Here is a 115,343-nt window from a genome sequence, read left to right on the forward strand (position 1 = left end):
CCCGAACCACTCACCACCACACCAGCAACAACCAAAGCCGAGACCGTTATCGGAGCAGATACACGCATTCGGCCACACCCAATCCTCGACGTCGTCCGCGTCTCGGGACGGATGCACCGCACGGGACAACGGAGTCCTTCTGCCTGGCCGTATCGACGACCCGGGCTCTCTCCCCGACAGGGAGCGAACCCTCGATAACATAAGGTACACAATGTCGAGTACATCGCGGTCGGGATCGCGGAAATTCGCGATAACTTAACGCTTCTCGCGACACCTCATGAACCCAGGGTACCGACCCGAGCCGCCCCGTGCCCGTACCCGTTGCACCCGTTGCCATCACCGCACGGGACGCGTGATTCCGTGCGGCGCTGCGCCTTCCGTCCGCAACGGCGTCGCAGAGCTATTCCTCCGCGAAGTACAGCAGCACCGACGACGCCGCGACCACGCCGCCGCGCTCGCCCAGATGCCGGTCCGAGCCGTCCTCCGGACGCCATCGCGGGCCGAGCACCCACATTCCACCGCTGGGAACGGTGCGGTCGAAGGCCTCCTGCCCCACCGGGTGGGCCGGGTAGAGGACTCCACCGTCGACGGGCGGCTGCCCGTCGACCAGGATCGGCGCTCCCGCACCGGCACATGTGATGCGATCGCCTTCCGTCGCGATGACCAACGCGATTCGATATTCGACGGTCGCCCAGCCCGCTCGCGACCCGTCGAACATGACCGATTCCCCGACTTTCGGCCGGTAGCCCGTCCGCGGCGGAACACGAGTCACGAGTTCTCCAGGCCTGACATGCACGGAGGGGGCGCACGGGAACGCCTGGGCGCCGCACTGCGCTCCGCTCGGATCAGGCCCGTATGCCACACAATCGGACCGCGTCCCGGAGCCCGGCGCGCTGGACCGATGACACAACTGCCATCCGCTTTCCGCTTCGGCACTCGACACGATCGCGCGACTGGCTGGGGACGATGCCATCAGCGCCATCGAAGTGACGTCGGCGCCCGGCCACGCCGCGGTGTGAAACCCGTATTCCCCCAAGATGTTCAGCATGAACAGGGCCGCGCCGACACCAACGCCGACCGTGGCTCCGAGGCCCGCAGGCGGCTGCGGCCACAGCGCTTCGGAGGCATCCGCCCGAGATCGCGCGAAGGGGCCGACCCGCAGCAGCCGCGGCGCCGCGAGCAACAGTGCCAACGCGACGGCGGCCGACAGTCCCCGGACATCGGACAAACCTTCAGGGAACTGCTGCCGCTTCATCAGTTCTCCCGTCACCCAGTTCGGCAGGCCGGACGCCTCCATGGGCAATCGCGCATAGAGGAAGTAGGCCCACAGCAACGACGGCAGCCAGGGCAGCATGAGCACGGCGGCGCCGGCCGCCAAGGTGGCGACGACGACCCGGGGACGGTCGACCGTCGCGACGACCGGTAGCCAGCTGCGTGCCGCCACGTGGACACAGGCGCTCACCCCGATACAGCACATGCCGAGCGCGGTGGCCCATTGCGACAGGAATTCGCCGGTCGCCGACCAGGTGTGGCCGATGGAGCCGTGCGCTACCGGATCCAGTGCCAGCACGCGCCCCAGCACCATGCCCAGCGCCAGAGCCGAACCATGGGCGAACGCGATCAGCAAGATGTGGAACGCGCTGTCCCGCAGCTGCATCGCATCCGCCTCGACACGCACCCACAACGCGTTGCGCAGCGCCGCCTGCGCGAGACCGCTGGTCGCGACCAGCGTGGTCAGCGTCATCCCCACCAGCGGCGCTATCGGTGTGCGCAATCCGGCCACCGCGGTCACCGCGTCGACCAGATCGTAAGCCAGCATGGCGCTGAAGCCGATGGTGACCAAGGAAAGCAGTCGCGGGGCCAGCAACTCGCCGGGGGCGTCCAGCATTCGCCGCCTGTTCCGTGCCGAGGGGTGCATGCCGAACCGTGCGCGCAGTCCCGGGTACCCTCTGGGCCGCGGTGCATCGTCCAGCAGTCGCCGCAGCTGGACCGGGTACGCCCGTGCGGCACGGAGGTCTGCGTAGTACTCGCGCGCCCGCAGCAGTCCATTGCGGATCAACAGGGTCGATCCGAGCAACACGACGATCCGCCAGCCATAGGTGAGCGCGGTCCGCCAATCACCGGTCGCGAGTTCCACCAGCATCCAGCAGCCGAACGGGATGCCGCCGAGCAGCACGAGCAGACGCCATGTCCACACCGCGAGATAGGCCGGATCCAGATCGCGATTGCGGATATGGGCCAGTTCGTGCGCGACCACCGCGTCCACCGCGCCGTCGCCGGTGCCGCGCCGCCACCGTTCCACCAGACCGCGACCGAGAACGACATAGCGGCGCCGGTACCGACCGAACGCCCGCCCACCGACGCGAGTGTCGGCCGGATCGAGCAGGAACCGCACCTCGGTGTTCCCTGCCGAAGCCACCAGTTTCATCGCCAGCCCGGAAAATTCGCCGGCCGGGAGCGCGATCAGCCTGCGCCGCCGGATATGCCAGGACGGCCACAGCCAGTAGACCGAGGCGACAGCGATCGCCGTGGCGACGACGGAGAGCATCGCGATCACCGACGCCGTCGCGCCGATACGGCTGGAGCAGGCGCCGACCGTCGCGGCGAAGGTCGCGCCATGCGCCGGGTCGGCCGGTGCGGCGGAACCGGGGTCGTGCCCGCCGAGCGACGTGATCAGCGCTCGGACGCACTGCTCGGTCGCCAGCCGGTAGGGCGTCCCGAGCGCGGCTCCCGCGAGCACCTGCCAGCAATTCCACATGGTCGCCGCGGCGGCGAGCACCAGCACCGCGAAGCGCAGGGTGGTGCCCGAACCGAATGCTTCCGGGGCGGGGCGCATCAGTCCGGCGGGTCGTCCGGCGCCGCCAGCTCGCCTACGATCGCCCCCGCCAGGAGGTTCGCCTGCTGATCGGTCAGCCCGTAGGCGAGTATCGCGCGCCTGGCGGCGTCGCGGGTGGCGTTCAATTGCTCGGAGCTGAGCGGTTCGGCCGCCGCGACCGCCACGGCGCGCCGCCGCCACGGCAGCCGGCTCAGGCGGCCGCGCAGGCCACGCGCGGTGCGTTTGCCGGAATATTCCAGGAGCGCGTCCACCGCACCCTTGGTCGCGGCCAGCACCGCGACCGTCACCACCGCCTCCACCGCACCGACTCCGAAGCCGAGCAGTTCGTCCGGACTCGGGCCGCGCCGACGCGCCGCGTACGCCGCGGCGGTGACGTCGAACAGCGGCAACTCTTCCGGCGCGTGCGCGGCGACGACTGACCGTGCCACCGCAACGACATCGATCGGTTCCGCATCCGCGATACTCAGCGCACTACCCCCTCGGCGTCGACGACTGGTCGAAAACCATTCTGCCGCACGGGCGCTGTTCCGTTGCGGACCCGCAACCCAGCAGTGAGCCGCCACCGATGCGTCAGCCGCGGGTTATCGGCCTCACGCCGCCTCGCTCGGCGCCGACTCGGCGGCCGTGGCGGTCGCCACGGTGGCTTCGGCGGCGCGCTCGGCCTCCTCGACGGTGCACCGGCCGAGGCCGCACGCCGTCGCCACACCGTACGCGGCCCGGCCCGCCGCCGCCTCGAACAAGGCCAGGCTCTTGATGCTGTCTTGCGCTCCGGCCGGCGACACCACCCCGGCGATGACCCGCCACTCCGGGTCGAGCCTGCGCAGCGGCCGGTAGAACGCAGGCTCCAGCGGAGCCGGATGAGCACCGTAAGCGCAGGGGATGTGCGCGGGCGGCAGCGGCACGGCGCGAGCGCGCAGGTCTCGCGCGAGGGTGTTCAACAGCCGCACCGCCGGCGCGAGACTGCGCGGCGCGAGCAGTTCTCTGTGCTGATAGTCGCCATAGCACAGATGCAGGGTGGTCTGTGCGCCGATCTCGTGTGCCCGGGCGAGGAAGCCGGACAACTGACGCGCGACCAGACGGCCGGCCGGAGCCTGCGCACCGAGTCGCGCCGCCTTCACCAGGGCGAGCTGGGCGATCGGCGACTCCACCTGCCAGGTGACCAGATCGCCGTGCTCGGCTGTCACCTGCGCCATTTCGGCCAGCACGGCCTCGACGAAGACGGGCAGGTTGCGCAGCGCTGGGGTCACCGTCCGCAGGTGGCGCAGCGCGCGCCCGAGCGGGAGCCCGTCGGCCACCGCCGCGCCTGCGAACACGAACAGCGCCAGATCCAGCGGATTCGGTTGGCTGATCTGCAATCTCGTTTCGGCGAGTTCGGGATGCCGAGCCCGCAGCGCGCGAAAGGCGGTGACGGCCGCGCCGATGCGGTCGACGCGATCCATCGCCACGTGCCGGGGTTCGAGGGTCGCGCGCCGGCGAATGCCGTACACGCGCATGTCGGCGTAGTCGGCGAAGTCACCGCCGCGCACCACTTCGAAGACGTCGTCGTGTCTGTCCCGCTCGCGCAGGTACTGCACGACCCAACTGGGATCCAGGTCCCGCGGCACACCGGTGAGCCGGTGGCCCCGGCTGCGCTGGACGAACCACTCCAGCACAGCGCTGTCGCCGGTCGTCAATGGCTCGGGCAAGCTGCCCACGAAGTGCACGAGTCGCGTCATCGCCTGTCCAACACGTAGTCCGCGCGAGACGGGTCCGGCGTTCGCCTCCCGCTCGGGGCCCCGATCCGGCGGCCGCCGAGCAGCATAGGCCGATTCGGTAGCCGGAAATTCGCCACTGGTGGGAAGTTGGTGCCGGATCGATGCGGCGACTTTCCGGAAACGCCCCGCGTGGTGCGATCGCGTCCGCCGCGACTACCTGGTAGAACTCCGCCATGGTCGATCGAACGCGGTTCGCGCGATTGGCGCTGGAGCAGGTGGCCGCCGAGTTGGACGGCACGGCTCTGCGCGGCGGCTACCTCACCTCGGAGCGGATGCGATTCCTCGCGACCAAGGTCCGCGACGCGGGGTACGCGTACGACGAAGCTCTCGAATCGAACGCCGCACCGGAATGATCCCCCGCTCTACCCGCGCCTGTCCTGCGGGGTTCGGGCTCCGGTGACTCCGGCACGCCCGCTCGGCGCTCGGCCGGCATCGACCCGGTGTCGCCACATGGTGGCCGGGTCCCAGTCCGGCGCGGTCCGGCCACGCGTGAGCGGGTAGGCGGCCAGCCCGATCAGCAGCGCCGAACAGTGCCCGACGCCGGTGAAGGTGGGATGGATCAGCAACGGGGTGGCGAACCACACCAGGATTCCGCCGAGGTACAGCCACCGCCACGGACGGGCGACATGGTAGGTCAGGATCCCGATGATGGCGGCGAGAAAATAACTGACGCCGATATCACGCACATCGACCATCCCCGGATCGGCGTACCCGTGGCGGATGGCAACGGCCAGGATGCCCTCGCTGAAATACGTGGCCGCGACGTGCGCGCACAGACCGACGATCGCCCAGCGCAACGAGCCGAGCCACCGTTCCGCCGGGGCGTGGAAGACACAGAACAGCACCAGGTAGGGCAACCAGAAATAGCCGTCGATCCACAGCAGACTGGTCAGGAGGGCGTGCAGTGGATCGGATTCGAGGTTGCGCAGGTTGGTGGAACGCTCGCCCAGCAGGCGCTCCAGATCGCCGCGCGGCACCAGGTGCTGGATGATCGTGGTGCCCAGCAGCAGCGTCAGCCAGGCGAAGGTCCACGGCGCGGTGCGCGCGTACTGCCATGCGGACGCCGTGCGGCCGGTGCGCGTCCCGCCGCCGTCGGCTGTGTGAGTCATGGCGCGGCCTTCCTGCGGGAAATCCTTCGCCGAAGGACGCGACCCGCCCGGCCGCGTTGCCGAATCGAGGCGCACTCTCCTGGCTCTGCCAGCTGAAACACTACTCTCCGGCCGGCCGGGGATCCCACCGATGACCGCCCCGTCCCCGGGACGCGTCCTGGGAATGCCGCGACTACGTGGCCGACGCGCCGGTCTCGGGCGGCTGCGCGGCAAGCGGCCCCGTGCGGTTGGCGGTGAGCATGCGCACCGCCGCGATGCGCAGATCCGGACGTGCCCGCCGGGCGGTGAGCTCGGCCAGGCAGATCTCACCGACCATGGCCACTTTCATCCGGGAGGCGGCGTCGGGGTCGGGCCATCCGGCGGCGGCCATGTCCGGCCGTCCGACCGCGATGAACAGCTCGTGGCGGCGGCCGATCTCCTCGCGCAGGTCGGGGTCGGTGCGTGCCTGCACCATGAACGCTTCGGTGCCGCGGGCATGGAGACAGGCATCGAGGAACGCGTCCAGACTCGGGGCGATCCGCTCGACGCCCGGCGGAATCCCCGCCAGCGCCGCGGCCACCGACTGCGACAGCGCGTCGAAGAAGCGGCGGTGCAGCGCGATGACGTAGCTGCGACGGTTGACGAAGTGGTGGTAGAAGGTGCCCTTGGCCATCCCGGCTTCCTCGACCACCGCGTTGACCGAAAGACGGTGCAGCCCCTCGCGTTCCGCCACCACGGTGCCCGCGATGAGCAGCGCCGTGCGACCGGGGTCGGCAATGACTGTCATGTTTCCGAATTCTCCCCACTCTTTCTGAAAAGGCTAGTGTCGTGCACCGGCCGCACCTACGCTGTGACCGATCGGTCGGTCGAAGCCTAGCCGGGTTCCGGATGGACCATCGGGTCATCGAGGACCGATCTGATTCCGGGCGACCCTGGGGGTTCGAAATGTCCGCTGAGTTTAAATTGGTGAGCGGCGATGTGGTGCCACTGGCATCGAACGCAAGCTATCTCGTGTCGATCGACGAGTTGTTGCCCGCGGATTCGCCGCGGTCGAACGGGGAAGACCGCAGGCATATCGCGCGATTGGCCGAGAGCGACACCGAATTACCGCCGATTCTGGTGCATCGCAGCACCATGCGCGTCATCGACGGAATGCACCGGTTGCGCGCCGCGCAATGGCTCGGCCGCGAGCACATCGATGTCGTGTTCTTCGACGGGACACCGGCAGAGGCTTTTCTGCGCGGTGTCGAGCTGAATACGACGCACGGTCTGCCGCTGACACTTTCGGACCGCAAAGCGGCGGCCGAGCGGATCATCGAGACGATGCCGGAATTGTCCGACCGGGCCATCGCCTCCACTACGGGACTGTCCGCGCGCACGGTCGCCACGATCCGCCAACGTTCGAGTGCGGAAATTCCGCAGTCGAACATCCGCGTCGGCGCCGACGGCAGGCGCAGGCCGATGGACCGCGCGCAGCGCAGGCGCCGGGTCGCCGAGCTGCTGGCGACCTCGCCGGACATGCCGCTGCGCGCGCTGGCCGCCGCGGCGGAGGTGTCCATCAGCACGGCGCACTCGATCCGCAAACGCTTGCGCGAGACCGGATCCTGCGAGGACGACACCACCGCGGATCAGCCGGAGGGCAGCGCGCTGCTGCTGCAACAGCTCACCCGCGACCCGGCGATGCGGCACAGCCAGCAGGGCCGCGACCTGCTGCGCTGGTTGCACACCCACTCGATGCAGCGCGAGGTGTGGACCGCGCTGGTGGCCACGGTCCCCCCGCATTGCATCCCGGCCGTCGCCGAACTCGCCAACCGCAATGCCAAGGAATGGCGAGCGCTGGCCGGCTACATCGAATCCGGCGCCGCCGAATAGCACCGGCCGCACCCGCATTCGCCACGGCCGCAGCCCGAGAAAAGGTCATTCATCATGCTTGTTGGTCTCGCACGTCTGGCGACCCGGCGACCGCGATCCGTCCTGTACGGCGCGCTGCTGATCGGCATCGTCTGCGTCGCGCTCGGCTGGTCGGCGCCCGCCCACCTGAAGTCCGGCGGCTACATCCCGTCCGACACCGAATCCGCCGAGGTGGCCGCGTTCCTCAACCGCGAATTCCCCGGCGCGGCACCGAATCTGGTGCTGCTGGTCACCGCGCCGGACGGACTCGACGGCCCCGCGGCGCGCACGGTCGGCGAGCGCGTGACCGCGCAGCTGCGCGGCCGCGACGACGTCGACGCGGTCCAGTCCTACTGGGAGCTCCCGCCGGATCTGCGCCAGGCCTTGCGCGGCAACGACGGTCGCGACGGGCTCGTCCTGGCGCATGTCACCGGCGACGACACCGACGCGCCGAAGCGGGCCGGAGCGATCGCCGAGCAGGTCGGCGGCGACTTCGACGGCGTGACGGTGCGGGCGGGCGGCCAGGCGGTGGCGTTCGACGAGATGAGCCATCGCATCGTCACCGATCTGCTGATCACCGAGGCGATCGCGATACCGCTGACCGGCCTGGCCCTGATCCTGGTCTTCGGCAGCCTCACCGCCGCGCTGGTCCCGCTGGCGGTCGGCGTGTTCAACATCTTCGCGACGCTGCCGATCCTGCGGCTGCTCACCGAGGTCGGCGACGTGTCGATCTTCGCGCTGAACATGATGAGCGCCTTGGGTTTCGCGGTCGCGATCGATTCCAGCCTGTTCATGGTCAGCCGGTTCCGCGAGGAACTCGCCGCCGGGCACGACACCGCCGCCGCCGTCTCGCGCACCGCGCGCACCGCGGGACGCACCGTGCTGTTCTCGGGTGTGGTGATCGCGCTGTCGCTGTCGACGCTGCTGGTCTTCCCGCTGTATTTCCTGCGTTCGCTGGCCTACGCGGGCTTGGCCGTGCTCGGCGCGGCCGTGTTCACCACCTTGCTGTTGGTGCCCGCCGCGCTCGCGCTGCTCGGCCCCCGCGTCGACGCGCTCGACCTGCGGGTGTTGCTGCGCCGGCGATTCCGGCGGCCCCGCCCCGAGCCCGTCGAGCTCACCGCCACCCGGTGGTACCGCTCGGTGCGGCTGGTCATGCGCCACCCGGCCGTGGCCGCGCTGGCGGTGATCGCGCTGTTGCTGGTGCTGGGATCGCCGTTCCTGTCCATCCGGTTCGGCGCCGCCGACGACCGGGTCATCGCCGGGGCCTCCAGCCACGTGGTCGGCGACGCCTTGCGCACCGGTTTCCGGGAGAACGCCATGGCCGGTGTGCTGGTGGCCATGCCCGGCTACCGAGGCGGCGACACCGACATCGCCGCCTACGCGCAGCGGTTGTCGCGGGTGGAGCATGTGACGTCCGTGCTGTCCGCGGCGGGCGTGTACGCCGGCGGGCTGAAAGTGGCCGCCGCGCCGCCCGGCCTGCGCGACGACGCGGGCACGTATTTGCGGGTGGGCACCCGGCTCGACCCGTACTCCCCCGCCGCGATCGCGCAGCTCGACCAAGTGCGCGCGGTTCCAGCGCCCGGCCGGGCGCTGCTCGGTGGCGCGGCGGCCGAAAGCGTCGACACGCTCGACGCGCTCGCGGCGAAAGTGCCCGTCGCCGTGATCGTGATCGCGCTGTCGACGCTGGTGGTGCTGTTCTTCTTCACCGGCAGCGTGCTGCTGCCGATCAAAGCGCTGCTGCTGAACACGCTGTCGCTGGCGGCGACCTTCGGCGCCATGGTCTGGATCTTCCAGGACGGTCACCTGGCCGGCCTGCTCGGCTTCACCCCGACCGGTTACCTGGTGCCGACCATGCCGATCCTCATGTTCTGCATCGCCTTCGGCGTCTCGATGGACTACGAGGTCTTCCTGTTGTCCCGGATCCGGGAGGAATGGCTGTCCACCGGCGACAACACCCGCGCCGTCGCGACCGGCGTGGCCCGCACCGCCCGGATCTTCACCGCGGCCGCCTGTCTGATGGCGATCGCCTTCGCGGGCATGGTGACCTCACACGTGTCGTTCATCCAACTGTTCGGCCTCGGCCTGACCCTGGCCGTGCTCAGCGACGCGACATTGATCCGCGGCGTGCTCGCGCCCGCTCTGATGCGCCTGCTCGGCGCGGCCAACTGGTGGGCGCCGCGCCGGCTCGCCGCGTGGCACCAACGTATCGAAACCCCCGAGACCAGCGCAGCTCTCGAGCCAGTACCCAAGTAGTGCGAGAGGAACAACATGGCGAAATTCCGCACAGGCGTGATGGATTCCGGCGTCTACACCCGGTTCGCGCCCGATCTGCAATTTCGCGGCAGTCGCTCGGTGGCGATGGCGGGCGGGGCGGACTCGCTCTGGGTGACCGACCACCTGCCCTCGATCCTGCCCGCCTCGATCTGGAAACCGCGGCACGTCGGCATCACCCGGCTGGCGCCGCACGCCGACGGCATCTACGAACCGTGGACGGCGCTGGGCTATCTCGCCGCCCAGAACCGCTTGGCCCGCCTGCGGCTCGGCGTCGGCGTCACCGACGCGGGCCGCCGCAATCCCGCCGTGACCGCGCAGGCCGCCGCCACGCTGCACCAGTTGAGCCGGGGCCGCGCGATTCTCGGCATCGGCACCGGGATCAGGGACAACAACGAGCCCTACGGCGTGGACTGGTCCGCTCCGGTCGGCCGGTTCGAGGAGGCGCTGGCGACCATCCGGGCACTGTGGGACTCCCGCGGCAGCCTGGTGACCAGGGACTCCCCGTACTTTCCCTTGCGCGACGCGGTCTTCGACGTTCCGCCGTATCGGGGTAGCCGCCCGGAGATCTGGGTGGCCGCGGGCGGCCCGCGCATGCTGCGGGCCGCCGGGCGCTACGCCGACGTGTGGTTCCCCGGCTTCGCGCAGCGCCCACACGAATACCGGCACCGCTTGGAGCTGGTGCGCGCCGCGGCCTCCGACGCCGGGCGCGACCCGTCGTCGGTCGCGCCCGCCGCCGTGTTCAGCGTGCTCACCGCCGCCCGTCCCGGGCAGGTGGACGCCTTGGTCGAGAGCGTCGGCGCGCGGGCGCTGACCCTGTGCGCTCCCGGGGAGATGTGGACCAGGCACGGTGCCACCCATCCGCTGGGCGATGACTTCACCGGCCTGCAGGACTACCTTCCCCAGACGCTGGACGAGCGCACCGTGCTGGACTACATCGAGAAGGTCCCGGCCTCGCTGGTGCGGGAATTCTGCCTGGCCGGAACGCCGGATGAGATCGTCGAGCAGCTCGCGCACTGGCGCGACCACGGCCTGCGCTATGCCGTGCTCATGAATCTCAGCGCAATTCATCCGAGCGTCACACAGGGGATGATTTCGAACGCGTCCCTGGTGGCGACGTTACGTAAATTGAAGCGCCTGTAACGCAAGACAATTGACGCGCGAGCGGCCCGAGCAATAGCATGCATTCGAGCGAAGGAGCTCGTCATAATATTTGTGCTGCTGCGGTCGGGGGGCTCAGCATGGTCCCGCATAAAAGGCCAGGAGAAATAATGGTCGACATTGCAATAGTGGGTATCGGCTGCCGTTTTCCAGGCGGCGTATCCGATGCGGAAAGCTACTGGAATTTTCTGCTGAACAAAGGCGACGGGATCGTCGATATCCCGCCGGATCGCTGGAGTATCGAAAAGTACTACGACCCGGATCCGGACGCGCCGGGACGTATGTACACCCGGCGCGGCGGATTTCTCAGCCAGCCGCTGTGGGATTTCGACGCCGATTTCTTCGGCATCGCCCAGAAGGAGGCCGCCATCCTCGATCCCCAGCAGCGGCTGCTGCTGGAGGTGACCTGGGAGGCGCTCGACGACGCGGGCATGGCGGGCCGGGTCTCCGGCCATCGCGTCGGCGTCTACGTCGGCGGCTTCATCCTCGACAACGTGCTCGGACGCAGCGGTCCGCTGGTCCGCTCGGCGATCACCAGCCACACCGCGATGAGCGCCTCGCACACCTTGCTGTCCAACCGGATCTCCTATCTGCTCGACCTGCACGGCCCCAGCCTGACCGTCGACACCGCCTGCTCGTCCTCGCTGGTGGCAACGCATCTGGCGGTGCAGGCGATCGCCAACGGCGAGTGCGAGATCGCGCTGGCCGGCGGGGCGAACGCGATGCTGCAGCCGGAGACGTTCATCTCGATGTGCAAGGGCCGGTTCCTGTCGGTCGACGGCCGCTGCAAGACCTTCGACGCCGCCGCCGACGGATACGGCAGGGCGGAGGGCGCGGGCGCGGTGCTGCTCAAGCCGCTGGACGTGGCCCAGCGCGACAACGACCGCATCTACGCCGTCATCCGCGCGACGGGCGTCAACCAGGACGGCCGAACCATGGCCATTCCGGTGCCGAATCCCGTTGCGCAGGAACAACTCGCCCGTCAGGTGCGCGATGACGCCGGCGTCGCGGCGCACGAGGTGAGCTATCTAGAGGCGCACGGCACCGGCACCGCGGTCGGCGATCCGATCGAGATGTCCGCGCTCGGCGCGGTGTACGGCGCGGTGGACGGCCGCGGCGAACCGGTGCCGGTCGGCTCGGTGAAGAACAACTTCGGGCACACCGAGGCCGCGGCGGGGGTCGCGAGCCTCATCAAGGCCGCGCTCACCCTGCACCACCGCACGGTCGCGCCCCAGTTCGAGCTGACCACGCCGAACCCGCAGATCAAGTTCGACGAGCTACGACTACGTGTCCCGCTGCGCCCCGAACCACTGCCCGCTGCGCCGGGCAAGGGTGTGGTCGCGGTCAACGGCTTCGGTTACGGCGGCACCAACGCCCACGCCATCCTCGTCGAAGCGCCGTCATCGGCCGCGCGGGCCGAGGACGAGCGCCCGGTGCCGCGGGTGCTGCCGGTCTCCGGCCGCCACGAGACCGCCGTGCGCGCGCTCGCGGGCGAACTCGCCGACGCGCTGGACCGGCATCCCGCCGACGCGCTGACCGCCGCCGCCTGGACCCGCCGCGCCCACCATCCCCTGCGGGTCGGCTTCGCCTACGACGACGCCGACGACCTGCGCACCCAGTTGCGCGCCTTCGCCGACGGCGAGGGCCGGGCCCCGTCCCGCATCATCGGCGACGGCGAGGTGGAGCCCGTCTTCGTCTTCAGCGGCATGGGCCCGCAGTGGTGGGGCATGGGCCGCGAGCTGCTCACGACCGACAGCACGTTCGCCAAGGTCGCCAGGGAGATCGATCGGGAGTTCGTCTCGATCGCGGGCTGGTCGATCCTGGACGAGATGCTCGCCGACGAGGACGGCTCGCGGATCATGCAGACCGCCTACGCCCAGCCCGCCAACTTCGTGCTGCAGGCCGCGCTGACCGCCGAACTGGCCGAGTACGGCGTGTATCCGGCGGTGGTGGTCGGGCACAGCGTCGGCGAGGTCACGGCCGCGTATGTGTCCGGCGCGCTGTCGCTGCGCGACGCGCTCACCGTCAGCTACCACCGCGCCCGGTTGCAGGCGACCACCGCGGGCAGCGGCGGCATGCTGGCCCTCGGCATGTCCGAGAGCGAAGCACGGGAGTTGCTCGCCCGCACCGACAGCATCTGCGTCGCCGCGGTGAACAGCCCCGGCGCGGTCACCCTCGCAGGCGACAGCGAGGACTTGGAGCTGCTGCGCGACACCCTGTCCGCCACCGGCACGTTCGCGCGCAGCCTGCGGGTCGAGGTGCCGTACCACAGCCATCTGATGGACCCGATCCTCGACGACCTGCGTGACGCGCTGGCCCAGCTGGCGCCGCGGGACGCGAAGCTCACCACGTACTCCACCGTGACCGCCGCCGAGATCGCGGGCACGGACTGGGACGCGGACTACTGGTGCCGCAACGTGCGCGAGCCGGTCCGCTTCGCCGACGCCATCGGCGCGCTGGTCGACGCGGGTCACCGGGTCTTCCTCGAAGTGGGTCCGCACCCGGTGCTCAGCGGCAACATCCGCGAGATGCTGATCCATCGCGGGGTGATCGGCGCCGCGGTGACCACGCTCTCGCGCGATCTGCGCGACCGCAACAACGTGCTGCGCGCCGTCGCGGACCTGTATGTCGCTGGCTCTTTGGACGGTTCGGCCGTGCCCGGTCGTCCCGACTCCGTCGTCGGGCATCTGGATCTGCCCGCTTATCCGTGGCAGCGCAAAAGGGTCTGGCACGACGAGGCGGTCACCCTGCTCGATCGCCTCGGTACGCCGGACGGCTACGCGCTGCTGGGCGAGCCGACGACCGCGGCGGGCTCGGAGTGGGAGGTGCAGCTGTCGGTGTCGCGGCTGCCGTGGCTGCGCGACCACGTCGTGGCCGGACATGTCGTACTGCCCGGCGCGGCCTACCTCGACGCCGCGCTCAGCGCCGCCGTCGAGCGCACCGGACGCACCAGCGTCGGGCTGGAGTCGGTGGAATTCGTCGCGCCGCTGGTGATCGACGAGCACGACATCCCGGTGCTGCGCGTGAGCGTCGAGGAGTCGACCAAACGCTTCCAGATCCGCTCCCGCTCGGCGACCGCGGCCACCTGGACGCTCAACGCCCACGGCAGGCTCATCGAAGCCGACTTCACCTCCGCCGTCGTGGATGTCGCCGCCCCCGAGCACGCCGTCGCCGTCGCAGGCCCGGATCTGTATCGCGGTCTGGCCGCTCGCGGCCTGGACTACGGACCCGCCTTCCAGCGCATCGTCTCGGCCGCCGTCGGCGCGGACGCGGTGGTGGCCTCGCTCGCGCCCGTGCAGCAGGACGCGCCGATCCGGCACCTCGCCCACCCCGCCCTGGTCGACGCCGCGCTGCAGTGCATCGCCGCGCTGGCCGCCGACTCGGACACCGGCGTGGCGATCGTGCCCGCCGCCATCGCCGGGGTGCGCCTGCTCGGCCCGCTGCCGCAGCGGCCACGGGTCGTGGTGACCCGGCGCGGCGCCGACCCGCTGCGCGCCGACATCGCGATCGTCGGCGAAGGGGGCGAGGTGGCCATGCGGTTGCTCGGCGTCGAGTTCCGCCCGGTCAGCGCGGCGATCGAGGTCACCCATCAGCTGGAACGCGTGTTCTATCAGCCCCGGTGGGAGATCGTCGAGACGCAGGCCGGCGCGCGGTCCGAGCAGGAGGTGGTGGTGGCCGTGTGTGTCGGCGCCGACGCCGCCGACCGCGCGACGTCGCTGCTGGGCGAACGGACCGACGTCACCATCGTGCTCACCGATCCGGACGCAGGCGACAACGATGAACGCCTGCGGTCGGCGCTGCGCTCGCCGGACGGCGCTCCGATCGCCGAACGGATCCGGGTGGTCGTCGTGTTCGGCGACGCGTTCGACGGCTCGCGCAACGTCTACTGGCTGGCGCGCGCGGCGAATGCCGTCGAGCATCTGCTCGCCGACGCGCCGCAGGTCCGCGTCCGCGCCGTCGTCGTGACCGAGCAAGCGTTGTGCACGCCCGCCGACAGCGGCGCGAAGGTCTCGCACGGCGCGCTGGTGGGCGCGCGGCGCGCCCTGCTCAACGAACAACCCGCGGCGGGCTGGCGGCTCGTCGACGCGAACGCGGGCTCCGAGACTCCGCCTGCGGATCTCGTCTTCTCCGACGACGTGCTCGACGAGATCGCGGTGCGGGGAACCGACCACTGGGCGGTGCGGCTGGACCGCAATTTCGGCGCGCATCTCGACGAGCGCAACCGGGCCACCCCGCTGGCGGACCCGGACGCCTCGTTCGTGGTGGAGATTCCCCGTTCACGTCTGATGGCGGATCTGGCGTTGCGCGAGACCGATCGGGTCGCACCCGGCCCCGGCGAGGTGGAGATCCGGATGGAGACGGCCGGTCTCAATTACAAGGACGCGATGAAGGTCATCGGCGTGCTCACCGAAAAGGAACTCGCCGGCACCTATTTCGGCACGACGGTCGGCATGGAGGGCTCCGGCGTGGTCGAGCGCGTCGGGCCCGGCGTCACCGATGTCGCGGTCGGCGACCGGATGATGGTGTGCGCCCGCGACATCCTGCGCAAGTACGTCACCATGCCCGTCGACGCGGGCGCGACCATGCCGCACCGGCTGCTGCCCGGCGAAGCCTACGATCCGCTGACGTGCGGTTCCGGATTGCCGTTCCTCACCGCGGAATTCGGGTTGCGGACCCTGGCGCGGCTGCGGCCGGAGGAGACCGTGCTGGTGCACGGCGCGGCGGGCGGCATGGGCATGGCCGCGGTGCAGGTCGCGCTGGACATCGGCGCGACGGTGATCGCCACGGCGGGCACCCCCGAGCGGCGTGCGCAGGTGCGCGAGCTCGGCGCGCACCATGTGCTGAACTCGCGGTCGGCCGACTTCGTCGACGAGATCGCCGAACTCACCGGCGGCCGCGGCGTCGACGTGGTCTACAGTTCGGCGCCCGGTGAGATCCTGCGCCAGAACTTCCGGGTGGCCGCCGAATTCGGCCGGGTCGTCGACATCGGCAAGGCCGACATCTACACCGGCGGGGTCATCGAACTGGCTCCCTTCGACCGCAATCTCACGTTCTTCTCCGTCGACATGGACCGGGCGCTGGCCCACGATCCGGAATTCTTGCGCACGCCGATGCGCGCCAGTCACGCGGCGTTGCGTGCGGGCACGTACCGGTACCTTCCGTATCAGGCCTATCCGGTGTCGGAGCTGGCCGCGGCGTTCGAGTCCGTCGCGCGATCCGATCAGATCGGCCGGGTCGTGCTCGACCTGCGCGAGGAACGGCCGATGGTGCGCCCGAAGCTCGCCCATCCCAGGATCGATCCGGACGGCTGCTATCTGGTGACCGGCGGCTTCGGCGGCTTCGGTCTGGCCACCGCGCGCTGGCTGGTGGCCGAGGGCGCACGCACACTGGTGCTCGTCGGCCGCAGCGGCGCGTCCACCCCGCAAGCCAGGAACCAGGTCGCTGCCTTCACCGCCGCGGGCGTGTCGGTGATCGAGGAGCGAGTGGACGTCGCCGACTATGCCGCGACGGTTGCCCTGGTGGAGCGCATCCGGTCGGTCGCCCCGCTGCGCGGTGTCTTCCACGCGGCAGGGGTGGTGAACAACCTGCCCATCCCGCAGATCACCCAGGAGTCGCTGGACGATCTGTTCGCCAAGGTGCGCGGAGCCCAGCATCTGGACCGGGCGATCGAGGCCGCCGGCATCGAGCCGGACATGTTCGTGCTCTACTCCTCGATCAGCGCGCTGGGCTGCATCACCCCGCAGATCGGCTACGCCGCCGCCAATGCCGCCTTGGACGCGCTCGCCGCCGACCGCCGTGCCCGCGGCGCCGCGGCGCTGGCGGTGAACTGGGGCTTCATGAGCGGCGGCGGCATGGCCGACAAGACCGAAGCGCTGGCGGACTACGTCAAGTCGATCGGCTTCCTGCCCATCGACATGGACCGGGCCACCGCCCTGCTGCGCGAATGCCTGGCGCTGGACGCCCCGCAGGTCGCGGTGGCCGACATCGACTGGACGGTGTGGTCGCGCGTGGCGCGGCCGTCCACCGATACGCGTCGCTTCCGCCAACTGCTCGCCGACATCGGCGTCGGCGACGAGGCAGGCGGCGCACTGCGCACCGAGATCCTCACCCTGCCCACCGAACAGCGCGCCGACTTCGTCGCCCAGCGCCTCGCCGATCAGCTCGCGGTGGTGCTCGGCGTGGACACCGACACCATCAACATCGACGAGCCGGTCACCGATCTGGGCATGGACTCGCTCATGGCGATGGAATTCGGGGCGCGCACCGAGAAGGAGCTCGACGTCAAGATCTCCGCGCTCGAGCTCAGCAGGGGCCTGTCGCTACGCGGCATCGGCGCCAAAGTGGTCAGCCAGTTCGCCGAGCCCGACGCCGCGGCCGCATGAAAGGCACCCACATGTCCACCGAACTCATCGCTTACGCCGATATCGACACCGTGCTCGGGCACCGGGACGGGCGGTTCTTCGGCGAAGGCTACAAACGGATCACCCACAGCATCTTCGACATCACCCTCGACCGCGACGCGGAGGACAGGCCACGGCTGTCGGCGACCGCGGGCGTGCACTATCCGCTGGACTGGTCGCGCAAGAGCACTAGGGTGCTGGTCCCGCACGTGAGCAGCATCGATTGCTCGATCTTCGGCTACCGGCTGCTCGAGGTGATCCTGCGTGAGTGCTACGGGCTCACCGATGCCGAGATCCGTTCCTGCTGGGTGCCTTTCGTCCAGTTCAGCAGCGGGACCATCGCGACGGAGTCGCTGGCGGAGTTCCCGATCAGCGCGACCGTCGTCGCGGTGGAGGGCAACACGATCGGCATCACCGGCGCACTGGGCGGCGGTATGAGCCTGGAGGCCACCGTGGCGTTGCCCGCGCCACCGCAGCCCGCCCACGCCGCACGGCGCACGGTGCACGAGACGGGACGCGGGTACTTCCACGGCGGGGTGTACGCCCGCGGACAGTACCTGCGCAATGTCGTCGTCTCCGACGGCGGCAGCCGGGCACAGGCGGATTTCGCGCTCGCGGAACCGGATCCGGCCGGGCCCTGGCACGGCGTGGCCGACGCCTATCAGCCTTCCGTCACGCTGGTCGACGCGACGGTGATCCTGGCGCAGCTGTCCCAGGTCGTGCTCTACGAGCTGGACAACATCGCCCGCAAGGACAGCGAAACGCTGTGGATGCGCCGGATGACCGCGCGCGCCTCCGCTCCCCCGGCGCCGTTCACCGCGGGCACCGCGACCACGCGCATGGCGCGATCCATGGTCCTCGCCTTCGGCGGCGGCGACTGGCGCATCTCCAGCTGGGCGTCGGACTTCGCCGGGTGCGAGATCCGATACGACCTCGCGCACCGGCTGCCCGCCTAACCCCGCGCATTTCCGAACGTTCAGAAAGGCACTCTCATGTCGGCGAACAATTATCGACGCATCGTGATCTCCGGGACCTACTCGACCGGGAAAACCACCACCTCCACGGCCCTGTCCCTGCTGACCGGCATTCCCCGGGTGGATGCCTCCTCCGCGCGCGAGGTGGTCACCGAGCTCTATCCGGGCATGCGGTTCCAGGACCTGAGCACCACCGAACTGATGGCGCTCGGCTTCCGCAGGCTCGAGCTGCGCATTCAGGCCGAGGCGATCCTGGACGCCCAAGGCGGATTCATCGCCGACGGCTCGGTGCTCAACGAGTGGGTCTACGGCACCACGCGGCTCATCACCGGGCCGAACCCCGGATCGTCGCGATGGCACAAGGCCGTCAAGAACACCCTCACCCTGCCCGGCCGGCCGTTCTACCGCCGCTATCTCAACGCCTACGGCGACATGGCCAGGCAGCGCGCCCGGCAGAACTACGACATCTTCTTCCACCTTCCGGTGGAGGTGCCGATGGACCCCGACGGCCACCGGCCCGTCGACGAGCGCTACCGCGCCATCTCCGATCGGCAACTGCTGCACGCGATCAGTGAGCTCGGGCAGCCGGTCGTCACGGTGCGCGGCACCCCGGAACAGCGCCTGGAATCCATCGTCTCGATGCTCGACATCCCCACCGTGATGGACGTCGACGTCGCGGTGAAGGAGGCGATGGAGATCGTGCGCAGCAGCCGCGAGCGCGTCCAGGAAACGATCATCGCCCAGCAGCAACCACACACTTTCGGCCGCAAGATCAAGTTCGCCACCCGCGTTTAGGAGCACGCCATGACCGTCCTGCTGGACAAGACCAAGCGCTACAACCCGATCGACTCGTGGTTCTACGACAATTTCATCTCCGATGCCGTGCGGGAGATGACCCCGACGCTGTTCGACGACATCGTCGCCCAGCTCGACGACGGCGCGCAGGTGCTCGACGTCGGTTGCGGCGGTGGGCAACTCGCGGTGGGGCTGGCCACCACCGGAACCACGTTGCGGCTGACGGGGATCGACCTGTCCCCGCAGCAGGTGCGCAGGGCGCGCAAGCGCGGCGCGCCCCTGGGCAGCCGGATCCAGTTCCGGGAGGGCTCGGCGATGGACCTGCCGTTCCCCGACGCCGCTTATGACGCGGTGATCAGCTCCGGCTCGATCAAACACTGGCCGAATCAGCGCAAGGGCCTGTCGGAGATGATCCGGGTGCTGCGGCCAGGGGGCCTGCTGCTGGTGATCGAGGCGGACCGGGGCTGCACCTTCGAGGACGCGCGGGCGTTCGTCGACCGCTGGAAGCTGCCGCAGCCGATGGCGCGCGCCTGCCTGCCGTTCTTCCGCACCTACATCGCCGGCTACGGCATCGACCTGGAGGACGGCCGCGAGCTGGTGGCCGATCTCCCGGTCACCGATGCGACGGTGCGCCGCATCGCGGGCGAGCCGGGCATCCAGATCACCGCGCGCAAACTCGACGAGTGAGCAGCGGTCGGTCCGACCGGTGACCCGGCCGGGCGGCGTCACGGCCGAGACGTCGCCCGGCCCGCGTTCCGGTCTCAGGTACGACGGGCGCGCTGCGGTTTGCGTGCGGCTTCCTCGGTCACCTCGGCCTGCCGGTCGGCGGGCACCAACGCCAGGATGTCCTCGCGGGAAGCGATCATCAGTTTCTGCAGGACCGCCGCCATCTGGGCGTCGACGGTCTTGAAGGAACTGCCGCGGCGGGCTGCGATGGCGGTGTTGGTCCAGCCCGCCGCCGCCAGCACGGCCACGTCCTGTTCGGCCGCCGACAATTCCTCCCACTGCGAGGGTCGGCGACGCCGGACCGGATGTTCGACGGGCAGCCGGTCCAGCGACAACTTCCCCAGCGCCAACTGCGCCACCTCGCCCAGCTCCGGACGCAGCAGCGCGCCCTCCTGTTCCGCCACCGCGAAGGCGGCCTCGCCCAGAACCTGACGGGCGGTGTCGGCGGCGACCTCGGTCTCACTGGCGAACGGTCCGAGATTGGCGATGTTCACGCCGATCCGCTCCCGCAACGTCGCCCCGCCGCCGAGCAGCCGCGCGACATCGCGCGCCTGAGCCGTCACCGTGCCGGAGCGTTCGGATCCGGTATCGCGGATCAGGCGCGCCAGCGCCCATGCCTGGATGTGGACGGCCCACACCACGCCCCACTGATCGCGCATCGCCAGCTGTGTGGTCAGCGACGCCCGTATCACGGCGACCGCTTGGTCGGGGTCGCCGTGCTTGGTCAAGGCGATCCCCCGCGCCAGTCCGGCCCACGATGCCGCCCACCGCGCGCCGGAGAGTTCGGCGTGGTCCGAATGCCGCCGGGAGATCTCCAGAGCCTGCGCCGGTGTGCCGAGCAACGCCGCGGCCAGCGCTTCGAACAGTTCGCCCATCGCGGCCCCACCGCGGTCGCCTTCGGCGGAGAACTTCTCTCGGGCCCGGGCCAGCACCGCGATCGCGCGCACGTCACGGGGCAGCAGCATCAGCTCAGCGCCCCTGGCGAAGTCGATCGATGCGGGCAGATCGAGGTCGTCGAGTCGCTCCCGCCACCCCGCTCGGGCCGCGGGGTCGGGCAGGCAGAGGGCGACGGCTTCGTCGAGCATCCGTTCGGCGTCGTGGTGCATGCCCTGGCACAGGCAGATCCACGCGATCAGCGACATCGCCGTCACCTGCAGCGGCACCGGCTGCGGGTCCAGCGCCCTGCTCGCGGCCAGCGTACGCTCGGCCCAGCGGCGTGGTTCGCGCAGCGAACCGGCGAGAAACGGGCTGCGCAGCGCGATCAGACCGGCGGCGATCTCCAGTCCGACCGCGGCCTCCTCCGCAGTCGCGAGGCTGCCCGCCATGGCGCACAGCAGGTTGTCCCAGGCCGCGCGCGCCCAATTCAGCAGGTCCTGTTCGCCCGGCCCGAACCATCCGGCTCGAGCCGCGACAACCTTGTCGCGGTAGTAGCGGCGGTGCCTGCGCGCCAGCCGCGCCGGTTCACCGTCGCGTTCGGCCAGACGCTGCTGGGCGAACAAGCGGACGCTCTCCAGCAGCGAGTAGCGCACCGTTGCGGCGGTCAGATGCACGGTGACCAGCGATTGGTCCGCGAGCCGCTCGAGCAGGCCCTCGATCTCCTCGCGGCGCAACCCGTCCGGCTCGTCGTCGGCGCAGACCGCCTCGATCGCCTCCAGTTCGGCGCCGACGTCCGACTGCGCCGGGTCCGCGTTGTCCGGGTCGACGTCGTACCCGGCCGCGAAGACCGACAGCCGGTCGAACAGCAGCCGCTCTTTGTCCCGGCACAGGTCATACGACCAGGCGATGACGTCGCGGATCCCCTGGTGCCGTGCGTCCGCGCCGACCCGGGGACCGTGCGACCAGCGCAGCCGCCGGTCGCCGGCCTCACCGGTGAGGTCACGCAGGATCATCGGCAGCGGCCGGCGCAACAGCCGTGCGGCCGCCAACCGGATGTAGAGCGGGTGGTTGTGCACATGGCGGCAGATCTCCGCCGCCAGCTCGCTCTCCTCCTCCGTGACGGTGTGCCCCGTCAGACCGGCGCGGGCCCGAAACAGCGTCAGCGCCTGTTCCCGCGACAGCGCGGGTACCGGCACCAATTGTTCGTCGACCCATCCGATCGCCTCGCGGCTGGTGGCCAGCACGGTCAGCCCCGGAGCCGCGTCCAGCAGGTCGGCGATCACCCGCCCCGCGCCGTCCAGCACGTGTTCGCAGTTGTCCATCACCAGGATGGTCTGCAAGGTGCGCCCGACCGCGTCGCGGCGGCGCAGGGTGTCCAGCACCGCCTCCCAGGCCGACCGCCCGGAGAAGTCGGCATCGATCAGCGAGCGCGCGACCTGCTCCTCCACCGCCGCCGCGTCGGAGCCCCGCGCAAGCAGCGCCAAGCGCACCCAATGCACCGGAACGCGCCGCGCTTTGTGGAACCGCTGCACCGCCTCGGTCGCCAGTCTGGTCTTGCCGATGCCGCCCGCACCGATCAGCGTGACGAGGCGGGTGCCGCCGAGCAGCGCCATCCCGATCTTCTCCAGTTCCCGCTGACGCCCTACGAAATCACTGGCGCCCGGGGGCGCAGACCCCGGACCCGACGCACGTCCTACCGACACAGCAGGGCAGCGTAGTCGGGTCGCTCCCCCGATTCCCGAGTCTCTACCGATGTGCGCGACCCACCTATACGCGGACGATTGCGCTGGCGCGGCAGTCGATCGCACGATCGGAAGGAGACGACGGTGGGACGGATACTGGTACTCGGGGCGGGCGAATGCGGGTTACCCCTCGCTCACCGTCTGCTGCGCGGCGGGCGGTCGGTGACGCTGGTCGCCGATCGCGATGCCGAAGCGGTGCTCGCGGGCACCGTGACCAGCACCCAGGTCAAATTCCCGCCGACGCTCGATCTCGAAGCGGATCTCGGCCTGGGATTCTGGCGCTCGACCGCGCCGAACATCGAGGGCATCCGGTTCACCATGGCCGTCGATCGCGCGGTGGTGGTCACCTGGACCGGACGATTCACCCGCCCGGCGCAGAGCGTGGATCAGCGGACGGTGTTCGCCCGCTGGCTCGGCGAGTTCCTGACCGAAGGCGGTGATCTGCGCATCACCGAACTCTCGGTACCGGAACTCGACCAGCACGCCGCCGAGCACGACCTGACCGTGGTGACCCGGGCGGGTCGTGAGCTGGCCGGCTGTTTCGAGGCCGATGCGGCGTGGCCGGTGCACGCCGCGCCGATGCGACGGCTGGCGGTGCTGTACCTCGACGGTGTCGAGCCGGATCCGGAGGGCCTCGGTTCCTACACCGCCCTGCCCGAGCACGGTGAGGTGATCTCCTATCCCGGCCTGACCGGACGGCCGGGGCAGGAACGCCGCTGCGAGATGCTTCTTTTCGAGGCGCGGCCCGGCGGTGCGCTGGACGGGTTCGAGCAGCACGGCACGCCCGCGCGACGCTGGGCGCACGCCAGGGAACTGCTGAACGCGCACTTGCCCGCCGAGATCGCCGAACGGTACCGGCATGCCGAGCCGACCGATGCCGGGGCGACGCTGGTGGGCGCGGTGACTCCGGTCATGCGCCGTCCGGTGGGCATCCTGCCGTCGGGCAAGCCGGTGCTGGGCGGAGGCGACGTCGTCTGCCGGATGGACCCGGGCGGCGCTCAGGGCGCCAACAACGCCGTGCACTGCGCGATCCGCTACGGCGAGGCGATTCTGCACGATCCCGACGGCCCCTACGACCGCGCGTGGATGGAGTGGGCGGCCGCGCCGTGGCTGACGGCCGTGGCCCACCCCGCCGCGCGGTGGACGGCCACGGTGCTCGATCCGCCGCCCGCCATGCGCGAGATGATGCTGGCCGCCCAGCACGACACGACACTGGCCGACGCCTTCGCGAACACCTTCGCGCGGCCGGCGAACCTCGCCCGGCTCGCGGCGACCGCGCCGTCCTGACCGATTCCGCGCTTAGGGCCGCCAGGGCGGTGTCGCGGGAAAAGTGACCGGCAGCGCGGTCAGAGCGCGGTGGAAAGGTCCTGGCCGCCAGGCCAATTCGCGCACCGGCACGGCGGGCCGCAGTTCCGGCAGCGCGTCCAGCAACTGGTCGACCGCGTCCTGGCCGATCAGGTAGGCCGCGCTGCGGGCCGGACACGCGTGCGGTCCGGCGCCCCACGCCAGATGCGATCGGTTGCCGCTGTGGTCGTGCCCGCTGATCGCCGGATCGTTGTTGCAGGCCGCGAAACTGATCACGACCGGCTGATGGGCAGGCAGCCAGACATCGTCGATCAGGATCGGCTGGCGCGGATAGGTGACCGAGAAATTCGCCATCGGCGGATCGGTGAACAACACCTCGTCGAGCGCGTCTCGGGTCGACAGGCTCCCGCCAAGGACATCGCCGCCGAACCGGTCGTCGGTGAGGATCAGCACCAGGGTGTTGATGATCAGATTCTGCAGCGGTTCGATCCCCGCCCCGTAGAGCACGACGAGCTGGTGGATCACCTCCGTGTCGTCCAAGCCTGCCGGATGCCGCAGCAGCCGCGTCGTGATGTCCAGGCCCGGTTCGGCGCGCTTGTGCTCGAGCAGCCGCAGCAGCGCGGTGACGAGCAGGCGGTTGCCCTCCTCCGCGTCCACTCCGTCGAACACGGCGCGGGTAGCGGCGGCGACTTCCTTCCCGATCTCCGGCGGGCAGCCCAGCATGGCGTTGATCGCCTCGAAGGCCAGCGGTAGAGCGTACTGCGATACCAGATCGGCGCTGCCCGTCGCGCAGAAGGTGTTGATCAGCGGCACGGCGATCCGCTCCACCGTCTCGTGTAAGGCGTGCAGGTCGACGGCGTCGATGCTCGCGGTGTTCGCCTGGCGGTAGCGCGCGTGTTCCTCCCCCGTGCTGCGCATGGCGTTGGGACGCCACTCCAGCACCGGCAACACCGGGCAGTCGGCGGTCACGTTCGCCTGCCAGGTGCGCGGGTCGGCGGGAAAGTGCGCCGGGTCGTGCATGATTCGCACCGCCGTGTGATAGCTGAGCACCAACGTCGCGGGCACGCCCGGCGCCAGTTCGACCGGCGCCATCGAGCCGTAGCGGGCGCGCATGTCGCGGTAGGAGCGATGCGGATCGGCCGCGAACTCCGGGGAATACAGCGATACGCGCTCGACGTCGTGGTCGATGGGCGAACCATGATGCGCGCCAGGGGCGTCCGCGGTGCGGTCGAAGTCTCGGGGTGTGGTCAACGCGTCACTCTCACGGTAGGAGCGTTCGCACCGAGCGCGGGCGCACTCGGCGCGGATCGTCGCGACGGCGCTCGGCCCATACGGCGCACCACTGCGACGCATCGTCCCGACCGCGCAGCGGATCGACACACAGGATCGTCGCGTAGGTAGCTCACGGGCATCGGTAATGACGCGCGACCTGCGGTGATGCGACCGCCCCCTCCGCACGGCAACGAAATCGCGGACGACTCACCGCTGCGGACCAGCCACGATCACCGACAGCCGCGCCCCGGCGACACCGGGCGCGCGCGAATCCCGCAGTGACGCTCCGTATTCGCTACCGGCGGAAGGATCGACGGACGCATCCGATCCGGGACGGCAGGCACGCCGTTCGCCCGCATCCTGCGGGGAGACAAGCACTTCGACGTGCACGTGGCTGGTGTATAACTTCCATCGGCCCGGCCGACTCCCCCGACAAGCGATAGCGAGACACGATGCACGGTTACCTCAACCAGGTGTCCCACGGCACGACCCCCTCCGGCTATCCGACGCGCGAACCCGAGACCCCCGCCGTCGAGCCGCCGCGCACCGCGGATCTCGTCGTGAGCGCGCTGTTGTGGTTCCTGCCCGCGACGCTGGCTGCGATGTCGACGGTCCTGGCGCCGTGGTTCCTGATGGCGGGCGGCATCTGCGAGTCCAAGCCGGAATGCCGGGTCGATACCAGCGCGGGCGTCTGGATCATGGTGGGCGGCGGGATCGTCGGCTTCGCTGTGGGCGCGTTGCTGTCGCTGCTGGCGGCCCGGCAGGGGCGCGCGATGTTCCCTGGCGCGTTGGTCGGCGCGGTGCTGGTCCTGCTGGCGTGGTTCGCCGCCTCGTTCCTCATGGGCTGAACCGCGCGGGCGGCCACCGCGGCGCCGGTGCGGCCAGTGCGTGTCGGCGATGCCCCGGAAGCGGGCCGGCGCGGTGGGTGCCGCACCGCTCATCACTTCGAGGCCCTTCGGCGTCCGGACCTCGTCCCCGGCTCCCGAAAACTGGCACGGGTGTACTATTCGCCGGAATCACTTCACCGCGGGAGCTCGGGCACGGCCGGGCTGAGAGGGCGGACCGCACGCGCCGCCGACCGCATGAACCTGTCCGGGTAATGCCGGCGTAGGGAGAGCGTTTCCGTCATGTCGTCGACCCGTACGAGCGCGCCGCGCGAAGCCCCGCTGACCCTCGATCAGCCCGCCCCGAAGGTGCTTTCGTTCTGGGACCAGAGTGCGTTCTGGGCCAATCTCGGCGTCAGCCTCATCGCGTTCTCCGGCGCGTACACCGTGCTCGCGCCGGACTCCGCGGGCGCGGCGCGGATCTCGATCGCGGCGGGCATCCTGGCGACCGTCCTCGGCACCCTGGTGGGTGGACTGATGCTCGGCGCGGCGGCGCTCACCGGCGCACGCACCGGGCAACCCGCGATGGTGCTGCTGCGCGGACTGTTCGGCGCGCGACTCAGTTACCTGCCCACCGTGCTCAACATCGCGCAATTGATCGGCTGGGGGACCTTCGAGCTGATCGTCATCGGCGACGCGGCCGGGGAACTGTTCGGCGGCGGTCCGCGCTGGCTCTACGTCGTGGTCGCGGGCGCGCTCACGACCGTCCTGACGATCTGGCCGCTCGGTTCGGTCCGTCTGCTGCGCAGGTTCGTGACCGCCGGTGTCGTGATCGCCCTGATCTGGTTCTACGCGCAGTTCTTCCGCGCCGGTCTGCCGGATCTGCGGGCGAACCCCGGCCCGAGTGGAAGCGGGCCGTTCGGCGTCGATTGGAACCTGTTCTGGGTCGCCACCGACGCCGCGCTGGCCGTCTCGATCTCGTGGGTGCCGGTCGCCGCCGACTACACGCGGCACGCCCGCACCGGCCGGTCCGCGTTCGGCGCGGCCAGCGGCGCGTACGGGCTCACCCAGATCGTCGCCTACGTCCTCGGCCTGTTCGCGCTGGCGCTGGCGACCGGCGAAGGCGGGCCGTACGCACCGTTTCTGCAGGTGAGCCTCGGCGCGCTGTTCTTCTTCGTCTTTGTGCTGCGGGAGGCGGACCAGTCCTTCGCCAATGTGTACTCCACCGCCGTGTCGATCCAGAATCTCGCGCCGCGCGTCGACCGCAGAGTGCTCTCGATCGGCCTCGGCGCGCTGATCACGGTGTCGGCCCTGTGGATGGACATGACGAACTATTTCGGATTCCTCGGACTCATCGGTTCGGTGTTCGTGCCTCTGCTCGGCGTGCTGGTCGCCGATTTCTTCCTGCGTGCCCACCGCGCATGGAACACCGCGCCGGACGCGCCCGCGCGATGGGGCATGGTGCTCGCCTGGCTGGCCGGGTTCGCGGTATATCAACTGATCAATCCGGGTGATGCCGGAGTGTGGACCGAATTCTGGGAGCGCGTCCGGCAGGCCCTGCATGTCACCCCGCAGGCGTGGATGAGCGCATCGCTGCTGTCGTTCCTGGCGGCGCTGGCGGTGGCCTGGTTGGTCGGCAAGGCGGCGAGGACGCCATCGGCGTAGCGCGTTTGCCACCATGGAGAGATGGGCCGGATCAGGATAGGCACGTCGGGCTGGGTCTACCCGCCCTGGCGCGGGACGTTCTACCCGGAGGGTTTGCCGCACAAGCGCGAGCTGACCTATTTGTCCGAACAGCTCGACAGTGTGGAGATCAACGGCTCGTTCTACTCGCTGCAACGCCCGTCGAGTTACCAGAAGTGGGCCGAGCAGACGCCGGACGATTTCCTCTTCGCGGTGAAGGGCAGCAGATTCATCACGCACATGAAGCGGTTGCGCGACGGTGACGACCTGCTGGCCAACTTCCTGGCATCGGGCCCGCTGGCGCTCGGACCCAAGCTGGGCCCGATCCTGTGGCAGCTGCCGCCGACGTTCCGTTTCGACGCCGACGTGCTGGACGACTTCTTGTCCCGGCTGCCGCGCGGCACCGAGCAGGCCGCCGAGATCGCGCGGCGGCACGATCACCGCGTCGACCCCCCTTACACCAGCACCGACGCCGACCGGCCGATCCGGCATGCCATGGAGATCCGGCACGAAAGCTTTGTGACCCCGGCGTTCACCGATCTGCTCGGCCGCCACAACGTAGCCCTCGTCGTCGCCGACGCGGCGGGCAAGTATCCGCTGCTGGAAGAGGTCACCGCCGACTTCGTCTACATCCGGTTGCACGGCCACGACGAGCTCTACGTCAGCGGATACACCGACGAGGGTCTGGACATGTGGGCGGAGAAGATCCGCGCGTGGGCCGGAACGCTGGACGTCTACACCTATTTCGACAACGACGCGAAAGTGCGGGCGCCGCGCGACGCCATAGCGTTGCGGGAACGCTTGGCGTCGGTCGTGTCGCCACGGCCGGCGGGATCGGGACAGTGACGCCGGCGCGGCAGGTCGCGGTCTGCGGGCCGAGGGAGTGCACACCGCAGGAAGCGGAGTGGGCGCGTGCGGTCGGCGGGCTCTTGGCGCGGGCGGGAGTCACCGTCCTGTGCGGCGGCGGGTCCGGGGTGATGGCCGCGGTCGCCGCCGGCGCCGCCGAGGCCGGTGGGCTGGTGATCGGCGTGCGGCCGGACACCGACCGCGCCGCGGTGTGTCCCGGCCTGTCCGCGGTGCTGTTCACGAACATGGGCGAGGCGCGCAACGCCATCCTGATCGAGTCGGCGGACGCGGTGATCGTCATCGGCGGCTCGTGGGGCACGCTCTCGGAGGTCGCACTGGCCCGCCGGCGCGGCGGCATTCCGGTTGTCGCGCTGGGCGGCTGGCAGATCCGCGACGCGCACGGACGGCCGATGGCGGCGACGGTGAACACGGCCGACCCGGCCGATGCGGTGCGCCGGGCGCTGGACGGGATCGGTTGCGAACCGGCCTGAGACCGCCGATCGATCCGGGGCGGACAGACAACTGTCGGCGACCGGTCATCGCCGAGCACCGCCAGTGCACCCAGGCGAAATTCGGCTCGCCCGTACTACGCCATAGATCCGCGCAAGATTCGCTGTCTCCAGCGAATTCGACACTGCCACGGCCGGTCCGGGTTGCCCAGCTACCGAATCCGCCCTCCCCCAATTCTTTCCGATCACGCAATCTTGCGCGTCACGCAAGTTTCGCTACGGTGGACGTGTGGCATTCGTCCTGGGCCTGCGCGAGCGCAAGAAGCTCGCCACCCGCGAGGCGCTCGGTTTCGCGGCGCTGCGACTGGCCGTAGAGCGCGGGCTGGACAACGTTCTCGTCGAGGACATCGCCGCGGCGGCCGGAGTCTCCGCGCGCACGTTCAACAACTACTTCGCCAGCAAGTACGAGGCCGTCTGCTCGGTGGCGGTGGACCGGGCCCGCCGGATCGCGGACGACCTGCGCGCCCGACCGGCCGCCGAACCGCTGTGGCCAGCGGTGATCCACGCCGTGCTGGCGGAGTTCCGCGACACCGAACCACCCGATTCCGCTTGGACCGCCGGCGTTCGCCTGATCACCCGCGCACCGTCGTTGCAGGGCGAATACCGCAGATCACAGGCGGTGATCGAAGGCGCGCTGGCCGAGGCCATCGCCGAGCGCACCGGCCGCGCGAACGATGCCGACATGTTCCCTCGAATCATGGCCGGGGCGGTCACGGCAGCGCTGTACGTGGCCATCGACCGATGGGTCGAGGCCGATCCCCCCGTTCCCGCGCTACCGGTCATCCGGGAAGCGTTGCGCCAGTTGACTCATCTCTCAGGAGCGTTTCCCATGGATGTACCGGCCCAGCACACTCTCGCCGTGCCCGGTGCGACCCTCTACTACGAGATCCGCGGCACCGGCCCGCTGTTGCTGCTCATTCCGGGCGGCAACGGCGACGCCGGAGGCTTCGACGCCGTCGCCGAACGACTCGCCGACCGCTACACCGTGGTCGCCTACGACCGGCGCGGCTTCAGCCGCAGCCCCCTCGACGGGCCGCCGCACGATCGCATCGTCACCGACGGCGCGGACGCCGCCGCGCTGCTCACACACCTCACCGACCGGCCCGCCCATGTACTCGGCAGCAGTTCCGGAGCGATCGTCGCGCTCGAATTGTTGCGCGCCCGGCCGGAACTGGTGCGCACGCTCGTCGCCCACGAACCACCGCTGGCCACGCTGCTGCCCGACAGCGAGAAGTGGCTGACCTTCCTGGACGGCATCCACGAACAGAGCAGGACCGAGGGCACGGCCGCCGCCATGGCGGCGTTCGCGGCCGGCATCGGCATGCGGTCCACACCGCCTCCCCCGGTCGACCAGTTGCCGCCGGAAGCCGCCGCGATGGTGACCAGGATCCAGCAGAACCTGCTGTTCTGGCTGGAACACGAGCTTCGGCAATATCCCCGGTACACCCCGGATCCGACGGCGTTGCGCGCGGCGTCCGACCGCCTGGTACTCGGCGTCGGACGCGAGTCGAGAGACACCTTCCCCGGCTTCCCGAACGCCGCACTCGCAGAGGAACTCGGCCTCGACCTCGTCGAGTTCGCTGGCGACCACATCGGCTACCGCACCGCCGCAGACGAGTTCGCCACACAACTCGACCGCGTGCTGACCCGCGAGGGAACCGGTGCCGGATCCTGACCGAGGACACGGCGACACCCTGCCACCGAGCGGCGAGGCACCCGCCGCGGCGGACTAAGCCGACTGGCGCAGGGGATGCAGGGCGGCCAGCGCGCGCAGGGCGTCGGCGCGCGAGATGGGCTGGTCGTTGTCCAGGGCGGCCAGTTCCAGTTCGATCCAGTCGCGGATGAGCGCGGACATGGTCACATTGCGCTGCTCGGCGGCCTTCTTCACCCGCTGGTGCAGTTCCAGTGGGATGCGCAGCGAGGTGGTGACGGTGACCGTGTCCTCGGCGCGCAGCGGCGGGGGCAGCTCGGCGGCGTCGACCGGCGCGTCGCTGTACTCCAGATCGGACAGGAAGTCCCGGACGTCCTCGGGATTCTTCGGATAGTCAGTCATCGGCGTGCTCCCAACGCTCGAGTTCGGCCACCTGCGCCTCGGTCATCTCGACCGCGCCCAGAATGTCCCACTGCCAGCCCTCGGTGCGGCGGACAGCGACGATGAGCGGCCGGCCCGCCTCGGTCCGGCCCCACACCGTCAGGACCGCGAGCTCGTTCCGGCCGCGCGCCCGCCGAGGCCATCGGCGAGCGCCCATGAGCACCTGCAGCACTTCGCGCGGGTCGATTCCCACCAGCGACAACAGTGCCCACTCAGGCCAGTTATAACCCACGATCAGCGATAATACAAGTGTATTGCGGGCGAGCTCACCGCGCTCTCGCCCGGGACAGATTCCAGCTCTGCCACGTGTCGTCGCCGAGACCCGACCGCAGCCGGGCACGCACCTGCGATCGCAGCGGCTCGGGAAGCCGTTCGGTCGCGGGCAGTATGTCCGGCGAGAGCGCGACCAGGTATTCGGTGTCCAGCGCCTTGCCCCGCTGCCAGCGAACGATGTTCTCCTCGGCGATCAGTCGCTCCGGGTCCAGCACGGCCAGCGCCAGCAAGGTGGCCATGGCGGTGCCGAGCACGGCGCGCGGCAGCCACGCCCGGCGCAGTCGCAGCACCGCGACCAGCACCAGGAGGTAGACCGAACCGAGCCACAGTTCGCAGGCTTCCACCAGCAGGCGCAGCACCGTGAAGCCGTAGGCCCGCTGGTAGGTCCACATCCGGCCGAGTGCGGAGGCGACGATCACCAAGGCGAGCACGCTCACCGCCGTGAGCAGCCCGCGCAGCCACCAGCGGTCGGCGGGCGTGTCCTGGCCCGCCCAGCGCAACACCACCACGAGCACCGCGAGGGTCAGGACGGTGACGGCCGACAGTTGCCAGAACCCGGTGCGGGCGTACTCGGCGTAGGTCAGGCCCGCCGTCTTCCTGACATGGTCGTCGCCGCCGAAGAGCACGACGAACTGGGTCGCGACGAAGGCCGCGAACAGGATGGCGAGCGCACCGACCGGCAGCGCCCATTCCGAGCGGCGCAGCGTGCGCCCACCCGCTCGGGCGGCAGCGGGCGGTGGCGGACCCGCGAGCACGAACAACGCCCCGAGCGCGCCGAGCGCGACCACTGCGAACAGCACGATCCACCGCACCACCGAGGGCACGTCCAGGTCCGGCGTCACGGTATCGAGCAGCGCGGCGAACATCGCGTCGGCGCTGCCGAGCAACGGAACGAACACCGCGAGCAACGCCACGGTCACCGCCACCGACACCCCGAGCCGCCTGGCCCGCGGCGCGTTCGCACCGCGCACCCCGGCGGTGCCGGCGTAGGCCCACGGCACCGCTGCGACCGCTTCGAGCCCCACGGCCAGCGTGTCGTAGAAGACGCCGTTCGCCGAGCGGCGGCCGACGACGGCCAGCGAACCGGCGACAGCTGCCGCGACCACGCACAAGGCGAACAGCCAGCCCGCGGCGCGGACGGCGCCTACCGCGAGCAGCGCCAGCGCGAGCGTCGCCCACCACACCCGTCCCGCCAGCCGTGCTCTGCGCGCGGAAATCCACCTGAAAGAAGGCCTTCCGGCCTTCTGCGCCGCTTTCGCGACGGCGTCTTCCGTCGCGCTCGCCACCGCCCTGCGGGCGTTGCGGTCGACGAGGACGACCGCCGTCGCGGCCACAACGGCCGCGAGAAGCCAGCCGATGCCGGGCCGGTCCCAGTGCACGAGAATCGCCGCCGCCAGACCCGAGACGAGCGCGGCGGGCACCACGCCCGCAGGACAGGCCACACGCCGCCACTTGGGTGGTCGCTGCCGGACGGTCGGCCCGCCCGGAGAAGGCCGGACGGACGCGCCGTCCTGCGCGGCGGAGCTCGCCGCCGGTCCCTCCGATCCGGCGACCGGAGGCGCACTCGTCGCAGTGCCGGAAGTTGTTGCCGCGGAGGCGGATTCGGTGCTCCACACCACCGCGGGCGCAGGGTCGGATTCGGGTTCCGGAGGCATGGTTCGTCCCTTCGACAGGCGTGCGGAATCACCCCGGCGCCGTCTTGGCGGTCCGGGTCGGATGAGGGGATGGATCAGCGGCCGGGCAGCACGACCCGGATCCGGGAGCCCGGCTCGGCGACGGCGATGGTGCCGCCGTGCAGATCGACCACCCAGCGGGCGATGGCCAGGCCGAGGCCGGTGCCCCCGCCCGCGGTACGGCCGCCCCTGGTGAACCGGTCGAACACCCGGGCGCGTTCGGCGAGCGGTATGCCGGGGCCGTCGTCCTCGACGTCGATCACGACCTCGCCTTGCGCGCCACGCACGGTGACGCGGACTTCCCCGCCCGCTGGCCCGTGGCGAGCCGCGTTGTCGAGCAGGTTCAGCAGCACTTGATGCAGACGCGCACGGTCGGCGTATACGCGGGCGGCGCCGGGCAGCACGTCGGTGCGGAACCGCACGCCGCGCCCGAGCGCGGCGGTCATGACCTCCGCCTCGGCGACGACGTCGGCCAGCAACGGCGCGATCGGCAGCTCTTCGCGGTCGAGCGGGAAGGCGCCCGCTTCGATGCTGGACAGGTCGAGCAGTTCCGAGACCAGCAGCGTGAGTCGCTCGGTCTGGGCCAGCGCGGTGCGCAGGGTCGCCGGGTCCGGCTCGGAGACGCCGTCGACGAGGTTCTCCAGTACCGCCTGCAAAGCGGTGATGGGCGTGCGCAACTCGTGCGAGACGTTCGCGATCAGGTCGCGGCGCTGCCGGTCGGCCGCGGCGAGGTCGGCCGCCATCTGATTGAACGCCTCGGCCAGTTGCCCGACTTCGTCGCGCGAACTCGCCCGCACCCGCAGGGTGTAGTCGCCGTGGGCCATGCGCTTGGCCGCCGCGGTCATCTCCCGCAGCGGCCTGGTGATGCCGTGGGCGAGGAACTGCGAGGTGAGCAACGCGATCACCACCGCGGTGAGCGTGGTGCGCGGGGGCAGCCAGCCGATCTTGAACCGGAAGAATCCGAACGCGACGCCGCCGGAGCACAGCATGAGGACCGCGAGCTTCAGCTTGATCGACTTCACCGGGTCCAACGGCCGTGGCAACAGCTCGGCTATCCGGTCGCTCACCCGGCGCCACCGGGCGCAACAGGTTGCGCGCTTTTCGTTTCCCACCTCCGGAATGCGCGCGGGACCGGCGCTCACCGGGCCTCCAAGGCGTATCCGACGCCCCGCACGGTGCGGATCAGATCGGCGCCGAGTTTGCGGCGCAACGCCTTGATGTGGCTGTCGACCGCGCGGGTGCCCGCCGCGTCGGACCAGTCCCAGACGTCTTCGAGCAGCCGCTCGCGCGCGAGCACGGTGCGCGGGCGACGGGCCAGCCGGGCGAGCAGATCGAACTCCAGTGGCGTGAGCACGGCCTCGACCTCCGCGCGCCAGACCCGGCGCTGATCGACATCGATGCGCAGGTCGCCCACCAGGATCGTCGCGCCGTCGGGGGCGGCCGCCCGGTCGAGCCTGCGCAGCAGCGCGTGCACCCGGGCGGCGAGCACGCGCAACGAGAACGGCTTCGTCAGATAGTCGTCCGCGCCAACGCCAAGTCCGACGAGCTGATCGGTTTCGTCGGCGCGCGCGGTGAGCATGAGCACGGGCACCGGACGGCGCGCCTGGATGCGGCGGCACACCTCCAATCCGTCGAACCCCGGCAGCATGACGTCGAGCACCACCAGGTCGGGGCCGACGGCCTCGGCGGCGGCGACGGCCGAGGGGCCGTCGTGCGCAAGCTCGACGGTGTACCCCTCCGCCCGCAGGCGCGCCGCGACGGATTCGGCGATGGTCATCTCGTCGTCCACCACCAGGATTCGCCGTGCGGCCTGCGCCGGTGCGCTGTGTTCCATGCACCGAACCCTAGCCACCGGCTGTGGAGAGTTCCGGCGCCGATTGTGGAGATTTCGTGTGCATTCGCCGGCGTGGGCCGGCGTTCACGGCCGGGGCCACGGACGCTTGTCGATGCGTTCGATGTCGGTGTTGAACCGCTTCAGGAATCCGGCGAACGCGGCGACGTCCCCGGCCGACCAATCCGCCAGCACGTTCTCCAAAGCGCGGACGTTGTAGGCGCGCTCGGCATCGAGCTGGCGGCCGCCCTCGGCGGTGATGCGGAACTTGCGCGCCATGCCGCCGTCCGGATCCGGGATGCGTTCGATCAGGCCGGCTCCACGCATGGCCGTGGTCTGCCGGTGTAGCGTCGAGGTGTCGAGGCCGAAGGCGTCGCTGAGCTCGCCCACGGACATCGGGCCCTGCACGCGCAGCCTGCTCAGCACCGTGTAGGCGCTGCGGTCGAGGTGGCCGCGACCCCGGCGGGCCTTGGCGCTGAGGCTGTGCCGCCCCAGCAGCATGGTCTCGAACTCCACCGAAGATACGGGCTTGTCCACGCAACGCTCCTGCCGATATTCGCCAGCTCCCGGGCTCATCTCCGCACCTATACCACACCCCCACGGCGAGACCAGCACATTTGCATAATACAACTGTTGTGCATAGTGCAATTTATGTGTACTGTGCACAAGAATCGAGAGAGAGGGAGACCCGCGTGACAGCACCATCGGCAGCTCGGTCCGAGGGCATCGTCGGCGTACTCGCGGCGGCGGGCATCGTCGCCGCACTGATGCAAACCCTGGTGGTGCCGCTGATCGGGGACCTGCCCCGGATCCTGGACACCACGGCGTCCAACGCATCCTGGGTGATCACGGCGACGTTGCTCGCCGGCGCGGTGGCCACCCCGATCACCGGACGCCTCGGCGATCTCTACGGCAAGCGCCGCATGCTGCTGGCGTGCACGGTCCCGCTCATCGCCGGATCGCTGGTCTGCGCGCTCGCGAGTTCGGTCGTGCCGATGATCGCCGGTCGCGGCCTGCAGGGCATCGGCATGGGCGTGGTCCCGCTCGGCATCAGCGCGCTGCGTGACGTGCTGCCCGCCGAACGGCTCGGCACGTCCATCGCGGTGATGAGCGCGTCGATGGGCATCGGTGGCGCGCTGGGGCTTCCGCTGGCCGCGGCGGTGGCCGAGAATGCCAGCTGGCGTGTGTTGTTCTGGGGCTCGGCGGTGCTGAGCGCGGGTGTGGCCACGCTGATCTGGCTGCTGGTGCCCGCCATCCCGGCGCGCGGCGGCGGCGGCGGTTTCGACGTTCCTGGCGCGCTCGGTCTCGGCACGGCGCTGGTGTGCCTGTTGCTGGCGGTGTCCAAGGGCGGCGACTGGGGCTGGACGAGCGGAACCGTTGTCGGCCTGTTCGCGGTCGCGGTCGTGGTCCTGGCGGTCTGGGGCTGGTGGGAACTGCGGACGGCGGATCCGCTGGTCGATCTGCGGGTGACCGCGCGCACGCAGGTGCTGCTGACCAACGCCGCCTCGATCGTGGTCGGATTCGCCATGTACGCGCAGTCGCTGATCGTGCCGCAATTGCTGCAACTGCCGCTGGCGACCGGTTACGGCCTCGGACAATCCATGCTGGCGATGGGATTGTGGATGGCGCCCGCCGGACTGGTGATGATGGCGGTCTCCCCGCTCGGCGCCCGGCTCTCGGCCGCGCGCGGGCCGAAGGTGACGCTCGCCGTAGGCAGCCTGGTGATCGCCATCGGCTACGGCTCCTCGGTCGTGCTGATGGGGTCCGCCTGGGGGCTGCTCATCGTGACCTGCGTGTGCAGCGGTGGCGTCGGCCTCGCCTACGGCTCGATGCCCGCGCTCATCATGAGCGCGGTCCCGCTGTCGGAAACCGCGTCCGCCAACAGCTTCAACACCTTGATGCGTTCGATCGGCACCACGGTGTCGGCCGCGGTCGTCGGCGTGGTCCTCGCGCAGATGAGCACCCGCCTCGGTGGGCACACCATCCCCACCGAGGCCGGTTTCCGCACCGGATTGCTGATCGGTTGTGGCGTCTCGGTGCTCGCGGCGCTGGTCGCACTGGCCATCCCGGTGCGCAAGCCCACCGAGGGACTGCCGCAGACAACCGACCTCGAGCCCGCGGCCGCGCGCGCCTGAGCGCGGCCCGCACTCGGGTCAGGCGAACAGCCGCGCGACGAACGGAATGCTGTCCGACAGTGAAGCGGCCATCGTGGCGCTGTGATCCTTGCCCGGATACACGTGGACCTCGGGCCGGACGCCGTGCGATTCCATATCGGCGATCAGCTTCGCGGTCAGCGGAGCGGGGACGTCGGTGTCGTTGGTGCCCTGCCCGATGAACAGCGGCCGGTCGTAGCCGGTGAGCGGAACATCCATGACCGGGCGAGCCGTTGCGACGAAATCGCCGTCCGCGAGCGGGCGCGAGAACAACCGGTCGACCGAGATTCCTTGCGCGCGGTCGGCCAGCGGCTGGAAGCACAGCGATTCGGCGGCGGTTGCCAGTTGCTTGCCGACCGGGCTGAGATAGCTGTCGAGATCGAAGCCCGGTCGCGCCGCCTTCAGTCCGTTCATCACGTACGCGATATAGGCGGTGAGGTGCGCGTTGTCGATCGGGGGCGCGTCGGGCCCGAGGAACGAGGCGGCCTCGACGACGTTGGAGGCGGGGCCGGTGGCGACGGCGCCGCGGTAGTCGAGTTCGGGGGCGTAGGCCGTGGCCAGCGAGGCGGTGAACACCGCGGCTCCACCGCCCTGGGACTGACCGATCGCCACCCACTTCGACGACAGCGAATCGTCGACGGCGCGGGCCGCGCGCACCATGTCGATCCCCGCGTGCGCCTCGGCGCGTCCGTCCAGGTACGCGTGCGGCCCCGGGGTGCCCAGACCGATGTAGTCGGTCGCGACGACGGCGTAGCCCTGGCGCAACCAGGTCGCCAGATAGTCCAGGTCGCGCTTGCTGCGGCCCGCGGTCGACGGCGCGCACTCGTCGGCGAGGCCGACCGTCCCGTGCTCCCAGGACAGCACCGGCCAGCCGCCGCTCGGCGGCGTGCCGGCGGGAACGAAGACGGCGCCGCTCGCCAGCGCGGGCCGGTCGTCGGAGGTCCTGGTCCAGTACGTCAAGCGGCGAGCCGCGCCCGTGCCTTCGATCCACAGCTGTTCGGGCAGCGCCTCGTCGGTGGCGACCGTGCCCGCGGCCGCGCCCGGCGCGGGCTCCGCCACGGCCGAACCCAGCGGAGGCCCCGCGAAGAGCAGTGCGGCCACGGCCACGGTGATTGCTGTACGTCGCACCGACATGGCGCCACCTCTCGGTCATCGGTTTGGTGTCTCGCCGAGACACTGTAGCGGCTAAAGTGTCACTTTGAGACATCAATGATGGTGACATCGCGGGGAGAGAGCGGGTATGACGGGTGTGAACGGTGCGCGTGACCGCGAGAAGGCGCGGGTGCGGCGGGAATTGGTCGACGCGGCGCTGCGGCTGTTCGAATCCCACGGGTTCGAGCAGACCACGGTGCAGCAGATCGCCGACGCGGCGCGGGTGTCCCGGCGCACCTTCCACCGTCACTTCCCGTCGAAACTCGCGGTGGTCTTCAGCCACGAAGAAGACCTCATGGCGCAGCTGCTCGCCGCCGTCGACCGGCGCCCGGCGAGCGAATCGGTACTGACCGCGCTGCGGGCGGCGCTGCGCGACTTCTTGCTCGACGAGCACGACACCAGCTCGCGCGACCGCCAGGCGGAGACGGCGCGCCGGGCCAGGCAGCTGCTGGTGGGCAACCCGGAATTGCGGCGGGAGAACTTCATCGGAGCACTGGGACGCCAGCGCGCGATGGCGCTGAACTTCGCCGCCCGCGCCGGGCTTCCCGCCGACGATCTGCGACCGCAGCTCACGGCCTCGGCCTGCTTCGCGGCCTTCGGCGTCGGCCTCGACCACTGGATGCTGGGCGCGGACCACTCGGTGCCGGCCCTGTACCGCGTCCTCGATCAGGCGGTCGAGTCGCTGCAGCAAGGCATCGACATCGAAGGCGCGAGCTGATCGCGCACCGCCTCGGCACAGCCCGCACCGCAACCTGTTTCACCCGGTTCGCATACCATCGCGAAGGTGATCACGGTGGCCACTTGGAACGTCCTGCATCGCGTCCACGCCGAGAACTGGTACGAGGACGTCGCCACCCGCTGGCCGGACGAGGGCGCGCGGATCGCCGAAGTCACCGCGCGAGTGGCCGAACGCACCGAGGGGATCATCGCGTTACAGGAGGTCAGCGGTGATCAGCTGGCGAGCCTGCGAATGGCCCTGCCGGACCGGACCTTCCACGCGATGCGGTATCAACGGCTGCCGACGCCGCGGCGCATGCCCAGCTCGCTGCTCGACGGCGGTGAGTACCTCGTGGTGCTCACCGCGGGGCCGAGCAGGGAGGTGACCGCCGAATCCTTCGCCCACGATCACGGCAAGGGCGCGCTGGTCGTGGACGTCGGCGGCCTGACGGTGATCGCCACCCACGTCACCGGCGACCGGCGGCGCACCGACCAGTTCGCCCGCCTGGCCGAACTCGCCACCGACGCAGCGGAGGACGCCGCGGTGCTGCTGGGCGACTTCAACACCGACCGCGCCACCGTCGCCGCCGCGCTGGGCGAGGACTTCGTGGTCGCCGAGCACAGCGCCGACGGGCTACCAACCCGCCCGCGTTCCTCGGGCGCGAAATCGCAGCACATCGACCACGTAGTGGTGCACGGCGCGACCGTCACGGCGGCGTCGGTCGACGACATCGGCGGGGTGTCCGACCACAATCTGGTGCACGCGACCGTCACGGTGTGAGGCTCCGGCCGGCAGGCGGAAACGCTGCACCGCAGAGCGTTTGGGCGCGATTGCGCGGCTCGGCTGGACATCCCGGCGCAGGTCCGTTCCGATGCGAACAAAAGCTACGACAGACGGTAGTATGAGCTGGTGCGTAATCCGACGATGATGGCGGCGCGACTGCGCGGCGCGTTCGTCGGATCCGCCGCCGCAGCGGTGAGCATCGCCGCGCACGCGCTCGGCGGCGGCACGATGGCGCCCGGGGCCGCGCCTGTCGCGCTGCTGATCGCCGCCTGCGCGGCGGTGGGCGTGCTGGCCGGGGCGCGGCCCCACCGGCACGGCATCGCCGAGATGATGGCCACGCTCGCGGTGGCGCAAGCAGTCGCGCACATCGCGTCCACGCTGTCGGCCCCGCATCAGCACGACGCGGGCGCGACCTCGGTCATGCTCGGCACGCATCTGGCGGCCGTCCCGCTCGGCGCGCTGCTCATCCGCGCCGCCGAACACGCTGTGCTGCGCGCGGCTTCCGACGTGCGCCGCACGGTGCGCGTGCTCGGCGAAGGGCCGAGCGCACCGGTCCGGATCGGCTCGCCCGCGTTCGAGCATGCTCCGCCCCATCCACGTCTCCCGCTGCTCGGTTCCGGCTGCGGCCTGCGCGGGCCGCCACCGCCGCGCTGACCTCTACCTCGCGCCGACGAGCAGCGCCATCGTCCCGGCCCCGCACTCGACGCTCGGTCCGCGACCTCGGATCGTCGCCGTCCGACGCGGTCGGCGAACGCCGTCGTCCACAGGGACGAACGCCGTCCGCCGCAGCTGGCACACGCCCGTCCGCTATGGCCGGCACACGCCGTCCCGCACCGGGTTCGACTGCGGTAGCCGACACGGGCATCGAGCCGACGAGCCGGTTCGCCGCGAATCCCGTGCCCTGCGTTCTCGAAGAATCCGCGGTGCGGCTGCAGGATTCGATCGAAGCCCCCGCCGCCGGAGTTCCCGGTCTTGTGGCGATGCTCGACGTGTTCACCGACAGCACGGCTGACCAGCGCCCGCCGACGGATCGGCCGATGCGCCTGCGCTTTCGTCGGCGCGCACCCACCGAATCTCACGACTTGTGGAGTCCCCATGCCTGACAACCTTTTCCTTCCACCCCGGGCCGCTCGCCTCCTGCGTGGCGCGCTCGCCGCCGCCGCGGTGCCCCTTCTCCTGACCGCGTGCTCGTCGGCCGACAAGACCGGCGACGTCGCATCAGCCGACGCGGTGACCATCTCCGACCAGTGGGTCAAGGCCGCCGACAGCGGGATGTCGGCCGCGTTCGGCGACCTGATCAACAGCGGCGACACCCCGCGCACCATCGTCTCGGCCACCAGTCCCGCCTCCGGCCGGATCGAATTGCACGAAGTGGTCGTCGACGCGAACGGGACGAAGGCGATGCGGCCCAAACGCGGCGGCTTCGTGATTCCCGCGCACGGCCGCACCCAGCTGCGCCCCGGCGGGGATCACATCATGTTCATGGACCTGCGCGGGCCCCTGCGCACGGGGTCGGAGACGTCGGTCACGCTGACCTTCGACGACGGCTCGACCACCACCTTCACCGCTCAGGTGCGCGACTTCGCGGGCAACCAGGAGAATTACCTGCCCGACCACGCGGGCGGCGAGGCACATGCGGGCGCGCAGACCCCCGCGCACGGTGGCTGACCGGAACGGACCGCGTCCCGCACGGATCAACCGGCGGCGTCTGCTGGGCGGCGGGGCCGCCGCGGCAGGCGTCGCAGGTGTCGGGCTCGGCGCGGCCGCCCGCATCGGACGGCGGGATTCCGATCCATCGCCGTGGGCGGCGACGGAGCCGTTCTACGGAGCGCACCAAGCGGGTATCGGCACCCGCCCGCAAGCGCACGCGGCGTTCGTCGCCGTCGATCTGCGACCGGGCGTCCGGCGCGACGACCTCGTGGGCCTGCTGAAGATATGGACCGGCGACGCCGCCCGGCTGACCGAGGGCCGCCCCGCCCTCGCGGACACCGAACCCGAACTCGCGCTGCGCCCGGCGCGGCTCACCGTCACGGTGGGTTTCGGGCCGGCGATGTTCGTGGCGGCCGGGCTGGAGCACCGCAAGCCGTCCTGGCTGCGGCCGCTGCCGCCGTTCACCATCGATCGGCTCGAATCCGCCTGGACCGGAGGCGATCTGCTCCTGCAGGTGTGCGCCGACGAGGCGACCACGGTGTCGCACACGGTGCGTGTGCTGTGCCGCAGCGTCACCTCGCTGGTCACTGTGCGCTGGGTGCAGCGCGGGTTCCGTGATGCCGCTCCCGGCCGCACACCGCGCAACCTGATGGGCCAGGTCGACGGCACGGTGAACCTGGCGCCCGGCACACCGGAATTCGACCGTCTGGTGTGGGACGGCGGGGCCGCGCAGCCCTGGCTGGGCGGCGGCACCTCGTGCGTCCTGCGGCGGATCGCGATGACGCTGGACACCTGGGATCAGATCGACCGAGAAGAAAGGGAACTCACCATCGGCCGCACCATCGCCGACGGTGCGCCGCTCACCGGACACCACGAGTTCGACGAGCCGGACTTCACGGCCGTCGACACGAACGGGATTCCGGTCATCCCGCCGTCGTCACACATCGCTCGCGCGCACCACACCAGCGACGGCGAGCGTTTCCTGCGCCGCGGCTACAACTACGACGACGCGCCGACGCCGGGCGCCACGTCCAACTCGGGTCTGCTGTTCGCCGCCTACCAGCGGGACGTCGACAGCCAGTTCCTTCCGGTGCAACGCCGGCTCGCGGAGTTCGACGCCCTCAATGTGTGGACGACCCCGATCGGTTCCGCGGTGTTCGCCATCCCGCCCGGGGTAGCCGCACCGGGCGGCTATCTCGGGCAATCGCTGTTCGAGGGGTGAGGCATGTCCGGCGCCGCGGGGGCGCCGGACATCTCAGGTCCACAGCACGGCCACCAGGACGTTGGCGATCGCCAGCACGCCGGCGGCGTCGCTCAGCCACGGCACCGGCTTGCCTCGCTTCTCGTCCGCGTGCCCGATCTCGGCGAACGCCGCCACCGCCACCGCGACGACCAGCTTCACGCCGATCTTCACCATGTTCGGATCCTTGCCGAGCGAGTCGATCGATTCGGCCATGCCGACCAGGACCAGCCCGGTGACCACCTGCAACCGCGCGCCCCAGACCATGACGTCCGATACGTTGGGGCGCCCGGCCACGTAACCACCCACCACGGCGGCCATTCCGAGCAGGTGCGCGACGACTACGACGTTGTAGATCAACTCTGACACGTTCACGCTGCCAACTTGCCATGGTTCGGGCGACAGCGCATTTCGCGACTACTCGACCGCCGGAACTACGTCGCGCGCAGCGTCACCTGACGGATGTGGCGGGTATGCCGCACGACCGACAGTAGATCGCACGAATTGCACCACACCCGTACGAAGGACGAACCACATGGTCGAAATCGGACGCGGTCGCATCCGGCGGCGCACCACCCGAGCAACCACCGCGATCGCGGCCGCGATCGCCGCGGGCGGTCTCGCCGTCGCGTGCACCGCGAGCAGAACCACGCACGCCGGCCCCACCGAGGACGCGCCGAAACCGACGATCGTCCTCGAACACGGCGCCTTCGCCGACGGATCCAGCTGGAACGACGTGATCGAGAAGTTGCGCGCGGACCACTATCCCGTGGTGGCCGCCGCCAACCCGTTGCGCGGACCCGCCGCGGACGCCACCACGCTGCGGGCGCTCGTCGACCACATCGGCGGCCCCGTGATCCTGGTCGGACATTCCTACGGCGGTTCCGTCATCAGCGCGGCCGCCGCCGGAAAGGACGAGGTGAAGGCGCTGGTCTTTGTCGCCGCCTTCCTGCCCGCGCCGGGCGAGACCGCGCTGGAGCTGACCGGAAAGTATCCGGGCTCCACCCTGCCCGGCACGTTGAACCCGGTGCCGTTCATCGGAATCGACGGCGGCGCCGGCACGGACCTCTATATCCAGCAGGACGAATTCCCTCAGCAGTTCGCCGCCGACGTCTCCGCCGACCGCGCCGCCCTGATGGCCGCCGCCCAGCGGCCGATCGCGCAGTCCGCGCTGGAGGAGAAGGCCACCGGCGCGGCATGGACCGAGAAACCCAGCTGGGACGTCATCACCACCGAAGACCGGAACATTCCGGTCGCGGCCCAGCGGTTCATGGCCGAGCGCGCCCACGCCAGCATCACCGAGGTCGCCGCTTCGCACTCCGTGGCCGTCTCGCACCCCGATGTGGTCGCCGACGTGATCGAGCAAGCCGCGCGGGCCACCCGCTGACCACATGGCCGGCCGTTGAACCCACTCGCGACCAGCGGCTTACGGCTGAATATCCTCCGCACCGAGCAGTCCTAGCGGTCACAGAGCATCCGAAATCCGCGCGGGCACAGCGCGGTCACGATCAGCCGGTGAACTCCCACACCGCCGGTCCCCGGCCGTGCAGTACCGCGGTCTCGGCTCCCAGCCACAGCGCCGCCGGGCCCGCGAAAAGCGCGGCGACGGCGCCCGCCGCCTGCCTGCCGGGGTGCGGCTCGGAGGGTAGCGGGCTGTCGTGCGTGGCCGCATGCCGCGCGGTCATCACGCTGCCCGCAGCGGGCCGGCGAAGGACTTGCGCAGCGAGGACGGGCCGACCAAGGGCAGCAGCGCGGCGAGGATCTTGCCTTTGACCGTCCGCGGAGTGCGCGTCAATTCCACGTCGACCCGGGTGCCGTCCTCGTCGGGGGCGGCCCGGAAGACCCAGCCGCCGCCCGCGCCGAAGAGTTTGGAGTCCAGGGTGGTGACGGTGACGGTGTCACCGGCCGGATCCCATTCGTAACGGGCGCGTTCCCACGCGGCCGCGGTGCCCTCGGTGACCTCCGCCCAGGTGTCACCGCGCTCGTGCACGACGAAGTGCTCGGCGTCGATGCTCGGCCATGCTTCGGCGCGGGCGGGGCCGAAATCGGTGAGCACGCGTACGACCTCGGCCGGGGACAGGGTGGACAGCAGGTGGAAGCGAACGGTGGCCATCGGGCTGCTCCTCGAGAATCGATCGATGCGGTCTGTGTCTGCGATTCCGGCCCCGTGTCGGCGGTTCCGGACGCTCATCGAGCATCGCTGTCGCGGGCAGGCCGCCGAATCCGTCGTGTGACGCTGTGCTGACGTAATCCGCTGCTCGGCGACGCCGTCGCGATGGCGGGCCCTACGTACACCGCGCGCTCACAGGTGGTCGGCGTCGATCACGGCCTGGGCGAACGGGCGTGGCGCCTCTTGCGGAACGTTGTGCCCGATGCCGTCGAGCACACGATGCTCGTATTTGCCGGCGAATTTGCCGCGGTAGCTTTTTCCGTCCTTGGCCGCGCCGTCGAAATCGCTGCTGACGGTGATGGCGGGCACGGTGACGGTGGCTCCGTCGAGTTGCCGTTCGTAGGCGTCGAATTCGGGTTCACCGGGCGCCAGGCCGAGCCGCCATCGGTAGTTGTGGATGACGATGTCGACGTGATCGGGATTGTCGAAGGCGGCGGCGCTGCGTTCGTAGGTGGCGTCGTCGAAGTTCCATTGCGGGGACGCGCGCCGCCAGATCAGCTTGTTGAATTCGCGGCGATTGCGGCTGTAGCCCAGCCGCCCGCGCTCGGTGGCGAAATAGTACTGATACCACCAGCCGAGTTCGGCCTCCGGCGCGAGCGGTTGCTGATTGGCCGCGATCTGGGTGACGAGATATCCGCTCACCGACACGATCGCCTTGCAGCGTTGCGGCCACAGTGCGGCGATGACGTCGACCGTCCGCGCGCCCCAGTCGAATCCGCCGAGCACCGCGCGATCGATGTGCAAGGCGTCCATGAGGTCGACGATGTCGCGCGCGATCGCGGTCTGCTGGCCGTTGCGCACGGTCCGATCGGAAAGGAAGGTGGTGGGTCCGTAGCCGCGCAGATACGGAACGATCACCCGGTACCCGGCCGCGGCGAGCAGCGGCCCGACATCGGCGAAACTGTAGGGATCATACGGCCAGCCGTGTAGCAGCACGACGGGTTGCCCGGTGGCGGGGCCGAATTCGGCGTATCCGACGTTCAGGACCCCGGCATCGATCTGCTTGACCGGACCGAGTGTGGTGTTGGCTCCGGCTCCCGCGCGCAGGTCGGCGCCCGGTGCGGCGGCGCGGTCGGCGGCGCAGGCCGCCAGCGAGGTCCCGGCAAGGCCCGTGGCGCCCGCCGCGAGCGCTCCGCCGAACAGTCGTCGTCTGCTGATGGTCATCCGAACTCCTAGTAGCCTTCGCGGAGGGCCGGTGGTGCCGAGCCGGAGCTCATCGCCCTTTCCGGCCACGCCGATGACGCTAGGCAGCGACCGGATGCCGTCGCGAGCGTCGGATGACGTAATCGCCGTCGGTCATCGGGGACGGTGCGCCGCCCGCTCGGCGCATGCCCGGCGCGCGTCACACGGTCGCGTCGTCGGCGGGCAGAAGCGCCGCCAGATCCGTGCGGGAGCTGACGCCGAGCTTGGGGAAGATCCGATGCAGGTGAGTGCTGACGGTTCGATGCGACAGGTACAGCCGCTGCCCGATCTCCCGGTTGGTCAGCCCCTGGGCCGCCAGCCTGGCGATGCTCAGCTCGTGCGGCGTCAGCCGGTCGCGGGCGTCGGGGTCGCGGTTCGGGCTCGATTCCCCGGCACCGCGCAGTTCCAGCCGGGCTCGTTCGCTCCACGCGCTGAACCCGAGCGCGTCGAAGATCTCCCTGGCCGTGCGCAGCTCGGTGCGGGATTCGACGACCCGGCGCTGCCGCCGCAGCCATTCACCGTAGGACAGGTGCAGCCGCCCCCGCTCGGCGGGCCAGACGGTGAGGTCTTCGGCGAGCGCGCTGGTGAAGTGAGCTTCTGCGTCGTCGTCGGCCAAGAGGGCATGGGCGTATCGCCATCCGATGTGCAGAGCGGGCGAGGGCGTGGACGCCACGGCTCGCTCCAGGTCGCGCAGCACATCTCGCAGCGCGTCGGCCCGCCCGGCCCGAATCGCCGCGTCGGTGAGTTCGGCCAGGAAATAGGCGCGCAGCGCGGGCGAATACGACGGGTCCCGCGGATCGTGCAACCGGCGCAGATCGGCGAAGGCGTCGTCGTACCGGCCCTCGCCGAGCGCCGCGAGCCCGCGCGCGAGTCGCACCGTGGCCAGGACCGGTCGTGCGCCCGCGGCGAGTCCGACCCGTTCCGCAGTACCCGCCAGCGTCGCCGCCTGCGCGTAATCACCTCTCAGCGCGGCGATTTCGGCTTGCACGGCGATGGCGAGCCCATACATGAAGGGCTGACCGGTTTCCTGGGCGAAGTCCGCGGCCTCGGCCGCGGCGGGCGCGGCGGCGGTGAGATCGCCGAGGCGAGCCAGGCTCCACGCCTGCACGGTGAGCGCACGCGGCAGCAGCCCCAGATGCCCGTCGGCGCGGAATCCCGGTGCGGCCGCGGCGGAGAAGTGGGCGGCGAGATCGAAAGCGCCCACCTGCAGGGACGCGCTGCCCAGAAACCGGTCGACCTCGGGAGCACGACCGGCGCCCGCGGCCAGGGCGCGCAGCATGCCGATAACCCGTTCCCCTCGCTCGAAGGGAGCGACATACGCGGAGACCGCGACCAGGCGCGGATCATCGTCGGGGATGGGAAGGTCGTCGGCCACGGCCAGCAGCGCGGGGCGCGCCCCTGGCTCGGGTTCGGCCCAGAAACAGCGCATCGCCGCACCCCACAGGATCCGCATCGCCGCGTCCGGGTGCCCGTCGGCGGCGACGGAGGCGGCCAGCTTCGCCAACTCGCCGATCCGCGAGGGACTTTCGCGTACGCCGTCGTCGAATCCGCTGAGCAGCCAGGCCGCCGTGGCCCGCTGCCGGGATGTGGTGGGCAGTGCGCGCGCGGCCGCGACGAGCCGCTCGGCGGTATCACGGCGGCCGGAATCGACGGCGACTTCGGCCGCGCGCAGCAATCGGTCCGCGCGCCGCCGCGGGTCGCCGCTGAGGTCGGCGGCTCGCTCCCATGCGGTGACGGCGCCGCCGCCGTGCCGCGCCCGTTCGGCGACCTCCTCCAACTCGCGCGCCACCTGTTCGTCCGGGCCGGCGGCGGCCGCGGCCCGCCGCCATGCGCGCCGTTCCGGGTCGGTGATGACGTCGACGAGCGCGCGGTGGACGCGCGCACGCTCGTCGGCCGTCGCCGTCGCGATCAAAGCCGAGCGCATCAGGGGATGCCGGAAGACGACGGTGCCGGGCCCGGTGGCCAGCAGCCGGGATTCGATAGCGGGCGTGAGGATTTCGAGCTCGGCCGGTGTGCCGAGGAGAACGCTCGCCGCGGCGAGTATCTCGGTGGCGGAGTCGCTGTCGTCGAGTGCGGCGACCAGCAGCGCGGTCCGGGTGGCGGCGGGCAGCGTCGCGCTGCGCGCGGTGAAAGCGCGTTCCAGCCGTTCGGTCAGCGGCGGCGGCGCGGGAAGCTCCGCGAGATCGCTCACCGCGGTCGGCAGCTCGGTCAGCGCCAGCGGGTTGCCGTGCGCCTCGGCCAGCAGCCGATCGCGGATTCGCGCGGGTAACCCGGGGGCCGCCTGGTCCAGCAGCGCGGCGGCGTCGTCCTCCGACAGCGGTTCGAGCCTCAGCACGCTCAGCCCCGCGTCGGCGAGCGGCGTGCCGTTCCCCTCGCGCAGGGTGGCGATCAGTGCGACCGGCTCGGCATCGATGCGGCGGGCGACGAACGCGAGGACCTCCGCGCTGGCGGGGTCGAGCCACTGCACATCCTCCGCGACGCAAAGCAGCGGCCGTTCGGCCGCCACGTCGGTCAGCAGCGTCAGCGCCGCGAGCCCGACCAGATATGCCGTGGGTTCCTCGCCGCTGTCCGACAGGCCCAGAGCGCTTGTCAGCGCGTCGAATTGCCGGGCGGGCAGCCCGTCCAGCGACTTTCGCAGCGGATACAGCAGCCGGTGCAGCCCGGCGTAGGCGTAGTTCTGCTCGGACTCCGCCCCCGCCGTCCGCAGCACCCGCGAGCCCGAGATGGCCGCCGCGGCGATCGCCTCCTGAACCAGCGCCGACTTCCCGACCCCGGCCTCACCCCGGATCAGAACCCCGTGGCGATCCCCGGGGCCCTCGACGAGCGCTACCAGCTCTTTCAGCTCGTCATCCCGCCCGACCAGCGGCATGGTGCGCGCTCCTTTCCGGCTCCGTTCGTGCCCGGCTCCCGCCGCGAACCCTACCGAAGCGGGCGAAACACAGACCCGAAACCGCGTAGCGGCCGGACGGCCGCGCGGCTAGGGTGACGAGTCGTTGTTGACGGACTTGGCTTCTCACCTGGCGGTGAGAGTATTCGGGGTTGACGTATGAGCAGCGCATCGGCCACTGTCACGCTCGACCGGCTGCGCCGGGATTTGCGGGAATTCGCGCGCCTGGCCCGAGCAGGTTACGACCCCGCCGTGGTGGATCCGGTGCTCGAAGCCCTCGCCGAGCTGTGGACCGGCTCGGTGGTAGGTGTGCGCACCACGACCCATCCGGTCCCCGACCGCGAAGTCAACGCCAGGGTGCAGCACTCGGGTCCACCGGCCGAGCTGGTGGAGACGTTGCGCGAAGCCGGACTGATCAGCTTCACCGGACATCCGATGGAGCGACTGCTGCACGAGGTCTGCGCGGAGATCCCGGCGGGATCAGCCGTCGACCTCTCCCTCACCGGCGGTGTGCAGAAGGTCTGGCTGTTCTTCGCCGACGTCCTCGATGTCGAGCGGATGCTCGCCTTTCCCGGTATCCCGGACGCGGCACGCTCGCATGCCGAGCACTTGACCCGCTACGGCGGCAAGGTCGGCATCCTTGCGGTCGATTTCCCCGCGCGAACCATGAACCTGTACTCCCAGGTGCTGCCCCCTGGTGCGGTCGGCGCCGACGACATCGCCACGATCCTGACCGATCTGAATTTCGTGGCGGCCACCGACGAAGAATTGGCCCTGTTCGACGGCACGTTCAACGTCTACCGCACGTTTTCCTGGACATCGCCGCGCATGCAGCGAGTCTGCTTCCCGCAGCGCTATCAGGAAGAGAACTTCCCGCGTCACCTCGATCCGGTGCTGACCCGTTTCGTCGACGGAGCCCCGCGCGCCTTCGAGGGCCCACGCGGCTTCACCCTCTACGCCGCCTACGGCCCGCGATCGCGCTACTACAAAGTGCAAGCCGAATACACCACCGTCCACGCTGCCGCCATCCCCGGCGGCGGCGCCCCGCCACCGGCGAAGTAGACGCGGCGTACCTCACGCGCGGACCGGACGGGCCCTCTGCCGCCGCGTGAAATACCGCCGGACGGACGGCGGCGAGGAGGCCACCGACGAACAGTGACCCAGCCGACAGCATAATCTGGAATTGTTCCAATAAAGCCAGGCGTTGTTCTCCCTGAAGATCCGAAAGGAGTGCAACCATGACCACGGCACATCAGACCCAGAAGCGAACCAATCGTCGTCTCGCCGACGAGGTCCGGAATTTCACCGGTTCCCCGCGGCTGGCGGCCGACCTGCAGCGCGTCCTCGTCGATCTCATCGAACTGCACCTGCAAGGTAAGCAGGCCCACTGGAACGTCGTCGGAACCAACTTCCGCGATCTGCACCTGCAGCTCGACGAACTCGTCGACGCGGCAAGGGAGGGCAGCGACACCATCGCCGAGCGGATGCGAGCCCTCGACGCGGTGCCCGACGGACGGTCCGACACCGTCGCCGCGACGACCAGCCTGCCGCCCTTCCCGGCCCAAGAGGTGAACTCCGCCGACGTCGTCGATCTCATCACGACCAGGACGTACGCGGCGATCGACACCATCCGCGACGTGCACGACGCCGTGGACGCCGAAGACCCGAGCACCAGCGATCTGCTCCATCAGATCACCGCCTCGCTGGAGAAACTGGCGTGGCTGATCAAGTCGGAGAACCGCAAGGTCTAGCCGCCGGTGAACTCGGGAGGTCTGCGCTCCGAGATGGCGGAAAGGGCCTCGTGATGGTCCTCGGTGTGGTGCGCGGCGGCCTGCATCGCGGCCGAGAGTTCCAGCAGGCTTTCCAAGCTCTGGTGTGTTCCCTCACGCAGCAGCCGCTTGGTCATCCGCAGCACCTGCGGCGGATTGCCGCACACCCGGGCGGCGAGCCCGCGGGCCGCCGCCATGAGGGCGCTCGGCTCGACCACTTCGCAGACCAGTCCCCAGTCGAGTGCGGTGTTCGCATCGATCGGCTCGCCGGTGAAGGCCATCTCGCAGGCCCTTGCCATGCCGATCGCCCTCGGCAGCAGCCAGGCGCCGCCGTCACCGGGGACGAGCCCGACTTTGACGAAGCTCTCGGCGAAGACCGCCGTGGTGGCGGCGACGCGCATATCGCACATCAGCGCCAGATCCAACCCCGCGCCGACGGCCGGGCCGTTGACGGCGGCGATGGTGGGTATCTCGCAGTGGTACAGGGCTTTCGGGATGCGCTGAATACCGTGCCGGTATGCCTGTCGCAGCTGCGCCGGTGTGCCGCCGAACATCCCGGTCCGCGTGCGCATGTGCTTGACGTTGCCGCCGGAGGAGAACGCCGGGCCCGCGCCGGTGAGGATCGCCGCCCGCAGACTGTGATCCCGGTTGGCCGACGCCACCGCGTCCTCGATGGCGGCGATGGTGTCGGCTTCGGAGATCGGATTGCGGGCTTGCGGGTTATTCAAGGTCCAGACGACCACATCCCCGGTCCGTTCGATGAGGAGCGGGTCACTCATCGCGATCTCCGGCGGGGTTCTCGGTCAGCACGATTCGCACGTCGACCGGGGTGCGGGCGGACCCCGACGCGATCACCGGATTGAGATCCAGTTCGGAGATCTCCGGGTGCTCGGCAACGAAGTCCCCGACACGGACGAGAAAACGCGCGAGACTGTCGCGATCGACCGCAGGCAGATGCCGGTAGCCGTCGAGCATCCGGGAAGCGATCGTCTCCTGGATCATCTGGCCCGCTTCCGATTCGGTGAGCGGGACCGCCCGGAAGGTGACGTCCCGCACCGCGTCGACCAGCACCCCGCCGGTGCCGAACGCCAGCACGGGCCCGAAGACCGGATCGCGAGTGGCGCCCACGAGCAACTCCACACCGGCGTCGGCCATGGGCGTCACGATCATGCCGTCGATGCGGGCGCCGGGCACTTTCGCGGTGACCGCGTCGACGATGGCCGCGGCGTGCTCGCTCGCGGTTGCGGCCACCACGCCCAGCCTGACCCCTCCCACGTCGGACTTGTGGATCACCTGCGGGGAGACGACTTTCACCGCGCAGGGCCGACCGAACGCGGCGACGGCCGCGCCCACCGCGTCGAGGTCGCGCACGAAGGTCCATTCGCCGACGTCGACTCCCGCGTCCGCCAGCGCCCGCCGCGCGGCGGGCTCGTCGAGAACTCCCGATCCCGGGATGGGCCGAGCCGGCGGCGGCAACAGCAGTGAGGAACGCCGGGCGCGGTCGGCCCGCACGCGGCCACGCCGCTGCAAGGCGGCGACCACCCGTGCGGCGTGCTCGATCGAGCCGAGCACCGGTACGCCGCCCGCCCGCAGCCGGTCGTGGTTGGCGATATCGAGACTCGCGTAGCAGCTCTGGATCAACAGCGGCACATCGTATTCGGCGGAGAGCGCGAGCAAGGCGCCCGCGGCGGCGTCTTCGGCCTCGCGCAACGCTGGATCGAACCGCAGATGGTAGCCGCCGTACAGCCCGATGATCAGCACGAGACCCACAGCGGGGTCGCGCATGAGGATCTCGGCGGCTTCGGCGAAGACCATCGGGTCGGCGTCGGCGGCGCCCGCGATGTCCACCGGGCCTGCCACCGCGGCGGCGCTGCCGAGCAGCCGCCGCAACTGCCGCCGGGTTCGCTCGCTCAGCCGCGCCACTTCGATGCCCTGCGCGGCCATGGCATCCGCCGCCAACGCGGCGTGACCGCCGCCGTCGCTGAGGACCGCCACCGTGCGGCCGGGAGCGATGGGAACGCAGGTGGCGAGCGCCGCGGCGACGACAGCGAGTTCGTCGGAACGGTCGACCAGTTCCACCCCGGCCTGGCGCAGTACGGCGGTCGCCACCGCGTCCGAACCGGCGATCGAGCCGGTATGCGAGGCCGCGGCGCGGCGGCCACCCTCCGAACGCCCGCCGCGCAGCAGCACCACCGGCGTCTCCGGCACAGTCGCGGCGGCCGCGGTCAGGAACGACCGCCCGTCGGCGAATCCCTCGGAGTGGATCGCCACCACACCGGTTTCCGGATGACGGGCGAGTTCGACGAGGCATTCGTCGTAGCGGACGTCGGCTTGGTTACCCAGCCCCACGTACGCGTGGAAGCCGGGACCTTTCGCGGCGCGGTCGTCGTTCACCAGCGACAGCAGCATGTTCCCGCTCTGGGTGATGACACTGATCGGTCCGCGCGGCACATCCGGCAGACCGACGAGATTCGCACCGGAGGTCAGATTCAGCAGTCCGGAGGTGTTCGGGCCGATCACCCGGATCCCGGTCTCCTCGATCACCTCGGCCAGCGCCGCGGCGAGGTCGGCGCCCTCCGCCCCGATCTCGCCGAAACCGTTCGCCAGCACCACCGCTCCGGCGATACCCGCGGCCGCGCACTCCCGCAGCGCTCCCGGCACCGCCGCCGCGGGCACGGCGATCAACGCGACGTCGGCGCCCGCGGGAACCTGATCGATGGAGGCGAGGACGTCGAGGCCGAGGATCCGGTCCGCGTTCGGGTTGACCGGGTAGACGGGATGGGCGTATCCGTCCTCCAGCAGGGCCCGGAGGACTTGATGCCCACGCTTCGCCGGGTCGGCGGACGCGCCGACCACCACGATGGAGTGGGGGTCGACCAGCCGTTCGAGCGCGGTGCGGACCGGTGCGTCGAGTGTGGTCATGTCACTTTCCTTCGAACACAGGAGTGCGGCGTTCGGCGAAGGCCGCGACGCCCTCGGCCCAGTCCCGGGTCGCCATCAACTCGAGGATCTGGCGCGGCTCGGTGGCGAGGGCGACGTCGAGGGGATCGTCACGGCGCAGCGCTGCCTTCATCCGCGCCAGCGGCAACGGAGCTTTGGCGGCCAGCGATTCGGCGAGTCCGCGCGCGGTGTCGAGAAGGATGTCGCCGGAGACGGACGCGTAGGCCAGCCCCCAGTCGAAGGCCCTTGCCGCGTCGCATCGTTCGCCGAGGATGAGCAGGTCGGCAGCCCGGCGCAGACCGATCAGCCTGGGCAGTCGATGGGTGACTCCGCCGCCGACGAACGTCCCGATACTCACCTCGGGAAAACCGATCTGGGCATCGTCGGCCATGACGAGAAAGTCCGCGCTGACGGCCAGTTCGGCACCGGCGCCGAGCGCGTAGCCCGCGACGGCGGCGACCACGGGCGTGTCCATCCGCTGGATCTGCTCGCACGCGCGCTGCGCGAGATCGAGGTAATGCGCTTGCTCGGCGGGCGTTCGAGTGCCGGAGCGGTGCGCTTTCAGATCCGCGCCCGCGCAGAACGCGCGACCGGCACCATGCAGGATCACGCAGCGCACCTGCGGATCGGAATCGGCGACGACCAGATGACCGATCAACGCTTCGTAGAGCTCCTCGCTGACCGCGTTGAGCCGCTCCGGGCGGTTCAGCGTCAGCGTCGCGATGGGACCGGACCTGCTCACCAGCACCGTGGACATCTTTCAGTTCCTCCTGCTCGGGGTCGAAGCCACACTATGCCATATAAATTGCATTCCCAGCAGTGGATGCAAATCAATTTGCAAACGCGAGGCGGGCGGCGTTGCATGACCGACCATCCGTTACCCGGGTCACAGCCCACGGTCCTTGGGAGGCATCGTGCCCACCGCAATCCCCCCTGCGGGAAATCTGCAGCACGCCATCAACACTCGTCAGCTCACGATGATCGGGATCGGCGGCGTCATCGGCGCAGGCTTGTTCGTCGGCAGCGGCAACGCGATCGCGGCCGCCGGGCCCGGCATCGTCCTGGCCTATCTGTGCACCGGCGTGGTCGTCATCCTGGTGATGCGCATGCTGGCCGAACTGGCCACGGCCAGTCCGGAGACCGGTTCGTTCTCCAGCTACGCCGCACGTGAACTCGGGCCGTGGGCCGGGCTGTCGGTCGGGTGGGTCTACAGCTACCACTGGTGCGTGACGGTCGCGTTCGAGGCCGTCGCGGGTGGCGCGATCGCCAACCAACTACTGCCCGCCGCGCCCGCCTGGGCGTTCGCCTTGCTCTTCCTGTGCGTTCTGACCGGAGTCAATCTGGCCGCGGTCAGCTCGTTCGCGCGTTTCGAGTTCTGGTTCGCCCTGGTCAAGGTCGCCGCGATCGTCGTCTTCATCGGCATCGGCATCGCCGCGATCTGCGGCGCGTTCCCGCATTACGCGGCGCCGGGCACGACGAACCTGCTGGGACGAGGCGGCTTGCTGCCCAACGGCTTCACTCCCCTGCTGGCCGCGTCGCTGACGGTCTTCTTCTCCTACTTCGGCACCGAATTGGTGACCATCGCCGCGGGTGAGGCCGCCGATCCGGTCGACGCCGTTCGATCGAGCATGCGCAGCGTCGCCGGGCGCATCCTGATCTTCTACGTGGGCTCGATGCTGGTGGTCGTGACATTGCTGCCCTGGGACAGCGCCGAGATCACCGAAAGCCCGTACACCGCGGTGCTGAACCTGCTGAACATTCCCGGCGCCAGGACCATCATGAATCTGATCGTGCTCACCGCGGTGCTGTCGTGCCTGAACTCCGGGCTCTATTCCGCATCGCGCATGCTGTTCTCGCTGGCCCGGCGCGGCGAGGGACCGCGACCACTCGGCCGCACCACCCGTTCCGGCGTGCCTGCGGCCGGGGTTCTCGCCGCCGCGAGCGCCGGGTTCCTGGCCGTGGCCGCGAACTACTTCCTGCCCACCGGGGCGGTCTTCAGCTTCCTGCTCAGTTCCTCCGGCGCGGTCGCGGTGATCGTCTACCTGTACATCTGCGCCACCTACATCGCCGGCCGGCGCAACGGCGCCGCCGTGGAATCCGCCGCGCCTGCGGTGCGGATGTGGGGGGCTTCCTACCTGCCGTACCTGGTCCTGGTCACTTTGCTGGGCATCGTGGTGGGCATGGTGTTCGGATCCGGCACCCGGACGCCGCTGGCGCTGACTCTCGTGGTCACCTTCCTGGCCGTGGCCGCGGGCGTGCTGCACCAGCGGCGCGCGGGCCGGAATGCGGCGATGGCGCCGGTGAATCAGCCACGGGCACCGGAAGATCAGTCGCCGTCGGCGGCGTAGACGCCGAATTCGTCCAGGAGTCGTTCCTCTTCCAACAGCGTCTCACGCACCTCGTGGCCGAGCAGGTGGGCCACCGCACCGGACATCGCCTGGACGATCGAGGTGAACGCGGTCATCGACCGCAGCACGCTGGCGCTCGACGCCTCGACGTAGAAGGTCTCGTGCGCCGCCGCCGCCAGCGGCGAGACCGGGGTGTCGGTCAGGGCCACCACGTGCGCGCCGCGCCTGCGGGCCCACTGCGCCGCGCGGACGGTGTCCAGGCTGTAGCGATGGATCGAGAGGGCAACGAAACAATCTCCCGGGCGCACGCGCCGCAGCTCGTCCGTCAGCGAGCCCCTGGTCCCCGTCACGCTCGCGACGTCCTCCCGCAGCAGCCCGAGCAGGTAGCCCAGCAGGTAAGCCGGAGCGTGGCACTTGCGCAGGCCCATCACGTGCACTCGCGGCGCGCGCGCCAGTTGCGTGGCCACCGCGTCCCAGGTGGCGTCCGCGATGCCGGCGAAGGAGCGGGCGATATTCGCCTGGTCCAGCACCACTTGGCGCTCCCGCAGTCCCGCACCCTGCTCCATCAAGTGCTCGAGGTTTTCGAAACGCCGCAGCAGCTGCGCCTGCTCCCGCAGCCGTTCCTGGCACAGGCGGGCCAGACCGGGGTACCCCTTCAGCCCGAGACCGTTCGCGAACCGCACCACGGTCGCCTCGTTGACCGTCACCGCGCTCGCCAGATCGGACACGGTCATGAACGCCACCGCCTCCGGGTCCGACAGGACCCGCTCGGCCAGCTTCTTGTGCGAGGCCGACAGCGAACTCCACCTGGCGCGGATCTCGCCGACCAGATCGTCGAACGTGGCCGGACCGGTCGCCGACTCCGCATTCGCGCCCACCGCGCCTCCTCCACCACATCGACCACCAGCTTCTTCCCAAATCTATCCGACCGGCCGATCGCACCTCCGGCTCCGATGGCCGAGCCGAGGCTCCGATCGGGGATGGAATCGGCGAGGAGACCCCGGCGGCGGTCCTGTCGGCCCAAGACCGACGCGATGCGGATCGCCGCCGACCGACGGCGGCTACCGCGAACCCGAGTCATCGGCACGATCGCGTGTCCGTACGGCCGGATACGCTGGGCGCGTGCCCATCTCGTTCGACACCGCGAATCTGGAGCAGGTCGACACCGCGACCTGGCGCAATCCCCATACCGGCGACATGGTGAACGTGTCGTACTTCGACCTCGTCCCCGATCTGCCCGCGCCCTTGGCGGATCTGCCGACCCTGCGCCGTCGCCTGGCCGAGCGGAGCGCCGAGAACGGCTGTCTGATCGAGGCATTCGTGGTGTGGCTCGACGCGCAGCCCGCGCTGTTGCGGATGGAGAAACTGCCCCTGCCCAACCAGCCCCGAGGCTTGGTGTTCGCCGCGTCCGTCATCGTTCCGAAGGCCCGCAGCAGCGCTGCTCTCCAGATCCTGTGTCCCGAAGCCGGGACCACGGGACTACGCGAGGCTTTGCTGGCCACCAAGATCGGCTTCGACGGCATGTACCCGCCGCATCCCTACGCTCCCGAGGTGCGGGGGCGGCTACCGTACAACGCCGCCGACGACATGCGCTGGGACGCGGAATTCCCCGATCATCCGCTCAGCCGTGCCCGTCGCTGGATCGCGCACACCGTCCCCACCGCCCGGCTGGCCCCGGATTTCGCGGCATTGCCCCCGTTTGCGGCCTGATGGGGCAGTCTGCACGTTCTGACCCGGCCGGATCGGGACGTGCGCAACTCGGCAGCGAAGAGATCGCGCACGCGCCGCCATGGGTGGCGACTCGTCCGGTTGCGGAGCGGTCGCTGCTGTGCCTCTAATGAGCCCGAGCACCCGCCCAGGCGGGACGAGACCCAGGCGGACGGCGTAGCGGTCCGCCGACCGCTAGGAGTTCACGATGACAACTGGATACGTATGGAACACCCTCTACGGGTGGGCCGACACCGGCAGCGGAAGTCTGTTCCCGTCCGACGTGACGGTCGGTCTCCAGCCGATCGGCCACCACCTCGCGCATCCCGATACCAAACGGCGTTTCCACGAATTGGTCTCGGTGTCCGGACTGCTGGACAAGGTGCACTCGATCAAGGCCGAACCCGCCGAAGAGGCCGACATCCTGCGGGTGCACACCGCGCAGCATCTGGAGCGGATCAAGGCGGAGAATCTGCAGCCCAAGGGCGGTGACGCCGGCGACGGCGTCTCATCGTTCGGCAAGGGCGGATACCAGATCGCCGCGCTGTCGGCGGGCGGTGCGATCGCACTCGTGAAACAGGTGCTGGCGGGGACGGTCGACAACGGTTACGCACTGGTCAATCCGCCGGGCCACCACGCGACCCGCGCCACCGGCATGGGCTTCTGCATCTTCAACAACGTCTCCATCGCCGCCGCCTACGCCAAAGAGGTCCTCGGCGTGCGGCGCATCGCCGTCGTCGACTGGGATGTCCACCACGGCAACGGCACCCAGGACATCTGGTACGAGGACCCGTCGGTGCTGACCCTCTCGATCCACCAGCATCTGTGCTTCCCGCCGAACTCCGGCTACCGGGAGGAGCGCGGCGCCGGCGACGGACACGGGTACGCGATCAACGTGCCGCTCCCGCCGGGCAGCGGAGACGCCGCGTACCTGTATGCGATCGACCGAGTGGTCGAACCGGCGCTGCACGCCTTCGCGCCCGAGTTGATCATCGTCGCCTCCGGCTTCGACGCGAGCATCCTCGATCCGCTGGCTCGGCAAATGGTCACCAGCGGCGGCTTCCGGCACCTGACCCGCCGGATGCTGGACATCGCCGCCGCCACCTGCGCGGGCCGGATCGCCTTCGTACAAGAAGGCGGCTACAGCCCGCACTATGTTCCGTTCTGCGGGCTGGCCGTGCTGCGCGAGCTACTGGGCGAGGAGTACGTGGAAGACCCGTACACCCCGATCGTCACGACCCAAGGCGGAGACGTCCTCCTCGACCACGAGGCCGCCGCGATCGAAGCGGCCGCGGCCTTGGTCGCCGACCTCTGACTCCGATCGGTCGACCGCCGTGGTGGTGACCGAACGGGCGCATCGGGATTCGACGGGCCAGCGGTCATCAGGCCGCCGAGGTGGGCTCACGCCGTGCTGGCGTGGACGAGGTGCGGCACCGAGTCGACAGGCTGAGCGGTGGTTTCGACGCCATAGCCGCCGAGCAACTCTGTCGCGGTGTGGTCTTCGACGCGGGTGAAGCCGAAGGACAGCAACGCACTGCGGATCTCCTCCGCCGTGAAGAAACTGAGCCACGGTTCGCCCACCGCGGCGACTCGATCCGCGCGTGCCCGCCTGCCGTCGGCCGCGGCGTCGGACAGCGGGTAGACGTAGTCGAAGACCACTTCCGCGGCCGCACCGTGACCGGCGATGTAGCGCAGCGTGTCATCGACCGACGTCCTGGTCAGATACACGGCGACGCCCAGCCAGACGAACACCGCGTCGCCGGTGCGGTCCAGTCCCGCCGCCGCCAACCCGGCGGCGAGTGTCGACTGTTCGAAGTCGACGGGGGCGAAGGTCAGCGAAGGCGGGATGGCGATTCCGGTCTCGGCCAGCCTGCGCCGCTTCCATTCCTGGGTGTCGGGGTGATCGACTTCGAAGAATCGCACGTTCTCGTGGGGATTGCGGTAAGCGCTGGTGTCCAGCCCCGCACCGAGCACGACCACCTGGCGCGCACCCCTGGCGACGGCGGCCGCCACGACGTCATCGGCGAAGCGGCTGCGCGCCGCGATGAACAGGCGCCGCCGACGAGCCAGATCTTCGTCGACGCCTCGGTCGAATTCAGTTGCCCCGAAGGCGCTTTTACCGGCGATGCGCGACGCCAGCGGATCGCTGAACACCCGCGGCTCATCGACGACCTGATGCTGAGCCCGCGCTCGCGCCACGGCCATGGCGGTACTACTCGGTTCACCGACCCGCATGCCGCCACCCTACCGACCGCTGCGAGACATTCTGATAGCACCGGCGTTGACAACCGAGCGCCGCCGCCATACGTTTCCTCGCACCGATGCGGAAACTTCGGCGATACGGCCGCTCCGCTGTCGTGACGAGAGGTCGTCGATGTCGACGCAATTGTTGGTGAGCCACGGTAGATTCGTGCGCCATCGGGACGAAATTCTGCGATTCCTGAGATCCGGCATATCGGCCGCCGCACTGATCGTCGCGGTCGCGACACCCGCCGTCACGGCGCGGGCCGAGGGTACGGAACGTATCGAGACCACGGTGGTCTCCTCCTCACCGATCACGTCCGTGGCGGAGTCCGTTGTCAGCCTTCGCCTTCCGTTGCCCGATTCGGTCGGGCCGCATCCCGCCGCCTGTGACCGGCTGTCGTACCTGCGCTACCGAGATGTCGCGGGCCCGGTGCGCTCGGCCGACGCCGACGCCGTGCTGGTGGCGCAGCCGGGAATCTTCGAGGGCGCGGGCGCGTTCGACAGTCTCGCGCGCAATACCGTTGCCGCAGCGGCGGAACAGGGTCGGCACCTGGAGTTCTGGGCGCTGGACCGGCGTTCCAACTGTCTGGAGGACCACCTCGGAAGGCAGGCCGGTCTGGCGGCCCGCGACGTGCATCTCGCCGTCGACTACTACTATCGCGGCGCCGAGATCGACGGCCGCCGATTCGGCGGCGTGGTGCCGGACGATCAGCTCGGGTGGCTCGGTCACGTCGGTGTCGCACAGACCGTTCAGGACCAATACGATCTGCTCACCACGGAACTGCCCGATCCGGTGTCGCGGAAGCGGAAGACGTTGTGCGGTGGGCATTCGCTGGGCGGGGTCCTCACCGCGTTCTTCGCCGAATGGGATTTCGGCGGGGTCGCGGGCGCCGACCAGTGTGCGGGCTATTTCGCCCTGGACTCCGCGATCGACACCTCGCTGTCGGCGCTCAACGGCATCCCGGACTTCCTCGACCTCTCCGTCGGCGGCATCGGCTCCACCGCGATCGAGGCAGCGCTGGACCGAGGCGTGCTGCCCCGAGTGCTGGCTCTGCCCGCGGTCATCAACCCCGAGACGATGAACCTGCTCGGCATCGCGGGGCTGGCGGCTCATCTCGCGCCGGAAGCCGAATCCGACCTCGCGCGTTACGTTCCGGGCAATGTCAACCAGGAGGCCACCTACCGCCTGCTGCTGTCGCGGGACGCGGCGGCGGCCGCGTCCGGTTCCCCGTCGGTCCGTGATTTCCGGATCACGAACGCCGCCGCGCTCGGCGCGTTCCTCGACGCCAACTCCCAGCCGCTCGCCCTGCTGCAAGCGGGATTCGGCTTCTTCGACGGCGGCCCCGTCGCGGACAAGGACTTCCCGCTTCCCGGCGACGTCGCCGCGTTCCCGGCGCTGCGCGGCCTCACCGGCATGCTGTTCGGTCCGGATCGCAAAGCTATTCCCGATCAGCCCGGCGGCCCGCTCTACACCTGGCTCGACTACGACGCGCCGGCCGTGACCGCGGGCGTGCCCGACCGCGACGGCGCACCGTTCACCGATGCCACCCATGAGGTCACCGATATCGCGGACCTCTCGCGCAGCCTCGCCGCGCAACCGCTTGATTTCATCGAGGGATACTTCCCGATGCGACTGGCGTTCGACGTCTTCCAAGCGCAGGCCCCCGAGATCACCCGGCACCGCACCCATCCCGGCGGTGTCCTCGCCGATCGGACCCTCAACCTGATCGGCGGCGCCGGAATCGTCGTCGCGGCAGGGGCGCGTAGTCACGGCGAGACGGTGATCGCCCCCGGCTACCACCACCTCGACGTGCTCACCGCCGCGGCGAAACAATCGGGCGGGCGACCGGAGATCATCTCCACCGATCTGGCCCGCTTCGCTCTCGACCGCGTCGACCGGCCTTGACCGGACACTCCGGTACGGGGAGGTGCGGTCAGCCTGGGCGAGTGGGAGCGACCGGGCTCGAACGGGGCCATGACACCGGATGGGTTTTCCGCCGTCCGGCCGTGAGCGGCGCGGCGATGATCGGGTATCGCGCTCGCGGCGCGGGCGGATTGGACCTGCGGGTCACCGCGCTGCCCGCGGTCACGGTGCTGATCGAGTTCGGGGGAAACGAACTCGTCGTCGACAGCACGGCGGGGCGGCAGGCGTTCAGCGGCTTCGTCTCCGGATTCCCACACGGAACCATGCGTGTGCGTACCGAGCGGGCCGAATGCGTCGAGGTGCGCTTGTCGCCCCTGCAGGCCTATTCGTTGTCGAGTATCGACCCGGCCGCTCTGGGCAGCACGGTCGTCGGCTTGGAGGATCTCTGGGGCCGCCGGGCGCTGTCGCTGCGTGAGCGGCTCGCGGATGCCGCGACGTGGCAAGAACGGTTCGCGCTGACGAACTCGTTCCTGCGGCGGTGTGCCGAGCCGACCCGGACGCCGGACCCCGAAGTCACCGCGAGCTGGCAACGCATCGTCGCAGGCCGAGGACAGGTGCGCATCGATGCGCTGGCCCGATCCTGCGGGTGGAGCCGCAAACGGCTGTGGGCCAGATTCGAAGCCCAGATCGGACTCACCCCGAAACGCGCCGCGATGCTGGTGCGGTTCCGGCATGCGGTCGAAGGCCTGCTCGCGGGCATTCCCGCCGCCGATGTAGCGGTGACCTGCGGCTATACCGACCAGTCCCACCTGTGCCGGGACGTGTCGAGTTTCGCCGAGACCACGCCGGGATCGCTCACGGCGCAACCGCTCAGCCCCGTCTCGCGGCATCGCTACCGGGCCTGGGGAACGTTCTTTCCGGCCGAGCGGGACTGGTCGGTCGGCGGTGCCTGCTCACCGGGTTCGCGGCCGCTGCGCCGGTCCGTGGCGGGCTCGCCGACCAGCCGGTGAGCGATCCGCGGCGCGCGGCGCCCCGCCGCCCGGGAGCGCTCCCGTCGGCGCACTCCCGGGTGGGAAACTTCGAGACCGAGGCATATCTTCACCCGGCCAGCGTGTCGCTCGACACCTGCCACAGCCGTGCGGCGGCGTCGGGGTCGAGCGCGTACTCGGCGACTCCGTTGCGGGCGCTGAGAACACCGACCACGGCCTCGTTGCAGTCCTCGAAGTAGCGTCCCCCGACACCGTCGAGCAAGGGCGACGCCGCGACGAGAACGGAGGTGGCCGCACCCTGCTGCGGCGTCTTCCACACGCTCGCCCCGCCCGCGGCCGCGCGGAGCCGCTCGAGTTCCTCCTCCGACACGTGCCGTTGCAGGTTGGTGCGGATACCACCGGGCATCAGCGCGTTGACCGTGATGCCGTCCTCGGCCCACCGCCGAGTGGCTTCCACGGCGAACAGCACGTTGGCCGTCTTCGACTGCCCGTAAGCCGACCACGGGTCGTAGGGCCTGCGTTCGAAGTGGATGTCGTCGAACACGACCGGCGAACGATGATGCGCGCTGGAGCTCACGGACACGACCCGCGCCGTCCCCGCCGCGGCCAGCGCCCGATGCAGTCCGGTGGCCAGCGCGAAGTGGCCGAGGTGGTTGGTGGCGAACTGCATCTCCCACCCTTGCGGCGTGCGCAACAGCGGCGAGGCCATCACGCCCGCGTTGTTGATCAGCATGTGCAGCGGACCCGCCCAAGCGGCCACGAACGCCGCGACGGACGCTCGATCGGCGAGATCGAGTGGAGCGACACGCACCGTGTCGTTGCCGGTGGTGCCTGCGATATCGGCCGCGGTGCGTTCCCCCGCCGCGAGGTCGCGGACGGCGAGAGTCACCTCGGCCCCGGCGCAGGCCAGCGCGCGGGCGGTCTCCACGCCGATCCCCGAGGCGCCGCCGGTGACGACGGCGCGCCGCCCGGTGAGATCGACGCCGGCGAGCACCTCCGCCGCGGTGGACTCGGCTGTGAACGGGGTGGTGATGCGATCGGTCATGACGTGTCCCATCTCGGTAGACTCGAACCGGAGGATGCTCCGGTACTACCCATAACCGGAGATGCCTCCGCTTTGTTCCCCGGGAGGACTTGATGGCGACCGAACGCCCGCTGCGCGCCGACGCACGACGCAACCGAGACCGGCTGCTCGAGGTCGCCGTGCGCGCGTTCTCCCACGACGGACCGGACGTCACGCTGGAAGCCGTCGCCAAGGAAGCGGGCGTGGGCATCGGCACGCTCTACCGCCACTTCCCCACCCGCGAGGCACTCGTCGACGCCGCCTACCGCAACGAGCTCGCCCGGCTGTGCGACTCGGTCGCCGACCTGCTGGCAGGCCTCCCGCCGGACCGGGCGCTGCGCACCTGGATGGACCGCTTCGTCGACTACACCACCACCAAGCGCGGGATGGGCGAGGCCCTGCGCGCCGTCATCGCCTCCGGCGGCGATCCGTTCTCCGAAAGCCGCGACCGCCTGACCACCGCGGTCACCACGCTGCTGAGGGCGGGACAGGCGGCCGGAACCCTTCGAGCGGACGTCGCGGCCGAGGATCTACTCGTCGGCCTCAGCGGCATATCGCTCGCCACCGAGAGCCAGGAACGCAGGGAACAGGCCGGGCGGCTGCTCGACCTGCTCGTCGACGGCTTGCGACCGCGGATCGCGCACCCGTCGTCGTGAATGCGCACCCTGCCGTGCGGTCCCATCGACTGCGCGGTTCTCGGTCGGGAGGATCGTCGTGCACGGGGACGCGCCCGCACCAGCAAGGGCACTCAACCGGCGGTCGGGCCTGTCCAGAGCCGCGACGACGCCCGCGCGGTGCCACGGTGGCGATATCGCGTCGGCCCGGCCGGCGGAAGGTCCGGTCCGCCCATTTCGATCCGGCTGACCGTAATGCTGGCCGGACCCGAGTTGGCGTGGTTTCCTCGGACTCGGTCGTCCGATTCGAGCGAAAGGCCGTGGCATGTCCGCCGAGCACCGCGAGCTCATCCGCCGCACGCCGAGCAGAGCCATTCCCGTCGGCGGCGCGCCGAGCAGCATGAGCGTGTGCGACGCCGAGTGCTACTCGACGGCCGCACCCGTCACACGGGCCGCATAGCCCTCCTGCCGACGGGACGACTCGTGCCCGCCGAACTCCTGTGTCGCAGCGCATCGGTTACGGTCGGAAAGGAGCGCGAATTCGGCGGCGCGGCGATTCGCTTTCCGCACGCCGCCGGAAATCGATCCCGCGAAACCGACTGCTTTTCGACGGTCCGGGTGGCTGTCCGTGAACAACTCCCGACCGGTCTTCGCCTGACGATGGGAATCCCGTGAATTTATGGAGCTATATCCGGGGGCGGGGCGAAGTGCTGGCATTCCTCACCTATCAGCACGCCTCGCTCGCGTTCCAGACGGTTCTGGTCGGCACCGTCGTCGCCGTCCTCGTGGCGGTGGCGGTTTATCGGTTCCCACTGCTGTCCGCGCTTTCGCTGACCTCGAGTCGAGTCGCGCTGACCATTCCTTCGCTGGCGCTGCTGGCGATCCTGCTGGTTCCGTTCGGGCTGGGCGTGGTGCCGTCGTTCGTGATGCTGGCATTCTTCGCGGCTTTGCCGGTGGTCGGCAACGCGATCGTGGGATTGCGGTCGGTGCCCGCCTCGGTCGTCGAATCCGCCCGCGGAATCGGCCTTTCACGCCGGCGCATTCTGCTGACCGTCGAACTGCCGATCGCCTGGCCGGTGATCCTCACCGGCATCAGAGTGTCCACCCAGATGATCGTCGGCGTCGCCGCGATCGTCGCCTACGTCCTCGGGCCCGGCCTCGGATCGCTCATCTTCAACGGCCTCTCCCGTCTCGGCGGTGCGAACTCCCTGGAGATGGCGCTCACCGGAACCATCCTCATCGTCATCATCGCGCTGGTGTTCGACGCACTCCTCGTCCTGCTCGGACGCCTCACGATCGCGAAGGGACTGTCATGACCGACGTGACCGACGGGCCCGCTCCCGCGACGCCGCAACGGCCGGTGACCGGCGCCTCCATCACACTGGACTCGGTCGTCAAGCGCTACAAAGGCCAGGACGACCCCGCGGTGCGGCGCCTCGACCTCGAGATCGATGCGGGCGACATCGTGGCGTTCGTCGGCCCGTCCGGGTGCGGCAAGACGACCACGCTGAAGATGATCAACCGCCTGATCGAGCCGACCGAGGGCCGCATCTTCATCGGCGGCCGCGACGTCACCCGAGAGGACCCCGACAAGCTCCGGCAGTCGATCGGGTACGTCATCCAGTCCGGCGGGCTGTTCCCCCACTGGACGGTCGCCAAGAACGTCGGCGCCATCCCCCGGGTGCTCGGCTGGGACAAGAAGCGGATCGCCGAGCGCACCGAGTACCTGCTGGATCTGGTCGGCCTCGACCCCGCCACCTTCGCCGACCGGCTGCCGAAGGACATGTCCGGCGGACAGCAGCAGCGCGTCGGCGTGGCGCGCGCACTCGCCGCCGACCCGCCGGTGCTGCTCATGGACGAGCCGTTCGGCGCGGTCGATCCGATCACCCGGGTGCGCCTGCAGGACAGCCTGATCGCCATCCAGCAGGAACTCGGCAAGACCATCGTGATCGTCACCCACGATTTCGAGGAGGCCACCAAGCTCGGTGACAAGGTGCTCATCCTGTCCGAGGGAGGACACGTCGAGCAGTACGCGAGTCCGGAGGAGATCCTCACCGATCCGGCCACGCCGTTCGTGGAGGAGTTCGTCGGGTCCGGCGCGAAGCTGGCGTATCTCACCGTGTCGCGGGTGCGCGACGTCGCCTATGACGACGTCGTCACCGCACGGATCGGCGAACCCGCCCGCGGCGTCATCGAACGGGCCGAGGCCGCGGGGCAGACCTGGGTCGTCGTGGTCGACGAGGCCGGGCGGCCGCGGTCGTGGCCTTCGCTCGCGGAAGTGGCGACCAAACCGGAGGTCTCCGACTACCTCGATCGGCGTTTGCCCGTCGTGGCGCGATCCTCGACGCTCAACGACGCGCTCGACGCCATGCTCGCCACCAGCCAAGGCGCCGCGCTCGTCACCGACGGCAGGGGCGCGGTGCTCGGCTCGCTGAGCATCGACACGGTCACCGAGGTGATCCGGACCAAGCTCGCCGAGGGGCGCACCGACGAGGCGGATCTGTCCTACACGACCTACGTCGACGGAACCGATCCGGCCCCGACGCCGGTGGTCGCCGCCGACGAGGAACTCGGATCGGACCAGCCGTCATGAGCCGCCTGCGCCGCGTGCCGATCGACGTGTGGTTCGAACCGCTGGTCATCCTCGTCATCGCCGCCGGATACATCCTGTGGTACCGGTCGACGAGCTTCACCGCGACGGAGCAGGCGTCCCTCGGCTGGGACAACCTGCAGACCACGATCGTGCAGCACATCAAGCTGACCGTGGTGGCCACGGTGATCGTGGTGGTCGTGGCGATTCCGCTCGGCGTCGCGCTGTCCCGCCCGGCACTGAAGCGGCTGGAGCCCGTCGCGGTGAATATCGCCAATATCGGACAGGCCGCACCTGCGGTCGGACTGCTCGTCCTGTTCACCTTCTGGCTGGGCACGGGATTCCGCACCGCGATCGTCGGCCTCGTCGTCTACGCGGTGCTGCCCATCCTGCAGAACACGATCGTGGGACTGCGGCAGGTCGATCAGCGCACCATCGAGGCGTCGCGCGGCATCGGCTATTCGGCCGCGCGCACGCTGCTGCAGGTCGAGCTGCCGCTGGCGGTGCCGGTGATCCTCAACGGGGTGCGCACGGCGCTGGTGATCCTGGTCGGCACCGCGACACTGAGCACGTTCATCGGCGCGACCAGCCTCGGCACGCTGATCACCACCGGGGTCACCCTCTTCCTGCCCAAACTGCTCGTCTCCGGCGCGATCCTGGTCGGACTCCTGGCGCTGATCATCGACTGGCTCGGCCGCCTCGTCGAACTGGCCGCGACCCCGCGAGGGATCTCATGAGATCGCCACGAGCCCGGGTGCTCGGCCTGCTGTGCGCACTCGTCGTGTCGGCCGCGGTCGCCGGGTGCGGTCTGGTGAGTTCGTCGGGAACCTTCCACGACGCGCGCCTGCCCGGCGGTGACCGGCCGCTGGATGGCGCCGAGCTGGTCGTGACGTCGAAGAGCTTCACCGAGGGCGTCCTGCTGGGCAAGATCACCGCGACCTACCTGGCCGCGGCGGGTGCGAAGGTCACCGACCTCACCGGTGCGCCGGGGTCGGCCTCGTCCCGGCAGGCTCAGCTGAACGGCGACGCCGATGTGCTCTGGGAGTACACCGGCACCGGCTGGGTCAATTACCACAATCAGACCGAGACGATCTCCGACCCCGCCGAACTCTGGCAGCGCGTGCACGACATCGAGAAGCGCGACCACGATCTGGAGTGGCTGCCGCCGGCCAACTTCAACGACACGTACGCGTTCGGCGCGTCGACGCCGACCGCAGAACGCCTGCGCGTCGAGTCGCTGTCCGATGTGGCGGCGCTCCCTGTGCCCGAGCGCACCTTCTGTGTCGACGACGAATTCTTCAGTCGCTCCGACGGTTTCATTCCGATGCTGCAGAAATACGGGATCCCCTACAACGATCCGAACGGCGTCCCGTCCGGGAATGTCACGCGGATGGACGCCGGTGTCGTCTACACGGCCACGGCCAAGAGCGCCCCGTGCAATTTCGGCATGATCTACACCACCGACGGGCGGGTCAAGAACCTGAATCTGGCGGTGCTCGACGACGACCGGAAGTTCTTCCTGCCCTACAGCGGCACGGCGGTCGTGCGCGGCGCGGTCATCGAGCGTCACCCGCAATTGCGCGCCCTGCTCGGCACCATCTCCGAACACCTCACCGACGAACTGATGCAGGACCTCAACGGCCGCGTCGACATCGATGGCGAGGACCCCGCCGATGTCGCCTACGACTGGCTGAAGAGCGAGAAGCTGGTGGAGTGACCATGACCGAGATCGACTACGACGGACTGGCTTCCGACACCGCCGCGCTGGACGGCCTCAACCGCGGCATGGTCGCGGAGTTCCGCGCCAACGGCGGCGAGGTCAGCGGCTTGCCGGGCGGCAGGCTTCTTTTGCCGCACACCACGGGCGCCAAGTCGGGTGAGCCCCGCCTGACCCCCTCCACCTCCAACCTATAGCGCACCCGGGGGCTTGCGGCAAGACCCGGGTCGTGCCGCAGAATCGCTGGCTGCGGCGCCGCTGCTCGACTCGGGCAGGCGAGAAACGGCGTTCGCGCGGGATCGTCGAGCCAGGAAAGCGGAGGGGCCTGTGTCAACTCAGGGGTACGAGGACGAATTGCGGTCCGAGCGCGGCTACGTGGCCGGGCTCTACGCTCGGCTCGACGCCGAGCGCGCGCGAGCCAAGAGCGGGTACACCGCCGCGTTGCGTGGCAACGGCGGAAGCCCGATGGAACGCGACGTCGAAGTGCGCACGCTGGCCAGGGAGGTGAAGCGGCTGGAGGTGGCGGACAACGGGCTGTGTTTCGGCCGGTTGGACGCGCTGTCGGGCGAACACTCCTATATCGGCCGGATCGGCCTGTTCGACGCGGAGAACGAGTTCGAACCGCTGTTGCTCGACTGGCGGGCGCCCGCGGCGCGCGCCTTCTACGTCGCCACCGCCGCCAGCCCGGAGAACATGCGACGGCGCAGGCAGTTCCACACCAAGGGCCGCCGTGTGGTCGATTTCACCGACGAGATCCTCGGCCGCCCCGACGGTGGCGAGCGGGGCGACGCGGCGCTGCTCGCGGCGGTCGACGCGCCGCGCGGCGAGGGGATGCGCGACATCGTGGCGACCATCCAGGCCGAACAGGACGAGATCATCCGGCTCGACCACCCTGGCGTGCTGGTGATCGAAGGCGGCCCCGGCACCGGCAAGACCGTCGTGGCGCTGCACCGCGTCGCGTATCTGCTCTACACCCAGCGGGAGCGGATGGAACGCCACGGCGTGCTCGTGGTCGGCCCCAACCCGGCGTTCCTGAACCACATCGGCCGCGTGCTGCCGGCGCTGGGCGAGACGAATGTCGTGTTCACGACCACCGGCGATCTGGTGCCCGGCCTGCATGTCACCGCAGAGGACGACCCGGAGGCCGCGCGGCGCAAAGGTTCCCTGGCGATCCTGGACGTGCTCGCGGCGGCCGTGGCCGATCGGCAGCGGCTGCCGGAGCATCCGGTGCCGATCGAATTATCCGATGTCACAGTGCGCATCGACGCCGAGACCGCGCAGTGGGGCCGGGAGGAGGCGCGGGCGAGCGGGCTGCCGCACAACGAAGCCCGCGCCGTGTTCGCCGAGATCGTCACCTGGGTGCTCACCGAGCGCGCGATAGCGCGCATCGGCCGGGGCTGGTTGACCAGGCAGGACCGCGACGCATGGGAGAACCTGCGGTCGGACCTGCGCGCCGAACTCGCGGACGACGCCCGGTTCGCCGCCGCGCTCGACGACCTCTGGCCGATCCTGACGCCGCAGCGGTTGCTGGCGGAACTGTACGAGTCCCCGCAGCGGCTGGAAGCGGCGGGCGCCGACCGGGCGCTGTTGCGCCGCGACGGTTATGCCTGGACGGTGTCGGACGTGCCGCTGCTCGACGAGTTGGTCGATCTGCTCGGGCGCGAGAAACCGGACGACGACGCCGAGCGGGAACGCAAGGCCCAGGCCGAGTACGCGGCGGGCGTGCTGGACATCCTGGTCGGGCGCGAGGACATGATGGACGACGAGGACCACTTGTTCGCCCACGACCTGCTCTACGCGGAGGACCTGGCGGATCGCTTCCTCGAACGCGACACCAGGGAACTCGCCGAACGCGCCGCGGCGGACCGGGACTGGACCTACCGGCACGTCGTGGTGGACGAAGCCCAGGAACTGTCCGAGATGGATTGGCGAGTGTTGATGCGGCGCTGCCCGGGCCGCTCCTTCACGATCGTCGGCGACCTCGCCCAACGCCGGTCGGCCGCCGGAGCGATCTCGTGGGACGCGATGCTGGAGCCCTACGTGCCCGGCCGGTGGGTCTACCGATCGCTGACGGTGAACTACCGCACCCCGGCGGAGATCATGACCGTCGCCGCCGAGTTGCTCGCCGAGTTCGCACCCGGCGTCCAGCCGCCGGAGTCGGTTCGCGCGTGCGGTGTGCGGCCGTGGTCCCGGCAGGTCACCGCGGACGAGATGCGAACCGCCATTGACGATTTCGTGCGCGATGAAGCTGCACGGGAAGGCACCAGCGTCGTGATCGGGCCACCGGATGTGCCGGGCGCGGTGGCGGCGGCGGAGACCAAGGGACTGGAATACGACGCCGTCCTCGTCGTGGAGCCGGAACGCATCCTGGCCGACGGCCCTCGCGGCGCGGCCGAGCTCTACGTCGCCCTCACCCGCGCCACCCAACGCCTCGGCGTGCTGCACCGAGGCCCACTGCCGCGGGCGCTCACCGGCCTCGCCGAAGCCGGGGCGCCCGTCGGGGCCGGGGATCACGGGCACAGGGTGTCGAGTCGGGCCGGATCACAATGATCCGGCCCGGTCGACAGTGCGGCGCGAAGACCCATTGCGGCAGTGTTCTGCGAAATAGATGCCTTGGTATGGGGTGCATCTCCGATCGTCAGCGGTAGGCCCGAGGACGTGGCCGGGTCGATCGCCGACGCACCGGTGAACGACGTCGGCACGAGGTTCGGGGGGCGGCCGATTCGTTGATGGGATTCGTCGGGCACCGGCCAGCGTCGCTCCCACCGCACCTTCGTTCACCCCGGTGAACGGTGGTCCACAATGACCGGCGGCGCCGCTAACCCTCCGGGTAGAAGACGAACAGCGTGCAGCCGGTGGCGGTGGCGGGCACGTGCCACGATCCGGCCGGGGCGTGCAGGAAAGTCCCGGCCGGGTAGTCGCGTGCGCCGTCGTTGAACGTGCCAGCTACCACGTAGACCTCTTCCGGGCCCGGCTCATGGATGTCGCGGCGCGGCCACGACGTACCCGGGTCCATCTCCAGCACGTTGGCGCTCGCTCCGGACGGCCCGGTCCAGAGGTGCCGTACCCGGATGCCGGGAAACAGCTCCCGGACCGGCGAGTCCGCGACGGAGACCGACGTGTAGCCCTCCTGGGCGAGGATTTCCGAATGCATGGCTCTCACGGTGCCGCGCGCGAGCGCTCCGAGAAAGTGTCCAGTTGGACACCACTGGGTACGATCTTGCCATGCATCGTGTGGTCGCCTTGGTGCGGCCGGTGCAGTCGACCTTCGAACTCGGCTGCGCCGCGGAGGTATTCGGCACCCAGCGGGCCGGAGTGCCGCACTATTACGAATTCGACGTGTGCACGGAGACGCCGGGGCCGGTGCCGACCTCGGCCGGATACACGCTGGAGGTGTCGCAGGGCCTTTCGGCGCTCGCTTCCGCCGACACCGTCCTGATCCCGGGGTGGGCGCCGGTCCAGGCGCCGCTGTCGGCCGCCGTACACCGCGCGCTGCTGCGCGCACACGCCCGTGGGGCGCGGCTCGTCACGATCTGCTCCGGAGTGTTCGCGCTGGCTCGCACGGGCCTGCTGGACGGACGTTCGGCGACGACGCACTGGGCGCGCGCCGCACAGCTGGCGCGGGAATTCCCCCGGGTGCGGGTGGAACCGGACGTGCTCTATGTCGACCACGGCGATGTCGCCACGAGCGCCGGAGCGGGCGCGGGCATCGACCTGTGCCTGCACCTCGTCCGGAAGGATCACGGGGCCGCGCACGCCGCGCTCGTCGCGCGGCACATGGTGATGCCGCCGCACCGCGAGGGCGGCCAAACGCAGTACGCGCCGCCCGCCGCGCCGACGGACGCGCTGGACGGCCTGCTGGAGTGGGCCGGTGCGCGCCTCGGCACGGCGCTGTCGGTCGCGGATATGGCCGCCCACCTCAGCGTCTCGCCGCGCACGCTGGCCCGGCGCTTCGCCGATCAGCTCGGCACGAGCCCGGGGGCATGGGTGCTGTCGCGCCGGGTGGCCGAGGCGCGCACCCTGTTGGAGGAGACCGACCTGCCGGTGGAGGCGATCGCGGCACGCGTCGGCCTGGCCTCGGCGGTCAACCTGCGCCGCCGCTTCCGCGCCCAGGTCGGCACAACCCCTGGCGCCTACCGGCGAGCATTCCGGGGCTCGTGATCGATGAACCTTCCGGTAGGCGTTTGCGATCAGCCGCGCCGGGAGATCCGCTCACGCCTGGCACACCGGGGCCAGCACGCCGGCCAGTGCGGCAGCCACCGTCGAACCGGTCTCGGCGCCGGTATCGATGACCACATCGGCACCTCCGCCGCCGCGCAGAACAGCCGCTTCCTCGATGGCGCGGCGCACCGTTGCCAGCTGTTGCCCGGCCGGGGCCCCCATGAGCGAATCGCCCGCCAGGCGTGGACCGTCGCCGCGAGCGCGCCGCGCGATCCGCCGCGCCAGCTCTGCGGGCGACGCCTCGAGACATGCCGTGACGACCCGCTCACCTGCCAGCGCTTCCCGGTACCGATGGGGTGCTCCACGGACGACGACGATCAACGCTCGCGCGCCCGCGTGACGGTACCCCCGCCACACCGCGAGGAGATTGTCCGTCTTCGCCGCGAAGCCGGAAGGACCGAATCCGAGCTGGTCCACATCCACGTACGCCGCGGTGATGCCGCGGCCGCGCACTATCCGCAGAACTTCCCAGCCCACGGTCGACTTGCCCACCGCGGTCGCGCCGGTCAGCAGCAGCACGGGCGACGGCTCGACGCGTGGCCCTACCTCGGGCGCCGAGGACGACACGGGCGAGAAGCCCACGGCCGCTGGGCATATCCGGTCCGCCAACGCCTCGACGACCGTGCGTGGCGACATCGCCGTGGTGTCCAAGGGCCTGCCCACACCGTTGCGGTCGAAGGCATCCGCCACCGCCATCAGCTCGTCGAGTCTTTCGCTCGACGAGCCGCGCGCGAGATAGCGGCGTCGCAGTTCCTCGCGCGCGCATCGCAGGCGGATCAGCGTCACCTCGACATCCGCTGCCTCGCGCACAGCCGCGTCGATGCCGGCACTCGGATCCACCACACCGGACACCACGACTTGTCGCGCACCGCGACGGCGGAACGTGTCGAGAACCCGCACGAGATTGGCGGCCTTCAGCCGATGAGCTTCCGGGTCGCCGACGGGCGGGGGAACGAGCAGACCCAGTTGATCGATGTCGGCATACGCGACCGGCCGGTGCGACGCCCGCGCCCAGGAGTAGAGCGCCCAACCGGCGGTCGACTTGCCCACCCCGGGCGCACCGGTCAGCCAGAGCACAGACATCGGCAGCACCCGCGACCCCTTCCACAGCGATGATCGGAGATTCGACCATCCTGAACAAAGACCCGCTACCGCTCAACAGATTTGACGCCCACACCGACGCCCATGATCGGCCCGAGCCCACGCCGCGAACAGCTGGGCCGAGAACCGAGCGCAACGTGTGTGCGCACCGATCAGTCGGCGCCGGGGGGCACCGACGTCACCGGGTCGACCGATCTTCCTCGGGCAATCGGCAGCCCACGGTGGCGGTGATCGTCATCGAGCGGGCATCGGCGAAAACCGACAGCTCGGTGTTGCTGTTCCACTCCGCTCCGTCCGCTCCCTCGAACGTGACGTGCCGGTCCGGGGATGAGGAGCCGCCGGGCAACACGTCCGTCGCGCCCACGGACGCGGCCAGGGTGCGGGCCGTCTCCTGGAAACCGAGCCACGCTCCCGCTGGGAGCGATGCGTCCGCGTAGTAGCGCGGGAGGACGACACGCCTTCCGCCGGTGTGCTCATACGGCCCGTAGCACGGGCCGAGCGCGCGGTCCCCGGTTCGGCTCCAGCGCAATCCGGGTTCGATCGCCGAGGCGGCGGCCGCGATCCGGTCGACGACCGCTGCCATCTGCCGCTCCGCCGCCTCCGAAGACGGCAGGCCGGTCAATTCCGTTGTCGCGGCGGCGATCTCCTCGGCGGACGGCGGCGGGGCCTGCTCGCCGAGCAGGGTCGCGCATCCACCCGCCGACGCCGCGACCGCGACCGCGACGCACCAGCGCAGAGCGGCGGTCGGCCAGCGCGGTCCGGTCATCGTCGTCTCCCGAGTGCCCGCGGCCGCACGGATCGCCAGGCCGCTTCTGGCGCAATCCTATTCGCGGCCGCCGGGACGAGCGCATCGAATCATTGACTCAATGACACAATCTTTGTATGTTTGTTTCATGAGCGAGGGGTCCGACGGCGTCGACGAACGGATCTTGGACGCCGCGCTGGAACGCATCCTGCAGGTCGGCATCCGCCGGGCCAGCATGGAGGACATCGCCCGCAGGGCCGAGCTCAGCCGGATCACCGTCCATCGCCGGTTCGCGGGCAAGGACAACCTGATCGAAGCGGTGCTCGCCCGGGAGACCCGCCGCATGCTCGCGGAGGTCACCGCGATCGCCGCCACCGCCGCCGGTGTGGACGCCCAGATCGAGGACACGATGCTGTACGTCCTGTTGCAGACCCGCATCCACCGGTTGGTCACCCAGCTGCTGCGGGTGGCGCCCGACGAAGCCTTGCGTTTCTCCACCGTGCAGGGCGAACGCCTGGTCGCCATCGGCATCGAGTACATCGTCGGCATGATCACCCACGCCCAGTCCGCGGGCCTCATCGACGAGTACGACCCGCGCCCGGTCGCCGAACTCGTCGCGCGCCTCGCCCACTCGCTGCTGCTCACCCCGGGCGGCGGCAGCGTCGACTTCACCGACGACGACCGCGCCCGCGCCTTCGTCCGCACCACCATCGTGCCGTTGCTGAAACACGGCATCACCCGCCCCGATGAGGAGCCCTTCCATGACCACGTCCGCGACAATCCCGGCACGCCACCCGGACCGGCCGCGTAAGGCGCCCGGCCTCGGCCCGTTCGCCGCGCTGCTGCGCATCGGGAAGCCTTCCGCGCAGCGCTGGCAGTTGCTCGGCGAAGCACTGCTGGTCGGCGACGAGCCGATGGACCGCCTCGTCGAATGGATGTACGCCGAAGGCATGGCGGGCACACGGCCGTTGTTCGAGCAGGCACTGCGGTCGGGCATCGACAGCATCCCCGGCGCACCCGCACCGCTGCGCGAGTTCTTCACCGTCGTCGAGGCGACCCCGGCGTGGGTCGATCCGAAGCTGTTGCGCGACGGCGAGCGCGTATTCCGTTCCGGCGGCAACGACGGGTTGTATTTCGCGCGCGACGTCTCGTTCATCGGCGGCTATCTGGCCTCGGGTTTCAACAAGACCCTGCTGCGCACCGGCGCCCTGGAGAAAGGTCCCGCCCGCCGGTTCGCCGAAACCCTGCAGTGGGCGATGGACGTATCCACCGAGAACGGCATGGACCGTTACGGTGTCGGCTACCGCTCCACCCTGCACGTGCGGCTCATCCACTCCCTGGTCCGCAGGCACGTCGTCGCCATGCCGGACTGGCGCACCGAGGAATGGGGTCTGCCGATCAACCAGACCGACATGGCCGCCACCCTCGTCGGCGCCCTGCTCGCACCCGTCGTCGGCGGCATGGCGCTCGGCGTCGTCCTGTCCCCGCGCGAACTGGCCGCCGCCGCCCACCTCACCCGCTACGTCGGCTGGCTCATCGGCGTCGAAGACCACTGGCTGCCGACCGGCTTCCGCGACGGCATCGCCATCCTCGACCACTGCCTGACCGCCATCACCAACCCCGACGAGACCAGCCGCCAGCTCGCCCTGCCCATGGCCGACGATCCACTGCGCTGGTCCTACCCCAACCTGCCCACCCTGCGCGGCCGGCTCGCCCGCGCCAAGCACCTGTCCGTGAGCAGCGCCTTCCTCGGACCCGGCGCGATGCGGATTCTCGGCCTGCCCTACGTCCCGCCCTGGTACCCCGCCCTGCGCATCCCCGTCAACCTCGTGCGCACCGCCTACACCCACCTGACGCCCGGCGGACTCGACCGTGCCGCCGTCCACGGGCGCCAGCAGCAGGAAGCCTTCCTGCGCCGCCTCATCGGCGAAACCGAGGCCACCATCGGGCATTCGGCACCACAGCTGGATCGCACCGCCTGATCACCCGCCCGCCAGCACGCCCCGCCGGTGCTGTCGCGGCGACACATCGCCGGCGGGCCGGAGAATTTCGCGATCGGCAAGGAGACGGTTGTGTCAGGTCCTTATCGGCTCATCATCTGGGGGCCCGGCGACATGGGTGGCCGCGCCCTGCGCACGGCCCTCGAGTCGCCCGACTTCGAGGTCGTCGGAGTCAAGGTGTTCAGTCCGCACAAGCACGGCAAGGACATCGGCGAGTTGGCCGGCCTGCCGCCGGTGGGTCGCACGGCGACCACGTCGAAAGCGGAGATCCTCGCGCTCGACGCCGACTGCGTCATCCACACCCCCACCACCCCCGCGTTGGTGCGTGGCGCGGACGACGACGTCATCGACCTGCTCGAATCGGGCAAGAACGTCGTCTCCGCGGCGTCCTACCACAATCCGTCGATGCCGACCTGGTTGTCCGCCTCGCGCTCACCGCTCGACGTCCTGCGCACGGTGGCCGACATGAAGGTCACCGGCGACGCCTTCGGCCCGCAGCTGCGCAACGCGCTGGCGGCCTTGCGTTTCGGCATGAAGGCGGTCGACTCGGCAGCCGCACGACCACTGCGTCCCGGTCTGGAACGGTTGGCCGGCCTCGTCGTGGACCGGGTGATTCCCCGGCGGCAACCGGGCAGCCGACTGCAAGCGGCGTGCCTGGCCGGCGGCGTCTCCCTGCACGGCACCGGCCTGCATCCGGGGTTGATGGTGGAGCAGGTGCTGTTGCGACTGGCCGGAGTGCTCGACCACGTGCGGGAGGTGCGGTTCCTGGAAGTCGGGGATCTGTCCTCCGCGCCCGACGGGATGTGGGGCGGCCTGGAGAGCCTCGGATTCGGCATGCCGTTGGCCGCCGTCGACTCCGATCACGCGATCGGCCTGATGCAGCACTTCTATTTCGACGCCGTGCTCGGCAACGTCGCGCACGCCTTGTACGGGGCCGGTCCGGAGCAGGTACGGGTCGAACGGCACCTGTACCCGGTCCCGGCCCGCGTCCGGGTGCGCGCAGGCGGCACGGTCGTCGAGCCCGGCACCGTCGGGGCGATCCACATGACCTATCGCGGCTATCTCGGCGAGCGCCTCTTCATGACCAACGAGGAGTGCTGGCATGTCGGTGGCGGCAACGCCCATCTCGGCCAGGACCATCCGAGCAGCCTGTCCGGTGGGCATGTGATCACCCTCCTCGGCAGCCCCGGCGACATCGAGATGCGCAACGAACTCGACGACGAGGCCTACAGCGGCGACTGGTCGGCCGTCACCGACATCTCGGTCGCCGCCATGCTGAGCGTGGTCGCGCCGTTGTGCGACGCACCGCCCGGCGTGATGATGCCCGACCTGCGCCCGCACTACCTTGTGGAGTCCTGATGAGTTCACCCACGCTGCCCGTCGCGGTGCTCGGCACAGGCCCGCTCGCCCAGCGGATCGCCGAGCGAATCGAGCAACGACCGGATCTGGCGGTGACCGGGCGGGTAGGGGCCACGCAGGCGCCGCCCGAGGGCACGAAGTCGGTCGTCTTCGTCCCGGCCTTCGCGGAGATCACCACCGACATCTGGAAAGACGTTGTACCGCAGCTGCTCGGAGACGGCTACGACGTGATATCCACCGCACCGCGAGACGGGCGCGTCTCGCACGCGGACATTCTGGCAGCCTGCCGCGCCGGCCGTTCCACCTTCCACGCGACCGGAGGTTTCCAAGCCACGATCCCGGCACGGCTGGTTCGCTCCCTGGCCGAGGTGACCCGCGGCATCCGACGCTTGGAACTCGTCGAGGAACTCGACCTTCCCGAAACGGGGGTATATCCCTGGGAAACATTGCGGGACACCGGGATCGGCACCACCGCCACCGACGCCCCGGCGATCGCGGCCGCCGCCGTCGACGGGTACTACGCGGCCGGGCTCCGCGTCCTGCACGACGCGGTCTTCCCCGGCTCCGCCGAGCCCGCCACGTCCCCGAGCACATCGGTCGACGTGATCACCGACGACTCCGGAACCGTCGAGAAGGTGATCGTCGAACGTGATCTCGGCTCCCAGTTGAGCTACCGCTCCATCTGGACCGCCGCCGTCGCCGACGTGGCGCCGTTGCGCTACCGCCTCGTCACGACCACCGACACCGCCAAAGGCACGGCGGGCCTGCGGTTCCGATTCACCGACGGCCTGCATCCGGCCGACCACCTGACCTGTGTGCAGGCGCTGGACGCGATCCGCCCGATATACGAGCACGGCCCCGGAATAGCCCGACCGGATCTCTCGATCACCCGCCTGATGCCCGACGACCGGCTTCCCGGCTGACGCCGCCCGCGCGGTCGCCGTCGGTTCTCCGCTTGTCAATACGTCCTGATTTCGGCGCCGCACGGGGAGATCCGACCGCACAACCGGCCGCCGCCTGCCGTCACCTGGGCGAACAGCCCGCGGCATGCGGCGAGACGGTGAACCACGCGCGACGACGAGGGCCGGGCGACCGGACATCCGGCGGGCACGAGTATGTGCTGTTGTCGACAACGTCACCGGTCGATCTATCTACACTGACAGCGCTGACTACCACCGGGTCGATGCCTTGTCCGAAACCACACTTCGACGGAGACGCTCATGTCCGGCCGCCGGAACCACAAGCGCAACACCAGCACACGTCGTTCGGACACCGTACCGGCGATCCGGTATCCGGCCCGATCCGTCATCGACATCCTGCTGCCCGCCATGATCACGCGCCGCAGCGGTGCGCCGACCACCGACACCGGCCTCGTGCACATCTGGGGTTTCACCGGCACCGGCGGGGACGACAGCGCGAGCGCGGCGGGCTTCGCGGAATTCTCGCCCAACGACAGCCCCACCGTCGCCGGCTCGCCGATCCTGGACATCGCCGGGCGGATGATGGCAGGCATGCACGGTCGCCTCTGGGGTTTCGGGCTGGCCCACCAGGCCGCCGCGGACGCGGTGGTGCACGGGATCGACAACGAGCCGGACCCGGGCACCACCTCGCCGAACGCCACCACCGAGGAAGTCTGGGCCGCCAGCATCTTCGACGCCCGCGGAAGAGAGATCACCCAGCTGCGCTACGTGCATCTGCCGGAACTCGAACCGATCACCTTCGACAGCGATACCCTCGATCGGCGCAGCACCATCCACGACTGGATCGACCGCGTCCAGACCGGAGTCATCTCGGCGCACGTCTGGGCCGCCGCGCTGGCCTTGGACGCGCAGCGCAACCGAGCCGTCCTCGCCCAGCTGGAACAACGGCTGCTGAGCTGAACCGTCACCCGGCGCGGTCACCCACCACATCGCCGGGTGCGCCACGCGACGACGGTCGGTGCGATGTCAGGCGCGAGCGCCGAACCACCGGGCCAGCGACTCCTCGATGCCGTCCAGGTCGCCGCCGTCGGCAGCCCAGGCGACACAACCGTCGGGACGGACCAGAAGCGCCGAAAGCTCGCGCGGCTGCGCGGCTTTCGCGGTGACGACGCGCACCCGACCGGACCAGCCCTCGGCGCGGGAGCGCAGGTCGGCGGAATCGGTGAGGTCGAGCAGGACGCCATCGGCTCCGGCGAAATGCGCGCCGAGGCGGGTACCGTCGGCCAATTCCACATCCGGCGTGACCTTTCCGGCAAGCGGGTGCGCTTCGCCGAGGTCGTAGCGATGCCGGACACCGGAGATGTGCTTGAACACGCCGGTGGCGCCGTCGCGCGTGGCGAGCAGTTCGGTGGCGACGGCGCGCAGGGCGCGGCTGCGAAGGTCGGTGCGCATCAACGCGATCTGCGCCCGTGTCCACTCCAGCACCCAGGCGCCGATGGGATGCCGTTCGGCGGTGTAGGTGTCGAGCAGGCCGTCGGGCGCCCAGCCGCGCACCGCGGCGGCCAGCTTCCAGCCGAGGTTGACCGCGTCGCCGATGCCGAGATTCAGGCCCTGGCCTCCGAACGGCGAGTGCACGTGCGCGGCGTCGCCGGCGAGCAGCACCCGGCCCTTGCGGTAGTCGGGGACCTGACGGGTGTTGTCGGTGAAGCGGGTGGCCGAATGCACCGCGGTGACGACCACCGGGACTCCGGTGACGGCGCGGATGCTGTGCTGCAGTTCGGCCGCCGTCACCGGAGCATCCCGATCGGCGGGCGGGCCGTCCAGTTCGACGGTGAGCACGCGCCCCGGCATCGGCCCGTAGGCGTAGATGCCGGTCTCGGTGGTGTTCCAGCTCATCCGCAGGTTCTCGGCTCCGGTCATCTCCACGATCGCCTGATGACCGGTGATCTCCGGGTCCAAGCCCGGGAACGCGAACCCGGCGAGCTTGCGGACAGTGCTGCGCCCGCCGTCACAGCCGACCAGCCAGCCGGTGCGCACCCCGCGGTCACCGCACTCGACGGTGACACCCGCCCCGTCGTCGGAAAGTCCGGTGACCTCGACTCCGCGCCGGACCTCCACGCCGAGTTCGGCGGCGCGGCGCCCCAGGATCGCCTCGATGGACTGCTGGGCCACCAGGAACACTTCGGCGGCCGGGCCGACCTCGGCGAATTCCGGATCGTCGAGGTCGACGGCCTCGGTGTTCAGCATGATGCCCGCGAAATGCCCCACCGCGGGCCGCCGACCGCGGTCGATCGGCGGCATACCGGCCTCGCGGCGGAACTGCGCGAACCGGGCGAACGCGGCGTCCTGCTCGGCGCGCAGCTGCGGCAGCAGCCCGCGGCGGTACATGGCCTGAGCGGTCGGCACATTGATCGCCCCGGCTTTGATGGTGCGGTCCGGCTCGGTGAGGCGCTCCACCACCAGCACGTCCACCCCGGCGAGCCGCAGTTCACAGGCCAGCATCAGGCCGACCGGCCCGGCGCCGACGACCACCACTTCACGTGTCTCGTTCATGGGAACCACTGTGCGGCGGCCGCATTGCCCGGCTCTTGCGGATTCTTGCATGCCGCTTGCGCCCAGCGGCGACGATCCCCGATCGGCGACGCGGCCGCCCCCGCGGGTGAGCGGCGCCCGGGAGCAGATCGAGAGTCTCATCGCCCCACCGCAAGCCCCCGCCACGTTGGGAGAAGTCGTCGAGTTCGCCGAGAACGCCCTCGATCTCATGGTCGACCAACTCGGCAACGGACACACCGAGGACATCCCGGACCTGATCGTCCTGCTCGATGACGCCGACCTGTACGACGTGGCGAACACCACGCAGAGGACGGACGAGCGCGGCGGCGGCGCCCGGTCATCCGGCGGCGACGAGCACGGGATCGACCGCCACCGGCGCTCCGGTCGCGGCGCGAACCTCCTCGACCGTCACCCCGGGGGCCGTCTCCACCAGCCGCAGACCGTCGCCGGTCACGTCGAGGACCGCCATGTCGGTGATGATCCGTTGCACGCAGCGCAGTCCGGTGAGCGGGAGGGTGCATTCGGTGCGGATCTTGGGCTCACCGCTCTTGGTCACGTGGTCCATCATCACGATCACCCGCCGGGCGCCGTGCACGAGATCCATAGCGCCGCCCATGCCTTTGACCATGCGGCCGGGCACCATCCAATTCGCCAGGTCGCCGCGGCAACTCACCTGCATCGCGCCCAGCACCGCGACATCGACCCGTCCGCCCCGGATCATGGCGAACGAGGTCGCCGAGTCGAAGCACGACGCGCCGGGCAGCACCGTGACCGTCTCCTTGCCCGCGTTGATCACTTCGGGATCGAGCTCGTCCTCGGCGGGATACGGTCCCACACCGAGGATTCCGTTCTCCGAGTGCAGGACGACCTCGATGCCATCGGGCAGGTAGTTGGGTACCAGCGTCGGCATCCCGATGCCCAGGTTGACGTACTGGCCGTCCTCGAGTTCCCGGGCGACTCGGGCCGCCATCTGTTCCCGCGTGAGCCTCATGCTCGTACCGTCCTCTTCTCGATGCCGACCGAGACCTTGCCGACGTGCACCACCCGCTGGACATTGATGCCCGGCGTGTGGACTCGATCGGGATCGATCTCTCCCGGCTCGACCAGTTCCTCCACCTGAGCGATCGTGATGCGTCCTGCCGCGGCCGCCACGGGGTTGAAGTTGCGGGCGCTGCGCCGGTAGACGAGGTTGCCGTGCCGATCCCCCTTCCAGGCATGGACGAGGGCGTAATCGGTCGCGATACCTCTTTCCAGCACGTAGGTGACGCCGTCGAAGTCGCGGGTCTCCTTCGGAGCACTCGCCACCGCCACCCCGCCGGCACCGTCGTAACGCAGTGGCAGTCCGCCCTCGGCCACCACCGTCCCGACACCCGCGGGCGTGAAGAAGGCCGGAATCCCGGCGCCCCCTGCGCGTAGCCGCTCGGCCAGCGTGCCCTGCGGTGTCAGTTCCACTTCGAGCTCGCCGCTCAGATACTGCCGGGCGAATTCGGCGTTGTCGCCCACATAAGAGCTGATCGTGCGCCGGATCCGGTGCGCATCGAGCAGCAGGCCGAGACCGGACCCGGCGGTGCCACAGTTGTTGCTGACCGTCTCCAGCCGCGTCGCGCCCTGCTCCAGCAAGGCCACGATCAGCGCCTCAGGCACCCCGACCAGGCCGAAGCCGCCGACCGCCAGGGAAGCCCCGTCGGGAATGTCGGCCACGGCGTCGGCCGCGGTTGGCATCACTTTGTCGATCACGCCGACCAGCCTAGCCGTCGGGTTCGTTATATGCACATCCGTTCGCTATGCGAACATCGACTTGGCGCACTGCGAACATCGACTTGGCGCACGAGGTCGCGCCTCGGTAATATGTTCGCTATTCGTCCATGTGTTCGTTATTCGAACGAAAGGCAAACTATGAGCGCGGCAGCGTCGTCGGCAACGAAGGAGGCGCGGGCATGACCGAGCCGTCACCCGACTACGTGCAGTCCCTGGCCCGCGGCCTCGCCGTCCTCCGGACCTTCGATGCCGACCACACCCGGCTGACGCTGAGCGAGGTCGCCAGACGCACCGATCTGACCCGGGCCACCGCCCGCCGATTCCTGCTCACTCTGATCGAACTCGGCTATGTCCGCACCAATGGCACCGTTTTCTGGCTCACCCCGCGCGTATTGGAAATCGGATACAGCTATCTGTCCGGACTCGGCCTGCCCGAACTGGCACAGCCCCACCTCGAAGCGCTCACCGAATCCGTGCGCGAATCCGCCTCCGTCTCGGTCCTCGACGGGGCGGATGTCGTCTACGTCGCCCGGGTCGCGGTTCGCCGCATCATGACGGTGACCATCACCATCGGGACCCGCTTTCCCGCGTACGCCACCTCGATGGGCAGGGTGCTGCTGGCGGGTCTCCCCGAACCGGAACTCGACGGCTACCTGCGCGGCGTCGAATTGGCTCCGCTGACCGGACGGACGCTGGCGACGCCGAAGGCGCTGCGCGCGGAGATCTCCCGGGTCCGCGCCGACGGCTACTGCGTCGTCGACGAAGAACTCGAGGTCGGCCTGCGCTCGCTCGCGGCGCCGATCCGCGACCGCACCGGCGACGTCGTCGCCGCGGTCAACCTGTCCACGCAGACCGCGCGCTACTCCGCCGACGCCGTCCGCCGCGACCTGCTTCCCCACCTGCTGCGCACCGCGGCGGCGATCTCCGCCGATCTCGCCGCGACCGCGGCACCGATCCGTTCCTCGAAGGACATCTGATGCACGACGTTGTGATCTGCGAGCCCTTGCGCACACCGGTGGGGCGGTTCGGTGGAGTGCTGAAAGATGTTCCAGCGCAACGGTTGGCCGCGATCGTGATCGGCGAGCTCATCGAGCGGACCGGGATCGACCCGGCGCGGATCGACGACGTGATCCTCGGGCAGGCGACGCCGAACGGCGAGGCCCCTGCCATCGGCCGGGTCGCGGCGCTGGACGCGGGGCTCGGCATCCAGGTGCCCGGTGTGCAGGTGGACCGGCGTTGCGGGTCGGGGTTGCAGGCGGTGATCCAGGCCTGCATGCAGGTCGGCACGGGCGGCAGCGACCTCGTGGTGGCCGGCGGCGTCGAATCGATGAGTCAGGCCGAGTTCTACGCCACCGGCATCCGCTGGGGCGTGCGCGGTGACGGCGTGGCCTTGGCCGACCGCTTGGCGCGAGCGCGCGTCACCGCCGGTGGAGCGAACTTCCCGGTGCCCGGCGGCATGATCGAGACCGCCGAGAATCTCCGCGCCGAGTACTCGATCAGCCGTGCCGACCAGGACGCGTTCGCCGCCCAGTCGCATCGGCGCGCCGTCGCCGCCCAGGAATCCGGAGCGTTCGCCGCGGAGATCGTGCGTGTCCCTGTGCCGCAACGCAAGTCGCAACCTCTCCAGGTGGCCGAAGACGAGCATCCCCGAGCTGACACCACCGTGGCGTCGCTGGCGCGCCTGCGGCCGATCCGCGCCGCCATCGATGCCGACGCGACCGTGACCGCGGGCAACGCCAGCGGCCAGAACGACGGAGCCGCCGCCTGCATCGTCACCACCACCGACCACGCCCGCGCGCTGGGATTGCGGCCGATGGCGCGGATGATCTCCTGGGCGGTCGCGGGAGTGCCGCCGAGAACCATGGGAATCGGGCCGGTGCCCGCCACCGCCCAGGCACTCGGCCGGGCCGGGCTCACGCTGGCCGACATCGACGTCATCGAACTGAACGAAGCCTTCGCCGCACAGGTCCTGGCCGTACTCCAGGAGTGGAAGGTCGAGCCCGACGACCCCCGCTTGAACCCGAACGGATCGGGCATCTCCCTCGGCCATCCGGTCGGCGCCACCGGTGCCCGCATCCTCGCGACACTGCTGCGTGAAATGGACCGCAGCGCAGCGCGCTACGGCCTGGAGACGATGTGCATCGGCGGCGGCCAAGGGCTCGCCGCCGTCTTCGAACGCTTCTGACGCCCGTGATCGCCACGCGTCCGGCGGCTCCGGCCGCCGGACGCTGGTATCGGCCGGCCCCGCCGGACCGCTATCGAGTGCTGTCCAGCAACGCGGCGGCACGGGCCAGCACGTCGTCGATCACCGTCTGCGTGCTGCCCAGATAGTCGTCTTGCGGCGCATCGGCACCGGTGAACGCGGCGATGGACCTTTGTTCTGCGGTCAGTGTGCTCCAGGAGCCCGCGGCCGTGGCGGACATCCGATCGGTGTCCACTCGAAGGCCGGTCAAAAGTTCGGTGGTCTGCGCGGCCGCGACCACGGTTCGGCGGCCGAGGGTGCGCAGCGACGCCCACTCGGTGTGCCACGCGCCGTCCGAACGTTCGTCACCCGCCAGGCTCGCCGCGAGATGGAGCGTCGAGGCGAGCGGAGGCGCGGCGATGGCGGCGCGCCGGATGAGCACGGAGAGCACGGGATTCCGCTTGCCCGGCATCGTGGACGAGCCGCCGCGGCCGGGCGCGTCCGGTTCGGCGAGTTCGGCGATCTCCGGCCGCGACAGCGTGAGGACATCGGTCGCGATATGGCCCCAAGCGTCGGTGCAGCGCACCATCGCGTCACCGAGGGCGGTCACCGCGGCGCGGGCGGTGTGCCACGGCAGCGCCTGCTCCAAGCCGAGGAGTCTCGTCGCGGCGATGATCAAATCGGCGGCTTCGGCGGCGCCTCCCGCGAGATCCGCGATCGCGGAACGGGTTCCGGCCGCGCCGCCGACCTGCGCGGGCAGCCGCACCCGGTCCACGGCGTCGGCGGCGTCGAGCACTCCGGTCAGCCAGCCGGAAACCTTGAGCCCGAACGTGATCGGCACCGCGTACTGGGTGAGGGTCCGGCCCGCCATCACGGTGTGCCGGTGCAGGGCGATCAGGCCGGTCATGGCCTCGATCTGCGCGCGCAACTCGGCACGAAGCCGCTCGACCACCGCGCGCAGGCACAGCATCAGACCGGTGTCCACCACGTCCTGGCTGGTGAGACCGCGATGGATCCACCGCGCCGCCGCGGCGTCGGCGCGTTCGCGCAGCAGGGTCACCAGCGGTAGGACGGGCGTGCCGGTGGACTCGGCGCCGCGGGCGATGCCGTCGATGTCGGCGGGGCCGACCAGACCGGTCAGCGCGACGGACCCGGGTGCGATGCGGCGGGCGGCGATGGCGTCCAGCCACGCCTGCTCGACCCGCACCATCGCCGCAAGCCACGCCTGCTCGGTGAGCAGTTCCCCGGCGCGCTCGTCACCCGCCCAGAACAGGTCGCTCACCGGGCCGGGAAGCGAAGGAACACGGTCTCGTCCTCGCCCTGCAAGCGGATGTCGAAGACGAAACCGTGCTCGTCGCGATCGGCGATGAGGGTGCGGCGGCGTTGCGGCGGAAGCGAAGCGAGAAGCGGGTCCCGTTCGAGGGCGGCCGGATCGTCGGGCAGGTAGGCGCGGGTGAAAAGCCGGTCCAGCAGGCCGCGCGCGAAGACGGTCACCGCGAAGAACGCGGGCTTGCCCGGCTCCGTGGGACCGGGGGGCAGTGTGCTGAAGGCGTAGCGGCCGTCACGTCCCGTGGAGGCGCGCCCGAATCCGGTGAAGGTCCAGCCGTCGCGCCGGATGGAACCCGGTTCCCGCGACACGACGCCGTCGGGACGGGCCTGCCAGATCTCCACCAGCGCGTCGGGGAGTCCGGCGCCCGCGCCGTCGAGCACCCGTCCGCCCAGGCGCACCGAGCCGGCGCTGCCGGGCGGCACCAGATCGCGATCACCGGGATGGAGCAGGCCGTAGTGGAAGAACGGGCCGACGGTCTGGCCCGGAGTCGAAGGAAGTGTCACAGGTCATCGCCTTCCTGTTCGATGTAGGTGCGCCGAGAACCGGACAGCACGATGTCCCAGCGGTAGCCGGTGGCCCATTCGTGCGTGGTCAGGTCGTGATCGTAGGTGGCGACCAGCCGTTGCCTGGCCTTGCTGTCGGTGATCGCCTGGTAGATCGGGTCGAAGGGGAACAGCGGGTCGCCGGGGAAGTACATCTGGGTGACCAGTCGCTGGGTGAACTCGGTGCCGAACAGTGAGAAGTGGATGTGCGCCGGGCGCCACGCGTTGTGGTGATTGCGCCAAGGGTAGGGACCCGGCTTGATGGTCTGGAACCGGTAGCGCCCGTCGTCGTCGGTCAGGCACCGGCCCGCGCCGGTGAAGTTCGGGTCGAGCGGAGCCGGATGCTGGTCGCGCTGGTGCACGTATCGGCCGCTGGCGTTGGCCTGCCAGATCTCGACCAGTTGCCGCCGGACGGGTCGTCCGTCGCCGTCGGTGATGCGGCCGGTGACCACGATCCGCTGTCCGAGCGGTTCACCGGCATGGCCGATGGTGAGGTCGGCTTCGAGCGGATCCACATCCCAATGGCCGAAGCACGGCGCCGCCAGCTCGATCGTCTCCGGGTCGACCGGCTGCGGGTCTTTCGTCGGATATCGCAACGCGCTGGAGCGGTAGGGCGGGTAGTTCAGTCGCGGCTGGGTCTGCTCGACTCCCTGTTGCTGGTAGTCGGTTTCGATGGCGGCGATCTGCGCATCGATGACCGACTGCGGCGACAACCGGGCTACTGCCGGGAAAAATTCGTTGCCCATGGCTCGCAGCGTAGGTCCGCTCCCAGCGGCCGACCATGGTGTGTTTTCTGCTCAGTGGAATACTCATCGCATGGCCGGCAACACCAGCACCCCTGGGGCAACCGTCACCGGCCGCGTGCTTTCGATCCTGTGGGCCTTCGACGAGCGGCATCCTCGGCTGACCCTGTCGGAGATCGCCCGGCGCTCCGGACTGGCGCCGGCCACCGCGCACCGCCTGGTCGGCGAGTTGACCGAGCACGGCGCGCTCGCCCGGCAGGGCAGCGAGTACGCCGTCGGGCGACGGCTGTGGGAGATCGGCCTGCTGGCCCCCGTGCAGTCCTCGCTGCGGGAGGCGGCCTCCCCGTTCCTGCACGACATCTACGCCGCGACCCGCGCCACCGTGCATCTCGCGATCCGCGACGACGACCGGGTGCTGTACCTCGAACGGTTCTCCGGGCGCGCGTCGGTGCCGGTGGTGAGCACCGTCGGCAGCACGCTGCCGATGCACGCGACCGGTGTGGGCAAGGTGCTGCTGGCGTATGCGCCCGAAGACGTGCGGCGACGGGTGCTCGGCTCGCTCACCCGGATCACCCCGTACACCATCACCCATCCGGGACGGCTGAACGAGCAACTCCTGCGAGTTCGCCGCGATGGCTACGCCAGCACGGTCGAGGAGATGACGCTGGGCGCCTGCACCGTCGCGGTGCCCGTGCGGCGTGGCGAGACCACGGTCGCCGCCATCGGTGTCGTGGTGCCGGATCTGCGCCGCCACCGTGGACGGCTCGTCGCCGCGCTCCAGGTAGCCGCGCAGGGCATCGGGCGGCAACTGGAATCCGGTGCGGCCGCGCCGCCCCGGGCGGCAACCGGCGCCGCCGCACGAGTTCCACCGAGCTGATTTCACTGAGCGGAAAGCACGGCTCGCCCTCGGAAAGACCGGCTCCCTAGCGTCGGCCTGGCAAGAAGGGAGCAACGATGTCCGTGGCCTACAGCTCGACCCGGGTCGAGGTAGCGATCGTGGGAGGCGGCCCGGCCGGTCTGATGCTGTCGCATCTGCTGCACTCGGCCGGAATCGACAACACCGTGATCGACAATCGATCGGTCACCGCGATCGAGAACACGCACCGGGCGGGAATCCTCGAACGCGACAGCGTGCGGCTGCTCGTCGAATCAGGGGTGTCGGACCGGGTGCTGCGGGAGGGACACGAGCACCGCGGCATCGATCTGCGGTTCGGCGGGGCGAGTCACCGGATCGACTTCCAGGACGCGGTGGGCGCCTCGTGCTGGCTGTATCCCCAGACCGAGGTCTTCGCGGATCTGCACCGCGCCCGGGTGCGCGACGGCGGCGATCTGCGCTACGGCGTCACCGGCACCGAGGTGCTCGACGTGCGGGACGAGCCGCGGGTCCGGTGCGTCGGCGCCGACGGGCGGCCGCAAGAGATCCGCGCCGATCTGGTGATCGGCGCGGACGGCTCGCGCAGCGTGTGCCGCGGCCTCGTCGGCGGCGCGACCCGGTACTTCCGCGAGTACCCGTTCGCCTGGTTCGGCGTGCTGGTCGAGGCGCCGCCCAGCGCGCCGGAACTGATCTATGCGCGCTCGGAGCAGGGATTCGCCCTCATCAGCCAGCGCACGCGAACCGTGCAGCGCATGTATTTCCAATGCGATCCCTCCGAGGATCCGTCCGCGTGGTCCGACGACCGGATCTGGGACCAATTGCAGACGCGGCTGGCGGGGACGGACGGCTTCACCTTGCGCGAGGGGCCCGTCATCGAGCGGACGGTGCTGCCGTTCCGCAGTTTCGTGCAGACCCCCATGCGGCACGGTCGGCTCCTGCTGGCCGGGGACGCCGCCCACACCGTTCCGCCCACCGGCGCCAAAGGGCTCAACCTGGCCCTGGCCGATGTGCGGGTACTCGCGGAAGCGGTGGAGCGGGGGCTGCGCGGCGACGACGACGCGTTGACGCGCTACACCGATCGCGCGCTCGCCCGGGTGTGGAAGGCGCAGCATTTCTCCTACTGGATGACGACGCTGCTGCACCGGGTCGCGAGCGCGAGCGACTTCGACGAACGACGTCAGCTCGGCGAACTGGACAGCATCGTCGGTTCCGCCGCGGGGACGGCCTACCTCGCCGAGGGCTACACCGGCTGGCCCAATTCGTGAACCACCCCTCTAGGCCATCGGATCGGAGACACTGTGCAAGCAATCGCGGTCGACTACGCGGTCGACGGACCCGACAGCGGCGTTCCCGTACTGTTCAGCGGCTCGCTGGGCAGCGATCGGCGGATGTGGGAGCCGCAGGTCGCGGCGCTCGCGGCGGCCGGGTACCGGACCATCGCCTACGACCATCGCGGCCACGGCGGCTCGCCCACTCTCCCGGGCCCCTACACCGTCGCGGAACTCGGAGCCGATGCGCTGGCCTTGCTCGACGCGCTCGACCTCGATTCGGTGCACTTCGTCGGCCTGTCCCTGGGCGGTGCGGTCGGGCAGTGGCTCGCGGCGCATCACCCGGCCCGGGTGCGCAGTCTGACTCTGCTGTGCACGGCCGCCGTCTTCCTGCCCGCGCAAGGGTGGATCGACCGCGCCGCCACCGTCCGCGCCGACGGGGTGGCCTCGATCGCCGGAGCTGTCGTCGGCCGGTGGTTCACCCCGCAACTCGCCGGGCGCGACCCCGAACTGGTGGCCCGGCACACAGCGATGGTGTCGGGCACCGGCGAGGAGGGTTACGCGGGATGCTGTGCCGCGCTCGCCGAGTGGGACGGGCGGGCCGACCTCGCCCGGATCGTCGCGCCGACCCTGGTGATCGCGGGGGCGCAGGACCCCGCTACCCCACCGGAGATGGTGCGGGAGATAGCCGACGGCGTAGCGGAGGCCGAATTCCGGATCGTGGGGGGCGCGCACCTGGCGAGTGTGGAGAGCGCGGGCACGGTGACCGCTCTCCTCCGGTCGCACATCCAGCGCGCCACCCCGCTGGGAGCACAGCGCGCAGCGGCTTTCGAGCAGGGCATGCGGGTGCGCCGCGAAGTCCTCGGCGACGCGCATGTCGATCGTTCGATCGCCGCGATGACCGAATTCACCGCTCCGTTCCAGGATTTCATCACCAGGACCGCGTGGGGCGACATCTGGTCCCGCCCCGGTCTCGACCACCGCACCCGCCGATTGCTGACCTTGGCCGTCCTCACGGCGGTCGGGAACGAGCACGAACTCGACATGCACATCAGGGCCGCAGTGCGCGCCGGGGTGCCCGCCGCGGAACTCGCGGAGGTGTTCCTGCACACCGCGATCTACGCGGGCGTACCGAACAGCAACCGCGCCTTCGCCCTCGGTGCGCGGGCGCTGACGGAATCGTCTCCGCACGACTGACGCACCCGGCGCGACCCGGCGACGCCGCCCGATGGTACTCCCGTCCGGCGGCGTCCCGTACGGTGCCGATCCATGCGATCCCGGGCGCCTCCCGGACACCGCCGGCGCCTACGATCCGGTCATGGCGCAGATCAGCAGTGAACGGCGGGGCAAGGTCGCGATCATCACCGTGCACGACCCGGATCGGCGAAACGCGCTGACACCGGCGCTGTCGGAACAACTCGCCGCCGCGGTCGCCGCGGCCGAGCGCGATACCGGCGTGCACGCGGTGATCGTCACCGGAACGCCGCCCGCCTTCTGCGCGGGCGCCGATCTCAGCGCGCTCGGCGCGGCCCGCGAGGAGGGGCTGCGGGTGATCTATGACGGGTTCCTCGCGATCGCGCGCTGCGCGTTGCCGACCATCGCGGCGGTCGGCGGCGCCGCCGTCGGCGCCGGACTCAATCTCGCGTTGGCCGCCGACGTCAGAATCGCCGGTCCCCGCGCGCGGTTCGACGCGCGATTCCTGCGGCTCGGCCTGCATCCCGGCGGCGGGATGACCTGGATGCTGCAACGCGCCGTCGGACCGCAACGGGCCGCCGCGATGACGCTGTTCGGCGAGATCCTCGACGCCGAGGCAGCGCTCGCCGCCGGATTGACGCACCGGGTGATCGACGGCGATCACGACGCGCTGCTCGCCGGAGCGATCGACTTCGCCGCGGGCGCGGCCGAAGCGCCGCGCGATCTGCTCATCACCACCAAGCGGACCATGCGCCACACCGCGAACCTCGACGCGCACGCCGACGCGGTGGACGCCGAGATCGTGCCACAGGTGGCGTCGCTCGAGTCGCCGGAATTCGCCGCGCGGCTGGCCGCGAAACAGGCCGAGATCAGCCGATCGCGATGATCGGCGGCGCTGCGGTGCGGGCGAATGTCATCGCAGCGGGAGGGAAACGGTTTGGCGTCGCCGGTGGCGGGTAGCCGCTGGCGAGACAGTTCGTGCCGAACCGCAGGGCGCGGCGCTTCTCGTGTGTGCCGGGTGGCTTGCGACCACGCAGAGCGAGAGGAGGGCCCATGCACTACATCGATGACACCAAACACCTGCTCAGCGATCTCGTGGGACGGGTGATCGAATCGGCCGGCAGCTATTCGGGCAGCCAGACCGTGACCATCGCCCGGCCACGCGCCGAGGTCGAGCAGTTCTGGCGCGACCCGGCGAACCTGTCCGAAGTGCTCGGCGACGTCGCCGAAGTCGCGTCGCCTGCACCGCCGATCTACGAATGGACGCTGCAGGCGGGCGCCGATGGACGCACGACCTGGAAGACCACGCTGCGCGAGGAGGAAGGGCACTTCCGGTTCGTCGGCGCGGACGACCAGGACACCGCGTTCGGCAAAGGTCTCGAAATCGAACTGAGCTTCCGGGAGGCACCCCGAGATCTCGGTACCGAGGTGACGATGCGAGCCAAGACCCCGCTGCCCGACCTGCTGACCGGCGCGGGCATGTTCACCGCCCTCTACCGCGCCCGAGCCCGGCTGCAGACCGGCGAAATGCCCACCCTGGCCCACAATCCGAGCGCGCGCTCGTCGGCTCGGTGAACAGGAGGAGACATGCATGCGCTGTGCTGGAACGGCGTCGACGACCTCGCCGTGGAAGACGTCCCCGACCCGGTGCTGGTCAATCCGCACGATGTCATCGTCCAGGTCCGCCTGACCACCACCTGCGGATCCGATCTGCATTTCATCGACGGATATCTGCCCGGAATGCGGGAAGGTGATGTCTTCGGACACGAATTCATGGGCGAGGTCGTGGAAACCGGCGCCGAAGTCACCTCTATCGCCGTCGGCGACCGTGTCGTGGTTCCGTCTTTCATCGGATGCTCGTCGTGCTGGTATTGCGACCACGAGCTGTATTCCCTGTGCGACACCACCAATCCGAACGGCGCTCTACAGCAACCGATTCTGGGCTACCCGACCGGCGGAATCTACGGCTACACCCATCCCTTCGGCGGTTATCAGGGCTCCCACGCGAAATATGTCCGTGTCCCCTTCGGCGACACCAATTGCTTCCGTATACCGGACGGCATCACCGACGAACAGGCGTTGTTCCTGTCCGATGCCGTGCCGACGGGTCTGATGGGCGCGGAATTCTGTGACATCCACCCCGGAGACACCGTCGCGGTGTGGGGCAGCGGTGGCGTCGGATTGATGGCCGGGCACACCGCTCGCCTGCTCGGCGCCGACCGGGTTTTCGTCATCGACCGCTTTCCCGAACGGCTGCGCGTGGCGAAGGAGCAGTTCGGCGCGGAGACGATCGACTACACCGCCGTCGACAGCGTCCAGGAATTCCTGCGGGAGAACACCGGCGGTCGCGGCCCGGACGCCTGCATCGATGCCGTCGGGATGGAGGGGCACGGCACCGGCCTGCAGCAGCTCTACGATCGCGCCAAACAACTGCTCCGATTGGAAACGGATCGTGCGACGCCGCTGCGCGAAGCGATTCTGGCGTGCCGGAAAGGCGGAGTCGTCTCGGTGCTCGGCATCTACGGCCTCACCGACAAATTCCCGATGGGCATCGTGACGAACAAGGGGCTCACCATCCGCACCGCACAGCAATACGGTCAGCGGTTCGTCCCCCGCATGTTCGACTACATCCAGCAGGGCGATCTCGACCCCTCCTACCTGATCACCCACGACATGCCGCTCGACGACGCGGTATACGGCTACGACATCTTCAAGCACAAGAAGGAAGGCTGCATCCGCGCCGTTTTCCGGCCGTGATCCGGAGTTTCCGCCGGGACGAGCGGGGCACCCGCCGGATATGGCAGGACGGACCGAACCCGCCGTAGCCGCGTCGAGCCGGTGGATCGATGCCGACGGTATCCGATACCCCTGCGGCGATACGCACGCATGGCTACCGGGAACCAATCAAACGCTGTGCGGCATCCCGCTCTCGCGCGCACGGCTGGCGCGATTCCCGCATGTCCCGTGGAGCGAGGCGCTGTGGTTGGCCGACACTTCCGACCAGGTGATCGCGACCTGCCGTCGCTGCGCCGCGGCCGGCGACCGGGAACGTCGTCGATGGACCCGCACGAATCCCCGCCCCTGAGCGGTTGCTGATCGCGGTACCGCAGGGTTGCCCGTTCGAAGCCGGACAAGCCCGGCTTCATCGGCGCGATCGAATCGCGCAAACGCCCCCGCGCCTCGTGCCCCAGTGGGTACGCTGCCCGGCAGTTCCCCGAGGCGGGCACCCGCACAGCCGCTAGCACAGCGCGACTTCGAAACAAACTCTTGACTCGTTCCAGAAAACGGACAAGACTTCCGTGCATGCCAACGGCCTCGGAATTCCAGCAGATGCTGCGAGGAGTTTCGCTGCGCGTGACCCGTCCGCGGGTCGCGGTGCTCAGCGCGGTGCACGACCACCCACACGCCGACACGGAGTCGATCATCCGCGCTGTCCGATCCGCGCTGCCCGAGGTGTCCCACCAGACGGTGTACGACTCGCTGAACGCGCTCACCGCCACCGGCTTGGTCCGGCGTATCCAGCCGTCCGGATCCGTCGCCCGCTACGAATCGCGGGTCGGCGACAACCACCATCACGTCGTATGCCGAGCTTGCGGGGTGATCGCCGATGTCGACTGCGCCATCGGCGAGGCCCCCTGCTTGACCGCGTCCGATGACAGCGGGTTCTCGATCGACGAGGCCGAGGTCATCTACTGGGGCCTGTGCCCCGACTGTGTCGAAACACAGGCTTCCCGATCACATTCGTGATCACAGCCCCCATCACTCATTCAGGAAGGAATGCTGTGTCATCCGATAGCCGCCCGCCCAATCCTGACACCAAGACCGGCAGCGCGAGCGAGAGCGAGAACCCGGCGATCCCGTCCCCCACCGCGAAGACGGACCATCGTCCCCGCAGCAACAAGGACTGGTGGCCGGAGCAGATCGATGTCTCGGTGCTGCACGCCCACACCTCCAAGTCCAACCCGCTCGGCGAGGACTTCAACTACCCAGAGGAATTCAAGAAGCTCGACGTCGACGCCCTCAAGGCCGACGTCGCGGCGGTCATGACCAATTCGCAGGACTGGTGGCCCGCCGACTACGGCCACTACGGCGGCCTGTTCATTCGAATGAGCTGGCATGCCGCGGGCACCTACCGCATCTCCGACGGCCGCGGCGGCGGCGGTCAGGGCGCGCAGCGCTTCGCGCCGCTCAACAGCTGGCCGGACAACGCCAATCTCGACAAGGCGCGCCGGCTGCTGTGGCCGGTCAAGCAGAAGTACGGCAACAAGATCTCCTGGGCCGACCTGCTGGTGTTCGCGGGCAACGTAGCCCTGGAGACGATGGGATTCAAGACCTTCGGCTTCGGCTTCGGCCGCCCGGACATCTGGGAGCCGGAGGAGGTCTTCTGGGGTCCGGAGGACACCTGGCTCGGCGACGAGCGCTACAGCGGTGACCGCGAGCTGGCCAATCCGCTCGGCGCCGTCCAGATGGGCCTTATCTATGTGAACCCCGAAGGGCCCAACGGACAGCCGGATCCGGTGGCCGCGGCCCGCGACATCCGCGAGACGTTCGGCCGCATGGCGATGAACGACGAGGAGACCGCCGCGCTGATCGTGGGCGGCCACAGCTTCGGCAAGACCCACGGTGCCGGCGATGCGAGCCTGGTCGGCGCCGAGCCGGAAGGCGCCCCGATCGAGCAGCAGGGCCTGGGCTGGAAGAGCGCCTACGGCACCGGCAAGGGCAAGGACGCCATCACCAGCGGCTTGGAGGTCGTCTGGACCTCCACCCCCACCAAGTGGGGCAACGGCTTCCTGCAGAACCTGTACGGCTACGAGTGGGAGCTGACCAAGAGCCCCGCGGGCGCCTGGCAGTGGAAGCCGAAGGACGGCGCGGGCGAAGGCGCGATCCCGGATCCGTTCGGTGGGCCCGCGCGCACGCCGACCATGCTGACCACGGACTTGGCGCTGCGCGAGGACCCGATCTACCGGGAGATCACCCGCCGCTGGCTCGATCACCCCGAGGAACTGTCCGAGGCGTTCGCCAAGGCGTGGTACAAGCTGCTGCACCGCGACATGGGACCGATCAGCCGCTACCTCGGCCCGTGGGTTCCCGAGCCGCAGCTGTGGCAGGACCCCGTGCCCGCCGTCGATCACGAACTGATCGATGAGGCGGACATCGCGGACCTGAAGAGCAAGGTGCTCGAGTCCGGCCTGTCGGTCGCGCAGCTGGTCAAGACCGCCTGGGCCTCGGCGGCCAGCTACCGCAGCACCGACAAGCGCGGCGGCGCCAACGGCGCTCGCATCCGGCTGGAGCCGCAGAAGAACTGGGAAGTCAACGAGCCCGACGAACTGGCCAAGGTGCTGCCGGTGCTCGAGCAGATCCAGCAGAACTTCAACGGTTCGGCCGCAGGCGGCAAGAAGGTCTCGCTCGCCGACCTGATCATCCTGGCCGGGTCCGCGGCGATCGAGAAGGCCGCCAAGGACGCGGGCCACGACATCACGGTCCCGTTCGCGCCGGGGCGGACGGACGCCACCCAGGAGAACACCGATGTCGAGTCGTTCGCGGTGCTCGAACCGCGGGCCGACGGGTTCCGCAACTACGTGCGGGCCGGTGAGAAGGCCCCGCTGGAGCGCCTGCTGCTCGACCGGGCGTACATGCTGGATGTGACCGCTCCGGAGCTGACGGTGCTCATCGGCGGGCTGCGCGCGCTCGGCGCGAACTACGGTGGCACCGACCACGGCGTGTTCACCGACCGGCCGGGTGTGCTGACGAACGATTTCTTCGTCAACCTGCTCGACCAGAACACCGAGTGGAAGGCGTCGGAGTCGGCGGAGAACGTCTACGAGGGCTTCGACCGCGCCTCCGGCGCGCCCAAGTGGACGGCGACGGCCAACGACCTCGTCTTCGGATCGCATTCCGTGCTGCGGGCGGTGGCCGAGGTGTACGCGCAGGCCGACGCCGGGGCGAAGTTCGTCGACGACTTCGTCGCGGCGTGGGTCAAGGTGGCCAACAACGATCGGTTCGACCTGGCCTGATCGGTATCCGGTGACATCCAGGCCGGTCCCTCCGGGGGCCGGCCTGGATCGTTCCGGTCGCCCGTCGTCCCGTCCGATGGACCTGTCGAGCGCACCGAATCCGCCACGGGCACTCAGGTTTCGGGGAGCTGGATGGATCGCGCTGCCTCGTCGTCCCGGCGTCCGGTGGTCATGTAGAGGGTGCGGCGGCCGACTTCGACGGCGTGGTCGGCGAAGCGTTCGTAGTAGCGGCCGAGCAGGGTGACGTCGACCGCGGCGGCGGTGCCGTTGTCCCACCCTTCGGCCAGGATCGCCGCCAGCAGGTCGCGGTGCAGATCGTCCATGGTGTCGTCGCGGGCATCGAGGTCCGCGGCGTCGCCCGGGTCGGCGGTGGTCAGCACGCCGACCGCGGCATCGGCGAGGTCGACGGCCGCCTCGCCCATGTGGGTCACCAGGTTTCGCACCGGTTCCGGCACTGCGGCGGCGGGATGCCTGCGTCTGGCGGTGTCGGCGATGTGCTCGGTCAGCGTGCTCATCCGGGTGAGGTCGTCGACCAGCTGCAGTGCCGTCACCACCCGCCGCAGTTCTCCCGCGACGGGAGCTTCGAGCGCGAGGAGGGTCACCGCGGCGTGTTCGGCGCCGTCGCGCATCGCGACGGTTTCGGCGCAGTAGTCGATGGTGCGCTCGGCCAGCTCCAGGTCCGCGCCGAGCAGGGCGTCGGTGGCCATCGCGATGGCCTCCCGGTTGCGCGCGCACATCGCTCGCAATTGATCGGCGAGTTGCTCGAGATGCTCGTGGAAGCGGGTGCGCACTGTTCCATCATCGCGCGCATCCGGGTAACGCGCGGTGGGTCCCGGTGTCCGGGGGCGGGATGTTCCCGGAAGCCCACCGGGCAACGTTGCGAAACTCGGAAATCGCGCACCGGTCGACTATCGGAAGCTGAGTTAACATCGTGGTTCGCCTGAGCAAGCTGTTCGTCGGCCGCGCCGCTGCCGACCGGGCTGGGAGGGGCCGGTGTGGAGTTGCCATCAGCGGGGCCGTTGACGGCGCGGACCGGTGCCGCCGGGACGTGGTGGTCGTGTTGCGTCGCCGGGATGTCGATGCCGTGGCGCACGCTGCGCCCCCGGCCCGGTGACACGCAGTTGCTCGGCACGCTCACCGACGCGGGGCTGCCCCCGGCGCGAGCCAGGGTCCGGCTGACCGCGCTGATCCACGGTGTGCGGCCCGCTCCGGCCTACGGAGTGATCGAAGGAGCGTTGCGGCCGCCCGAGGTGGCGATCGCGATGACCAGCTTTCTCGTCGAACACCCGCAGGCGCGTTTCATCGTCGATCCGGCGATGTGCGCCGACGTGCACTCCCGGGTGCTGCCGCAGCTGCGCCGCCCCTATCGCGATCTGGTCGCTCCGCGCAAACCGCTTGTCGGCCTGGCCGATTCGCTCGCGCTGTCCGCCGTCCCCGTCGACGCGATCGACTTCGCGATCGCGACGCACATCCACTGGGACCACGTGGCCGGACTGCTCGACCTACCGGCATCCCTCGCGCTGCGGGCGACCACGGCCGAACTGAGCTGGGCGACCGACCCCGAGACGGCCCCCATGGGAGTCGCCGAGGCGCTCGGCTCACGACCGACGCCATCCATCGACCTCGACGGACCTCCCGTTCTCACCTTCGCGAGCAGCCACGACGTTTTCGGGGACGGCTCGGTGTTGGCGGTGGATCTTTCCGGCCACACCCCCGGCAGCATCGGTCTCGTTCTCGCGGTGGACGACGGTGGGACCGTGCTGCTGGCGGGCGACGCCGTCTGGCGCCGGGAGCAGATCGGGCTGCTGCGCGAGAAGCCCCCGTTGCCAGGGCTTCTCGTCGATCACGATAGATCCGCCGCATTCGCCGCGATCCACCGCCTGCACCGCCTGCCCGCGGATGTCGAGGTCATCCCCACCCACGACCACACCGCGGCGAAGAGATGGGCGCACCGCTGACGGCGAACGCACACCGGAATCGGCGGGACCACACTCGTCATCGACGGCCGTCTCGACGCCGACCTCGGCCTCTTTCCGGTGCCGGGCCGGCCGTCCTGAATGGCACTGACACCTGTCCCTCCGTCATCCACCGAAGCGCCGGGCGGGGGCGGGAAGTTCGGACGCGGCCAGCAGCGCCCGGAACTGCCGGCTGTCGTCCCGGGGCAGGATGCCGGCGCGTGGCGTGACACGCACGCTCGCGCGGTTCGCCGCGGGCGCACTGCTGGTCGACGCCGTGCCGCATACGGTCAAGCGATCCAGGCCGCCGATATCCCGTCCAGGGACGAAAGTCCGCGGCAACGGCCTGAGGTGGGGTCCACCAGCGACGAGATCCGGGACCAACGACTGTGTTCCCCTCGGCGCGGGCGACCTACCGTCGGCCCTATGAACGAGCTACCCACCGGAGAAACCATCGAGAAGGCCGTCTTCCTCGCCGGCCGGGCGCCGTCGCTGCACAACAGCCAGCCCTGGCACTGGACGTTCGACGGCCAAGCGCTGCGGCTGTTCGCCGTACCCGAACGCCGCCTCCCGGCGACCGACACCACCGGACGTCAGATGCTGATCAGCTGTGGTGTCGCGCTGGGACACCTGCGCGCGGCCATGTCCGCTGCCGGCTGGCGCACCCTCGTCGCCCACTTTCCCAACCCGAATCGCCGCAATCATCTGGCCACGATCACGTTCCATCGGGCCCACTTCGTGACCGACGGCGACCGCGCCCGCGCCGACGCCATCCTGCGCAGGCGCACCGACCGGCTGCCGTTCGCGGCGCCGCCCGGATGGCCGGATTTCGAAACCGTGCTGCGCAGCACGTTCGATCCCGCCGACGCCACGCTGAGCGTGCTGCACGACGACAGCCGCCCCACGCTGGCCCGCGCATCGGAGATGACCGCGTCCCTGCGCCGCTACGACCCGGATTACCACGCCGAATTGCACTGGTGGACAGGTCATGTCGTCGCCGACGCCGGTGTCCCCAAGGAGTCGCTGATCTCCGAGCGGGAACGGCAGCGGGTGAGTGTGGGCCGGAAATTCCCCACCGTCGCCGGTGAGCGGCGCGGTGAGGTCGCCGACGACCATTCGGTGATCCTCGTCCTCTCCACCGACAGCGACTCCCCTGACGACGTGGTGCACTGCGGTGAGGTGCTGTCCACGGTACTGCTGGAGTGCACCCTCGCCGGGTACACGACCTGTCCGCTGACCCACCTGACCGAGGTTTCACAGAGCCGTGCGCTGGTCCGTACCCTGACCGGCGGTTTCGGCTTGCCGCAGGTGCTGGTGCGGGTCGGCTCGGCGCCCGATTCCGGGCAGGACGTTCCGCAGACGCCGCGCCGCCCGCTCGCGGAGATCCTCGAAATGTCCGGCCCGGCGGGCGGGGTGGACTGAGGACACACCGCCTCGGGACGTTCGCCCCCGCGTTTCGGGCAGCAGTACCCTCCCGTCGCATCCTCCGCGTGAGCAAGCTGTGTGCTATGTCACTGCGCCGTTCACCTCGTCCCCCGCCCGGTAGAGCACCGGACCCGGATGCCGCGCCGCTGGCGGTTCCCGCGGTGGTGGTCGCTTCGATCATGCTGATCGGCATGCTCGTCGCGCTGGTCGTCTTGCTACCGGCCTGGGCCCGCGACTACGGCGCGACCCTGGTGTACTTCGCCGTTCTCATCTACGCCGGTCTCGCGCTGCGGCTGTTGTGGTGGGGCGTGACGACACTGCGTGCGCGGGTGGCGCAGACCGATGAGTAAGCCGGCCACGCCGAAACCGCGGCAACGACGGTGACCAAGGACCCTGCGTGGCGGGCGCAACGCCCGTATTCGCCCGACCCGATCCCGCGAAGACTCGAACCATGACCGCGAACGACGAAGCGCCCGCCCTCCCGGTACCCGGCCATCGGGAAATCCTCGCCGCCCTGCGGCTTGCCACCCGGGCGCCTTCGGTGCACAACACTCAGCCGTGGCGGTGGGTGTTCGACGGCACCAGCCTGCACCTCTACACCGACGCAGACCGGCTGCTGCCGTCGACCGACCCGCACGGCCGGCAACTGGTGATCAGCTGCGGAGCCGTACTGCATCACGCCAGGACCGTCTTCGCCGACCTAGGCTGGCACACCGACACCGTGCGCGTACCGGACCGGCAGCGGCCCGACCATCTCGCGGTGATCGAATTCCGGCCGTGGACCGACCCGCCCGAGGGGATCCATGCCCGAGCACGCGCCATCGACCGGCGCCGCACCGACCGGCTGCCGATGACCGAACCGCAGGGCTTCGCCGACCTGCTGCCCCGGCTGCGGATGCTCAGCTCCCCGCACGAGGTGGAACTCGACGTCCTCGATGACAGCGCCCGGCCTCGGCTCGCCGCCGCTTCGGAACAGATCGGCGCGCTTCGCCACCACGACTTGCTCTACCGCACCGAGTTGGAGTGGTGGACCGGACGTTCGGAGACGCTGGAAGGCGTGCCGACCTCCGCGCTGGTGTCCGATGCGGAGTTCGCCCGCGTCGGAGTCGGGCGCGCGTTCCCTCCTGCGCCGCGCTCGCTGCGACGGGCCGGACTCGACGATCGCGCGCGGCTGGTGCTGCTCGGCACCGAGGGCGATTCGGTGCCGCGGTGGCTGCGCACCGGTGAGGCTTTGTCGGCCGTGCTGCTGGAATGCACCGCCGCGGGCCTGGCGACCTGCGCGCTCACCCATGTCACCGAGCTGCCGACGACCAGAGGGCTGCTCGCGGGCCTGGTTCCCCGCCCTGCGACACCTCAAGTGCTGCTGCGGGTCGGCACCGCGCCCGACGACGCGGACCTGGTCCCGCCGACTCCCCGGCGACCGGTCACGGACGTCTTCACCGTCACCGGCTCTCGCTGAAACCCGCGGCCACCGGCGCCCGGAAGGGCGGGCGGCCCGCGCCCATGGCACGACGAATCGAGGAGGACGCGGTGGAGTATCAGATCGCCCTGGTGGAGGCGGCACCGGAAACGGTGCTGCGGATGGCACGCGGGCTGCGTGCCGACCCGGGCCTGCTCGGCGAGGACATCGCCGAGGGAATGCGGGAAGTGACCCGCGTCGTGCGGCGGGCCGGGTTGGTCGCCAGCGGCGCGCCGACGATCACCTTCCGCGACGACCCGCCCGAAGGCGAGGCGGTCGCGGTGGAATTCGGCGTCGCCGTGGAGCCCGCGCCCAACCTCGGGCCCGGTTCCGGCGCGCAAGTAGTCGTCCAGCCGGGAACTCTGGTCGCCCGAACCTGCCACCGCGGCAGCTACCGCGACCTCGGCGCGGCCTATCAGGCGCTGCGGGAATGGTTGCGCGACAGCGGTTACCGGTCGATCGGCCCGCCCACCGAGGCCTACCTCGTCGGTCCGGACGAGGTCACCGACCCCCGGCGCCTGCTCACCGAGATCAGGTTGCCCGTCGCCCCCGTCGCCACCGTCGCGGTGCACCTCGACGCACCCTTCGACGAGACGGTGCGCAGGACCAGGGATGCCCTGCGCGGTGCGGAACTGGTTGTGCTCGCCGAAGTGGACCTGCGGGCGACGCTGCGCGAGCAGATCGGCGAACAGATCGAGAACTACCTGCTGCTGAGCGTCTGCCATCCGCGGCTGACCCACCGGGCGCTGCTGGCCGACCGCCACGCGGGGGCGATGTTCTCGGCCGGTGTCGTGGTGCGTTCGACCGGCACCGGCACGCAGGTCGAGGTGGCCGATCCGGAGCTGCTGGTCTGCGTCACCGCCGCGCCGGGGCTGCGGTCCGTCGCCGGGGAGCTGCGGCGACAGCTGGCCGCCGCTGTGGCGACCCTGCGCGACTCGATGCCCGCGCGGACGTGATCCGGCGTCCGGGTGACCATGGTCCCGTCAGTGCGGGTACGAGTCCTCTCACCGGTCCCGGGATCAGACGAGCAGCGTGGATATGGCACCTCAACCACGATCCACCCGGGAAAGGCACACGTCATGAGCTACCACCGCGACCCCCTCGCACCCGCGGTGCACACCGCGCACGAGTGGCTGCGCACTCTGACCGACGAACTCGCCACCGAAGACCGCGCATTCGCGCACCGCGCACTGCGTGCCTGGCTGCACACGGTGCGTGACCGCATCGGTGTCAACGCGGCCGCCCACCTCAGCGCCCAGCTGCCCGAACTGCTGCGCGGGATCTTCTACGAGGGGTGGGTGCCCGCCCACGTGCCCTTCCCGCACGACGTGCCGTCCTTCCTCGACCAGTTCGCGCAGGAAGCGGGCGTCTCCCGGGACGAGGCCTACGCCCTCGCGGGGGCGGTGACCGAAGCGCTGGCCGACTTGTTCTCGCCCGGCCAGCTCGATCACGTGTTCGCGCTGCTGCCGGAAGATCTGCGGGCCGTACTGCGCGGAGCCGACCTCGCGGGCACCATGCACGAGCAGGCGACCGCGGTCACGCCCCCGGAAACGTCTCGTGTCGATGAACTGGACAGCCGGCTGCGGGCGCTCACCGACGCGGTGGCGGTGCTCGCCCGCAGCCTGGAAGAACTCTCCGGTGGCCAGCCGCCCGACGCCGCGCAGGTCTCCGCCGCGCAGCAGGCCCACCGGATCCTGTTCGCCGAAGGGCTCACCCGCTCCGAAGCGCCGACCTGATCGCTGCCCGGCTCCGGCCGGTCGTACCGGATACTTCGTTCCGGCGCGGTACGTTTGCGCCGAGAGCGAATCACCTGCGTGTGTGGGGTTCGTGGTGGCCACGCAGGAAGGGACTTTGGTCCGTACCGAGCAGGCCGCCCGATGCGTAGTGTCGAGCCCACCCCAGCTCCCGGATTGGACACTAGATGATCACGGTTTTTCTGGTCGACGACCATGAGATCGTCCGCCGCGGCCTCGCCGACCTGCTCTCCGACGACCCGGAGCTCACCGTGATCGGCGAAGCAGGCGACGTCGCCCAAGCCCTCGCCCGCATCCCGGCGCTCCGGCCGGACGTGGCCGTTCTGGACGTGCGCCTGCCCGACGGCAACGGCATCGAACTCTGCCGTGACCTGCTGTCCAAGCTCGACGATCTGCGGTGCCTGATCCTCACCTCGTTCACCGACGAGCAGGCGATGCTGGACGCGATCCTCGCCGGAGCCAGCGGCTACGTGGTCAAGGACATCAAGGGCATGGAACTGGCCAAGGCCATCAAGGAAGTCGGCGCGGGGCGGTCGCTGCTGGACAACCGCGCCGCCGCCGCCCTGATGCAGCGACTGCGCGCCAACACCGACAACGACGGCCCGCTGGCCGGGCTCACCGATCAGGAACGCAAACTGCTCGACCTGCTCGGCGAAGGACTGACCAACCGCCAGATCGCGCAACGTATGTTCCTGGCCGAGAAGACGGTGAAGAACTACGTGTCCCGCCTGCTCGCCAAACTCGGCCTGGAACGGCGCACCCAGGCCGCGGTCTACGCCTCCAAACTCCGTTCCCGGCCTTCGGGCACCACCATCGACTTCTGACCGTGGCGGCGTTCATTTCCGCAATCGGGTGAAATAGTCTTGAGTCATGGCCAGCAGCCGCGCCGACGGCGTTCCAGGGGCGCAGACGACCGATTTCGCGCCGGCCGACACCTATTCCGTGCGCGATACGCTGTCGCAACTGCGGCTGCGCGAACTGCTCGGCGAGGTCAAGGATCGGATCGAACAGATCATCGACGCCCGTGACCGCATGGACGGCCTCGTCGAGGCCATGCTCACCGTCACTTCCGGTCTCGATCTCAACCGCACGCTGCGCACCATCGTGCACACCGCCATCTCGCTGGTCGACGCCCGCTACGGCGCACTCGGCATCCGCGGCCACGACCAGCAACTCACCCAGTTCATCTACGAAGGCATCGACGAACCGACCCGCGAATTGATCGGTGACCTCCCCCAGGGCCACGGCGTCCTCGGACTGTTGTTCAGCCAGCCCAAACCGATCCGGCTCGACAACCTCGCCGACCACCCCTCCTCGGTCGGATTCCCCGCCCACCACCCGCCGATGCGCACCTTCCTCGGTGTACCCGTCCGCATCCGCGACGAAGTGTTCGGCAACCTCTACCTCACCGAGAAGAAGGGCGGCCAACCCTTCACCGAAGACGACGAGGTCATCGTGCGCGCCCTCGCCGCCGCCGCGGGCATCGCCATCGACAACGCCCACCTCTACGAATCCGCCCGCACCCGCCAGGCCTGGATCGAAGCCACCCGCGACATCACCACCGAATTCCTCGCGGGCACCGCCCCCGGCCAGGTCCTCACCCACCTCGTCGAAGCCACACACCGGCTCACCGGCTCCGCACGGACCTACCTCGCCGTGGTCCCGGACTCGGAAGGGCCGCCCGACGAGATCACCGAGCTGTTGATCACCCACACCGCCGGGGTCGCGCCCAATCAGCGGCTCATCGAGCTGCCTTTGGGCGACACCACCATCGGGCAGGCGTTCCGGCTGCATTCTCCCCAGCGGGTGGACGACGCGCGCCGCGCGGATCTCGGCAAGATCTTTCCCGACGCCGGGCCCGCGCTCGTGCTGCCCATGCAGACCTCCGACTCCACGGTGGGCGTGCTGGTCGCGCTGCGGGCGGCGGAATCGGCGCCCTACGACAACGAGATCCTCGAACTGATCTCCGCCTTCACCGACCAGGCCGCTCTGGCGATGCAACTGGCCGACGCGCAACGGCGCATGCGCGAACTGGACATCCTCTCCGATCGCGACCGCATCGCCCGCGACCTGCACGACCACGTCATTCAACGACTGTTCGCCGTCGGACTGAGCCTGCAGGGCACCGTCCCCCGCACCCGCGTTCCCGAAGTGCGCGAACGCATCACCGAAGCGATCAACGACCTGCAAGACGTCGTCCAGGAGATCCGCACCTCGATCTTCGACCTGCACGGTGGCAACAGCGACAGCGCGCGGGTGCGCAGGCGCATCGAGGAAGCCATCCGCCAGCAGACCGCCCCCAGTGGCATCCGCACGTCCGTGCGCATCAGCGGACCGCTTTCGGTCATCGACCCCGAACTCGCCGATCACGCCGAAGCCGTGGTCCGCGAAGCGGTCAGCAACGCCGTCCGACACTCCGGCGCCGACGCGGTCACGATCGACATCACGGTGGCCGACGATCTGATCATCGTCGTCGAGGACCACGGCTGCGGGCTGCCGCCCGATGTCGCCCCGAGCGGCCTGACGAATCTCGCCAGGCGTGCCGAGGAAGCGGCCGGGACTTTCACCCTCACGGCCGGAACCGGGCCGGACGGGCGTGCCGCGGGCACCCGGTTGTGCTGGCAGGTGCCGCTGCGCTGACCGTCGCGGCGAGCGGCGAGCCGGAGCCGACGAGCGAGGAGGGCCATGGCCGAGGAACCGACCGAATGGGGTGGGGCGCTGTGGGCGGCCGCCGACCTCGTGACGCCGATGGCCATCCGCGTGGCGGCGACGTTGCGGCTGGCCGACCACGTCGCCGCGGGCAGGCGCACGAGCGAGGCGCTCGCCGCAGCGGTGGACGCGGACCGGGACGCGCTGGCGCGTGTGCTGGAGCACCTGGTGACCGCGGGCGTGCTCGCTCGTCAGGGTAGCGGCGGCTACGGGCTGACGTCGCTGGGTGAGCGCCTGCGTGACGATCATCCGGAAGGCGTGCGACGCTGGCTCGATCTGGAGGGCGCCTTCGGGCGCGCCGATCTGTGCTTCGTCCACCTGTTGCACACCGTCCGCACCGGCGAGCCCGCTTTTCCGCGGCAGTTCGGCCGGCCGTTCTGGGAGGACCTGTCCGCCGATCCGGCGCTGGGCGCGTCGTTCGACGCTCTGATGGGGGCCCGTTTGGTGGCCGACGCCCCGCTGGTGGCCGGCGCCTACCCGTGGGGCGCGCTCGGTCACGTCATCGATGTCGGTGGAGGCGATGCCAGCTTGCTCATCGCCCTTCTTCGCGCCCATGACGCATTGCGCGGGACGGTGGTCGACTTGGCGGGCCCGGCGGCTCGCGCCCGGCGGGCCATTCGCGCCGCGGGCCTCGAGCACCGGGCCGACGCGCGAGTGGGCAGCTTCTTCGATCCCCTTCCCGCCGGAGCGGGCGGTTATCTGCTCTCCGGTGTCCTGCACGACTGGGACGACGAGGCCGCCGTCCGCATCTTGCGGCGATGCGCCGACGCGGCCGCGGAGCACGGAAGGGTGCTCGTTGTGGACCATATCGGCGATGCCGGCGGCGGCCCACCGGACACCGAAGGAGACCTGCGGATGCTGTGCTACGTCCGCGGCCGGGAACGCACGCTGGGCGGACTGCGCGAGATCGCCGAATCCGCGCGCCTGCGGGTCGGTTCGGTCGTCGCGGCCGGCTCGCGCTCGATCGTCGAGTTGCTCCCGGCCGATCGAAACGGCGGCGGGTGAGAATGCCGACAATGGTCGCGGCTACCCGCGCTCATCGCCGATCCGCGTCGCGACAGCACGTGCGAGCCGAGGACCGCCTCAGGTGATCAGGTCCAGGGTGTCGAATCGGTGGCCGGACCAGATGCGCCGAGAGCGTTCTTCGGGGTACGGCCGGGTGTCCGGCTCTGCGCCGTAGACACGAGTGAGGCGGGTGTCGGTGGCGCCGGGGTAGGCGGTGCGGTAACCGTCGCTGCCGTGCGGGGACGGCGCGAGGTGATAGTCACCTTGCCCACCCCCTCCGGCGGTAGCACCACTCCCCCTGATGCTCCGAACTTCAAGGATCGATCGACTGCTCCCGGAGTTCGGCGTGTTCTGGCCGCACAAGCGATTGGCGCCCAGCGGCCACTTGGGACTCGTACCGGGGAACAGCAAGGACGATGCGCGCTCGAAGGAGGCCGCGAGCGCCGTGTGGCTGCGGTGGTTGTGCTACCAGCTGGTGAACGAGGGTAGCCAGCTTAGGCGGCAGAGCGAGAGCGCGGTCGGCGATCTGGAGGGAGGCTGTCCCGTGGTGGATGGTCACGTCGTGACGCGGGTCTGTCCACCCAACGGTGTAACCCGGTTTGATCGGGTTACTTTCGTCCAGCGCTGAGTCAGCCTTCGAAGGTGATGTCCAGGGTGTGCAACCGAGTCCACGACGATCTCACGAACAGGGCGGCAGTACGCATGAAGTCGGTGGCCGCGCACCTCGAGACGGTCAGAGGGAGCGCAACCCCCCGTCGCCGGCTGCCTTTGTGTCGGATCGGTTGTAGATCCGCCGCTGGTTTGCGGGTTCGCTACGGAAGAGTGTCCCCATTCGCAGAATTGATTCTGAGCTGATACCTGAGGACCACATGTGTGGAACGCGGGGTTCAGCTTCTGTCGAGGGACGCGCGAGCGCGGAGTTGGGTGACAGCGGAGGCGGGGTCTTCGGCGAAGTAGCGGAAGGTGCGAGCCCGCGCCGGCTTGCCCAACGGCCTGGTGAAGACGATCGGTTCGGTCAGCGACACGGTGACCGACGTCTGGCCGGCTACGGCGAGGTCTGCCGCGGCGTCGCTGTCCACGGCCGCCAGTCGGGTGTCGGGGTACCGGCGGTGCACGCGGACGGATGCTATGCGCTCGGCGGGGATGTGGATGTCGAGCAGCGCCCCGTAACGCAGCCGCAGCGAGCCGTCGGCGCCGATGACGTGCGGGCGGACGACACAGGAGGCATGCAACGCGGTGACGAAGAAGACCCCCCATACGTCGATGACGAGGACGACCGCGTGCACCAGCGGCCACGGGATGAGGTACGCGAGAGCCGCAGTCTCCACGACGCAGACGACGAGGAAGCCGTACATGACGGCCGCCTGCCCGGAGGCGTACGGCACCGCCACGTCGCCGTCGCGCACACCGTGGGGACCGCGACGAGTTGCCCAGCGCAGAAAGCTGGTGACGAGAGCGAACTCGTGCGCGACGAGCTTGCGTACGACCGCGGGAACCAGATCCGTGACGGCAGCCGTGATCGCCTGACGCCAGGTCAGGGCGGCGCGGCGGCGCCGGTGGGAGTCCAGGGCCAGCAGCGTGGCCGCCGCCGTCAGCACGGCGAACACCGATAGCTCCACGGCCAACCGCACAGGCGGTGCGATGGATGTCCCGGACACCAGGCAAACGACGAGCGCAGATTCGCCGGGCAGCACCGCCGCGAATGACCACCGCACGGCCGTGCGCAGCGCCGACAGTCCCTTCATCGTCCCCGCTCCTGCAGCAATTCGATGGCGCGACGTATCGCCGCCGCCTGCGCCGGTGCGAAGTCCGCGAAAAACGCTTCGGCGAAACCATTCCCGCCCGGCGGCTCCAGCTGCTGATCGCCAGGAAAGCTCAGCGCCTCCAGCATCCCCTCCGGCATGGCGGCGACAACGGCACGGGCTGCCTGCTCCACCCGAGGATCGTCCTCGGGTAGTCCCGACAGCTCGTCGAGCTGGACATAGATCTCATACGCGCGCGTCATGGCCTCCGGATCAGCCCTCAGCGCGCGCATCATGCCGTCGAGCCACCCGTCATCGACCGGTGCGCTGGTCTCCAGCAGCGCCAGCAGCTCGCGTTCTTTGACCGCCATCGCCGGCTCCGGACCGGGATGGCGGGCGCCGGCGCGGGCCATGTCGTCGAACAGCGCGGCCAGCGCCGGGGAAACCGGCGCGTCGGCGGACAGCCCGCCGCCCTCCTCCGCCTGCCGCAGCAGCTGCGCCAAGCGGGCGCGGCGCTGTCGGATGGACGCCTCCTGGCGCGCCAGGTCCGCCTCCAGCTCGACGAGCACTTCGACCAAGTCCTTGCCCGCGTCCTCGGCCAGGACGTCACCGACCTCGTCCAAGTTCAAACCCAGCTCGGCGAGACGGCGGATCCGAGCGAGCTCGACAGCGTCGCGCAGCGAGTATCGACGGTAACCGTTGGGTTGGCGCGGGGGTTCCGGCAGCAGTCCGATGCGGTGGTAGTACCGCACGGCACGGGTGGTGATGCCGACGGCGTCGGCGAGTTCTCTGATCCGCATAGCACCAGTGAAAACGTTGTCGCCGCGACAATGTCAAGCGAAGATTCGCAGCAGCCGTGCACCGCTGTGCGACCGGGCGTGGTTGTGCCAGTGAATTCCGGCGTCGGTTATCGGTGAAATCGGAAGCCGCGTGTGTCAGTTCAGCCGTGATCGTGACGGCGAATAGTGACGTCACTTCGCCCTCATGACGCGGGCGCTTTGTCCCCTCGCAGATGGTTGTCGGCGGTGTTGGTCGCGCTCTGGCGGAGTGCTCTGATGGTCGACGGACCTGCACGCGAGCAGGGCTTCTCTTCGTTGCTCAACTTTGCAGCCCAGGTCTATCGCTGGTTCGGGCCGATGGTCAAGGATCCAGCTTTTCGTAGTGGAGGATCCGGGCAGTTGCGGTCTCCTCGAGCGTGAGCTCGTGGAGGCCTGTTGTTCGGCGCGAATGCGCCGACGTACCGAATTCGTTGGTTTGTCGTGGACGAACAACGGCACGGCAAGCACGTTGGAAGGGCGTAGATGGTGGATGCGACACGCAGGTTCACGCAGGCGCTGGGTGCATCGAGGTGGCACTTTCGGAATCGATCATCTGGGCGCAACTGTCAGCGGCGCGCGACTACCGGGACCCCGGTTCGACGGAGCTCCGGAACTTTCCTCGGCGCCGGACCTCGGGTGACTGTCCCTCAAACCCCTGCTCGGCCGCGCTGAGCAGCTTGTCGAGTTCTTTGTTCCGTACGTCGCCGCGAAACCGTCGTCGGTGTCGTGCACTACGACGAGTTCGTCAAGACCACCGTCGCCGGCGACCCTTCCCGCGGCTGGGCGAAGATGCCGCGGCACATGCTGGCCGAGTGCGCCGAGGCCGACGCCTGGCGGCGGCTGTTCCTCGACGAACTGGGATGGCTGCATCTGGCCGACAGCGCCGACACCGCCAACGAACCCGCCCGCGCCCACCCCGACAGCCTCGGCCAGCCCACTACACCGCGCAGCACCCTCGACGTGCTCGGCACTCTCCGCACGTCGTCGAACACCACGTCGCCGCGACGACGACAGCCGACCACCTTCACCTACACCAAAGCCAGCTTGCTCGACGTCGAGGCGCTGGTCGCCTTGAGCGCCGAGGCCCATCCACTGCTCCCCATCGGCACGCGACATCCGCTGTCGAGCGACGGCGGGGCAAGCCCGGCGAGACCGACACGGTAGGGAGACGCGCTATGAACCCACTTTCGTGGCGAATTCGCTGCCAAATGGGTGTTCCAACAGCAAGTAGAGACCGGTGAAGGTGAAACCGACCATGGTGAGCATCAAGGCCAGCTGACCCGTGACCCGATGGGCTCGTGGCAGCAACTGCAGGCAGCGGTCGTGCGCGGCGGCGACGCCGAGGATATGGCCGATCACCACGGCCAGCACCTTGATGGTGCCCAGCACGGCGGGGTGGGTGGACAGCAGATAGGCGACGTCGCGGTCGGCGAGGCCGGCCAGGTTCCATCCCCGTCCGAACGGATCCGCGAACAACAGCGCCGTCGCCTGGCCCTTCTCGACCAAGAACGTGAGGTAGTGCGCCACGAGATAGCCCGCGACGATCGGGGTCAGGCTGTGCGCGAGGCGGGCGGGTAGCAATTTCCGCTCGGCTGCGGGCAGGCCTGCGGTGGCCTGTGCGGCAGTCCGGAACGCGACGCCGACGACCACGATGAAACCCAGCAGCCCCGCCGTTTTCAGCACGGTCGGCATGACCTCGGATCCGCCTGTGTCGGCCAGCAGTCCGCGCCAGGAAGGGAAGGCGGAGAAGCTGTCGAACGCGGTCGAGCCCAGCAGGGTGGCGGCCACGGCCACCGCGCCGATGCGGACCGGCGTGCCGGCCAGATCGTCCAATGGCGATCGCAGCACGAGTTCGCCGGTCGCGCGACGGCCCAACGGGCTCAACCTGCCCAGCAGACTGCTGTACACCTCCAGCGGGTCGGCACGCTCGGCCCACACGGTGCCGCACAGGACGAGCCCGGTGGTGTTCACGACGAGGTATGCCACCAGCCAGGTGGTCACGACGGCCACCGAACCCGGTTCCGGGCAGGCCAATTCCATCCACACGAAGGAGAACAGACCCAGCACTGCGGGCCAGTGTCCCCAAGAATCGGGATACCGTACCGGGCCGTGCCCGGGTTCACGGCGCCGCACCAGGCAGAGCGCCCGGTGCACGGCGCGCGCCGGGGACAAGACCTTCCACACGGGTCCGGCGACCAGCGAGGCGACCATCACACCGACCCAGAGGAAGATGTACACGACACCTGGCACGGGATTGCGTGCCGGATCGGAATTTCCGAAAACGCCGATCACGACGACCACGACGGTGACGGTCACGCTCACTGCCGAGATCGCCACCCGGACCATCCTGGCGTCTACGATCGCACGCACCACCGAGGGGACCGCGACTCCCGGTGACCGCGGATCCAGTCGCGGTTCGCGCCAGGCGAGCACCAGCACCGCGAACGAGAACGTGAGGGCCCATGCGGCGCCGACGAGCGCATACGACAACGGGATCGGCAGATCGGCGGCACCGCCGATGCCGTGTGCGAGAACCGTCATCCGCGCACGAGCAGGGTCGCCACCGTCCGCCGGGCGTGGTGCAGTTCGATCTCCACCCGCCCCGGCACGTCCACGGTGAAGCGGAAACGCTGACCGGTCCCCGGTGTGATCGCGAACGTGTGCTGCGGCGAGGCGTGGACGTGCAATTCGTCGTCGGCGTCGCTGTCGACCACCACCTCGATGGGTCGTCCCACCCGGGTCTCCAAGCGGACCTCGGCCGGGCTCACCTCCCCGGCCGCGATCCGGACGGCGACGACGAGGCTGTCGGAGTCGCCTGCGGGCACGCTCGTCGACGGGGCGGTGGCGGGCTCGGAGGAGGCGCAGCCGGTCACCAGCAGACCACACAGCAGTGCGAGCGCGCCCCAGCGCCGCACGGAGGCCATCACCGCTCCTTCTCCGCGCCGTGCTCGGACGGCGCCCCTGGCGTGCGATCGCGTTCCTCGGCGCGGCGGTCGCGCACGGCGACGAACACGACGACGGCCACCACGGCCAAGGCGGGCAGGAAGGCCGGTATCGCGAGCAGGAGCGAGTGATCGGCCAGCACGTCCACGCTGCCCGAGCCTCGGGTCATCGCGCCACCGCCGGTTCCGCCACCGCCGCCCGGCTCGCATGCGGGTATCGGTCGTTGATCCGCGCCGCACCCCAGGACAGCGCGCCGACGAGGATGAGACTGCACACCAGCACCACCAGCGACGCCGCGCCGAACAGCCAGGACGGGTAGTCGAACGAGCGCTCCCGCTGCAGCACCGTGATCTCGGCGATGAACGGGCGGGTGAACGACGTGAGCGCGGGAACCTCTTCCACGCCGATGCCGGGGTCGGCGGCCATGAAGATCGGCGCGGCGGTCAGGACGCGCCCGTCCTGCAGTCGCAGCACGGTCTTCCACGACCCGTAGGCCGGGACGGGTTCGGTGGAGACATAGTGTCCGGCGCCCACTCGTTGCAGGTGATCGACGACCAGACCGCGGCCAGGACTGTCACCGCCGATGCCACCTTGCCAGGACAGGATCTGCATCCATTCCGGATCGGAGCCGACGAGGTCGGCGGGCGTGACGCGAACGTCGGCCAGCACCATCCTGCCTTCCGGGCCCGATCCGGCGTCGCGCAGCGCGACCGTGGCGGTGGCCTGCGGCGGCACGTCGACCAGCAACCCGTTGGCGGTGGCGGCCGCCACGATCACGACCGCGGCGACCATCAACCCGCGCCGCACCGCCGGGCGCGGCAGCGGCTCGCCGCGCAGCGTCATCGCCAGCAGCGCCCCGACGACACCGCCCGCGACGCCGGTGGGCACGGCCATCGCGAGCAGTTCCGGCCACATGGCGTCCGGCCACGGATTGACGAACATCGCCCCGACCCACAGGGATTCCAGCCACAGCCCGACCGTCGCGATGCCGAGGCCGCACAGCGCGCCCCACCAGATCGGCCGCCGGATGAGCGGCAGCAGCGCGAGCAGTTCCACCACCACCGCGCAGCCGAGATAGAGCGGGAAGACATTGCGCGGCGCGTCGATGACCGGTCCGCCGACCAGCACGGCGACCACGGCGCGGACCAAGGCGGCGAAGCCGACCACCACCAGTGTGCTGAACGGCCCCAGGCTGGCGCGGGCGGCGACGAGGGAGATCGCGGCCGCGGCGGCGATCAGCATCGGCTGCAGGACGAGCCGGAACTGCTGCACCCCGAAGTCGAACTCCACTTGGAACACCGAGAGCCCGATGAGCAGGCCGCCGAAGGCGAAGGAACGCAGCAGCCACATCAGCCTGCCGTCGGCGCGGTCGGGCTCCGGTTTGCTGTGCCTGCCTTCGAATTCGAGCAGCAACACTCCGACCAGTGACAAGCCTGCGCCGCCGATCAGCATCAGATGCGTCGGGCCCCAGAGCGTGACGTCCTGCCCGAACAGCCGATGCCAGATGTCGTCGAGGGGGAAACCGATCAAGGCGTAGAGACCGGCGCCCGCGATGAGGATGCCGCCGACGGGCGCGTACCAGGTGCGGGTGATCCGCACGGCCGCCGCGCCGGGCTTCTCGTCCAAAGGCAGCACGATCGCCGACATTCCGGCGGTGAACAGGAAGAACAGTCCCGCCAGGATGAAGTAGTGCGCCGGGTTCGCCAGCGGCCCGTTGTCGCGGCCGTTGCCGACGTGCAAGCTGACATCCCAGATGAAGCCGAGCAGCGCGGTCAGGATGGTCGCGAGGAACATCGCGAGCGGAAGGGCGACCCAGCCGGGCCGGTTGAACAGTCGCCCGATCCGGTCGGCGACGCGCTGCAACCAGGTGATCCGGCGGGTTCGGTGCAGATACCCGACCCACAGCAGAACGACCGCGACCAGACCGGCGGCGCCGGTCATGATCGCCACCTGGTCCAGCGCCGCTCCGCCGCCCTCGGCACCGGGTGCGGCGAACCATTCGATCCTTGCATGCGCGACATCGCGCATGGTGACCTCCATCACACGAGCGAATATATGTTACTTACAGTATCACGAAGGTGGCCGTCTTCGGGCGCGATCGCACCGCCGCTTCCGGTCAACCGACGA

Annotated in this window: 102 protein-coding genes, 1 pseudogene and 1 riboswitch (1 of these 104 running past the window's edge); of the genes and pseudogenes, 61 read left to right on the forward strand and 42 right to left on the reverse strand. The window is 70.0% G+C overall.

From position 1 onward, the window contains the following. Positions 1-400 precede the first annotated feature (400 nt). The 3 genes from ACH49X_RS31795 to ACH49X_RS31805 all read right to left on the reverse strand — a co-directional run bounded on the left by ACH49X_RS31795 (position 401) and on the right by ACH49X_RS31805 (position 4,551). Positions 401-2,836, reverse strand: coding sequence for a M48 family metalloprotease (locus tag ACH49X_RS31795; protein WP_357208647.1), 2,436 nt, complete (start codon positions 2,834-2,836; stop codon positions 401-403). After that, positions 2,836-3,264 carry a hypothetical protein gene (locus ACH49X_RS31800; RefSeq protein ID WP_357208648.1) on the reverse strand — a complete coding sequence of 143 codons (429 nt, stop codon included), beginning with the start codon at positions 3,262-3,264 and terminating at the stop codon, positions 2,836-2,838. Before ACH49X_RS31800 ends, ACH49X_RS31795 begins: the two co-directional genes overlap by 1 nt. Before the next feature lie 162 nt (positions 3,265-3,426). Further along, positions 3,427-4,551 carry a hypothetical protein gene (locus ACH49X_RS31805; protein ID WP_357208649.1) on the reverse strand — a complete coding sequence of 375 codons (1,125 nt, stop codon included), beginning with the start codon at positions 4,549-4,551 and terminating at the stop codon, positions 3,427-3,429. A gap of 212 nt (positions 4,552-4,763) precedes the next feature. Here ACH49X_RS31805 and ACH49X_RS31810 point away from each other — a divergent pair, with 212 nt between their 5' ends. Beyond that, on the forward strand, positions 4,764-4,943 hold the full coding sequence (locus tag ACH49X_RS31810) for a hypothetical protein (RefSeq protein WP_195083076.1): 180 nt from the start codon (positions 4,764-4,766) through the stop codon (positions 4,941-4,943). Between the two features lie 9 nt (positions 4,944-4,952). On the opposite strand, the gene ACH49X_RS31815 is transcribed toward ACH49X_RS31810, so the two are convergent. Both ACH49X_RS31815 and ACH49X_RS31820 read right to left on the reverse strand, forming a co-directional pair. Continuing rightward, a complete protein-coding gene (locus tag ACH49X_RS31815) occupies positions 4,953-5,699 on the reverse strand; it encodes a rhomboid-like protein (protein ID WP_357208651.1) in 747 nt (248 codons plus the stop codon). Positions 5,700-5,871: 172 nt separating this feature from the next. After that, the gene (locus ACH49X_RS31820; protein ID WP_195083074.1) at positions 5,872-6,465 is read right to left on the reverse strand and encodes a TetR/AcrR family transcriptional regulator; all 594 of its coding nucleotides are present in this window, start codon (positions 6,463-6,465) and stop codon (positions 5,872-5,874) included. A gap of 158 nt (positions 6,466-6,623) precedes the next feature. Between ACH49X_RS31820 and ACH49X_RS31825 the strand changes: the two genes are divergently transcribed. The 7 genes from ACH49X_RS31825 to ACH49X_RS31855 all read left to right on the forward strand — a co-directional run bounded on the left by ACH49X_RS31825 (position 6,624) and on the right by ACH49X_RS31855 (position 19,857). After that, a complete protein-coding gene (locus ACH49X_RS31825) occupies positions 6,624-7,550 on the forward strand; it encodes a ParB N-terminal domain-containing protein (protein ID WP_195083073.1) in 927 nt (308 codons plus the stop codon). Positions 7,551-7,604: 54 nt separating this feature from the next. After that, positions 7,605-9,821, forward strand: a complete 2,217-nt coding sequence (locus tag ACH49X_RS31830; RefSeq protein ID WP_357208652.1) for an MMPL family transporter — start codon at positions 7,605-7,607, stop codon at positions 9,819-9,821. A gap of 15 nt (positions 9,822-9,836) precedes the next feature. Next, positions 9,837-10,982 (forward strand): LLM class flavin-dependent oxidoreductase, encoded by a 1,146-nt coding sequence (locus tag ACH49X_RS31835; protein WP_195083071.1) that lies wholly within the window; start codon positions 9,837-9,839, stop codon positions 10,980-10,982. A gap of 128 nt (positions 10,983-11,110) precedes the next feature. Beyond that, a complete protein-coding gene (locus ACH49X_RS31840; RefSeq protein ID WP_357208654.1) occupies positions 11,111-17,383 on the forward strand; it encodes an SDR family NAD(P)-dependent oxidoreductase in 6,273 nt (2,090 codons plus the stop codon). Positions 17,384-17,394: 11 nt separating this feature from the next. Continuing rightward, the gene (locus ACH49X_RS31845; protein WP_357208655.1) at positions 17,395-18,357 is read left to right on the forward strand and encodes an AvrD family protein; all 963 of its coding nucleotides are present in this window, start codon (positions 17,395-17,397) and stop codon (positions 18,355-18,357) included. A 36-nt stretch (positions 18,358-18,393) separates the two neighbouring features. Continuing rightward, on the forward strand, positions 18,394-19,170 hold the full coding sequence (locus tag ACH49X_RS31850) for an ATP-binding protein (RefSeq protein ID WP_195083068.1): 777 nt from the start codon (positions 18,394-18,396) through the stop codon (positions 19,168-19,170). Positions 19,171-19,179: 9 nt separating this feature from the next. Then, complete coding sequence (locus ACH49X_RS31855; RefSeq protein WP_195083067.1) at positions 19,180-19,857, forward strand: class I SAM-dependent methyltransferase; 678 nt, start codon at positions 19,180-19,182, stop codon at positions 19,855-19,857. A gap of 74 nt (positions 19,858-19,931) precedes the next feature. On the opposite strand, the gene ACH49X_RS31860 is transcribed toward ACH49X_RS31855, so the two are convergent. Further along, positions 19,932-22,475: an NB-ARC domain-containing protein gene (locus ACH49X_RS31860; RefSeq protein ID WP_357109945.1), complete on the reverse strand. Its 2,544-nt coding sequence runs from the start codon at positions 22,473-22,475 to the stop codon at positions 19,932-19,934. A 123-nt stretch (positions 22,476-22,598) separates the two neighbouring features. On the opposite strand from ACH49X_RS31860, the gene ACH49X_RS31865 reads away from it, so the two are divergent. Continuing rightward, positions 22,599-23,801, forward strand: a complete 1,203-nt coding sequence (locus ACH49X_RS31865) for a styrene monooxygenase/indole monooxygenase family protein (RefSeq protein WP_195083065.1) — start codon at positions 22,599-22,601, stop codon at positions 23,799-23,801. A gap of 12 nt (positions 23,802-23,813) precedes the next feature. Here ACH49X_RS31865 and ACH49X_RS31870 read toward each other — a convergent pair whose 3' ends face one another. Continuing rightward, positions 23,814-25,070, reverse strand: a complete 1,257-nt coding sequence (locus ACH49X_RS31870; protein WP_195083064.1) for a cytochrome P450 — start codon at positions 25,068-25,070, stop codon at positions 23,814-23,816. A 473-nt stretch (positions 25,071-25,543) separates the two neighbouring features. Here ACH49X_RS31870 and ACH49X_RS31875 point away from each other — a divergent pair, with 473 nt between their 5' ends. The 5 genes from ACH49X_RS31875 to ACH49X_RS31895 all read left to right on the forward strand — a co-directional run bounded on the left by ACH49X_RS31875 (position 25,544) and on the right by ACH49X_RS31895 (position 30,628). After that, positions 25,544-25,939, forward strand: coding sequence for a hypothetical protein (locus tag ACH49X_RS31875; protein WP_195083063.1), 396 nt, complete (start codon positions 25,544-25,546; stop codon positions 25,937-25,939). A gap of 168 nt (positions 25,940-26,107) precedes the next feature. After that, a riboswitch (TPP riboswitch) is annotated at positions 26,108-26,223 on the forward strand. Beyond that, on the forward strand, positions 26,219-27,580 hold the full coding sequence (locus tag ACH49X_RS31880; protein ID WP_195083062.1) for a cytosine permease: 1,362 nt from the start codon (positions 26,219-26,221) through the stop codon (positions 27,578-27,580). (Overlaps the previous riboswitch by 5 nt.) Before the next feature lie 21 nt (positions 27,581-27,601). Further along, a complete protein-coding gene (locus ACH49X_RS31885; protein WP_357208657.1) occupies positions 27,602-28,444 on the forward strand; it encodes a DUF72 domain-containing protein in 843 nt (280 codons plus the stop codon). Next, complete coding sequence (locus ACH49X_RS31890) at positions 28,441-28,935, forward strand: LOG family protein (protein WP_195083060.1); 495 nt, start codon at positions 28,441-28,443, stop codon at positions 28,933-28,935. Before ACH49X_RS31885 ends, ACH49X_RS31890 begins: the two co-directional genes overlap by 4 nt. A gap of 247 nt (positions 28,936-29,182) precedes the next feature. After that, entirely contained in the window at positions 29,183-30,628 is a 1,446-nt protein-coding gene (locus ACH49X_RS31895; RefSeq protein WP_357109934.1) for an alpha/beta fold hydrolase, read from the forward strand. A gap of 54 nt (positions 30,629-30,682) precedes the next feature. Here ACH49X_RS31895 and ACH49X_RS31900 read toward each other — a convergent pair whose 3' ends face one another. The 6 genes from ACH49X_RS31900 to ACH49X_RS31925 form a co-directional block, all read right to left on the reverse strand. Next, positions 30,683-31,006 carry a hypothetical protein gene (locus ACH49X_RS31900; RefSeq protein ID WP_357208659.1) on the reverse strand — a complete coding sequence of 108 codons (324 nt, stop codon included), beginning with the start codon at positions 31,004-31,006 and terminating at the stop codon, positions 30,683-30,685. Beyond that, positions 30,999-31,277: a hypothetical protein gene (locus tag ACH49X_RS31905; protein WP_067809176.1), complete on the reverse strand. Its 279-nt coding sequence runs from the start codon at positions 31,275-31,277 to the stop codon at positions 30,999-31,001. The genes ACH49X_RS31900 and ACH49X_RS31905 overlap by 8 nt, the downstream gene beginning before the upstream one ends. A 34-nt stretch (positions 31,278-31,311) precedes the next feature. Next, positions 31,312-32,760 carry a DUF4173 domain-containing protein gene (locus ACH49X_RS31910; protein WP_357208661.1) on the reverse strand — a complete coding sequence of 483 codons (1,449 nt, stop codon included), beginning with the start codon at positions 32,758-32,760 and terminating at the stop codon, positions 31,312-31,314. A gap of 287 nt (positions 32,761-33,047) precedes the next feature. After that, on the reverse strand, positions 33,048-34,058 hold the full coding sequence (locus tag ACH49X_RS31915; RefSeq protein WP_357208662.1) for an ATP-binding protein: 1,011 nt from the start codon (positions 34,056-34,058) through the stop codon (positions 33,048-33,050). Between the two features lie 71 nt (positions 34,059-34,129). Continuing rightward, positions 34,130-34,825, reverse strand: a complete 696-nt coding sequence (locus tag ACH49X_RS31920; protein WP_357109929.1) for a response regulator transcription factor — start codon at positions 34,823-34,825, stop codon at positions 34,130-34,132. Between the two features lie 84 nt (positions 34,826-34,909). Beyond that, positions 34,910-35,359, reverse strand: a complete 450-nt coding sequence (locus tag ACH49X_RS31925; protein WP_323124634.1) for a MarR family winged helix-turn-helix transcriptional regulator — start codon at positions 35,357-35,359, stop codon at positions 34,910-34,912. Between the two features lie 155 nt (positions 35,360-35,514). Between ACH49X_RS31925 and ACH49X_RS31930 the strand changes: the two genes are divergently transcribed. Next, complete coding sequence (locus ACH49X_RS31930; RefSeq protein ID WP_357109926.1) at positions 35,515-36,957, forward strand: MFS transporter; 1,443 nt, start codon at positions 35,515-35,517, stop codon at positions 36,955-36,957. An 18-nt stretch (positions 36,958-36,975) separates the two neighbouring features. Here ACH49X_RS31930 and ACH49X_RS31935 read toward each other — a convergent pair whose 3' ends face one another. Next, positions 36,976-38,109, reverse strand: a complete 1,134-nt coding sequence (locus ACH49X_RS31935) for a lipase family protein (RefSeq protein ID WP_357208663.1) — start codon at positions 38,107-38,109, stop codon at positions 36,976-36,978. A gap of 106 nt (positions 38,110-38,215) precedes the next feature. On the opposite strand from ACH49X_RS31935, the gene ACH49X_RS31940 reads away from it, so the two are divergent. The 5 genes from ACH49X_RS31940 to ACH49X_RS31960 all read left to right on the forward strand — a co-directional run bounded on the left by ACH49X_RS31940 (position 38,216) and on the right by ACH49X_RS31960 (position 42,500). After that, entirely contained in the window at positions 38,216-38,845 is a 630-nt protein-coding gene (locus ACH49X_RS31940) for a TetR/AcrR family transcriptional regulator (protein ID WP_195083052.1), read from the forward strand. Between the two features lie 75 nt (positions 38,846-38,920). Beyond that, positions 38,921-39,625 carry an endonuclease/exonuclease/phosphatase family protein gene (locus tag ACH49X_RS31945; RefSeq protein ID WP_323124635.1) on the forward strand — a complete coding sequence of 235 codons (705 nt, stop codon included), beginning with the start codon at positions 38,921-38,923 and terminating at the stop codon, positions 39,623-39,625. A 129-nt stretch (positions 39,626-39,754) separates the two neighbouring features. Further along, positions 39,755-40,282 (forward strand): hypothetical protein, encoded by a 528-nt coding sequence (locus tag ACH49X_RS31950; RefSeq protein WP_357109920.1) that lies wholly within the window; start codon positions 39,755-39,757, stop codon positions 40,280-40,282. 441 nt (positions 40,283-40,723) lie between these two features. Continuing rightward, on the forward strand, positions 40,724-41,296 hold the full coding sequence (locus ACH49X_RS31955; RefSeq protein WP_195083048.1) for a copper chaperone PCu(A)C: 573 nt from the start codon (positions 40,724-40,726) through the stop codon (positions 41,294-41,296). Further along, complete coding sequence (locus ACH49X_RS31960; protein WP_357208664.1) at positions 41,289-42,500, forward strand: Dyp-type peroxidase; 1,212 nt, start codon at positions 41,289-41,291, stop codon at positions 42,498-42,500. The genes ACH49X_RS31955 and ACH49X_RS31960 overlap by 8 nt, the downstream gene beginning before the upstream one ends. Before the next feature lie 33 nt (positions 42,501-42,533). Here ACH49X_RS31960 and ACH49X_RS31965 read toward each other — a convergent pair whose 3' ends face one another. Continuing rightward, entirely contained in the window at positions 42,534-42,839 is a 306-nt protein-coding gene (locus tag ACH49X_RS31965; RefSeq protein ID WP_357208716.1) for a hypothetical protein, read from the reverse strand. A 214-nt stretch (positions 42,840-43,053) separates the two neighbouring features. Here ACH49X_RS31965 and ACH49X_RS31970 point away from each other — a divergent pair, with 214 nt between their 5' ends. After that, positions 43,054-43,905 carry an alpha/beta hydrolase gene (locus ACH49X_RS31970; RefSeq protein WP_357208665.1) on the forward strand — a complete coding sequence of 284 codons (852 nt, stop codon included), beginning with the start codon at positions 43,054-43,056 and terminating at the stop codon, positions 43,903-43,905. Positions 43,906-44,026: 121 nt separating this feature from the next. Here the strand turns inward: ACH49X_RS31970 and ACH49X_RS31975 are convergent, their stop codons facing one another. From ACH49X_RS31975 to ACH49X_RS31990, 4 genes are all read right to left on the reverse strand, one after another. Further along, on the reverse strand, positions 44,027-44,203 hold the full coding sequence (locus ACH49X_RS31975; RefSeq protein WP_195083045.1) for a hypothetical protein: 177 nt from the start codon (positions 44,201-44,203) through the stop codon (positions 44,027-44,029). Next, positions 44,203-44,631 (reverse strand): hypothetical protein, encoded by a 429-nt coding sequence (locus ACH49X_RS31980; RefSeq protein ID WP_357208667.1) that lies wholly within the window; start codon positions 44,629-44,631, stop codon positions 44,203-44,205. Before ACH49X_RS31980 ends, ACH49X_RS31975 begins: the two co-directional genes overlap by 1 nt. 189 nt (positions 44,632-44,820) lie before the next feature. Then, positions 44,821-45,852, reverse strand: a complete 1,032-nt coding sequence (locus tag ACH49X_RS31985; protein ID WP_357109909.1) for an alpha/beta hydrolase — start codon at positions 45,850-45,852, stop codon at positions 44,821-44,823. A gap of 178 nt (positions 45,853-46,030) precedes the next feature. Beyond that, positions 46,031-48,739 carry an AAA family ATPase gene (locus ACH49X_RS31990; protein WP_195083042.1) on the reverse strand — a complete coding sequence of 903 codons (2,709 nt, stop codon included), beginning with the start codon at positions 48,737-48,739 and terminating at the stop codon, positions 46,031-46,033. 177 nt (positions 48,740-48,916) lie between these two features. Between ACH49X_RS31990 and ACH49X_RS31995 the strand changes: the two genes are divergently transcribed. Both ACH49X_RS31995 and ACH49X_RS32000 read left to right on the forward strand, forming a co-directional pair. Next, positions 48,917-49,819: an aromatic prenyltransferase gene (locus tag ACH49X_RS31995; protein ID WP_357208668.1), complete on the forward strand. Its 903-nt coding sequence runs from the start codon at positions 48,917-48,919 to the stop codon at positions 49,817-49,819. 176 nt (positions 49,820-49,995) lie between these two features. Beyond that, on the forward strand, positions 49,996-50,508 hold the full coding sequence (locus ACH49X_RS32000; RefSeq protein ID WP_195083040.1) for a Dps family protein: 513 nt from the start codon (positions 49,996-49,998) through the stop codon (positions 50,506-50,508). Here ACH49X_RS32000 and ACH49X_RS32005 read toward each other — a convergent pair. From ACH49X_RS32005 to ACH49X_RS32015, 3 genes are read right to left on the reverse strand one after another with little or no spacing between them, the layout of a single operon-like run. After that, positions 50,505-51,305 carry a crotonase/enoyl-CoA hydratase family protein gene (locus tag ACH49X_RS32005; RefSeq protein WP_195083039.1) on the reverse strand — a complete coding sequence of 267 codons (801 nt, stop codon included), beginning with the start codon at positions 51,303-51,305 and terminating at the stop codon, positions 50,505-50,507. The two genes, ACH49X_RS32000 and ACH49X_RS32005, sit on opposite strands and share 4 nt — an antisense overlap. Beyond that, positions 51,298-53,448 (reverse strand): acetate--CoA ligase family protein, encoded by a 2,151-nt coding sequence (locus ACH49X_RS32010; protein WP_357208669.1) that lies wholly within the window; start codon positions 53,446-53,448, stop codon positions 51,298-51,300. The genes ACH49X_RS32005 and ACH49X_RS32010 overlap by 8 nt, the downstream gene beginning before the upstream one ends. Position 53,449: 1 nt before the next feature. Then, positions 53,450-54,223: an enoyl-CoA hydratase/isomerase family protein gene (locus ACH49X_RS32015; protein WP_195083037.1), complete on the reverse strand. Its 774-nt coding sequence runs from the start codon at positions 54,221-54,223 to the stop codon at positions 53,450-53,452. Between the two features lie 157 nt (positions 54,224-54,380). On the opposite strand from ACH49X_RS32015, the gene ACH49X_RS32020 reads away from it, so the two are divergent. Then, complete coding sequence (locus ACH49X_RS32020) at positions 54,381-55,814, forward strand: amino acid permease (protein ID WP_357208670.1); 1,434 nt, start codon at positions 54,381-54,383, stop codon at positions 55,812-55,814. Here ACH49X_RS32020 and ACH49X_RS32025 read toward each other — a convergent pair. After that, positions 55,793-56,692: a MurR/RpiR family transcriptional regulator gene (locus tag ACH49X_RS32025; protein ID WP_357208671.1), complete on the reverse strand. Its 900-nt coding sequence runs from the start codon at positions 56,690-56,692 to the stop codon at positions 55,793-55,795. The genes ACH49X_RS32020 and ACH49X_RS32025 overlap by 22 nt on opposite strands. Before the next feature lie 244 nt (positions 56,693-56,936). Between ACH49X_RS32025 and ACH49X_RS32030 the strand changes: the two genes are divergently transcribed. Together ACH49X_RS32030 and ACH49X_RS32035 are read left to right on the forward strand one after the other, a co-directional pair. After that, complete coding sequence (locus tag ACH49X_RS32030; protein ID WP_357208672.1) at positions 56,937-57,524, forward strand: hypothetical protein; 588 nt, start codon at positions 56,937-56,939, stop codon at positions 57,522-57,524. 205 nt (positions 57,525-57,729) lie between these two features. Then, on the forward strand, positions 57,730-58,836 hold the full coding sequence (locus ACH49X_RS32035) for a class II histone deacetylase (protein WP_195083035.1): 1,107 nt from the start codon (positions 57,730-57,732) through the stop codon (positions 58,834-58,836). A gap of 86 nt (positions 58,837-58,922) precedes the next feature. Here ACH49X_RS32035 and ACH49X_RS32040 read toward each other — a convergent pair whose 3' ends face one another. After that, positions 58,923-59,756: a class I SAM-dependent methyltransferase gene (locus ACH49X_RS32040; protein ID WP_357208673.1), complete on the reverse strand. Its 834-nt coding sequence runs from the start codon at positions 59,754-59,756 to the stop codon at positions 58,923-58,925. Between the two features lie 175 nt (positions 59,757-59,931). Between ACH49X_RS32040 and ACH49X_RS32045 the strand changes: the two genes are divergently transcribed. Together ACH49X_RS32045 and ACH49X_RS32050 are read left to right on the forward strand one after the other, a co-directional pair. Then, positions 59,932-61,671: a hypothetical protein gene (locus ACH49X_RS32045; protein WP_357208674.1), complete on the forward strand. Its 1,740-nt coding sequence runs from the start codon at positions 59,932-59,934 to the stop codon at positions 61,669-61,671. A 41-nt stretch (positions 61,672-61,712) separates the two neighbouring features. After that, the gene (locus ACH49X_RS32050; RefSeq protein WP_357208675.1) at positions 61,713-62,639 is read left to right on the forward strand and encodes a helix-turn-helix domain-containing protein; all 927 of its coding nucleotides are present in this window, start codon (positions 61,713-61,715) and stop codon (positions 62,637-62,639) included. Between the two features lie 88 nt (positions 62,640-62,727). On the opposite strand, the gene ACH49X_RS32055 is transcribed toward ACH49X_RS32050, so the two are convergent. Then, positions 62,728-63,663, reverse strand: a complete 936-nt coding sequence (locus tag ACH49X_RS32055) for an SDR family NAD(P)-dependent oxidoreductase (protein ID WP_357208676.1) — start codon at positions 63,661-63,663, stop codon at positions 62,728-62,730. Between the two features lie 92 nt (positions 63,664-63,755). Here ACH49X_RS32055 and ACH49X_RS32060 point away from each other — a divergent pair, with 92 nt between their 5' ends. The 7 genes and pseudogenes from ACH49X_RS32060 (at position 63,756) to helR (ending at position 71,152) form a co-directional block, all read left to right on the forward strand. Continuing rightward, a complete protein-coding gene (locus ACH49X_RS32060; protein ID WP_357208677.1) occupies positions 63,756-64,337 on the forward strand; it encodes a helix-turn-helix domain-containing protein in 582 nt (193 codons plus the stop codon). A gap of 629 nt (positions 64,338-64,966) precedes the next feature. Next, entirely contained in the window at positions 64,967-65,611 is a 645-nt protein-coding gene (locus ACH49X_RS32065; RefSeq protein WP_195083031.1) for an ABC transporter permease, read from the forward strand. After that, positions 65,608-66,888: an ATP-binding cassette domain-containing protein gene (locus ACH49X_RS32070; RefSeq protein ID WP_357208678.1), complete on the forward strand. Its 1,281-nt coding sequence runs from the start codon at positions 65,608-65,610 to the stop codon at positions 66,886-66,888. Before ACH49X_RS32065 ends, ACH49X_RS32070 begins: the two co-directional genes overlap by 4 nt. Further along, complete coding sequence (locus ACH49X_RS32075; protein ID WP_195083029.1) at positions 66,885-67,622, forward strand: ABC transporter permease; 738 nt, start codon at positions 66,885-66,887, stop codon at positions 67,620-67,622. Before ACH49X_RS32070 ends, ACH49X_RS32075 begins: the two co-directional genes overlap by 4 nt. Then, entirely contained in the window at positions 67,619-68,602 is a 984-nt protein-coding gene (locus ACH49X_RS32080; protein ID WP_357208680.1) for a glycine betaine ABC transporter substrate-binding protein, read from the forward strand. Before ACH49X_RS32075 ends, ACH49X_RS32080 begins: the two co-directional genes overlap by 4 nt. 2 nt (positions 68,603-68,604) lie before the next feature. Continuing rightward, positions 68,605-68,781 (forward strand): annotated as a pseudogene (locus ACH49X_RS32085) (nitroreductase family deazaflavin-dependent oxidoreductase); the annotation flags it as partial. A gap of 148 nt (positions 68,782-68,929) precedes the next feature. After that, entirely contained in the window at positions 68,930-71,152 is a 2,223-nt protein-coding gene (helR, locus tag ACH49X_RS32090) for an RNA polymerase recycling motor ATPase HelR (protein WP_357208682.1), read from the forward strand. Positions 71,153-71,420: 268 nt separating this feature from the next. Here the strand turns inward: helR and ACH49X_RS32095 are convergent, their stop codons facing one another. Beyond that, on the reverse strand, positions 71,421-71,756 hold the full coding sequence (locus ACH49X_RS32095) for a cupin domain-containing protein (protein WP_357109868.1): 336 nt from the start codon (positions 71,754-71,756) through the stop codon (positions 71,421-71,423). Between the two features lie 71 nt (positions 71,757-71,827). On the opposite strand from ACH49X_RS32095, the gene ACH49X_RS32100 reads away from it, so the two are divergent. Further along, entirely contained in the window at positions 71,828-72,763 is a 936-nt protein-coding gene (locus ACH49X_RS32100) for a helix-turn-helix domain-containing protein (protein WP_357208683.1), read from the forward strand. A 51-nt stretch (positions 72,764-72,814) separates the two neighbouring features. On the opposite strand, the gene ACH49X_RS32105 is transcribed toward ACH49X_RS32100, so the two are convergent. Together ACH49X_RS32105 and ACH49X_RS32110 are read right to left on the reverse strand one after the other, a co-directional pair. Next, on the reverse strand, positions 72,815-73,906 hold the full coding sequence (locus ACH49X_RS32105) for an AAA family ATPase (RefSeq protein ID WP_357208684.1): 1,092 nt from the start codon (positions 73,904-73,906) through the stop codon (positions 72,815-72,817). 196 nt (positions 73,907-74,102) lie between these two features. Then, entirely contained in the window at positions 74,103-74,690 is a 588-nt protein-coding gene (locus ACH49X_RS32110) for an LppA family lipoprotein (protein WP_357109859.1), read from the reverse strand. A gap of 127 nt (positions 74,691-74,817) precedes the next feature. Between ACH49X_RS32110 and ACH49X_RS32115 the strand changes: the two genes are divergently transcribed. The 5 genes from ACH49X_RS32115 (at position 74,818) to ACH49X_RS32135 (ending at position 79,908) form a co-directional block, all read left to right on the forward strand. Further along, positions 74,818-75,480: a TetR/AcrR family transcriptional regulator gene (locus ACH49X_RS32115; protein WP_195083021.1), complete on the forward strand. Its 663-nt coding sequence runs from the start codon at positions 74,818-74,820 to the stop codon at positions 75,478-75,480. Further along, positions 75,431-76,651 (forward strand): oxygenase MpaB family protein, encoded by a 1,221-nt coding sequence (locus ACH49X_RS32120; RefSeq protein ID WP_195083020.1) that lies wholly within the window; start codon positions 75,431-75,433, stop codon positions 76,649-76,651. Before ACH49X_RS32115 ends, ACH49X_RS32120 begins: the two co-directional genes overlap by 50 nt. Before the next feature lie 90 nt (positions 76,652-76,741). Next, complete coding sequence (locus ACH49X_RS32125; protein WP_357208686.1) at positions 76,742-78,028, forward strand: hypothetical protein; 1,287 nt, start codon at positions 76,742-76,744, stop codon at positions 78,026-78,028. Then, positions 78,028-78,951 carry a hypothetical protein gene (locus ACH49X_RS32130; RefSeq protein ID WP_357208687.1) on the forward strand — a complete coding sequence of 308 codons (924 nt, stop codon included), beginning with the start codon at positions 78,028-78,030 and terminating at the stop codon, positions 78,949-78,951. The genes ACH49X_RS32125 and ACH49X_RS32130 overlap by 1 nt, the downstream gene beginning before the upstream one ends. Positions 78,952-79,248: 297 nt before the next feature. Next, positions 79,249-79,908 (forward strand): hypothetical protein, encoded by a 660-nt coding sequence (locus tag ACH49X_RS32135; RefSeq protein ID WP_195083017.1) that lies wholly within the window; start codon positions 79,249-79,251, stop codon positions 79,906-79,908. A 66-nt stretch (positions 79,909-79,974) separates the two neighbouring features. On the opposite strand, the gene ACH49X_RS32140 is transcribed toward ACH49X_RS32135, so the two are convergent. The 3 genes from ACH49X_RS32140 to ACH49X_RS32150 all read right to left on the reverse strand — a co-directional run bounded on the left by ACH49X_RS32140 (position 79,975) and on the right by ACH49X_RS32150 (position 83,235). After that, the gene (locus ACH49X_RS32140) at positions 79,975-81,501 is read right to left on the reverse strand and encodes an FAD-dependent monooxygenase (protein WP_357208689.1); all 1,527 of its coding nucleotides are present in this window, start codon (positions 81,499-81,501) and stop codon (positions 79,975-79,977) included. Between the two features lie 337 nt (positions 81,502-81,838). Continuing rightward, positions 81,839-82,492 carry a CoA transferase subunit B gene (locus tag ACH49X_RS32145; RefSeq protein ID WP_195083015.1) on the reverse strand — a complete coding sequence of 218 codons (654 nt, stop codon included), beginning with the start codon at positions 82,490-82,492 and terminating at the stop codon, positions 81,839-81,841. After that, complete coding sequence (locus ACH49X_RS32150; protein WP_357208717.1) at positions 82,489-83,235, reverse strand: CoA transferase subunit A; 747 nt, start codon at positions 83,233-83,235, stop codon at positions 82,489-82,491. Before ACH49X_RS32150 ends, ACH49X_RS32145 begins: the two co-directional genes overlap by 4 nt. A 203-nt stretch (positions 83,236-83,438) precedes the next feature. Here ACH49X_RS32150 and ACH49X_RS32155 point away from each other — a divergent pair, with 203 nt between their 5' ends. Then, positions 83,439-84,236, forward strand: a complete 798-nt coding sequence (locus tag ACH49X_RS32155; RefSeq protein WP_195083014.1) for an IclR family transcriptional regulator C-terminal domain-containing protein — start codon at positions 83,439-83,441, stop codon at positions 84,234-84,236. Further along, entirely contained in the window at positions 84,236-85,444 is a 1,209-nt protein-coding gene (locus tag ACH49X_RS32160) for an acetyl-CoA C-acetyltransferase (protein WP_195083013.1), read from the forward strand. The genes ACH49X_RS32155 and ACH49X_RS32160 overlap by 1 nt, the downstream gene beginning before the upstream one ends. Positions 85,445-85,514: 70 nt before the next feature. Here ACH49X_RS32160 and ACH49X_RS32165 read toward each other — a convergent pair whose 3' ends face one another. From ACH49X_RS32165 to pcaH, 3 genes are read right to left on the reverse strand one after another with little or no spacing between them, the layout of a single operon-like run. Then, positions 85,515-86,723 carry a lyase family protein gene (locus ACH49X_RS32165; RefSeq protein WP_357208692.1) on the reverse strand — a complete coding sequence of 403 codons (1,209 nt, stop codon included), beginning with the start codon at positions 86,721-86,723 and terminating at the stop codon, positions 85,515-85,517. Beyond that, positions 86,720-87,274 carry a protocatechuate 3,4-dioxygenase subunit alpha gene (pcaG, locus tag ACH49X_RS32170; protein ID WP_195083011.1) on the reverse strand — a complete coding sequence of 185 codons (555 nt, stop codon included), beginning with the start codon at positions 87,272-87,274 and terminating at the stop codon, positions 86,720-86,722. Before pcaG ends, ACH49X_RS32165 begins: the two co-directional genes overlap by 4 nt. Beyond that, positions 87,271-88,059, reverse strand: a complete 789-nt coding sequence (pcaH, locus tag ACH49X_RS32175; RefSeq protein WP_195083010.1) for a protocatechuate 3,4-dioxygenase subunit beta — start codon at positions 88,057-88,059, stop codon at positions 87,271-87,273. Before pcaH ends, pcaG begins: the two co-directional genes overlap by 4 nt. A gap of 70 nt (positions 88,060-88,129) precedes the next feature. Here pcaH and ACH49X_RS32180 point away from each other — a divergent pair, with 70 nt between their 5' ends. The 8 genes from ACH49X_RS32180 (at position 88,130) to katG (ending at position 97,406) form a co-directional block, all read left to right on the forward strand. Next, positions 88,130-88,933: an IclR family transcriptional regulator gene (locus ACH49X_RS32180; protein ID WP_195083009.1), complete on the forward strand. Its 804-nt coding sequence runs from the start codon at positions 88,130-88,132 to the stop codon at positions 88,931-88,933. A 77-nt stretch (positions 88,934-89,010) separates the two neighbouring features. Then, entirely contained in the window at positions 89,011-90,195 is a 1,185-nt protein-coding gene (locus ACH49X_RS32185) for a 4-hydroxybenzoate 3-monooxygenase (RefSeq protein ID WP_357208693.1), read from the forward strand. A 33-nt stretch (positions 90,196-90,228) separates the two neighbouring features. Then, a complete protein-coding gene (gene pcaD / locus ACH49X_RS32190) occupies positions 90,229-91,395 on the forward strand; it encodes a 3-oxoadipate enol-lactonase (RefSeq protein ID WP_397071700.1) in 1,167 nt (388 codons plus the stop codon). A gap of 121 nt (positions 91,396-91,516) precedes the next feature. Continuing rightward, positions 91,517-92,278 carry an enoyl-CoA hydratase gene (locus ACH49X_RS32195; protein WP_195083007.1) on the forward strand — a complete coding sequence of 254 codons (762 nt, stop codon included), beginning with the start codon at positions 91,517-91,519 and terminating at the stop codon, positions 92,276-92,278. A 167-nt stretch (positions 92,279-92,445) separates the two neighbouring features. After that, on the forward strand, positions 92,446-92,967 hold the full coding sequence (locus ACH49X_RS32200) for an SRPBCC family protein (RefSeq protein WP_357109829.1): 522 nt from the start codon (positions 92,446-92,448) through the stop codon (positions 92,965-92,967). A 12-nt stretch (positions 92,968-92,979) separates the two neighbouring features. After that, positions 92,980-94,149 carry a zinc-dependent alcohol dehydrogenase gene (locus tag ACH49X_RS32205; protein WP_195083005.1) on the forward strand — a complete coding sequence of 390 codons (1,170 nt, stop codon included), beginning with the start codon at positions 92,980-92,982 and terminating at the stop codon, positions 94,147-94,149. A 546-nt stretch (positions 94,150-94,695) separates the two neighbouring features. Next, positions 94,696-95,139, forward strand: coding sequence for a Fur family transcriptional regulator (locus ACH49X_RS32210; protein ID WP_195083004.1), 444 nt, complete (start codon positions 94,696-94,698; stop codon positions 95,137-95,139). 35 nt (positions 95,140-95,174) lie between these two features. Next, positions 95,175-97,406: a catalase/peroxidase HPI gene (gene katG / locus ACH49X_RS32215; protein ID WP_357109826.1), complete on the forward strand. Its 2,232-nt coding sequence runs from the start codon at positions 95,175-95,177 to the stop codon at positions 97,404-97,406. Between the two features lie 113 nt (positions 97,407-97,519). On the opposite strand, the gene ACH49X_RS32220 is transcribed toward katG, so the two are convergent. Continuing rightward, the gene (locus tag ACH49X_RS32220) at positions 97,520-98,197 is read right to left on the reverse strand and encodes a phosphate uptake regulator PhoU (RefSeq protein WP_195083002.1); all 678 of its coding nucleotides are present in this window, start codon (positions 98,195-98,197) and stop codon (positions 97,520-97,522) included. A 282-nt stretch (positions 98,198-98,479) separates the two neighbouring features. Between ACH49X_RS32220 and ACH49X_RS32225 the strand changes: the two genes are divergently transcribed. From ACH49X_RS32225 to ACH49X_RS32265, 9 genes are all read left to right on the forward strand, one after another. Beyond that, positions 98,480-99,364: an MBL fold metallo-hydrolase gene (locus ACH49X_RS32225; RefSeq protein ID WP_357208694.1), complete on the forward strand. Its 885-nt coding sequence runs from the start codon at positions 98,480-98,482 to the stop codon at positions 99,362-99,364. 423 nt (positions 99,365-99,787) lie between these two features. Further along, a complete protein-coding gene (locus ACH49X_RS32230) occupies positions 99,788-100,783 on the forward strand; it encodes an Acg family FMN-binding oxidoreductase (RefSeq protein WP_357208696.1) in 996 nt (331 codons plus the stop codon). Positions 100,784-100,947: 164 nt separating this feature from the next. Continuing rightward, positions 100,948-101,136, forward strand: a complete 189-nt coding sequence (locus tag ACH49X_RS32235; RefSeq protein WP_324722491.1) for a hypothetical protein — start codon at positions 100,948-100,950, stop codon at positions 101,134-101,136. Positions 101,137-101,237: 101 nt separating this feature from the next. Then, on the forward strand, positions 101,238-102,245 hold the full coding sequence (locus ACH49X_RS32240) for an Acg family FMN-binding oxidoreductase (RefSeq protein WP_195082999.1): 1,008 nt from the start codon (positions 101,238-101,240) through the stop codon (positions 102,243-102,245). A 44-nt stretch (positions 102,246-102,289) separates the two neighbouring features. After that, a complete protein-coding gene (locus tag ACH49X_RS32245) occupies positions 102,290-103,201 on the forward strand; it encodes a GyrI-like domain-containing protein (protein ID WP_195082998.1) in 912 nt (303 codons plus the stop codon). 123 nt (positions 103,202-103,324) lie between these two features. Continuing rightward, positions 103,325-103,981: a DUF2267 domain-containing protein gene (locus ACH49X_RS32250; protein ID WP_357208698.1), complete on the forward strand. Its 657-nt coding sequence runs from the start codon at positions 103,325-103,327 to the stop codon at positions 103,979-103,981. 185 nt (positions 103,982-104,166) lie between these two features. Next, positions 104,167-104,823, forward strand: coding sequence for a response regulator (locus ACH49X_RS32255; protein WP_195082996.1), 657 nt, complete (start codon positions 104,167-104,169; stop codon positions 104,821-104,823). A gap of 46 nt (positions 104,824-104,869) precedes the next feature. After that, positions 104,870-106,639 carry a GAF domain-containing sensor histidine kinase gene (locus tag ACH49X_RS32260; protein ID WP_357208699.1) on the forward strand — a complete coding sequence of 590 codons (1,770 nt, stop codon included), beginning with the start codon at positions 104,870-104,872 and terminating at the stop codon, positions 106,637-106,639. Positions 106,640-106,684: 45 nt separating this feature from the next. After that, entirely contained in the window at positions 106,685-107,713 is a 1,029-nt protein-coding gene (locus ACH49X_RS32265) for a methyltransferase (protein ID WP_357208701.1), read from the forward strand. 887 nt (positions 107,714-108,600) lie between these two features. Here the strand turns inward: ACH49X_RS32265 and ACH49X_RS32270 are convergent. After that, the gene (locus tag ACH49X_RS32270) at positions 108,601-109,458 is read right to left on the reverse strand and encodes a hypothetical protein (RefSeq protein WP_357208703.1); all 858 of its coding nucleotides are present in this window, start codon (positions 109,456-109,458) and stop codon (positions 108,601-108,603) included. After that, entirely contained in the window at positions 109,455-110,255 is an 801-nt protein-coding gene (locus tag ACH49X_RS32275; RefSeq protein WP_195082992.1) for a MerR family transcriptional regulator, read from the reverse strand. Before ACH49X_RS32275 ends, ACH49X_RS32270 begins: the two co-directional genes overlap by 4 nt. A 744-nt stretch (positions 110,256-110,999) precedes the next feature. Between ACH49X_RS32275 and ACH49X_RS32280 the strand changes: the two genes are divergently transcribed. Further along, entirely contained in the window at positions 111,000-111,437 is a 438-nt protein-coding gene (locus ACH49X_RS32280) for a hypothetical protein (RefSeq protein ID WP_357208705.1), read from the forward strand. A 9-nt stretch (positions 111,438-111,446) separates the two neighbouring features. On the opposite strand, the gene ACH49X_RS32285 is transcribed toward ACH49X_RS32280, so the two are convergent. The 5 genes from ACH49X_RS32285 to ACH49X_RS32305 form a co-directional block, all read right to left on the reverse strand. Next, on the reverse strand, positions 111,447-112,814 hold the full coding sequence (locus ACH49X_RS32285; RefSeq protein WP_357208706.1) for a hypothetical protein: 1,368 nt from the start codon (positions 112,812-112,814) through the stop codon (positions 111,447-111,449). Further along, a complete protein-coding gene (locus ACH49X_RS32290; RefSeq protein ID WP_195082989.1) occupies positions 112,811-113,197 on the reverse strand; it encodes a hypothetical protein in 387 nt (128 codons plus the stop codon). The genes ACH49X_RS32285 and ACH49X_RS32290 overlap by 4 nt, the downstream gene beginning before the upstream one ends. Next, entirely contained in the window at positions 113,197-113,385 is a 189-nt protein-coding gene (locus ACH49X_RS32295) for a hypothetical protein (protein WP_195082988.1), read from the reverse strand. The genes ACH49X_RS32290 and ACH49X_RS32295 overlap by 1 nt, the downstream gene beginning before the upstream one ends. Continuing rightward, complete coding sequence (locus ACH49X_RS32300) at positions 113,382-115,256, reverse strand: hypothetical protein (RefSeq protein ID WP_397071716.1); 1,875 nt, start codon at positions 115,254-115,256, stop codon at positions 113,382-113,384. Before ACH49X_RS32300 ends, ACH49X_RS32295 begins: the two co-directional genes overlap by 4 nt. Positions 115,257-115,332: 76 nt before the next feature. Next, on the reverse strand, positions 115,333-115,343 hold the 3' end of the coding sequence (locus ACH49X_RS32305) for a lysophospholipid acyltransferase family protein (RefSeq protein ID WP_195082987.1). The gene runs 865 nt beyond the window's last position; 11 of the gene's 876 nt are visible here — the last part of the coding sequence; the start codon falls outside the window, past its right edge; the stop codon is at positions 115,333-115,335.

Origin of the sequence: Nocardia sp. NPDC019323 (assembly GCF_044389845.1) — a bacterium.
In the GTDB taxonomy this organism is placed as follows: Bacteria; Actinomycetota; Actinomycetes; order Mycobacteriales; family Mycobacteriaceae; genus Nocardia; species Nocardia implantans.

Bases quoted from the DNA above. Each gene is read 5' to 3' on its own strand.
- ACH49X_RS32075 (WP_195083029.1), top strand. From the start codon at position 66,885: ATGAGCCGCCTGCGCCGCGTGCCGATCGACGTGTGGTTCGAACCGCTG.
- ACH49X_RS32080 (WP_357208680.1), top strand. From the start codon at position 67,619: ATGAGATCGCCACGAGCCCGGGTGCTCGGCCTGCTGTGCGCACTCGTC.
- ACH49X_RS31835 (WP_195083071.1), top strand. From the start codon at position 9,837: ATGGCGAAATTCCGCACAGGCGTGATGGATTCCGGCGTCTACACCCGG.
- ACH49X_RS31830 (WP_357208652.1), top strand. From the start codon at position 7,605: ATGCTTGTTGGTCTCGCACGTCTGGCGACCCGGCGACCGCGATCCGTC.
- ACH49X_RS32145 (WP_195083015.1), bottom strand. From the start codon at position 82,492: ATGAGGCTCACGCGGGAACAGATGGCGGCCCGAGTCGCCCGGGAACTC.
- ACH49X_RS31985 (WP_357109909.1), bottom strand. From the start codon at position 45,852: ATGACCATCAGCAGACGACGACTGTTCGGCGGAGCGCTCGCGGCGGGC.
- ACH49X_RS31965 (WP_357208716.1), bottom strand. From the start codon at position 42,839: ATGGCCGCCGTGGTGGGTGGTTACGTGGCCGGGCGCCCCAACGTATCG.
- ACH49X_RS32135 (WP_195083017.1), top strand. From the start codon at position 79,249: ATGTCCGGCCGCCGGAACCACAAGCGCAACACCAGCACACGTCGTTCG.
- ACH49X_RS32035 (WP_195083035.1), top strand. From the start codon at position 57,730: ATGACAACTGGATACGTATGGAACACCCTCTACGGGTGGGCCGACACC.
- ACH49X_RS32240 (WP_195082999.1), top strand. From the start codon at position 101,238: ATGACCGCGAACGACGAAGCGCCCGCCCTCCCGGTACCCGGCCATCGG.
- ACH49X_RS32070 (WP_357208678.1), top strand. From the start codon at position 65,608: ATGACCGACGTGACCGACGGGCCCGCTCCCGCGACGCCGCAACGGCCG.
- ACH49X_RS32290 (WP_195082989.1), bottom strand. From the start codon at position 113,197: ATGGCCTCCGTGCGGCGCTGGGGCGCGCTCGCACTGCTGTGTGGTCTG.
- ACH49X_RS32180 (WP_195083009.1), top strand. From the start codon at position 88,130: ATGGCCGGCAACACCAGCACCCCTGGGGCAACCGTCACCGGCCGCGTG.
- ACH49X_RS31980 (WP_357208667.1), bottom strand. From the start codon at position 44,631: ATGGCCACCGTTCGCTTCCACCTGCTGTCCACCCTGTCCCCGGCCGAG.
- ACH49X_RS31975 (WP_195083045.1), bottom strand. From the start codon at position 44,203: ATGACCGCGCGGCATGCGGCCACGCACGACAGCCCGCTACCCTCCGAG.
- ACH49X_RS32060 (WP_357208677.1), top strand. From the start codon at position 63,756: ATGGCGACCGAACGCCCGCTGCGCGCCGACGCACGACGCAACCGAGAC.
- ACH49X_RS32245 (WP_195082998.1), top strand. From the start codon at position 102,290: ATGGCACGACGAATCGAGGAGGACGCGGTGGAGTATCAGATCGCCCTG.
- ACH49X_RS31940 (WP_195083052.1), top strand. From the start codon at position 38,216: ATGACGGGTGTGAACGGTGCGCGTGACCGCGAGAAGGCGCGGGTGCGG.
- ACH49X_RS32260 (WP_357208699.1), top strand. From the start codon at position 104,870: ATGGCCAGCAGCCGCGCCGACGGCGTTCCAGGGGCGCAGACGACCGAT.
- ACH49X_RS31900 (WP_357208659.1), bottom strand. From the start codon at position 31,006: ATGACTGACTATCCGAAGAATCCCGAGGACGTCCGGGACTTCCTGTCC.
- ACH49X_RS31970 (WP_357208665.1), top strand. From the start codon at position 43,054: ATGGTCGAAATCGGACGCGGTCGCATCCGGCGGCGCACCACCCGAGCA.
- ACH49X_RS32250 (WP_357208698.1), top strand. From the start codon at position 103,325: ATGAGCTACCACCGCGACCCCCTCGCACCCGCGGTGCACACCGCGCAC.
- ACH49X_RS32055 (WP_357208676.1), bottom strand. From the start codon at position 63,663: ATGACCGATCGCATCACCACCCCGTTCACAGCCGAGTCCACCGCGGCG.
- ACH49X_RS32115 (WP_195083021.1), top strand. From the start codon at position 74,818: ATGAGCGAGGGGTCCGACGGCGTCGACGAACGGATCTTGGACGCCGCG.
- ACH49X_RS31935 (WP_357208663.1), bottom strand. From the start codon at position 38,109: ATGTCGGTGCGACGTACAGCAATCACCGTGGCCGTGGCCGCACTGCTC.
- ACH49X_RS32270 (WP_357208703.1), bottom strand. From the start codon at position 109,458: ATGAAGGGACTGTCGGCGCTGCGCACGGCCGTGCGGTGGTCATTCGCG.
- ACH49X_RS31805 (WP_357208649.1), bottom strand. From the start codon at position 4,551: ATGACGCGACTCGTGCACTTCGTGGGCAGCTTGCCCGAGCCATTGACG.
- ACH49X_RS32205 (WP_195083005.1), top strand. From the start codon at position 92,980: ATGCATGCGCTGTGCTGGAACGGCGTCGACGACCTCGCCGTGGAAGAC.
- ACH49X_RS31990 (WP_195083042.1), bottom strand. From the start codon at position 48,739: ATGCCGCTGGTCGGGCGGGATGACGAGCTGAAAGAGCTGGTAGCGCTC.
- ACH49X_RS32005 (WP_195083039.1), bottom strand. From the start codon at position 51,305: ATGAGTGACCCGCTCCTCATCGAACGGACCGGGGATGTGGTCGTCTGG.
- ACH49X_RS32160 (WP_195083013.1), top strand. From the start codon at position 84,236: ATGCACGACGTTGTGATCTGCGAGCCCTTGCGCACACCGGTGGGGCGG.
- pcaH (WP_195083010.1), bottom strand. From the start codon at position 88,059: ATGGGCAACGAATTTTTCCCGGCAGTAGCCCGGTTGTCGCCGCAGTCG.
- ACH49X_RS32110 (WP_357109859.1), bottom strand. From the start codon at position 74,690: ATGACCGGACCGCGCTGGCCGACCGCCGCTCTGCGCTGGTGCGTCGCG.
- ACH49X_RS31880 (WP_195083062.1), top strand. From the start codon at position 26,219: ATGTCGTCGACCCGTACGAGCGCGCCGCGCGAAGCCCCGCTGACCCTC.
- ACH49X_RS32300 (WP_397071716.1), bottom strand. From the start codon at position 115,256: ATGGAGGTCACCATGCGCGATGTCGCGCATGCAAGGATCGAATGGTTC.
- ACH49X_RS32140 (WP_357208689.1), bottom strand. From the start codon at position 81,501: ATGAACGAGACACGTGAAGTGGTGGTCGTCGGCGCCGGGCCGGTCGGC.
- ACH49X_RS32130 (WP_357208687.1), top strand. From the start codon at position 78,028: ATGAGTTCACCCACGCTGCCCGTCGCGGTGCTCGGCACAGGCCCGCTC.
- ACH49X_RS31810 (WP_195083076.1), top strand. From the start codon at position 4,764: ATGGTCGATCGAACGCGGTTCGCGCGATTGGCGCTGGAGCAGGTGGCC.
- ACH49X_RS31875 (WP_195083063.1), top strand. From the start codon at position 25,544: ATGCACGGTTACCTCAACCAGGTGTCCCACGGCACGACCCCCTCCGGC.
- ACH49X_RS32105 (WP_357208684.1), bottom strand. From the start codon at position 73,906: ATGTCTGTGCTCTGGCTGACCGGTGCGCCCGGGGTGGGCAAGTCGACC.
- ACH49X_RS32040 (WP_357208673.1), bottom strand. From the start codon at position 59,756: ATGCGGGTCGGTGAACCGAGTAGTACCGCCATGGCCGTGGCGCGAGCG.
- ACH49X_RS31995 (WP_357208668.1), top strand. From the start codon at position 48,917: ATGAGCAGCGCATCGGCCACTGTCACGCTCGACCGGCTGCGCCGGGAT.
- ACH49X_RS31840 (WP_357208654.1), top strand. From the start codon at position 11,111: ATGGTCGACATTGCAATAGTGGGTATCGGCTGCCGTTTTCCAGGCGGC.
- ACH49X_RS31855 (WP_195083067.1), top strand. From the start codon at position 19,180: ATGACCGTCCTGCTGGACAAGACCAAGCGCTACAACCCGATCGACTCG.
- ACH49X_RS31815 (WP_357208651.1), bottom strand. From the start codon at position 5,699: ATGACTCACACAGCCGACGGCGGCGGGACGCGCACCGGCCGCACGGCG.
- ACH49X_RS32000 (WP_195083040.1), top strand. From the start codon at position 49,996: ATGACCACGGCACATCAGACCCAGAAGCGAACCAATCGTCGTCTCGCC.
- ACH49X_RS32195 (WP_195083007.1), top strand. From the start codon at position 91,517: ATGGCGCAGATCAGCAGTGAACGGCGGGGCAAGGTCGCGATCATCACC.
- ACH49X_RS31825 (WP_195083073.1), top strand. From the start codon at position 6,624: ATGTCCGCTGAGTTTAAATTGGTGAGCGGCGATGTGGTGCCACTGGCA.
- ACH49X_RS31820 (WP_195083074.1), bottom strand. From the start codon at position 6,465: ATGACAGTCATTGCCGACCCCGGTCGCACGGCGCTGCTCATCGCGGGC.
- ACH49X_RS32255 (WP_195082996.1), top strand. From the start codon at position 104,167: ATGATCACGGTTTTTCTGGTCGACGACCATGAGATCGTCCGCCGCGGC.
- ACH49X_RS31795 (WP_357208647.1), bottom strand. From the start codon at position 2,836: ATGCGCCCCGCCCCGGAAGCATTCGGTTCGGGCACCACCCTGCGCTTC.
- ACH49X_RS32095 (WP_357109868.1), bottom strand. From the start codon at position 71,756: ATGCATTCGGAAATCCTCGCCCAGGAGGGCTACACGTCGGTCTCCGTC.
- ACH49X_RS31955 (WP_195083048.1), top strand. From the start codon at position 40,724: ATGCCTGACAACCTTTTCCTTCCACCCCGGGCCGCTCGCCTCCTGCGT.
- ACH49X_RS31850 (WP_195083068.1), top strand. From the start codon at position 18,394: ATGTCGGCGAACAATTATCGACGCATCGTGATCTCCGGGACCTACTCG.
- ACH49X_RS32010 (WP_357208669.1), bottom strand. From the start codon at position 53,448: ATGACCACACTCGACGCACCGGTCCGCACCGCGCTCGAACGGCTGGTC.
- ACH49X_RS32185 (WP_357208693.1), top strand. From the start codon at position 89,011: ATGTCCGTGGCCTACAGCTCGACCCGGGTCGAGGTAGCGATCGTGGGA.
- ACH49X_RS32225 (WP_357208694.1), top strand. From the start codon at position 98,480: ATGTCGATGCCGTGGCGCACGCTGCGCCCCCGGCCCGGTGACACGCAG.
- ACH49X_RS32285 (WP_357208706.1), bottom strand. From the start codon at position 112,814: ATGACGGTTCTCGCACACGGCATCGGCGGTGCCGCCGATCTGCCGATC.
- ACH49X_RS32210 (WP_195083004.1), top strand. From the start codon at position 94,696: ATGCCAACGGCCTCGGAATTCCAGCAGATGCTGCGAGGAGTTTCGCTG.
- ACH49X_RS32230 (WP_357208696.1), top strand. From the start codon at position 99,788: ATGAACGAGCTACCCACCGGAGAAACCATCGAGAAGGCCGTCTTCCTC.
- ACH49X_RS31845 (WP_357208655.1), top strand. From the start codon at position 17,395: ATGTCCACCGAACTCATCGCTTACGCCGATATCGACACCGTGCTCGGG.
- ACH49X_RS32265 (WP_357208701.1), top strand. From the start codon at position 106,685: ATGGCCGAGGAACCGACCGAATGGGGTGGGGCGCTGTGGGCGGCCGCC.
- ACH49X_RS32275 (WP_195082992.1), bottom strand. From the start codon at position 110,255: ATGCGGATCAGAGAACTCGCCGACGCCGTCGGCATCACCACCCGTGCC.
- ACH49X_RS32295 (WP_195082988.1), bottom strand. From the start codon at position 113,385: ATGACCCGAGGCTCGGGCAGCGTGGACGTGCTGGCCGATCACTCGCTC.
- ACH49X_RS32015 (WP_195083037.1), bottom strand. From the start codon at position 54,223: ATGTCCACGGTGCTGGTGAGCAGGTCCGGTCCCATCGCGACGCTGACG.
- ACH49X_RS31885 (WP_357208657.1), top strand. From the start codon at position 27,602: ATGGGCCGGATCAGGATAGGCACGTCGGGCTGGGTCTACCCGCCCTGG.
- ACH49X_RS32100 (WP_357208683.1), top strand. From the start codon at position 71,828: ATGCATCGTGTGGTCGCCTTGGTGCGGCCGGTGCAGTCGACCTTCGAA.
- ACH49X_RS32120 (WP_195083020.1), top strand. From the start codon at position 75,431: ATGACCACGTCCGCGACAATCCCGGCACGCCACCCGGACCGGCCGCGT.
- ACH49X_RS32155 (WP_195083014.1), top strand. From the start codon at position 83,439: ATGACCGAGCCGTCACCCGACTACGTGCAGTCCCTGGCCCGCGGCCTC.
- ACH49X_RS31920 (WP_357109929.1), bottom strand. From the start codon at position 34,825: ATGGAACACAGCGCACCGGCGCAGGCCGCACGGCGAATCCTGGTGGTG.
- ACH49X_RS32200 (WP_357109829.1), top strand. From the start codon at position 92,446: ATGCACTACATCGATGACACCAAACACCTGCTCAGCGATCTCGTGGGA.